Source organism: Kordia antarctica, assembly GCF_009901525.1.
Taxonomy (GTDB): domain Bacteria; phylum Bacteroidota; class Bacteroidia; order Flavobacteriales; family Flavobacteriaceae; genus Kordia; species Kordia antarctica.
In genome coordinates, this window is record NZ_CP019288.1 from 288358 (window position 1) to 403700 (window position 115343).

General features: G+C 32.7%; 101 protein-coding genes and 1 tRNA gene (1 of these 102 running past the window's edge). 61 read left to right on the forward strand and 41 right to left on the reverse strand.

Features of this window, described 5'->3' with window-relative positions; translation table 11 throughout:
• Positions 1-97: 97 nt before the first annotated feature.
• From IMCC3317_RS01300 to IMCC3317_RS01320, 5 genes are all read right to left on the reverse strand, one after another.
• Entirely contained in the window at positions 98-307 is a 210-nt protein-coding gene (locus IMCC3317_RS01300) for a helix-turn-helix domain-containing protein (RefSeq protein WP_160127705.1), read from the reverse strand.
• Positions 308-310: 3 nt separating this feature from the next.
• Complete coding sequence (locus IMCC3317_RS01305) at positions 311-847, reverse strand: DUF2975 domain-containing protein (protein WP_160127706.1); 537 nt, start codon at positions 845-847, stop codon at positions 311-313.
• Positions 848-1044: 197 nt separating this feature from the next.
• On the reverse strand, positions 1045-2085 hold the full coding sequence (locus tag IMCC3317_RS01310; protein WP_160127707.1) for a DUF262 domain-containing protein: 1041 nt from the start codon (positions 2083-2085) through the stop codon (positions 1045-1047).
• A gap of 1 nt (position 2086) precedes the next feature.
• Complete coding sequence (locus IMCC3317_RS01315) at positions 2087-2668, reverse strand: hypothetical protein (protein WP_160127708.1); 582 nt, start codon at positions 2666-2668, stop codon at positions 2087-2089.
• Positions 2669-2920: 252 nt separating this feature from the next.
• Positions 2921-5332 (reverse strand): alpha-ketoacid dehydrogenase subunit alpha/beta, encoded by a 2412-nt coding sequence (locus tag IMCC3317_RS01320; protein ID WP_160127709.1) that lies wholly within the window; start codon positions 5330-5332, stop codon positions 2921-2923.
• 304 nt (positions 5333-5636) lie between these two features.
• On the opposite strand from IMCC3317_RS01320, the gene IMCC3317_RS01325 reads away from it, so the two are divergent.
• Positions 5637-5873 carry a hypothetical protein gene (locus IMCC3317_RS01325; protein WP_160127710.1) on the forward strand — a complete coding sequence of 79 codons (237 nt, stop codon included), beginning with the start codon at positions 5637-5639 and terminating at the stop codon, positions 5871-5873.
• 1 nt (position 5874) lies between these two features.
• Complete coding sequence (locus IMCC3317_RS01330) at positions 5875-6057, forward strand: type II toxin-antitoxin system RelE/ParE family toxin (RefSeq protein WP_160127711.1); 183 nt, start codon at positions 5875-5877, stop codon at positions 6055-6057.
• A 211-nt stretch (positions 6058-6268) separates the two neighbouring features.
• On the opposite strand, the gene IMCC3317_RS01335 is transcribed toward IMCC3317_RS01330, so the two are convergent.
• The 5 genes from IMCC3317_RS01335 to IMCC3317_RS01355 form a co-directional block, all read right to left on the reverse strand.
• Positions 6269-6571: a type II toxin-antitoxin system RelE/ParE family toxin gene (locus IMCC3317_RS01335; protein ID WP_160127712.1), complete on the reverse strand. Its 303-nt coding sequence runs from the start codon at positions 6569-6571 to the stop codon at positions 6269-6271.
• The gene (locus IMCC3317_RS01340; protein ID WP_160127713.1) at positions 6556-6792 is read right to left on the reverse strand and encodes a hypothetical protein; all 237 of its coding nucleotides are present in this window, start codon (positions 6790-6792) and stop codon (positions 6556-6558) included. The genes IMCC3317_RS01335 and IMCC3317_RS01340 overlap by 16 nt, the downstream gene beginning before the upstream one ends.
• Before the next feature lie 164 nt (positions 6793-6956).
• A complete protein-coding gene (locus tag IMCC3317_RS01345; protein WP_228054906.1) occupies positions 6957-9782 on the reverse strand; it encodes a gluzincin family metallopeptidase in 2826 nt (941 codons plus the stop codon).
• The gene (locus IMCC3317_RS01350; protein WP_160127714.1) at positions 9783-11045 is read right to left on the reverse strand and encodes a T9SS type A sorting domain-containing protein; all 1263 of its coding nucleotides are present in this window, start codon (positions 11043-11045) and stop codon (positions 9783-9785) included.
• Positions 11046-11085: 40 nt separating this feature from the next.
• Positions 11086-11775 carry an LOG family protein gene (locus tag IMCC3317_RS01355; RefSeq protein WP_160127715.1) on the reverse strand — a complete coding sequence of 230 codons (690 nt, stop codon included), beginning with the start codon at positions 11773-11775 and terminating at the stop codon, positions 11086-11088.
• A 347-nt stretch (positions 11776-12122) separates the two neighbouring features.
• On the opposite strand from IMCC3317_RS01355, the gene IMCC3317_RS23635 reads away from it, so the two are divergent.
• Positions 12123-13550: an LGFP repeat-containing protein gene (locus tag IMCC3317_RS23635; protein ID WP_160127716.1), complete on the forward strand. Its 1428-nt coding sequence runs from the start codon at positions 12123-12125 to the stop codon at positions 13548-13550.
• A 470-nt stretch (positions 13551-14020) separates the two neighbouring features.
• Positions 14021-14281: a hypothetical protein gene (locus IMCC3317_RS01365; protein WP_160127717.1), complete on the forward strand. Its 261-nt coding sequence runs from the start codon at positions 14021-14023 to the stop codon at positions 14279-14281.
• 71 nt (positions 14282-14352) lie between these two features.
• Here the strand turns inward: IMCC3317_RS01365 and uvrA are convergent, their stop codons facing one another.
• The 5 genes from uvrA to IMCC3317_RS01390 form a co-directional block, all read right to left on the reverse strand.
• Positions 14353-17187, reverse strand: a complete 2835-nt coding sequence (gene uvrA, locus IMCC3317_RS01370) for an excinuclease ABC subunit UvrA (RefSeq protein ID WP_160127718.1) — start codon at positions 17185-17187, stop codon at positions 14353-14355.
• A gap of 60 nt (positions 17188-17247) precedes the next feature.
• Positions 17248-17625, reverse strand: a complete 378-nt coding sequence (locus IMCC3317_RS01375; RefSeq protein WP_160127719.1) for a hypothetical protein — start codon at positions 17623-17625, stop codon at positions 17248-17250.
• A 148-nt stretch (positions 17626-17773) separates the two neighbouring features.
• Positions 17774-20494 carry a zinc-dependent metalloprotease gene (locus tag IMCC3317_RS01380; RefSeq protein WP_160127720.1) on the reverse strand — a complete coding sequence of 907 codons (2721 nt, stop codon included), beginning with the start codon at positions 20492-20494 and terminating at the stop codon, positions 17774-17776.
• 121 nt (positions 20495-20615) lie between these two features.
• Positions 20616-21329 (reverse strand): hypothetical protein, encoded by a 714-nt coding sequence (locus IMCC3317_RS01385; RefSeq protein WP_317172566.1) that lies wholly within the window; start codon positions 21327-21329, stop codon positions 20616-20618.
• Between the two features lie 26 nt (positions 21330-21355).
• Positions 21356-22090, reverse strand: a complete 735-nt coding sequence (locus IMCC3317_RS01390; protein WP_228054908.1) for a DUF4846 domain-containing protein — start codon at positions 22088-22090, stop codon at positions 21356-21358.
• A gap of 184 nt (positions 22091-22274) precedes the next feature.
• Between IMCC3317_RS01390 and IMCC3317_RS01395 the strand changes: the two genes are divergently transcribed.
• The 3 genes from IMCC3317_RS01395 (at position 22275) to IMCC3317_RS01405 (ending at position 30295) form a co-directional block, all read left to right on the forward strand.
• Positions 22275-22799 (forward strand): hypothetical protein, encoded by a 525-nt coding sequence (locus tag IMCC3317_RS01395; protein WP_160127721.1) that lies wholly within the window; start codon positions 22275-22277, stop codon positions 22797-22799.
• A gap of 179 nt (positions 22800-22978) precedes the next feature.
• Positions 22979-25933 (forward strand): DUF7619 domain-containing protein, encoded by a 2955-nt coding sequence (locus tag IMCC3317_RS01400; RefSeq protein ID WP_160127722.1) that lies wholly within the window; start codon positions 22979-22981, stop codon positions 25931-25933.
• Between the two features lie 294 nt (positions 25934-26227).
• On the forward strand, positions 26228-30295 hold the full coding sequence (locus IMCC3317_RS01405; protein ID WP_160127723.1) for a hypothetical protein: 4068 nt from the start codon (positions 26228-26230) through the stop codon (positions 30293-30295).
• A 96-nt stretch (positions 30296-30391) separates the two neighbouring features.
• On the opposite strand, the gene ggt is transcribed toward IMCC3317_RS01405, so the two are convergent.
• Together ggt and IMCC3317_RS01415 are read right to left on the reverse strand one after the other, a co-directional pair.
• A complete protein-coding gene (gene ggt / locus IMCC3317_RS01410; RefSeq protein ID WP_160127724.1) occupies positions 30392-32092 on the reverse strand; it encodes a gamma-glutamyltransferase in 1701 nt (566 codons plus the stop codon).
• A gap of 4 nt (positions 32093-32096) precedes the next feature.
• The gene (locus IMCC3317_RS01415; RefSeq protein ID WP_160127725.1) at positions 32097-32696 is read right to left on the reverse strand and encodes an acyl carrier protein phosphodiesterase; all 600 of its coding nucleotides are present in this window, start codon (positions 32694-32696) and stop codon (positions 32097-32099) included.
• Between the two features lie 57 nt (positions 32697-32753).
• Between IMCC3317_RS01415 and IMCC3317_RS01420 the strand changes: the two genes are divergently transcribed.
• On the forward strand, positions 32754-33815 hold the full coding sequence (locus tag IMCC3317_RS01420) for an acyltransferase family protein (RefSeq protein ID WP_160127726.1): 1062 nt from the start codon (positions 32754-32756) through the stop codon (positions 33813-33815).
• Between the two features lie 6 nt (positions 33816-33821).
• Positions 33822-35210 carry a phosphoglucosamine mutase gene (gene glmM / locus IMCC3317_RS01425; RefSeq protein WP_160127727.1) on the forward strand — a complete coding sequence of 463 codons (1389 nt, stop codon included), beginning with the start codon at positions 33822-33824 and terminating at the stop codon, positions 35208-35210.
• A gap of 221 nt (positions 35211-35431) precedes the next feature.
• Here the strand turns inward: glmM and IMCC3317_RS01430 are convergent, their stop codons facing one another.
• The 3 genes from IMCC3317_RS01430 to IMCC3317_RS01440 are packed head-to-tail and all read right to left on the reverse strand — an operon-like array spanning position 35432 to position 37881.
• A complete protein-coding gene (locus IMCC3317_RS01430) occupies positions 35432-36703 on the reverse strand; it encodes a hypothetical protein (RefSeq protein WP_160127728.1) in 1272 nt (423 codons plus the stop codon).
• A 2-nt stretch (positions 36704-36705) separates the two neighbouring features.
• The gene (locus IMCC3317_RS01435) at positions 36706-37719 is read right to left on the reverse strand and encodes an App1 family protein (RefSeq protein WP_160127729.1); all 1014 of its coding nucleotides are present in this window, start codon (positions 37717-37719) and stop codon (positions 36706-36708) included.
• Between the two features lie 3 nt (positions 37720-37722).
• Positions 37723-37881: a YqaE/Pmp3 family membrane protein gene (locus tag IMCC3317_RS01440; protein ID WP_160127730.1), complete on the reverse strand. Its 159-nt coding sequence runs from the start codon at positions 37879-37881 to the stop codon at positions 37723-37725.
• Positions 37882-38072: 191 nt separating this feature from the next.
• On the opposite strand from IMCC3317_RS01440, the gene IMCC3317_RS01445 reads away from it, so the two are divergent.
• Positions 38073-38543, forward strand: a complete 471-nt coding sequence (locus tag IMCC3317_RS01445; RefSeq protein WP_160127731.1) for a hypothetical protein — start codon at positions 38073-38075, stop codon at positions 38541-38543.
• Position 38544: 1 nt separating this feature from the next.
• Here IMCC3317_RS01445 and IMCC3317_RS01450 read toward each other — a convergent pair whose 3' ends face one another.
• Entirely contained in the window at positions 38545-39450 is a 906-nt protein-coding gene (locus tag IMCC3317_RS01450) for a lysophospholipid acyltransferase family protein (RefSeq protein WP_160127732.1), read from the reverse strand.
• Between the two features lie 61 nt (positions 39451-39511).
• Between IMCC3317_RS01450 and IMCC3317_RS01455 the strand changes: the two genes are divergently transcribed.
• Positions 39512-40144 carry a rhomboid family intramembrane serine protease gene (locus IMCC3317_RS01455; RefSeq protein WP_160127733.1) on the forward strand — a complete coding sequence of 211 codons (633 nt, stop codon included), beginning with the start codon at positions 39512-39514 and terminating at the stop codon, positions 40142-40144.
• Between the two features lie 62 nt (positions 40145-40206).
• Here the strand turns inward: IMCC3317_RS01455 and IMCC3317_RS01460 are convergent.
• The 3 genes from IMCC3317_RS01460 to IMCC3317_RS01470 form a co-directional block, all read right to left on the reverse strand.
• Positions 40207-40288 (reverse strand) — tRNA-Tyr (locus IMCC3317_RS01460).
• A 391-nt stretch (positions 40289-40679) separates the two neighbouring features.
• The gene (locus tag IMCC3317_RS01465) at positions 40680-41825 is read right to left on the reverse strand and encodes a TlpA disulfide reductase family protein (protein ID WP_160127734.1); all 1146 of its coding nucleotides are present in this window, start codon (positions 41823-41825) and stop codon (positions 40680-40682) included.
• A 244-nt stretch (positions 41826-42069) separates the two neighbouring features.
• Positions 42070-42543, reverse strand: a complete 474-nt coding sequence (locus IMCC3317_RS01470; RefSeq protein WP_160127735.1) for a hypothetical protein — start codon at positions 42541-42543, stop codon at positions 42070-42072.
• A gap of 103 nt (positions 42544-42646) precedes the next feature.
• Between IMCC3317_RS01470 and IMCC3317_RS01475 the strand changes: the two genes are divergently transcribed.
• Positions 42647-45574 (forward strand): FAD-binding and (Fe-S)-binding domain-containing protein, encoded by a 2928-nt coding sequence (locus IMCC3317_RS01475; RefSeq protein ID WP_160127736.1) that lies wholly within the window; start codon positions 42647-42649, stop codon positions 45572-45574.
• A gap of 278 nt (positions 45575-45852) precedes the next feature.
• Here the strand turns inward: IMCC3317_RS01475 and IMCC3317_RS01480 are convergent, their stop codons facing one another.
• A complete protein-coding gene (locus IMCC3317_RS01480; RefSeq protein ID WP_160127737.1) occupies positions 45853-46695 on the reverse strand; it encodes a hypothetical protein in 843 nt (280 codons plus the stop codon).
• Between the two features lie 313 nt (positions 46696-47008).
• Here IMCC3317_RS01480 and aroC point away from each other — a divergent pair, with 313 nt between their 5' ends.
• From aroC to IMCC3317_RS01540, 12 genes are all read left to right on the forward strand, one after another.
• Positions 47009-48073 carry a chorismate synthase gene (aroC, locus tag IMCC3317_RS01485; protein ID WP_160127738.1) on the forward strand — a complete coding sequence of 355 codons (1065 nt, stop codon included), beginning with the start codon at positions 47009-47011 and terminating at the stop codon, positions 48071-48073.
• The gene (locus IMCC3317_RS01490) at positions 48070-48576 is read left to right on the forward strand and encodes a hypothetical protein (RefSeq protein ID WP_160127739.1); all 507 of its coding nucleotides are present in this window, start codon (positions 48070-48072) and stop codon (positions 48574-48576) included. The genes aroC and IMCC3317_RS01490 overlap by 4 nt, the downstream gene beginning before the upstream one ends.
• A gap of 34 nt (positions 48577-48610) precedes the next feature.
• Entirely contained in the window at positions 48611-49918 is a 1308-nt protein-coding gene (locus IMCC3317_RS01495; RefSeq protein WP_160127740.1) for a dicarboxylate/amino acid:cation symporter, read from the forward strand.
• Positions 49919-49954: 36 nt separating this feature from the next.
• Positions 49955-50986 carry a glutathione synthase gene (gshB, locus tag IMCC3317_RS01500; protein ID WP_160127741.1) on the forward strand — a complete coding sequence of 344 codons (1032 nt, stop codon included), beginning with the start codon at positions 49955-49957 and terminating at the stop codon, positions 50984-50986.
• A gap of 2 nt (positions 50987-50988) precedes the next feature.
• Positions 50989-51810, forward strand: a complete 822-nt coding sequence (locus IMCC3317_RS01505; protein ID WP_160127742.1) for a sulfurtransferase — start codon at positions 50989-50991, stop codon at positions 51808-51810.
• 78 nt (positions 51811-51888) lie between these two features.
• Complete coding sequence (locus IMCC3317_RS01510) at positions 51889-52938, forward strand: RDD family protein (RefSeq protein ID WP_160127743.1); 1050 nt, start codon at positions 51889-51891, stop codon at positions 52936-52938.
• Positions 52939-52947: 9 nt separating this feature from the next.
• Positions 52948-53388 (forward strand): hypothetical protein, encoded by a 441-nt coding sequence (locus IMCC3317_RS01515; protein ID WP_160127744.1) that lies wholly within the window; start codon positions 52948-52950, stop codon positions 53386-53388.
• Positions 53389-53396: 8 nt separating this feature from the next.
• Positions 53397-53909: a hypothetical protein gene (locus IMCC3317_RS01520; protein WP_160127745.1), complete on the forward strand. Its 513-nt coding sequence runs from the start codon at positions 53397-53399 to the stop codon at positions 53907-53909.
• 17 nt (positions 53910-53926) lie between these two features.
• Complete coding sequence (locus IMCC3317_RS01525; RefSeq protein WP_160127746.1) at positions 53927-54763, forward strand: N-formylglutamate amidohydrolase; 837 nt, start codon at positions 53927-53929, stop codon at positions 54761-54763.
• Between the two features lie 5 nt (positions 54764-54768).
• Positions 54769-55926, forward strand: coding sequence for a flavohemoglobin expression-modulating QEGLA motif protein (locus tag IMCC3317_RS01530; RefSeq protein WP_160127747.1), 1158 nt, complete (start codon positions 54769-54771; stop codon positions 55924-55926).
• A gap of 117 nt (positions 55927-56043) precedes the next feature.
• Positions 56044-57795, forward strand: a complete 1752-nt coding sequence (locus IMCC3317_RS01535) for a helix-turn-helix domain-containing protein (RefSeq protein ID WP_160127748.1) — start codon at positions 56044-56046, stop codon at positions 57793-57795.
• 87 nt (positions 57796-57882) lie between these two features.
• Positions 57883-58158: a hypothetical protein gene (locus IMCC3317_RS01540; protein WP_160127749.1), complete on the forward strand. Its 276-nt coding sequence runs from the start codon at positions 57883-57885 to the stop codon at positions 58156-58158.
• A 69-nt stretch (positions 58159-58227) separates the two neighbouring features.
• On the opposite strand, the gene IMCC3317_RS01545 is transcribed toward IMCC3317_RS01540, so the two are convergent.
• Positions 58228-61143, reverse strand: a complete 2916-nt coding sequence (locus IMCC3317_RS01545) for a T9SS type B sorting domain-containing protein (protein ID WP_160127750.1) — start codon at positions 61141-61143, stop codon at positions 58228-58230.
• A 186-nt stretch (positions 61144-61329) separates the two neighbouring features.
• Between IMCC3317_RS01545 and IMCC3317_RS01550 the strand changes: the two genes are divergently transcribed.
• The 5 genes from IMCC3317_RS01550 to IMCC3317_RS01570 all read left to right on the forward strand — a co-directional run bounded on the left by IMCC3317_RS01550 (position 61330) and on the right by IMCC3317_RS01570 (position 64869).
• The gene (locus IMCC3317_RS01550; protein ID WP_160127751.1) at positions 61330-62190 is read left to right on the forward strand and encodes an alpha/beta hydrolase; all 861 of its coding nucleotides are present in this window, start codon (positions 61330-61332) and stop codon (positions 62188-62190) included.
• A complete protein-coding gene (locus IMCC3317_RS01555) occupies positions 62191-63000 on the forward strand; it encodes an alpha/beta hydrolase (RefSeq protein ID WP_160127752.1) in 810 nt (269 codons plus the stop codon).
• A gap of 189 nt (positions 63001-63189) precedes the next feature.
• Positions 63190-63633, forward strand: a complete 444-nt coding sequence (locus IMCC3317_RS01560) for a BLUF domain-containing protein (protein ID WP_160127753.1) — start codon at positions 63190-63192, stop codon at positions 63631-63633.
• A 170-nt stretch (positions 63634-63803) separates the two neighbouring features.
• On the forward strand, positions 63804-64406 hold the full coding sequence (locus IMCC3317_RS01565; RefSeq protein ID WP_160127754.1) for a DUF2652 domain-containing protein: 603 nt from the start codon (positions 63804-63806) through the stop codon (positions 64404-64406).
• Between the two features lie 103 nt (positions 64407-64509).
• Entirely contained in the window at positions 64510-64869 is a 360-nt protein-coding gene (locus IMCC3317_RS01570; RefSeq protein ID WP_160127755.1) for a TraR/DksA family transcriptional regulator, read from the forward strand.
• Between the two features lie 81 nt (positions 64870-64950).
• Here the strand turns inward: IMCC3317_RS01570 and IMCC3317_RS01575 are convergent, their stop codons facing one another.
• Positions 64951-66114 carry a DUF3095 domain-containing protein gene (locus IMCC3317_RS01575; protein ID WP_160127756.1) on the reverse strand — a complete coding sequence of 388 codons (1164 nt, stop codon included), beginning with the start codon at positions 66112-66114 and terminating at the stop codon, positions 64951-64953.
• A gap of 522 nt (positions 66115-66636) precedes the next feature.
• Here IMCC3317_RS01575 and IMCC3317_RS01580 point away from each other — a divergent pair.
• From IMCC3317_RS01580 to IMCC3317_RS01630, 11 genes are all read left to right on the forward strand, one after another.
• Positions 66637-67752, forward strand: a complete 1116-nt coding sequence (locus tag IMCC3317_RS01580) for an AI-2E family transporter (RefSeq protein ID WP_160127757.1) — start codon at positions 66637-66639, stop codon at positions 67750-67752.
• A gap of 81 nt (positions 67753-67833) precedes the next feature.
• Positions 67834-68394: a helix-turn-helix domain-containing protein gene (locus IMCC3317_RS01585; protein WP_160127758.1), complete on the forward strand. Its 561-nt coding sequence runs from the start codon at positions 67834-67836 to the stop codon at positions 68392-68394.
• Positions 68395-68404: 10 nt separating this feature from the next.
• Positions 68405-68851 carry a response regulator gene (locus tag IMCC3317_RS01590; RefSeq protein ID WP_160127759.1) on the forward strand — a complete coding sequence of 149 codons (447 nt, stop codon included), beginning with the start codon at positions 68405-68407 and terminating at the stop codon, positions 68849-68851.
• 2 nt (positions 68852-68853) lie between these two features.
• The gene (locus tag IMCC3317_RS01595) at positions 68854-70647 is read left to right on the forward strand and encodes a sensor histidine kinase (protein ID WP_160127760.1); all 1794 of its coding nucleotides are present in this window, start codon (positions 68854-68856) and stop codon (positions 70645-70647) included.
• A 252-nt stretch (positions 70648-70899) separates the two neighbouring features.
• On the forward strand, positions 70900-71145 hold the full coding sequence (locus IMCC3317_RS01600) for a hypothetical protein (RefSeq protein ID WP_160127761.1): 246 nt from the start codon (positions 70900-70902) through the stop codon (positions 71143-71145).
• 381 nt (positions 71146-71526) lie between these two features.
• Positions 71527-73293: a hypothetical protein gene (locus tag IMCC3317_RS01605; protein WP_160127762.1), complete on the forward strand. Its 1767-nt coding sequence runs from the start codon at positions 71527-71529 to the stop codon at positions 73291-73293.
• Positions 73290-73721: a hypothetical protein gene (locus IMCC3317_RS01610; protein ID WP_160127763.1), complete on the forward strand. Its 432-nt coding sequence runs from the start codon at positions 73290-73292 to the stop codon at positions 73719-73721. The genes IMCC3317_RS01605 and IMCC3317_RS01610 overlap by 4 nt, the downstream gene beginning before the upstream one ends.
• Positions 73722-73736: 15 nt before the next feature.
• Positions 73737-74093, forward strand: a complete 357-nt coding sequence (locus IMCC3317_RS01615) for a hypothetical protein (protein WP_160127764.1) — start codon at positions 73737-73739, stop codon at positions 74091-74093.
• 87 nt (positions 74094-74180) lie between these two features.
• Entirely contained in the window at positions 74181-74585 is a 405-nt protein-coding gene (locus IMCC3317_RS01620; RefSeq protein ID WP_160127765.1) for a hypothetical protein, read from the forward strand.
• A 24-nt stretch (positions 74586-74609) separates the two neighbouring features.
• Positions 74610-75212, forward strand: coding sequence for a hypothetical protein (locus IMCC3317_RS01625; RefSeq protein WP_160127766.1), 603 nt, complete (start codon positions 74610-74612; stop codon positions 75210-75212).
• Between the two features lie 45 nt (positions 75213-75257).
• Positions 75258-76085, forward strand: a complete 828-nt coding sequence (locus IMCC3317_RS01630; protein ID WP_160127767.1) for a hypothetical protein — start codon at positions 75258-75260, stop codon at positions 76083-76085.
• Positions 76086-76319: 234 nt separating this feature from the next.
• On the opposite strand, the gene IMCC3317_RS01635 is transcribed toward IMCC3317_RS01630, so the two are convergent.
• The 4 genes from IMCC3317_RS01635 to IMCC3317_RS01650 form a co-directional block, all read right to left on the reverse strand.
• On the reverse strand, positions 76320-76742 hold the full coding sequence (locus tag IMCC3317_RS01635) for a hypothetical protein (RefSeq protein ID WP_160127768.1): 423 nt from the start codon (positions 76740-76742) through the stop codon (positions 76320-76322).
• The gene (locus tag IMCC3317_RS01640) at positions 76735-79308 is read right to left on the reverse strand and encodes a T9SS type A sorting domain-containing protein (protein ID WP_160127769.1); all 2574 of its coding nucleotides are present in this window, start codon (positions 79306-79308) and stop codon (positions 76735-76737) included. Before IMCC3317_RS01640 ends, IMCC3317_RS01635 begins: the two co-directional genes overlap by 8 nt.
• Positions 79309-79385: 77 nt before the next feature.
• A complete protein-coding gene (locus IMCC3317_RS01645) occupies positions 79386-82424 on the reverse strand; it encodes a T9SS type A sorting domain-containing protein (protein WP_160127770.1) in 3039 nt (1012 codons plus the stop codon).
• Between the two features lie 177 nt (positions 82425-82601).
• Positions 82602-84107, reverse strand: a complete 1506-nt coding sequence (locus IMCC3317_RS01650; RefSeq protein ID WP_160127771.1) for a helix-turn-helix transcriptional regulator — start codon at positions 84105-84107, stop codon at positions 82602-82604.
• A gap of 475 nt (positions 84108-84582) precedes the next feature.
• Here IMCC3317_RS01650 and IMCC3317_RS01655 point away from each other — a divergent pair, with 475 nt between their 5' ends.
• From IMCC3317_RS01655 to IMCC3317_RS01720, 14 genes are all read left to right on the forward strand, one after another.
• Positions 84583-85158, forward strand: a complete 576-nt coding sequence (locus IMCC3317_RS01655) for a hypothetical protein (protein WP_160127772.1) — start codon at positions 84583-84585, stop codon at positions 85156-85158.
• Between the two features lie 36 nt (positions 85159-85194).
• Positions 85195-85347 (forward strand): lmo0937 family membrane protein, encoded by a 153-nt coding sequence (locus IMCC3317_RS01660; protein ID WP_160127773.1) that lies wholly within the window; start codon positions 85195-85197, stop codon positions 85345-85347.
• Between the two features lie 58 nt (positions 85348-85405).
• The gene (locus IMCC3317_RS01665; protein ID WP_160127774.1) at positions 85406-85699 is read left to right on the forward strand and encodes a YtxH domain-containing protein; all 294 of its coding nucleotides are present in this window, start codon (positions 85406-85408) and stop codon (positions 85697-85699) included.
• A gap of 20 nt (positions 85700-85719) precedes the next feature.
• Positions 85720-86118 (forward strand): hypothetical protein, encoded by a 399-nt coding sequence (locus IMCC3317_RS01670; protein WP_160127775.1) that lies wholly within the window; start codon positions 85720-85722, stop codon positions 86116-86118.
• Positions 86099-86440 (forward strand): hypothetical protein, encoded by a 342-nt coding sequence (locus IMCC3317_RS01675; RefSeq protein WP_160127776.1) that lies wholly within the window; start codon positions 86099-86101, stop codon positions 86438-86440. The genes IMCC3317_RS01670 and IMCC3317_RS01675 overlap by 20 nt, the downstream gene beginning before the upstream one ends.
• Positions 86441-86451: 11 nt before the next feature.
• The gene (locus IMCC3317_RS01680; protein WP_160127777.1) at positions 86452-86685 is read left to right on the forward strand and encodes a hypothetical protein; all 234 of its coding nucleotides are present in this window, start codon (positions 86452-86454) and stop codon (positions 86683-86685) included.
• A gap of 188 nt (positions 86686-86873) precedes the next feature.
• The gene (locus IMCC3317_RS01685; protein ID WP_160127778.1) at positions 86874-87902 is read left to right on the forward strand and encodes an AraC family transcriptional regulator; all 1029 of its coding nucleotides are present in this window, start codon (positions 86874-86876) and stop codon (positions 87900-87902) included.
• 192 nt (positions 87903-88094) lie between these two features.
• Positions 88095-89030, forward strand: coding sequence for a serine hydrolase (locus tag IMCC3317_RS01690; RefSeq protein WP_228054909.1), 936 nt, complete (start codon positions 88095-88097; stop codon positions 89028-89030).
• Positions 89030-91855, forward strand: a complete 2826-nt coding sequence (locus IMCC3317_RS01695; RefSeq protein WP_160127779.1) for an Npt1/Npt2 family nucleotide transporter — start codon at positions 89030-89032, stop codon at positions 91853-91855. The genes IMCC3317_RS01690 and IMCC3317_RS01695 overlap by 1 nt, the downstream gene beginning before the upstream one ends.
• A 216-nt stretch (positions 91856-92071) precedes the next feature.
• Complete coding sequence (locus IMCC3317_RS01700) at positions 92072-92488, forward strand: DUF6326 family protein (protein WP_160127780.1); 417 nt, start codon at positions 92072-92074, stop codon at positions 92486-92488.
• Positions 92489-92580: 92 nt separating this feature from the next.
• Positions 92581-93381 (forward strand): helix-turn-helix domain-containing protein, encoded by an 801-nt coding sequence (locus tag IMCC3317_RS01705; RefSeq protein WP_160127781.1) that lies wholly within the window; start codon positions 92581-92583, stop codon positions 93379-93381.
• 77 nt (positions 93382-93458) lie between these two features.
• Positions 93459-94538: a serine hydrolase domain-containing protein gene (locus IMCC3317_RS01710; protein ID WP_228054911.1), complete on the forward strand. Its 1080-nt coding sequence runs from the start codon at positions 93459-93461 to the stop codon at positions 94536-94538.
• 138 nt (positions 94539-94676) lie between these two features.
• Positions 94677-95207 carry a DUF6584 family protein gene (locus tag IMCC3317_RS01715; protein WP_160127782.1) on the forward strand — a complete coding sequence of 177 codons (531 nt, stop codon included), beginning with the start codon at positions 94677-94679 and terminating at the stop codon, positions 95205-95207.
• Between the two features lie 69 nt (positions 95208-95276).
• Complete coding sequence (locus IMCC3317_RS01720; protein ID WP_160127783.1) at positions 95277-95996, forward strand: hypothetical protein; 720 nt, start codon at positions 95277-95279, stop codon at positions 95994-95996.
• Between the two features lie 104 nt (positions 95997-96100).
• Here IMCC3317_RS01720 and IMCC3317_RS01725 read toward each other — a convergent pair whose 3' ends face one another.
• The 5 genes from IMCC3317_RS01725 to IMCC3317_RS01745 form a co-directional block, all read right to left on the reverse strand.
• The gene (locus tag IMCC3317_RS01725; RefSeq protein WP_160127784.1) at positions 96101-97414 is read right to left on the reverse strand and encodes a serine hydrolase; all 1314 of its coding nucleotides are present in this window, start codon (positions 97412-97414) and stop codon (positions 96101-96103) included.
• A 2-nt stretch (positions 97415-97416) separates the two neighbouring features.
• A complete protein-coding gene (locus IMCC3317_RS01730; RefSeq protein ID WP_160127785.1) occupies positions 97417-100329 on the reverse strand; it encodes a PEP/pyruvate-binding domain-containing protein in 2913 nt (970 codons plus the stop codon).
• 4 nt (positions 100330-100333) lie between these two features.
• Entirely contained in the window at positions 100334-100537 is a 204-nt protein-coding gene (locus tag IMCC3317_RS01735) for a hypothetical protein (RefSeq protein WP_160127786.1), read from the reverse strand.
• A gap of 580 nt (positions 100538-101117) precedes the next feature.
• Positions 101118-101495 (reverse strand): hypothetical protein, encoded by a 378-nt coding sequence (locus IMCC3317_RS01740; RefSeq protein ID WP_160127787.1) that lies wholly within the window; start codon positions 101493-101495, stop codon positions 101118-101120.
• A gap of 77 nt (positions 101496-101572) precedes the next feature.
• On the reverse strand, positions 101573-101983 hold the full coding sequence (locus IMCC3317_RS01745) for a helix-turn-helix domain-containing protein (RefSeq protein ID WP_160127788.1): 411 nt from the start codon (positions 101981-101983) through the stop codon (positions 101573-101575).
• Positions 101984-102291: 308 nt separating this feature from the next.
• Between IMCC3317_RS01745 and IMCC3317_RS01750 the strand changes: the two genes are divergently transcribed.
• From IMCC3317_RS01750 to IMCC3317_RS01760, 3 genes are all read left to right on the forward strand, one after another.
• Positions 102292-103431 (forward strand): M14 family metallopeptidase, encoded by a 1140-nt coding sequence (locus IMCC3317_RS01750; RefSeq protein WP_160127789.1) that lies wholly within the window; start codon positions 102292-102294, stop codon positions 103429-103431.
• 86 nt (positions 103432-103517) lie between these two features.
• On the forward strand, positions 103518-103997 hold the full coding sequence (locus IMCC3317_RS01755) for an Lrp/AsnC family transcriptional regulator (RefSeq protein ID WP_160127790.1): 480 nt from the start codon (positions 103518-103520) through the stop codon (positions 103995-103997).
• Positions 103998-104183: 186 nt separating this feature from the next.
• Positions 104184-106772: a phosphoenolpyruvate carboxylase gene (locus IMCC3317_RS01760; protein WP_160127791.1), complete on the forward strand. Its 2589-nt coding sequence runs from the start codon at positions 104184-104186 to the stop codon at positions 106770-106772.
• A gap of 391 nt (positions 106773-107163) precedes the next feature.
• On the opposite strand, the gene IMCC3317_RS01765 is transcribed toward IMCC3317_RS01760, so the two are convergent.
• The gene (locus IMCC3317_RS01765; RefSeq protein WP_160127792.1) at positions 107164-108027 is read right to left on the reverse strand and encodes an AraC family transcriptional regulator; all 864 of its coding nucleotides are present in this window, start codon (positions 108025-108027) and stop codon (positions 107164-107166) included.
• A gap of 93 nt (positions 108028-108120) precedes the next feature.
• Here IMCC3317_RS01765 and IMCC3317_RS01770 point away from each other — a divergent pair, with 93 nt between their 5' ends.
• Positions 108121-108474, forward strand: coding sequence for a DUF983 domain-containing protein (locus tag IMCC3317_RS01770; RefSeq protein WP_160127793.1), 354 nt, complete (start codon positions 108121-108123; stop codon positions 108472-108474).
• A gap of 83 nt (positions 108475-108557) precedes the next feature.
• A complete protein-coding gene (locus IMCC3317_RS01775; RefSeq protein ID WP_160127794.1) occupies positions 108558-109073 on the forward strand; it encodes a DinB family protein in 516 nt (171 codons plus the stop codon).
• 11 nt (positions 109074-109084) lie between these two features.
• Here IMCC3317_RS01775 and IMCC3317_RS01780 read toward each other — a convergent pair whose 3' ends face one another.
• Both IMCC3317_RS01780 and aroB read right to left on the reverse strand, forming a co-directional pair.
• Positions 109085-109360: a hypothetical protein gene (locus tag IMCC3317_RS01780; RefSeq protein WP_160127795.1), complete on the reverse strand. Its 276-nt coding sequence runs from the start codon at positions 109358-109360 to the stop codon at positions 109085-109087.
• Between the two features lie 134 nt (positions 109361-109494).
• Entirely contained in the window at positions 109495-110562 is a 1068-nt protein-coding gene (gene aroB / locus IMCC3317_RS01785) for a 3-dehydroquinate synthase (protein WP_160127796.1), read from the reverse strand.
• A 97-nt stretch (positions 110563-110659) separates the two neighbouring features.
• On the opposite strand from aroB, the gene IMCC3317_RS01790 reads away from it, so the two are divergent.
• Both IMCC3317_RS01790 and IMCC3317_RS01795 read left to right on the forward strand, forming a co-directional pair.
• Positions 110660-111826, forward strand: a complete 1167-nt coding sequence (locus IMCC3317_RS01790; RefSeq protein WP_160127797.1) for a proline dehydrogenase family protein — start codon at positions 110660-110662, stop codon at positions 111824-111826.
• A 48-nt stretch (positions 111827-111874) separates the two neighbouring features.
• A complete protein-coding gene (locus tag IMCC3317_RS01795) occupies positions 111875-114721 on the forward strand; it encodes a M16 family metallopeptidase (RefSeq protein ID WP_160127798.1) in 2847 nt (948 codons plus the stop codon).
• Positions 114722-114728: 7 nt separating this feature from the next.
• Here IMCC3317_RS01795 and IMCC3317_RS01800 read toward each other — a convergent pair whose 3' ends face one another.
• Together IMCC3317_RS01800 and IMCC3317_RS01805 are read right to left on the reverse strand one after the other, a co-directional pair.
• Positions 114729-115112: a DUF4258 domain-containing protein gene (locus IMCC3317_RS01800; RefSeq protein WP_160127799.1), complete on the reverse strand. Its 384-nt coding sequence runs from the start codon at positions 115110-115112 to the stop codon at positions 114729-114731.
• A 3-nt stretch (positions 115113-115115) separates the two neighbouring features.
• Positions 115116-115343 carry the end of an alanine dehydrogenase gene (locus IMCC3317_RS01805; RefSeq protein ID WP_160127800.1) on the reverse strand. It continues 972 nt past the right edge of the window, so 228 of the gene's 1200 nt are visible here — the last part of the coding sequence; the start codon falls outside the window, past its right edge — the gene reads right to left on this strand; it ends in the stop codon at positions 115116-115118.

Consider the following 115343-nt stretch of genomic DNA (forward strand, 5'->3'; position numbering starts at 1 on the left):
TTTTTATCAGAGAGCTAAAATTAAGTCTTGATTTTTTACTTCAAAAGCGGCTCGTGCTGAGTGAAATCGAAGTAAGCGGTCTAATATCTTTTTTATATCATTCTCCTTTAGAAAATTCCAAAATATCTCCAGGCTGACAATCTAACGCATCACAAACAGCCATTAATGTACTAAATCGGATTGCTTTCACTTTACCAGTTTTTAGTTTTGATAAATTTGCCAATGAGATATTTACAATTTCTGCCAATTCGTTGAGCGACATTTTCCGTTTCGCCATCATAACATCCAAGTTTACAATAATTTCCATAGCTTATACAGTTTCGTCTAGTTCTTCTTGATTTTCAACTCCTTTTGAAAAAATAATTGCAATAACATAGATGACTGCTGACATTAAAATAAATGCTTGACTGTCCGCCCAAAACTGATTAAGTGCGTCAATATTATATTTGTAATGTTGCAAATTTTTAGCGCTTTGTCGTGCTATATAACTTATGAGTCCAATTGAAAATGTATAATAACTAATTTGTAAAATCTGTTTCGAAACAAAATTATTAAATGGATTTGACAGCTCAATTTTGGTAATCAATACAATAACTATATAAAACAGATATGCTTTCAGCACAGCGATGAACAATATAAAACTATACATACTGTAAAAAGCCCATTGATTTTGAGTATACATTTCGCTTAAGTCCAATTTTTGATATAACTTTTGAACAAATTCAGGATTATACAGACTGAAAATAAAATTTACAACCAAGGCGCCAGCTTCAATGCATAAGCCGACGAAAATGATCCAAGTAACAATTTTTAGACCATTGAATATGAAATTATTTGTTTGTGACATTAGTAGATGAGTTTAAATTAGATCACAAATATAGATAAATATTTATTGATAAACGATAAATAAATTGTTTTTATTGATAAATTATGTGTGATTGACAATTATTGAAAACTTAAAAAAGCCCTGACAAGGGCTTTTTGTGTATTGATTTTGTTTCTTTATGAGTTTGTGGAATGGTTACTGATATTGGAAATAGTTATCTATTGCCAAATTCCATTGAGTTTCATATTTAAAGCATTTTCTCTTACTTTCCGACTCCCAATATCTGTAGTTGCTCTAATTCCTCTTCCGTATTCTTTTGTTTCTTGATTATAGACTGCTTCTTCTTCGCCTTTGTCAGTTTTTACAAAATAATTAATCTCCTCAGCAAATTCTAAAAGTTTAGTTCTAGCAAACTCTCTTTTATCTTTCGAAAGGGGAAGTTCATCTTTTTGTTTTACAAAGAATCCAAATAATGTATAATAATCAGCTTTCTTACTCCATCTTGTGCGATTAATTTCCGGTAAAATTTTAAGAATCTCCCCATTCACTGTATCAAAAGCTTCAATTACATCTTTCTTGTTTTCAAATTCTTCTTCATATAAAGCGTAATACTTATCTAAATTATCCTTTTTATTCTGGAATCCGTGCATGTAAAATATTGCTAGTTCACTTATATATTCAACATCTAACATTCTTCTTATATCATTTGCTGTGAAAACATCAATCCTGCTCCAATAATCTTTATCAGATAGTATATTCATGGTTTTTATAAATGGTCCCCAATACGTAGCTTGACGTAATTCTTGTTTGTTTAGAGAAACTACATTTTTATTCAATCTTTGAAAGACTTCTCTTAATTGAGCGTCAGGAATATCAGGCAAAACTCTTATTACAAAATTGTATTGAAAAAATGTCTTTTTTTGTTCTGTGGTTAAATTTTCAAAATACATATCCCCAAAATCTGGACTTTCTTTTGCATTAATGCAATACTTACCTTCAAGAAATTCTAAAACTGCTCTTGTTCTTTGTTGTCCATCTACAATAATATATTTTGCTTTTCCTTTCTCATCGACAGTTTCTTGCATGTATATTTCAGGAATTGGATATTCATTTAATATACTATCTATTAAATAGCTTTTTTGTTTTGTTACCCAAACTGGATTTCTTTGAAAAGGTGGTTTCATATCTAATTCTCCACGATCAAATGCACCTTTGAACCAAGCTACATTATAGTTAGTTGTATTTAAAAAATTTTTCATATTATTCGTTCTCGTAAAGTTGAGTTCTTAAATTAGTTAAGTTGTTTATGTGATAAGCTCGTAGAGACTCATAATCTTTATAAATTCTAATATTTATTGTTCTATTATTTATTGGGTCAACCTTTTCCATATCAAGTAAATGAAATGACCATTCTTTTCCAAACGGAAGTATTTCTAATATTTTATCAGTTGCAATAGTTCCCCAATAAATTAATCTATTTACGTGCTCTTTAAGACTATTTTGTTGAATGTTGTTTAGGTCAAATCGCTTTGTTCCTAAATTTCTCAAAGTTTTCCAAGCGACATCAAAATGAAATCCAGAGATTATGGCGATATCAATGTCAGATTTTTCATTGAACTCACGATAATTTTTATTTGGATTTAAGCTAAAACCACAGCTTGAACTTCCAGTAAAGACCATAGATTTACTATCAACTTGAAGTTTTTTAGCTAGTAATTCTTTCCATTTTATATATCTTATCCTGTCATCTTCAAATATATAAGGTGTTCTATCTAACAACCATTTAGAACAAATAAATGATGCAGCATTATCAATCAGGTCATGTTTAAATTTTTCTCTCAATGTTTTTCTTTAATTGTTGCTAACGTATTTACAATAAACAGATATTAAATATACAGTAAATATTTCCCACAAATCTAACCGATTTTTAATTAATATAAAAATAGTAATAACTATGTTAATATTTTTATACAAAAAAAACGCCAAACTAAAAGAAGTCTAACGTTTGTATGTTTTAAGTACTAATTTTAATAAGATGCTGAATCACACAATCTTTCGATTATAGATCATGAGATGCTGAAATAAATTCAGCACTTAGTAAATCCCAGGAAAGTCCGTCGGATTCACTTCATGCATCATCATATAAATTTTTTCAAAAATATCTTCTGCAGATGGTTTTGAGAAATAATCGCCATCAGTTCCATAAGCTGGTCTGTGTGCTTTTGCAGTTAAAGTTTGCGGTTTGCTATCCAAATGTTGATATGCATCTTGGTCGTCTATAATGTTTTGTATAATGAATGCAGACGCGCCACCAGGAACATCTTCGTCAATCACTAACAACCTATTTGTCTTTGCAACACTTTTCAAAATATCATGATTCGTATCAAAAGGCAATAACGATTGACAATCAATAATTTCGATATCAATTCCGACAGCTTGCAATTCTTTTGCAGCTTGTTCTATAATTCGTAAAGTAGAACCATACGAAACAATTGTCATATCTGTTCCTTCTTTAATAGTTTCTACAACGCCTAAAGGTGTTTTAAATTCTCCTAAATTAGTTGGCAATTGTTCTTTTAAACGATATCCATTCAAACATTCAATCACTAATGCAGGTTCGTCACTTTCAAGTAACGTATTGTAAAATCCTGCGGCTTTGGTCATGTTTCTTGGAACTAGCACATGAATTCCTCGAATGGAGTTGATAATTGCGCCCATTGGCGAACCAGAATGCCAAATTCCTTCCAAACGATGTCCGCGCGTTCTAATAATTACAGGTGCTTTTTGCGTTCCTTTAGTTCTATATTGTAAAGTTGCCAAATCATCACTCATGATTTGTAATGCATATAATAAATAATCTAAATATTGAATTTCCGCAATCGGACGCAAGCCACGCATTGCCATTCCAATTCCTTGTCCAAGAATCGTAGCTTCCCGAATTCCTGTATCAGAAACACGCAATTCGCCATATTTCTCTTGCATTCCTTCCAAACCTTGATTAACATCGCCAATTTTTCCTGCATCTTCTCCAAAAATTAAAACTTCAGGATATTTTGAAAAGAGCGCGTCAAAGTTTTCTCTCAGTATCAAACGCGCATCAACTTCTTCCGAATCGTCATTGTAAGTTGGTGCATTTGCTTCAATATTGAACACGTTTTTGTCAGATTCACTATATAAATGTGAACTGTATTTTGGTTGAATTTTCTCAAAATATGCTTTGATCCAATTGCTTAATGCTTGTTTTTCAGCAGAAGATTCTCCAATAACCAAACGCAAGCCTTTACGTGTAAATCCTGCAATTTCTTTACGAATTGGTTCTACAATCGCAGCCAATTCTTCTTTTAGTTTATTTATAAAAACCTTGTTAGGACTTGACTTTGCTAAGTTTTCTAGTAAGTTTACAGCTTCTGTACGTTCTTGCTTCATTGGCGCAACAAACGCTGACCAAGCTGCTTTTTTTCCGTCACGAACTCGCTTTTTAATATCTTTTTCTAAGGCAATCAAAACTTCTTCCGTTTCAATGCCGTTTTCAATCATCCACTTACGCATTTGTGCATTACAATCATATTCTACTTCCCAAGCCAAACGCTCTTTATCTTTATAACGTTCGTGCGAACCAGAGGTTGAATGTCCTTGTGGTTGCGTAACTTGTTGCACATGAATTAACACAGGAACGTGTTCTTCACGCGCAATATCAGATGCTTTTTGATACGTTGCTATTAATGAAGGATAATCCCAACCATTTACGGTAAAAATTTCATATCCTTTTTCAGTTTCTGTACGTTGAAAACCTTTTAAAATTTCAGAAATATTTTCTTTCGTAGTTTGATATTTTGCATGCACTGAAATTCCGTATTCATCATCCCAAACACTCATCACCATCGGAACTTGCAAAACGCCTGCTGCATTGATTGTTTCAAAAAATAAACCTTCACTTGTGCTTGCATTTCCAATCGTTCCCCAAGCAATTTCGTTTCCGTTGTCGGAGAATTTCTCGGCATCAATTCCTGTAACGTTTCTATATATTTTAGATGCTTGCGCCAAACCTAACAATCGCGGCATTTGTCCAGCAGTAGGAGAGATGTCTGCACTTGAATTTTTTTGTTGTGTTAAGTTTTTCCAGTCACCATTTTTATCCAAACTGTGTGTAGCAAAATGTCCGCCCATTTGTCTTCCAGCCGACATTGGTTCTACTTCAATGTCTGTATGTGCATACAAACCTGCAAAAAATTGTTGAATATTCAATTCGCCAATTGCCATCATAAATGTTTGATCTCGGTAATAACCCGATCTAAAATCACCATTTTGAAAAGCTTTCGCTAAAGCAAGTTGCGGAACTTCTTTTCCGTCACCGAAAATACCAAACTTGGCTTTTCCTGTCAAGACTTCTCTACGACCCAAAAGACTGCATTCTCTACTGATTACCGCAGTTGTGTAATCTTGAATGATTTCTTCTTTAAATTGATCGAATGAAATATCTTGTGTGTTTTCAACTTTTGCTTGCATAGATTTCGTGAATTGACTTATTGCAAATTTAACAAAAAACGAGCAATTTTGCAATAGCAAAAAGTATTAAAAAGATGCAAATAATTCATAAAAAAGCAATTTTTAATGCGATTTATTCAATATTTAATAGAAATTAACTTTTTGATTGATAAATGTTTAATTTCTCACGCTCACTTTCTACATTCATATAGTAAGTTCAAAACAAAGAAAAAAGCCAATGAATTATTGGTAGAAAAGCTATAAAACTGCATGCTAATTAAATTTGACTGATAAATTAGTATCTTTGATTAAAACAATTTCAATTATGGATTTTCAAACTCGAAAAAAGAATTTAATAACATATTTAGCTAAACTGCAAGATGAAATTTTCTTTGACAAGTTAGAAAAATATATCTTGAAAAGAGAAAATGAGCATCGTTCTGAATTGAAACCTTTTACTATTAATGAATTAATAATTCGCATTGAAGAATCTGAATTAGATTTTAAAAATGGAAGATTTAAAAGTCAAGAAGATTTAGAAAAAACATCTTCAAATTGGTAAAATGAACATAATTTGGACTGATTTTGCGATTGATAATTTTAAAAAGATAGTTGACTATTATTCCATCAAAGTATCCAAAAAGGTTGCACACAAAATTCGAAAGCAACTACTTGAATCTACAAGTCAACTCAAGGATAATCCCGAATCAGGACAAATTGAATACAACCTCGAAAAGCTTAAATAAAAACACAGATATTTAGTTAGTGGAAGTTATAAATTGATTTACAGGATTTTCGAGAATCAAATTATTATAAATGACGTTTTTGATACTAGACAAGATCCAATCAAAATGAATACTAAAAAATCTATAACTGAATAAAAAACATTTCTGTTCAGATATTGTATAAATAATAACGGATTTTAAAGTATGAAAGAACTGGATTTCAGCGCAGTAATTAATATTCTAAAGGCTCTTGTTTGGCATGTTTTACACGAATAATGTAAATTACTTTTTCTTCAATAAGATATGATATTCTATACGTATGTTTTTCAAAGGCTCTAATATTTCCTTCGTTATTTTGTTTAAGTATATCTAATTTATAAACCTCAGGATTGGCTGCTAATATAGAAGCAGATTCGTAAATTTCTGCAATAATTCTTGTTGTTAGTTCAATCGATTTTGATTGCTCTAATAATTCTAAAAAAGCATTGTTTAATTCTGCATCAGCTTGAAGCGTCCAAATTACTGTTCTGACCATTGCTTAATACGTTCTCCCATTTGTTGATGTGTATAGGTTTTTCCATTTTCTATTTGCTCAATTGACACATCAATTTCTTTATTATATTGCTCAACACTTATACGCTGAGAAGCTGTTTTTTTTCGGTATTTTAACATGTCTTTAATTGCCTCTATAATGGTTGGATCTTTTATAGTATCTAACTCTTGATGTATCCATTTTAAATCTGCTTGTAAATCCATAATTCTATACTTTTAGCATGACAAATATACAATTTCCGTTCTGTATTTTTGTATTCTTACCCAATCACGATGAAAACTGAAAAATATTAAGCCGAATAAAAAACACTTTCTAAAATTAGTGTTGTATTGAATTCTGTTTATTTTAACTGTTTTCAAAAACCCAATCAAAACCACTTCCGTGTGAATAATTTCGTCAATGTTTTAGGACTTAACGTTACGATGAATCGGATGCGTTGATCAAAACCTGGCTGTGCAATTTCCCAACCATTGTTAGAATATAGTGGAATGTACAATTCAAAATAATCAGGAACTAAGTTTAAACGAATTCCAGAATCGTATACAAATCGTGCATTTGCATCTGTATTTTTTAAGATTCCAACGTCGCCGTAGACTTCAATCCAACGCCAAACACTGTAACTCGCATTTGCGGTTCCAATCCAATCGTTTGAGAATGGATTTTCTAGTTTTGACTTAAATCCACCTTCTGCGACTACTAATTGCTGACTGAATAATCCGGTGTCTTCAGAACGTCCGTAATAGTTATAATCAAACAAATAATCCGTTGGTCTATCGAGCGCAAAGCTGAAAAAATCTGAGTTTGTATCATTAAATAAGAACTTTCCGAAGAAGAAACGCACGTTTAATTGTCGGTTATCTTGAAATAATTTTCTGTAATTTAAGTTGAACGAAACTTTAGAGAATCTTTTTGCCAATTGAAAGTCCGTAAACCATGTTAAATGACGCAATGGATCAGGATTTGAATATACATAACGCGCATTGAAAACGCTGTAATCTGGTTCATTTTCAAAAGTAATATCCGTTATATCTGTCGGTTGATCTCGTTTTACAATAATGTATCTAAAATCTAAGAATTCTTTTTGATTCGATCTGAAATCTGGATTTCTAAAACCAAAAGTTACTTTCGGCACAAATCGCGTGTACGCTAAGTCATCTTCATAATGATAGTAATTTCCAGACATGGAAAAACGAGCAAAATACAAATCGCTTTTACTGTCAATATCATGACGATAAGAAACACTTCCCGAACCAACTAACGATTTCGATTTGAATCCGTACGAAGGTTTTATATCATATAATAAACGCTTGGTTAAGAATGTTTTATTGTAGAATCGCATTCCTGGCGTAAATCCGTCATACAAGTTAAATTGCGCAATTGGCACATAAAAAACCTGATTATAATGTGGATTTTCAGCATCTTTAAAAAAAGTGAACTTTAATTTTTTATTGTTTGAAAAGAAGCCATTTAACGATTTCCAGTTGTCTCTTTGGTTAAATTCTGGAATAATTTTGTCATAATTCAAAACCAAACGATCAACATCGTCGCGCGGAATAGTCACGGTTTTCTTTTCGCCAATATCTGTAATCCAATATTTTGAAACAACCGAATCATTTTTAATTCCGAACAACGAAATAGGGAAGTTGCCATTGTATTTATTTTGAATGGTAACTTGTAATGAATCGTCTAATTTTTTGACTTTTTTAATCTTGTAATCAATTCGTTTTCTTGAATCTACATAATTGTCAAAATACCAATCAATATCTTTTGGAGCTTTGGATTGTAGTAAGTTTTCAAAGTCTGTACGACTCGTTTTTTTCAAACGATTTGTCGTATAGAATTCTTTTACAAAATCATCAATAATTGCATCATCAAAGTACGATTTCAAGTATTTCAATCCAACGCCAGCTTTGTATTTGTTAGCAATATTATTGTTGAATTTTGTCAACGAATCTTTTGGAGTACTTAGCGACTGATCAATGTTTTTACGTGCCATTAACATGAATAAAAACGGATATTGATCGTTGAATTCTAGTTTTGCAAATTCATACGAACGAACTCCCCAAATCTTTGATAATCCGCCAGTTAACTTCATATGCGGATAATACGTTTCAGCATAAACCATTAACATATAGGTTTCTAACGCATCCGAAATCCACTTTTCTTTTCGCGTGTCCATCCACATAGATTCCTCTAAATTTTTGGTCAAAACTGCTTTTAAGATTTTCATCTCGAATTGAAAATCATCTGTAAAAGGTCTGATAAATGATGGCAATTGACCCAATCCATACACAGGATTCTTTTTGTTGTCAATTTTAGAAATCATCATGTTTTCTCTTGGAAACTCGCCTAAATTTTTATGAATGAATTGAACCACCTTGTCAATAGCAATCGCTTTCATTTTATCATCCAAACCGAATGCATATAAGTTTGTCGTGATGTTTACTTTATCCGTTTGAAACGTTTGGAATTCTGAATTCTGACGCAATAAAATGGTAACGTCTTTTACATTTTTAGCAGAAAGTTGAACAATTCCGTTTTCACCTTCTACAGCAGTGTCAGCATTCGAAATTGCGTTGTATTTCTTAGGAAAAATGAGCGTAATGTCGTGTTCCGCTTGTTCCGTGTATAAATCGTCTAAGTTTTTGTTACTGTATAATTTCCAGCCGTTGTTGTACGCGGCAGGCGTCATATACCAATATTTTAGACTGAAATCGCCATCGTCTTTGTAACCATAACGTGTAAACTCGTCACTTGGTAATTTTACTTCGTAGTTAAGATCGATTGAAATACTTTCGTTTGGTTTTAACGATTTGTTAAGCGTAATTTTTACAATATCTACTTGCTCTTTTAAACGTTCCCAGTTTGCGGAAGTTCCGTTTGCGGAAATGTTACCAATAGTTGTATTTCCACGTTTTTTCTTTCTGGCTAAGTGAAAATTTCTACGATATTCTTCTGCAAATCGTTTTGCCAAAGGCGTATCTTTTCCAGAGAATGCGTGATTCCAATCATTGAGATAGATTTCGTTGAGCGTTTCACCAGTTTCATTCACATACGTGATTTTCTGAACAATAGTGATCGTATTACTTTCAGCATGTAATGTTGCTGTAACCGTATTTTTATGTTGTCCGAAAGCTGAAATGCTTAGGAGAAATAATAGGTAAAATCCGAAATGGGTGCGTATCGTATTCAATTATCTTTTTATAAATTTTTTAGTTTCTGCGTAGGTGTCAATTTTCAAATAGTAAATGCCTTTTGGTAGGTTTGAAACATCTATGGTTGTAATAGCGTTCATTTTTACCTTTCCGGCTGTTAATTTACGTGCTAAAACGTCATATATGATATATTCATTGTCCTTTTGGGTAGAATTTAACACAAAAGACAATTGATTTTCTGCTACATTTCCTCGAATAAACTGCAATGTGCTCGTTGCTACAAATTCTGAAGTGCTAAGTAATTGCTCATTAGTTTGTAATTCCATGACAACAGGCAAATGATCGCTCATGTCATGTAATGTATTTCGAAGTGCTTGCGAGTAATTTGTGGTTGAACCTGACAAAGGAGCACAATCTACGGAGTTAATGGCGCTATTGAAACAAGCTGGATTTAAGTTATTTCCAAACGATTTATACGAGTTTGCTAGATAGTATAAATCGGTGTTTGTCAACATGTTTTCGGATGTTAGAATGAAATCAAAACGATCATCAAATCCACCAGATGCGCCACCTAAACCACCTTGTGTACGTGTTGATTGTGAGAATACATCAACGAAACTGCTTTCATTATGCCAATCGCCCAAACGATTTACAGGATCTGTTAATGGAATGTGTTCCGTTGGATCTGTTAGTTTGTTGAAAGTAATGTCATTGCTTGTATATAAATTCAGATCGCCAGCAAATAATACATAACTATTCGCGTCAAGATTAGAAAGATATGACATTAATTCTTCTACCATTAAAAAGCGTTTTGCTTCATCTTCTGGACTGTTTCCTGCTTTTAAATGTCCAACAAAGACTTCCAACCGAATTGGGTTTGTTGCTTGGTTTACAGAGTTTAATTTGATAGTATATCTGTTAAAATCACGAATCGTTGTTTGTACAATGTCTTGACTTTCTAAGATAAATTTACTACTGTCGTAATAGAGTAGGTTTTGCAAATCATTAAAGTCACCATAGTTATCATCTGAAGTATTTGTAAAAAATGTTGCTTGTTGGTAATCTGGATTGATTCCTTGAAGTTTCAATAAGATTTGATTGGCGCCAAATACATCATTTAATTCACATACCATAAATATATCTGGCTGATAATCAGCTAGTATAATTTCCAAATCGTCTATTCTATCGGAAGAAATATCAGGATAATTTAAGAGATTGTAAAACATCGTTTTAATGTTCTCTTGTGCATTAGCTTGATAGATTCCTAAACAAAAGCAAAGTAGGATTCCTATTTTTTTCATTTTTTTGGGAGCAATTATTCTACATTATAAAAACTTCTTGTTAGAAGTTCGGACTTAAATCTTTTTTGTTGTAAAAAGCATCTAAGATATCTAATACTTCATCTTCATGATCGACAATGTGAATTAGGTCTAAATCATGCGCGCTAACGGTAGCGAACTTTTCTAATAGTATTGCATTTATCCAATCCATTAAACCTGACCAAAATTCGGTTCCAACCAAAATAATAGGAAATTTGTCAATTTTTTTCGTCTGAATCAGTGTAATCGCTTCAAAAAGTTCATCTAAAGTTCCAAATCCACCTGGCATTACTACAAATCCTTGCGAATATTTTACAAACATTACTTTACGTACGAAGAAGTAATCAAAGTTGATACTTTTATCTTGGTCAATATATGGATTATCGTGTTGTTCAAAAGGCAATACAATATTCAATCCAACGGAAGTTCCGCCACCTAAATGCGCACCTTTGTTACCAGCTTCCATAATCCCTGGTCCACCGCCAGTAATGACTCCATACCCGTGATCTACAATTTTATGTGCAATATCTTGTGCAAGTTTATAGTATTTATTGTCTGGCTTTGTACGCGCAGATCCAAAGATGGAAACGCAAGGACCTATTTGGCTCATTTTCTCGAATCCGTTTACGAATTCGCCCATTATCTTAAAAAGCGCCCAAGAATCGTTTGTTTTTATTTCATTCCAACCTTTATTGTTCTTTTCTTTTCTCATGTTCATGTAATTTTTAATCAAAACGTGCTAAGATACTATTTTATATAGATATGATGTGAAACTTTTTGAGGTTATTAACATAAAATTATTTGATGAAGCATTTGCGATTTTTTTCTTTGTAAAAGGGGAAATAGCTTGATTAGATAGGGTTATTTCCTGAGGCAAATATAATGAGTTCAATTTTTTACACGTAATCTTTAACCGTGTTTTACTGTCTGTTAATAGTGAAAAAGACGGTGTTTTTTCTTTCGAATATGTTTGTTCTTTGTTTCAGTCATTTTTAAGAAAAAACTTTAAGAATGACTTCCCGGGAGATTTTAAGTTTATAACCAAAAAAATAAAATATCATGCAAAGTAAAATACAATATGTATCTACAATGAAAATTGTAGATCATGAAAATTTCGGATCAAATGAACGAAGAACCGTTCGAAACTCAGGGCTTTTTTTATTAGACGCTGGAAAAAAGACAAATAACCTGTTCTTTATAGGACGATGTGGAGGAGAAGTTCGTATAGAATTGAAGATTAAGTTTACACAAAATTCAAATGGTTCCGTTTCTGTAAAAGAATATGCAAAACTATTTGAAGGTTCTTCTACAAATACATCTGATTTAGATGGAACTGCTTCTAAAAGTGCTGTTATTGCTGCAAATCAAACAAAAACAGTTTCTTTTAGAGTACGAAATACTGACGAAGGAGACGATTACGCAGACATCACATTGCTTATTACAAATACAGTACTTGCGGATGGAGATTGTACCAACGGAATTAAAGCAAAAGCACAAACACTAGGAACTGGTTTTACAGGCGCAGCAACGTCTAATATTAATGCTCCGACAACAGTAAAAGGAGGAAAGCGAGTGACTTTTCAAAAATGTGATATTTATTGTTCACCAAAAACAGGACCACAAGAAATTCACGGCGCTATTCGTTTGAAATATAATAATGTAGGCGGACCGAATAATGCGTTGGCACTTCCTGTAACTGACGAAACTACAACTCCAGATACTAAAGGTAGATTTAATCATTTTTCAGGTAATGGAAGTATTTATTGGCATCCAACTACGGGACCAAAATTGGTAAGAGGCGCTATTAGACATGAGTGGGCAAAAACTGGTTGGGAACGTGGAATTTACGGGTATCCAACTTCTGATGAAATTAAAATTGACCCAAATAAGAATACGTGGTTTAGTGATTTTCAAAATGGAGTAATTATTTGGAATAATAACGCAGAAGAAAATCCTAATACAGCAAAATTAAGCGGAAGAAAAGTACGTTCATTGTTTGAAACAATTTTTAAAGAGAAAACCAAAGGACAAAAAGATTTGAATGTAGATTCTGTTCGAATTTCTAGTGTAGGGAATACAGGATATGATTTTACACGGAGTAAAAATAGAAAGGTAACCTTTAAAATAAAAGGAGATTATGAGAGTGGAATCTTTTTTATTCCAAATCCTTCGTATACAATTACGTTAAGAATAGCTTTTGAAAGTAATAAAAACCCTGATGGAAAAGTTGCTTGTAAGTTAACGGCTAAGTTAGATCATTGGCATATTCATACTTCAGGAGCTGGAAATAGTAAATTACTAGCGGGATTGAAAAAAGGAATTTTAGAAGGCTTTAAAGACGCTCTTGAATTGGGTGATGTGCCTAAAAATACAGGTTTCTTAAGTTTTAAAGTAATGAAAGATGGAGGAATCAAATTGTACTTTAGAGGAGATATTCTTGGAAAAGTGGTCGCAGGTGTCGCACAAGATAAACTAGATAAATTATAGTTTTTAATATTGCTGAATGTATAATTGAAAAGCTGTCTAGAATTAATTTTAGACAGCTTTTTTAGTTTTTAACTCGAATACAGAGCATTATTGAAATAAAAATATATTTTGATTGAAAATACCTAGCGAAGCTATCGAAGTTTAGATTTTAATTCAACTCTTTCTTCAAGAAATGCGCTGTTTGACATTTTTTGTGTTTAGTAGCATTTTTATTCCTTTCTAAGGGACTTTCACAACTTTCAATCTCATTAGATAAGACCCTATTTTATCTAAAAATACAATCTATCTAACATTAAATATTGTTTTAAAATGGAGAGTTATGCTAGTGCTTGCAAGTTATTTTTCTTTCGAAAAAAATAGGTTAAAAACTTAATAATCAGAAACATGCCGTATGTATAGTACGGTTTTTCCTTACTAAAATGCTAATTAAATCTTGTATCTTATAGAAATTAACTTAAACTTTGGAAATTATGAAAAAAAAGAAATTAACAAAGCTAAAACTTAATAAAAAAAGCATTTCTAATTTAAGTGCATCAAATTTACAAGGAGGAATTTTTACAAATTTTTTACCATGTGTTAGTGTAGACATTGCAATATGCCCAACAAAGGACATTGCAATATGTCCAACAAAAGATGTTTGTGGAACATCTCAACCCGCTAACGTTTGTGTAGGATTTGAATCACAATGTAATTGTCCACAAGATCCTCACCATTCATTAATACATTGTTAAAGATTTGAACCGTTTTACATCTTGAAAAAGCTGTGATTTCATAACTTTTATAGCATGAAATCACAGCTTTTTTATGCCAATTCTTTCCTCAAAAAATGCGCCGTATAGCTTTTTTTATGTTTGGCAACTTCTTCCGGAGTTCCTATTGTGATGACTTCTCCGCCGCCTCTTCCGCCTTCATAGCCGATATCAATAATATGATCGGTCATTTTTATAACGTCCATATTGTGTTCAATGACAACAATGGTATTTCCTTTGTCTACCAATTTATTTAACACGTCCATTAGGACTCTAATATCTTCAAAATGCAATCCTGTAGTTGGTTCGTCTAAGATATAAAATGTATTTCCTGTGTCTCTTTTGGAGAGTTCAGTTGCGAGTTTTATACGTTGTGCTTCGCCACCAGAAAGCGTTGTACTTTGCTGACCGAGTGTGATATAACCTAAACCAACATCTTTAATTGTTTTTAATTTTCTGAATATTTTTGGAATGTGTTCGAAGAAATTTACAGCTTCGTTCATCGTCATGCTTAAAACATCTGCAATTGATTTTCCTTTGTACCTAATTTCCAATGTTTCACGATTGAAACGCTTTCCTGTACATGTTTCACATTCTACATATACATCTGGTAAAAAGTTCATTTCAATCACGCGCAATCCGCCACCTTGACAGGTTTCACAACGTCCGCCTTTTACATTGAAACTGAATCTCCCCGGTTTGTAACCACGAATCATTGCTTCTTGCGTTTTTGCATATAGACTTCTTATTTCGCTAAAAACGCCTGTGTATGTTGCAGGATTTGATCGCGGAGTTCGTCCAATTGGCGATTGATTAATGTCAATTACTTTGTCAATATGCTCCAAACCTTTGATGCTTTTGTACGGCATTGGCTCTTTGACAGCATTGAAAAAGTGTGCGTTCAGAATCGGGTAAAGTGTTTCATTGACTAAAGTCGATTTTCCACTTCCAGAAACACCTGTAACGCCGATCATTTTTCCGAGCGGAAATTCTGCCGAAACATTTTTTAAGTTGTTTCCTGTCGCGCCTTTTAAGACTAATTTTTTACCGTTTCCTTTTCTGCGTTCTTTCGGAATTGCGATTTGCTTGCTTCCATTCAAATATGCAGCCGTTAATGTATCGTGTTTTAATAATTCTTGTGGAGTTCCTTCTGAGATAATTTCGCCGCCATGTCTTCCTGCATGCGGACCAATGTCAATAACGTGATCGGCGCGTTCTATCATGTCTTTATCGTGTTCTACGACGATTACAGAGTTTCCAATATCACGTAAAGATTCAAGCGAATTGATTAGTTTTTCGTTGTCTCTTTGGTGTAATCCAATACTTGGTTCATCTAAAATATATAAAACACCAACTAATTGTGAACCAATTTGGGTGGCAAGTCGAATTCGTTGTGCTTCTCCACCAGATAATGATTTTGAACTTCTGTTTAATGCGAGATAATTCAAACCAACATCTAATAAAAATCTCAATCGAGTAGAAATTTCTTTTACGACTTCTGTTGCTATTTTTCGTTGTTTTTCAGATAGATGTTTGTCTAAATCGTTAAACCAAGTAGATAATTCGACAATGTCCATATCCGCTAATTCTGCAATATTCTTCTTATTGACTTTAAAATATAATGATTCTTTGCGCAGGCGCGAACCTTTACATTCAGGACAATTTACTCTGTCCATATAGTTTTTTGCCCAACGTTTTATCGATGATGATTCGCTGTCTTCGAATTGATGCTTGATGAAACTTACAATTCCTTCAAAATCAATTTTGTAATCGCGCGTTACACCTAACGTTTTGCTAACAATGGAGAATTTTTCGTTTCCGCCATTTAGAATAACGTCCATTGCTTCTTTTGGAATTTCGCTGATTGGATCGTTTAGTTTGAAGTCGAAACGTTCCGCAATGATTTCCAATTGTTTGAAAATCCACGACTTTTTATAATCGCCCAAAGGCGCAATTCCACCAGCTTTGATTGTTGCTTTTGGATCTGGAATTACTTTCGCATCATTTACTTCATATAACGTTCCCAATCCGTTGCAATTTGGACACATTCCTTTCGGAGAATTGAACGAAAACGTATTTGGTTCAGGATTTGGATACGAGATTCCAGAAGAAGGACACATGAGATTTCGACTGAAATAACGTGCTTCTTTTGGCGCATCTTGATCAATGACCATTAATACATCATCTCCGTGATACATTGCCGTTTTTATCGTTTCCGTTAATCGTTTGTCGTTGTCAACTTCATCATTTATGACTAATCTATCAATTACGATTTCGATTTCGTGTGTTTTGTAGCGATCCAATCGCATTCCTTTTTCGATGTCCAAAATAACACCATCAACACGCACTTTTACAAATCCTTGTTTGGCAATATTTTCGAATAATTCGCGGTAATGTCCTTTACGTGAGCGAATTACTGGCGCGAGAATGTTGACGCGTTTTTCGTTGAAATCGGTTAGAATTAAATTTTTGATTTGTTCGTCACTATAACTGACCATTTGTTCGCCAGAATTGTAACTATATGCATCAGAAGCTCTTGCAAAAAGTAAGCGTAGAAAATCATAGATTTCAGTAATTGTTCCAACGGTTGAACGTGGACTTTTACTGGTCGTTTTTTGTTCGATGGCAATTACAGGCGAAAGTCCATCAATTTTATCAACATCAGGTCGTTCTAGTCCGCCTAAAAATTGGCGTGCATACGCAGAAAATGTTTCAATATATCTTCGTTGTCCTTCGGCATAAATGGTATCAAAAGCTAAGGATGATTTTCCACTTCCTGAAAGTCCTGTAATGACTACTAATTTCTCTCTCGGAATTGTAACATCAATGTTCTTTAGGTTGTGAACTCTGGCACCTTGCACTTCTATATTTTCTTCGTATTTCGTCATAGTTTTTTGCAAAACGCAAAGGTACGAATTTTAGAAGCAGTTATAAAGCAAGAATAATTGTTATTCCTTACTTTTCCTAAAAAACGCTTTCCAAATCAAAATTACATAAATAACTATTGGAATAAGCACACAAATTACCACAGAAGAAGTTACATAGTTACTTCCGACAGTATTGAATGTATTCAAAAAATCAACTGATTGTTGAAAGAGCCAATTGCAGAATTTTGTAAAATCTATAATGAATAGGAGTGAAGCGATATTGATTCCTAAGAATATAATGGTACATTTTCTCTGCTTGTAAATTCTATCTAAGAGTAACATCCACGAAAGTGGTATTAGAAAAAACCATATAATGATGTTGATTTCTTTGTACGTGAATCCTGTGTAGTCAGAAATCCAAATTAAGACATTATATGTATACTCAAATAGTGTATTCATAAATACTTCCGTAAATATTGAGGCAGATCTCACTTTTCAGTGAGATTAGTTCAACTTACAATTTAAAAAGGCTTTTCAAAACTGAGTTTCACAAAAAAAACTCCGAAACATAAAGCTTCGGAGTTTTTTATATTATTGAGAAATTTGATTATTGAACAATCAATTTCTTAGTTACTGTTCTATCTTGGTCAGTTACCGTGATTAAATACATACCTGCACTTACATTGTTTAATGAAATATTTTCATTGAATGCAGCTGTTGCGTTGTAGTTTTTAGTGTGAACTAATCTTCCAGCGATATCAAATACATTTACATCAATATCTTCACCAGAAGTTGAGTTAAATGATAATGAGAACTCACCTTTGTTTGGATTAGGATATAATGCGAAGTTTTCTAAAGCAAATTCTTCGTTACTTAACACTACAGTTGTAGTTTCTGTACAAAGTTCCACAGACCATTCGTTTACAACACCTGTATCTCCGTTATAGAAATCAACAAATACTAAGTTCCAAGTTCCAGAAGGGTCGTTTCCATTAAATCCTGTCATAGGACTTGCAGGAGCCGCTAAACCTACTGTTGGGTTTGCACACATAATAGCTGGCTCACCGTCTTTAAAAGTAATATCAATGTTTCCATATTGCGCATCGTTACAAGTTCTGTTCCAAATATTTGAGAAACCTCCACCATTTGGCGTTTGTAATTGCATGATTAAATCTCCGATGTACGAGTGTGTTACATCTACGCTAATTCTAACATCAGTAATTGGAGTTGATTCCGTAACAGTTACGGGAATAAAAACAGGAGAACCTTGTACGTTTGCTCCACCACCATCAGGAATTGGCGTTGCAATTGGTCCAGTTGTATACGTGTTACAAGTTTCTACAACTGTTACTGTTGCTCCAATAGAGAATGATTTTGACATAGCAAAGAACACGTTTCCAACCGCTTCAATTTTAAGTCTACAATAAGGCTCAAAAGTTGAATCTGGGAACGTAACTGCTTGTGTACCATCGTTTGGAGTGTTTGCTTCTAACATTGAAAAGTTTTGCCCACCATCAGTAGATAATAAGATATTTACATTTGAAGTATTAATTCCGTTAGCCGTTGTTCCAGCAACATCCCAAGTAATAGTTGTACTTGCTCCAGTTGCAAAACTTTGGTTTGTCATGTCTGGTGCAGTTACTCTAAAAGGGCCAGTATTTGCCAATGTAAGTACCATGTCATCTCTGTTAGTTTGTCCACCGTTTGGCGAACCATTGTCTCTAACTGTTAATGCAAAGTCCATTGTTCTAGCAACATTAGGAACAACTTCCCAAGCTGGAGTTAAGTTATTGTTTAAGATATCACTCAATTGTGGGAATGTACGATCTCCAGTTGTTTTTGGAGAATATGATCTAAATTGTGGCTCTGTAGTATTTGTAGCGTCAGGTACATTTGTTGAAATACCAACATCCGTTTGTGCCCAAGCATATGATAATGTTGTTCCGTTTACGTCAGTTCCTGTTCCACTAAGTGTGAAAGCAGTTCCGTAAGGAATTGTAAAGTCAGCTCCAGCATTTACAACAGGCGCTACGTTTCCATTTGGCGCATTGCTAGAACAAGTTGGTTCTCCGGGAGGTGTAATACGTGTCCACATTTCGTCAATACTAATTGGATGAAAGTGATCGTCACTGTTACCTTGTACGTTGTCTGAACCACAAATTCCGGCATATGCCATAATTGTTGTTCCACTTCCTGGTTCAACAGCAGTTGTAGAACTTCTGTTTCCACCAGAACAAGAACCTTGTCCACCATTAAAAGTATGGTTCGCTCCAAATTGGTGACCCATTTCGTGCGCTACAAAGTCAATATCAAAAGGATCACCAACTGGATTTGAAGATCCAGTAACTCCTCTTGCTTTTGCATTGCTATAGCAAATTCCTCCACGAGCCGCTAATCCACCTCCACCAGTAGTAAATACGTGACCGATATCGTAGTTTGCAGTTCCAATATTTGCATCAACAATTGTTTGATTCTCATTGATTAACATACTAGCATCACTATCAGTATATCCATCATTTTCTGCTATAAAAATAATACTTGAGTTGTCTACTAAAGTCATCGTTAACGACATATCTCTTTCAAAAACACCATTTACTCTTGTCATAGTTACGTTCATAGCCGATAAAACAGTAGCTCTTTTTACAGCATCAGTTGCCGCAGCTTGTCCGGCAGCGTTGATGTGATAGTTTGCATATTCTTGCGTACAAGCTAATGCTAAACGGAACGTTCTTAACATTCCATCATTTGCATTTTCAGGAGTAAAAGCTGCATCAGCACTTGTTCTGTCTTCTGTTGATTCATCAACAAGACATCCAATTCTTTCTTCTAAATCTGAATATAAATTCTCTTTCGCATACATTACATATGTTTGCAAATCAGTTGTTAACGGATCAATGTAGAATGTTTTTCCAATTGTGTGTACTGTTGCGTGAAAACCAAAAACCGTTGTCGAAAAACGAATAGTAGTTCCTGTATTTTCTCTACTTACACCAACGTATGATTGAATTTCTGGGTGATTTGCAGCAAATGCTGGCTCCATTACAGAAGCATTATACACTTCAAAGTTTTCCATTTTTCCTTCTGCAACTGGGAATTGTACAACGATTTCTGAGCCAATATTTAAATCTCTGTCAGGAGCCGCAGCTAATAGTTGTTTTAAGCTATTTATGTCTAAGTTATAGACATCGTATACAATAGGAGTGGATTTTCTTTCTAATAACTCTTCCTGCTGAAAGCCAGTGTTATCAGTTTTTTCCCAAAAAGATTTTCCTTGCGAAAATGCTAAGATGGGAAGTAATAGTAATATAAAAAAGTAGTTCTTTCTCATAATTTCAAGATTTTTTAGTTTAATATAAAGTGCGATAAAGTTAATTCTTTTTTAATAAATGGCAGGGAAGTTTTAACATTTATGGGGTATTTGTGTTAAAATTTAACAGATTGTCAAGTATTTAATTCCAAGCTTTAACGTTTTTTAAGTCCAAATCTACAATTAATAACGTGTGTAAAGTAGCTAATGGAATGCCACTTTCCATCGTTTCCCAATTGTCCCAAGAAGCATATAAACCGCCAATTGGTATGATGCTCACCCACATTTGATAGCCTTTGGGTTTTTCGTTTTCATCAAAAGTCCATAAGTATGAATCGCCAGGTGTTGTGCCACCAGAATTGTAGGTAATAAGTAATGCTTTTTCGTCGTTTTCTTTGGTCACAATACTTCGTGTTACGCCTTCGTCAAATACTTTGTAAGGTGCAACCAACCAAAAGGAGTCATTGTTAAAGTATGAAAGTGCTTTTTCAATAGCATTTGATTTACTATTACCTTCTACCATTTTTTTGCCAATTGTTACAAGACTTGTAGTTGGTTGTTTTAGATTTAAGTTTACTTTGGTGTTGCTCCAAGAAACGTCCACTTTGTGCTGATCTTTGTCCCAAACATAGTGATGTCCGCCAGGAAATGTCCAACTTAAATAACGTGTATTTTTATATTCTTCATGTTTTAAAGCTACGAGCATTTTTGTAGCTAACGCATCTGCTTCTGCGCCTTCCACACCTTTTGGTAACGATTCATTGTACTTGAAATATACAAAAGTGAATAGTAACAATAGAATGACAATAATTCCTACGGCAAGTTTCCCTAAAATTTTGAATATTTTTTTTATCAATTTGATTTTTTTTTGGTTGATGAAATTTACTCTTTAAATCTTCTTAAATCAGAACTTTCAAATGTCCATTCAGGCGTGTGTAATTCGCCTTTTTCGGCTTTGTACCAAGGACTTAATTGTGAATTTTGTCGATTGACCAAGATCTGCGTTTCCTGCGCTGGCATGTAACTTTGCGCTAGCATGAATATTTTTTCGCCTTGTTCATTTTTTGCAACATCTACAACAATAATAGCATGTCCGAAAGGATTCCCTTTTTGAATAAATACATCGCCTACTTGAATATCTTTAATGTCAACTACTCTTGTTAATTCCAATCGTAAGGAAGCTGTGTTCGCATACGCGAAGATGTAATTCATGTATTTTCGAAATTTTTTATATGAATGATCGCCGTTTGCGTATTTTTTGAAATATCTCGGTTTTCCGTCCGATAGAAAGTTAAAGTGAATGTCGTTTAATCGTTTTTGTTCAAATAGAAATTCGCCACGTAATCGCATGACTGCATCGGCGCATTGTTGCAAATCGCGGGTTCCGATTTCCATATCAACTACAGAAATGTAGACATTGTTGTTAGGTTTTTCGCGCCCGTCAAAATATTTTACAGGGCTGTTGAATGATTTTAAAGGTAAGTTTCGCAAATACGTTCCAAAATGAGTTGCTTCAAGCGGAATCCGAGTGTAGTTTTTTGGTGTGTTGAAACGTGTTTCAATGGTTTTTTCTTCGGGATGTATCAAGCTTTCTTGAACGTTTGTTTCTTCTTGCAATGCAAGTTCGTTTGTTTGAATTGGAGTCCGTTTTTGTTCTTTCGCGCAAGCGAGAAAAATCAAAGAGAAAACGAAAAGAAAAATTGTATTTTTTACAGAATATATAGTCAAAATATGTATTAGATGTTTATTTTTACTTTCAAATATTAAATTTACGAAATTAACTAGCAAATACGAACGAAACATGAATATTTTAGGAATTGGCTCAAGAATTAAACACTCGGAATACGGATTAGGCGTCGTAACTAACGTAACTTCAAAGCATTATTGGGTCACATTTATTGAAAACGGATTGGAAACTATTGACATTGACAGCGATTTTGAAGTGATTGATACTGTTGAAGATGAAGTAGATAGCGTCAGTTTTTTTGAAGTTGAAACCATTTTACGAAATATGCTGAAAAAATGGTCAGATGTGTCTGAAATTGTTCCGATGGCAGATAAATGGAAAGGTGGAAATTTAATTTTAGAACCTGGTGACACGAATTTGAAAGGCAAAGAAATTCCGATTGACGGCTTTTTTCATAAGATTGTCATGGTTAGAGATCGCATTCGCGTGATGGAACAAAAGATAAATTCGAGCAATTTGGACGATCAGGAAAAAATAGATTTGCAACAATATATTACACGAATCTACGGAAGTTTGACTACGTTTAATGTGTTGTTTAAGAATAATTCGCAGCAGTTTGTAGGATCGAGATCGAAGTAGTTTTTTGGTTTATGAGTTTATGAGTTTAAAAGTTTATTTTGACTTCGCTCAATGTGGAAAATGAGTTTTAGAATGTTAACATACTAATCAAAAATCACTTCTTATTTTTGTTTGGTGTTTTTTTGTAACTATAATCTGTCTATATTTACGGAACAATCAACCAAAAACAACATTAAACCATGAAAATAAAATTACCAATTTACATTTTTTTAATTTTTTCTTCCATCAGTTTTGCTAGTGAAAATACTAATTTAAAAGAAAAAGAGACAATTTCAGTTACAGAAAATTCACTAATTTCTGAAGTTATAATTGACGATATGACCGTATGGGAATCTGACGGAACTATCACAGTACCAATACATATAGATGTTCCAGATAGCGCGGATATAGTTTTAAATATTACTACTGCAGATGGTACTGCAATAAGTCCAAACGATTATACAGCTGTAAATACTACTGTAACGATTCCGGCAGGGCAAACATCAACACAAATAATGGTTTATATCGTAGATGATACTATAAGTGGAGAGATAAATGAAAATTTTACGGTAAATGCTACTGTAATTAGCGGTAATACAACCAATAGCAGTGCAAGCGGTACAATTAGTCTGATAGACCAAGACGACTCATCAATAGATGTTGGTGATGTAACCGTTAATGAGGATGCAGGAACAGCTAATGTTCCTGTAAGTATTTATGGAGTAAGTGCTTTTGATACAGTAATAAGTATTACAACGGTTGATAATAGTGCTACTAATCCTGATGATTATATAACTACGACTGTAACGGTAACAATTCCTGCATTACAGAATACTGTATATGTAAATATTCCTATTGTGGATGACAATATAGGAGAACCAACGGAAGACTTCACTGTCTACGGAACAGCAACTAGCGGAAATGTAATTGGTGGAAATGCAAGTGGTACCATAACAATCACTGATAATGATACACCAACACTAAACATAAGTGATGAAATAGTAAATGAAGGTGCAGGAACTGCTATTGTAGAATTCAGTATTACGAATCCAAGTGCTGTTGATACGATAGTTTCCATCAATTTAATAGATGATGGAGCAGCTAGTCCGAATGACTATATAAATACAGTGCCTTTCATTGCAATTCCAGCAGGACAAACTTCAGTAAGTTTAAGTATTCCAATTCTGGATGATTTAGAAGATGAAGCTGATGAAGATTTTACAGTATACGGAATAGTACAAACAGGAAACACATCAAATCCAGCTGCAACCGGAACTGTTACAATTATAGATAATGATGTTTGTACTTCCGACCCAACCACAGATTGTGATGGTGACGGCGTTACAAATGGCGATGAGCAAAATCCTCCAAATGGGGGAATGTCTACCCATCCCGAAGATCCGTGTGATTTTAATTCAAGCGATATTAGTTTAGTACAAACTGGCGATTACCTAACAGAAGATTGCGATGGCGATGGAACGTTAAACAATGTTGATTGTGATCCGTTTAATGTCTCCATAACAATTGGTATGGGAGATAGTTGTGATGATGGCAATGCGTCAACTTTATCAGATTTTATCGATGAAAATTGCAATTGTGTTGGGGCCGCTACAACTGATGTTGATGGTGATGGAATTTCAAATGTACAAGAAGTCCTAGATGATACAGATTATAATGATTCTTGTGATCCTATACAAAATGCTGGATATACAGGATTTGATGCTGATAATGTAATGTGGCAAAATGCAAATTGTGACAATGATGATATTAACAATGCCTTAGAAATTACGCTGGGTTCTGATCCTTATGATACAAATTACAATACGATAGGAGGAAACATAACGTTAGATGTTAACAATGATGGCTGTAACGGGACTGATGATCTAATATTTCCATACACACGAATAAATATAAGTGACGGATCAACTACAGATGCAATTTTTGCAAATAGCTCAGGCGATTATTCATATTATACAACTACAGGAAACTTTACAATAACACCTGAGTTAGAAAACCCGACATTTTTTAATATTACTCCAGTAAATGCCAGCACAAGTTTTTCGAGCATTAATAATAGTGTATTCAATCAAGATTTTTGCATCACTGCAAACGGAATACAAAATGATGTAGAAGTTGTAATTGCGCCAATTGCATTTGCGCGCCCAGGTTTTGATGCTGAATATTTACTTACATACAAAAACAATGGAAATCAAACAGTATCTGGAGTTGTTGATTTTACGTATGATGAAGCTATTCTAGATTTTGTAAGTAGTACGACAATGCCAAGTTCTCAAACAACAGGAAACCTAAACTGGAATTATGTAGATTTAGCACCTTTTGAAAGTAGAAGTATTAATATCATATTAAATGTAAACTCTCCAATGGAAACTCCGCCTGTAAATAACGGAGATCTACTAATATATATGGCAACGATAACTCCTTTGTCAGGCGATGTATTACCTGAAAATAACCAATTCAGTTACACACAAACCGTAGTTGGTTCGTACGATCCGAATGATATAACATGTGTTGAAGGTAGTAATGTAGATCCAGATGAAATAGGAGAATATCTGCATTATATCATCAACTTTGAAAATACAGGAACATTCTCTGCCCAAAATATTGTTGTCGAAATGGACATTGATCCTACGCAATTTGATATAAACACACTTAAATTATTAAGTACTTCACATGAAGCAAGTGTATCTATAAACGATCACATGGTCCGTTTCATTTTTCAAAATATAAACTTAGCAATTGATGGAAAAGGAAACATTCTAATGAAAATGAAATCACAAAATACATTGGTTGAAAATGATGTTGTAAGCAATCAGGCAAGTATATTTTTCGATTATAACTTTCCTATCGTGACAAATAACGCTCAAACCACATTTGCAATACTAAGTACGCAAGAATTTGAAGTTGATAATAGTATTATTTTATATCCAAATCCGACAAAAAATAATATTTACATTACAGCAAATAACAACATCAAAAAGATTGTGTTGTATGATATACAAGGACGTATATTAATGAGTAAAAAACACAATAACAATGCTGTAAGCTTAGATATCTCAAACCAAGCGCAAGGTGTTTATTTTGTCAAAATCAGTACTGAAAAAGGTGTAAATACGGAGAAAATTATAAAAATGTAAAATGTTGCACCAAATACAATAATGAAATGAAAAAAGATTAATAGAAATTATTAGTCTTTTTTCATTTCAAACTGTTTCATGTCAAACTATTCATGAATGATATTTGTAAATAAATGAATATAATTTTGTGTTTGTAAACTCACTTGCTAATACTAGTTTTTTCTTAACTTTAGTAAACACTTATTTTTCATATTCATTTCAACGATTATTTTACTGGTATTCACCTAAAAAACATTCATTATAGTTGAGGTTTTTATATATTGATGAATTAACCATCAAATACCAATTGACTTTATGAGTGTTAATTCCACTGCTCAAAATAAGGAGCAACCCTATTTTCCTAAAAGCTATTTTTTAAACAGTAACAGTTCATTTCTAGACATTAAAAATTTTGCAGATGCACATTTAGAAATTTCTGTACAAGTTTCTAATTATCTAGAACAACGAGATCATTCATATTTAAGAAATACACAAGGTTATAATGAAGCCGAAACAGACAAGAAAATTGAAGAATACAAGGAATCTGTTGTAAGCATTTATCAGAAAGATTTCGAAATATTTCAGAAACTCAATGATTTAGATGATAAAAAATTAGTAAACACTTGGTTAGAGATATCAAAAGATGCGTATTACTATTTATTTAATTGTTTAACTGACAATACGATTGACAAAGCTAAAAAGTTAATAAATAATTATTTTTTTCTAAATAATATTGAATTACCTGTTGCTATAGAGGCAATTATGAAGAAACGTCGCAGTCTATTTTCTAAGTTGTTTGATGTTAGTGGTATCAATTTTGATTTGAGTCCAGGTTGGGAAAGTAGAATGAAAGAAGACGATGGTGTAATTTATTTAAATCATATCAAACGTACCTTTTTAGAGCGCAAAAAATTCTTCTTTTCTATACTAAGAGTCAATTTATTACAGATAGAACACTATCTAAGTATATTAGTAGAAGTAGAAGAGAAAGAAGGTATCTTTGTTCCCAAATTCAAATATTTTAGAAAAGATTTCAATACAGAACTCAACAATTATATAGATGCACTAAACTATTCGCATGATTTTATGTTTTTTGAAATTCCTTCAAAACCAAAAAATGAAATAAAAGAAAATGATTCTTTAAATAATGAAGATGATAAAGAATTTCAAGAACTTATTAATGAGATGGAAAAGCTTCATAGTGACTTTACCACTATGACTGCTGCTACTACGCTAAAAAAAGTTAATGAAATTCACAAAAAGCTTTTTGAAGTAAAAAAAACGGAAGATAAAAGCTTTGTAAAAGACTACTTTAAAAAAGGACAATGGAATACACTAAGTCCATCAAAACAAAAAGAGTTTTTATATGGAAACATCATTTCTTTAGGAAACATTGCTGCAAAAGATATTGGAAGCGGTATAATAGGTGTCTTTAACGCGAAAGATAAAGGGAAAGCTGCTGAAAAATTAGGTGAAAAATTATTACAAGATATGCTACCTGTTGCTTTAAGTGCACTAGGAATGGCTTTTGGAGGTCCATTATTAGGATCGTTTTTACAAGGAATGACAGGTTCCTTATTAGGAGCAATGTTTGGAAAACCACCAAGTCCTTTTGATGCGCTATCAAAACAAATTAAAAATGTAGAAGAAGACATACATATTCTTCAAAATATTGTCGTTACCGGATTTAATAAAGTTTTAGAAGATACAAGCTTAATAATTCGTAAAGAAGGAGAAACACAGCAACTCATCATTGGATTGGAAAGCAAGATGAAAGGTGAATTTGATGATTTAAAAAGCTTTATCAAAGATGAACTCAAAGAACAAGAAATAGATCAGCATCTTCAAAACATTACAGATTCAATTAATAACTTACATGCTAGTTACGGTAATATGCTCCAAAAGGGAAATTCGGGCACCTATATTGCAGGAGATAAAATTGTTGAGGATTTAAAGAAAATGATGATTTTAATCATATCTGGAGGAGAAAGTAATTACGATTTTACATCAAAAGAATACAGCATCTTGCATGAAAGTTTTCAAGGTGGAGCTTTAAGCAAAATCATAAAAAGCAATAAAAAGGAAGAATTTGTTGATACGCTAGGTAAACTAATTAAAATATTTAATAATGTTGATAGAGTCTTAAGTTCGTATGCACAATATAGGAAACTACATTTTACGAATAACGCAATTATCGGTTTTATAGAAACAAACAGCATTCCAACATTAAAACAATCTAGTAGAAGTCTATTTCTAAATGTTGTAGATGATTTAATAAAAATGCAAACACGTGATAATGAAGGACTCATTACTGCCTTGCAAATGCATGGAAAACTAATAGAGTTATTAGTACTTGGAAAAAATAATCTACAAGTATATTCCAAATATCAAAATGCCTCACAAAATGATAGCCTTCCATTTTTAGATTCTTTCAGTTTAGCTGAAGTTAATTACGATGGTACGTTAAAATTTCAAGACAAAGCAAAGCATATTCCAAAATGGGTAAACTTTGATGTAGAAAATCAGTTTGATGATACAAAGCCAACATTTAGTAGGTATTTTACGGCAAACTTGGGCGAATCAAAACTGATTAACTTTGGAGATCAACCTTTTGGACAAATCTTTTTACCAACGCTTAATGACGTAAAACTTAGTTTTAGCTATAATGATACTATAAGCTTGATGGACAAAAATGGAAAACCAAGATTAGTACAATCGGTTCCATATAATTATTCTTATAAACTAGAAAATTCCGATAATAAGGAATACATCTTTAAAAATGAATTGGAATTTTTATTCACTGATGTAGGCGGTTTTAATGTTGGGAAAGGTAAAAGTTATAACTACTATAAAGATACTTTTAACGTGCATGCCGAAGTACACCAGAATGTTGGTGAAGAAATTGACATGTTAAAAATAAATGATACAATACTAAATTTTAGTCAAACTATTTGGCAAAAAAATAAAAATGAAAACGCTACTGACTTTAAACTTGAACGAAGAGCAAATGATAAATTTGTTTCAATAGCTTATCAATATGGATGGCCAGATTTAATAGGTGAAATTAAATCAACTTTTAATTTAGATAATTTCTTCAAATTCGACATAAAAACAAAAGAAAATATTTTTGAACTTGGCGATGAAATCTTTTCTCCAAATAAAAAATATAAACTACATTTTGACATGGATGATTTAATTATCGAAAATGTTGAAAGTAAAAAAACTGTTTGGAGTTTAGGATACTATATGCATTTAGATAAACTTACACTTAAAAATGCTAAAGCAGCGCTAACATTAGATAAAGGAGAACTTAATTTTAATTTCTGTTCAGATACAATAAATCCAAAATTTGCAGAAACTTTCTCTCTTTCATTTCCTCAAAAAAATATAATTAAATTATGGCTTGATGATGACGGAACTATTCAAATTTTTCAAAAATATGGTATTAATAAATACCGCCAACGACGTTTATTTCTCACGTCATTGCTTAAAGACGATTATCTACTACCAGGAGAATACATTCATGACACAAACCTCAAAAGAGAATATCCGAAACACTTATTACTAACACAAAATGGAAACTTAATACTGAATGCTGCACATCCTGGAAAAATTCCTAAAATAATATGGGACGCAAACCTAGGAAGTGCTCAAAAGACTAATGAAAGTGAAGCTTATAAATTGCATATTCTCAACGCAAGGTTAATACTTGAAAGTAAGAATGATAAGAATGAAAATTTCACATTTACACAACGATATGTAGAAAATTTATACATTAGTAAGAGTGTATTGTACATTAATTCAGAAGCCGAAAAGGATAGAGATCGAAGATTAATACTCTATGCACTTTTCGAAGATGATGTGTTGTATGAAAACGAACAAATTTATTCTCCTAACAAAAAATACTATTTTAAAGTCTTACCAAAAGCAAAAATGGAATGTAAATATAATAGTGGTAAACCTTGGGTTTCTGGAGGAGATGCAAAGAAGGAAAATCTCACATTCAAAACTTATAATGCTACTTTTAAAAAGCATGATGAGTTTATTACAACTGGTTATACATTTCAGTTTTATTCAGATAATGATATCTGCATCAACCCAAAAGAATATCGTGGTTTCTATCTGCGGACATTTGTACATGATGATTTAAACAGACTTTACAGTTCTTTAGATCATGCTGACAGAAGTGGAGATTTTGGAAAAGACTTTGATACTATAACTATGTTATACATGATGAATGATGGGACGTTAGTAGGAATGATAGAGACGAATGAGCGAAAATTCAAATATTATGATCTAGGACTCATAAGTTCCCATATGGAGCATGGCTCCGATGAAGTAAAAATCAAAAAAAATGATTGGATAAACGGACCTGAAAAATAATTCATAATTAATAGAAACAAAGCACCAAGAAATATAAAAGTAGTTTTTGGTGCTTTTCATATTTTCAATCTAACAGCCAAAGGCTAGAAGCTAGCATCAAAACCCAACTGCTTTATCATCGCCACGCGGATCAGCGCCACCTTCTAACTTTCCATCTGGTAAAACCAAAATTCCTTCTACTTTTCCGATTACAGGACTATTAGTGGCGTCAATTGTGTAGCCTAGTTTGGTCAATTCTGCATGTAATTCATCGCTAAATCCAATTGGTTCCATCTTTATAACATCGGGCAACCATTGATGATGAAATCGTGGTTGATTAATCGCTTCTTGCATGCCCATATCATATTCATGGACATTCAAAATTGTTTGCAAAACCGACGTAATAATCGTAGATCCGCCAGGCGTTCCGACAACCATATATAACTTTCCATTTTTCTCCAAAATTGTAGGTGTCATAGAACTTAACATGCGTTTTTCGGGTGCAATATTATTCGCCTCAGCGCCAATAAGTCCAAACATATTTGGTTCGCCAGGTTTTGAACTAAAATCGTCCATTTCATTATTCAAAAAGAAACCTAATTCTTCACAAAACAGCTTAGAACCATACGCGCCATTTATCGTAGTTGTGACAGAAATTGCGTTTCCAAACTGATCTACAATAGAATAATGCGTGGTTTCATCACTTTCCACAATCTCAATAGTTCCGTGCGAAACTTCCGATGAAGGTGTTGCTTTTTCAAAAGAAAATGATTGCATTCTTTCTCTAATATAGCTTTCGCTTAAAAGTGTTTCTGTTGGAATTTCGACAAAATCAGGATCGCCCAAAAAGAAACTTCGATCTGCGTATGCGCGACGTTCTGCTTCTGTAATCAATTGAATCGATTTTGTCGTATTATGTCCAAATTTATCCAAATCATACGGTTCAATCGCTTTCATAATTTCTGCCAAGCAAATTCCTCCACTAGATGGTGGTGCCATTGAAATTACGCGTAAATCGTCATACGTAAATGTAATTGGAGTTCGCCATTTTGCTTCATAATTTGCTAAATCTTCTAGTGTCATAATTCCGCCAGATTTCTGCATAAAATCGACTAAAATCTGTGCGGTTTCGCCTTTATAAAATTCATCGCGTCCATTTAGTTGAATGCGTTTCAAGGTTTTTGCTAATTGTATTCGTTTTATAGTGTCATTTGCTTTCCACGCTTTCGCGAGAAAGAACTCAGCATCATTCACCTTTAGGAATTCTTCACGATATTTTTCTAAGCGTTCTTGTTGCTTTTTGGTGACAATCACACCTTTTTCTGCCAATGCAATCACAGGTTTTAAAATCTCTGACATTGGTAATTTTCCAAACTTTTCATGTGCAGCAAAAATACCCGCAATATTTCCTGGAATTCCAACTGCCATTGCGCCAAGCGTACTTTTATCGGGAATAATTTCTTTAGTAATAGAATCAATATACATGTTTTTTGTAGCTGCAAACGGCGCTTTTTCTCTATAATCTAACGAGCCAATAGTTCCATCTTCCAAACGATATACCATAAATCCGCCGCCGCCCAAACTTCCTGCATACGGATACGCAACTGCCAAAGCCAATTCGGTGGCAACCATTGCATCAAAAGCATTTCCGCCTTTTTGAAGAATCAAGTTTCCAATATTTGAAACTTCTTCACGAGCCGAAACAACCATTGCTTTTTCTGAAATTACACCAGCTACTTTTTTGGCTGATTTTTGTTCTGTTTTACAGGAAAAGAATAACAAACAAGCAATTCCGATATATAGTATATTTTTCATCATATTCTTAAAATGTTTTCTTTTGTAGCTCGTTTAGTTTTTGTTTTGAAAATTCAGTCAATTCCTTAAAAAACGAAGTGAATTCTGCTTCAAACTCATCATAAAATTCTTGAAGCTCTACAACTGCCAAATTCATTCTGGATCGGTTTTGAGTTCTCTTATTCATGCCTTCCAATACCTTTGTAATTCCTTCAATAGAAGCATAACTGAGCAACCAATTGTCCTGAATCATATGTGGAAGCAGCCGTTGTACATTCAGCGGAAGCGTTTCATAATTATCTTCTAACAAATGATAAAAATCGTCTACATACGTTTCAAGCGGAATATCGGAATAGTTTTTCCAGTTTTTCGCCAAAAAATGATCGTATAAAATATCTACAATTACGCCACTGTAATGACTGTAATTTGCGTGCAAACGTTTCGTGCTGAGTCGCACAGTTGGATGCGCGTCCGTAAAGGTATCAATATTTCTGTGCAATAGAATACCACGCTGAATTTGTGGCGGATATTCCATGTATTTTTTTCCACGAATACTGTCCGCAATAAAATTGCCGATTTTTATTTCATCATCGTCGTGTGAAAGGTAAATATGTGCTAAGAAGTTCATTTGTTAAATTTAATGAGAATATTTTTCTAAGAATACTATATTTGTAAAAAAATATTTTTGAGACTTCCAAATCTAAACCCATTACGTTTTTTCCTTGCGTTTATCGTAATGATTTTTCATATTCCTCAGTTTTTCAGAAACAGAAATATGCCTTTTTTTGATGAATTTCCTATATTTCATAGAGGAACAGAAGCGGTATATGTTTTCTTCGTATTGAGCGGATTCTTAATCATTCGATTGTTGTACAGAGAGCGAGAACACAAAGGGAAAATCGACATTAAAAACTTTTACATTCGTAGAATATTGCGCATTTATCCGTTGTATTTTTTAATTATGATTGTTGGTTTCCTGTATTACAACGTTGTTTTGTCGTACATGGGAATTCCGTATGATACTGATTATGACTTGGTAAATGCACTATTATTGTACACTTTTTTCTTGCCAAATGTAGCGTCAGGTTTGTATAGTCCGGGCGGCGCAATTGAAATTTTGTGGTCTATCGGAATTGAAGAGCAATTTTATCTGTTAATTGCGCCAACATTGGCGTTTCTCAACAAGCAATTTTTCATCAAATTTTTCATCCTATTTACCATTGTATATTTTGCTGTTTTTGCGAGCAATCTATTTCCGTTTTTACAAAGATTTGACTTTTTATATTTTTATTTCTCCGCAGGTGGATTAATAGCGATTCTTCATGAAAAATATAAAATTGGAAATATGATTCATAAATATGGTAAAGTATTGATTTTGTTACTTTTTGTATTGTATTTTTGCACCAATATTCTCAAAGGAATGAACCTAAATTTATACCACTTTATAAGTATGGTATTATTTAGTTTTGTAATATTGACGCTGAGTTATGATCCAATACTTAACATTCGAAATTCCTTTTTGAATTATTTAGGAAACATTTCGTACGGAATTTACATGTATCATGCATTGGTTATGCAATTAGTAGGTTTTGTAATGCTCAAATTGATTGCTAAAATACAACTGCCAGATTTGGCTATTATTTTGCTTTCATATGTATTAGTTTTGGGGATAACTATAGTAGTTTCGCACTTTTCATATACCTATTTTGAAAAGCCGTTTTTAAAATTAAAAAATAAATTTAGATAACATATTATGACATTAATCAAATCAATTTCAGGAATTCGTGGAACTATTGGAGGAAAAGTTGGTGATAATTTAACACCAATTGATGCTGTAAAATTTGCAAGTGCGTACGGAACTTGGTTGAAAAACGAATACAACAAATCAAAACTTACGGTAGTTATTGGTAGAGATGCCAGAATTTCGGGAGCAATGATTCAGAGTTTAGTAGTAAACACCTTAGTTGGCTTAGGAATTGACGTTATCGATTTAGATTTGTCAACGACGCCAACAGTAGAAATTGCTGTTCCGTTGGAAAAAGCAGATGGCGGAATTATTTTGACGGCAAGTCACAATCCAAAACAATGGAATGCGTTGAAATTGCTAAACCATAAAGGAGAATTTTTAAATGGTGCAGATGGCGCAAAAATCTTAGAAATCGCAGAAAGTGACGCATTTGACTTTGCTGAAGTAGACGATTTAGGAAGCGTAACACGAAATGATTCATATATTGATATTCATATTGATGAAGTATTAAATCTTGCGTTAGTTGATGTAGAAGCTATAAAACAAGCAAATTTTAAAGTGGTTGTTGATGGTGTGAATTCTACAGGAGGAATTGCAATTCCGAGATTATTACGTGCGTTAAATGTTGAGGTTGTAGAGTTATATTGTGATCCAACAGGACATTTTCCACACAATCCAGAACCGTTAAAAGAGCATTTAACGGATATTTCCGAATTGGTTGTCAAAGAAAAAGCAGATTTAGGCGTAGTGGTTGATCCAGATGTAGATCGTTTGGCATTTATTTGTGATGATGGCGAAATGTTTGGCGAAGAATATACCTTGGTTGCTTGCGCAGATTACGTATTGGGTAAAACGAAAGGAAATTCAGTTTCTAATTTATCATCTTCAAGAGCTTTGCGCGATGTGACAGAGAAACATGGCGGAATGTACCAAGCAAGTGCAGTTGGAGAAGTGAATGTAGTTACATTGATGAAAAAAAACAAGGCTGTTATTGGTGGAGAAGGAAATGGAGGAATCATTTATCCTGAATCACATTACGGAAGAGACTCGTTGGTTGGCGTTGCTTTATTTTTGACACATTTGGCAGAGAAAAAAATGACCGTTCGCGAATTGCGTGATAGTTATCCAAGTTACTTTATGAGTAAAAATAAAATTCAATTAACGCCACAATTAGATGTTGATGGAATTTTAAAAGCAATGGCTGAAAAGTATGCAAACGAAGATGTTTCTACGATTGATGGTGTAAAAATTGATTTTCCAACAAACTGGGTTCATTTACGCAAGTCAAACACAGAACCAATTATTAGAATTTATACAGAAGCAAAATCACAAAAAGAAGCGGATGATTTGGCGCAACGTGTGATAAACGAAATTAAAGCAATTACAAATTTGTAAAAATAGAATCAAAATATAGAAAGAAAAGCTGTCCAATTGGATGGCTTTTTTAGTTAGTATAATTTGTGTAACATCAATAATTTTTAAAATAAATAAACTGTATACTATTGATTATCAATAAGTTGAATTATTTTACCTAATACCTAATACCTAATACCTAATACCTAATACCTAATACCTAATACCTAATACCTAATACCTAATACCTAATACCCAAAAAATCAACATTCAAAACATTTCAATTTTTCTGCGCTCACATCTTCGCGTTCACTTCCTTTTAGTGGATTTTCAAGTAGTGGTTTGGTATCTAATACACGTTTAAATTCTTTTGCATATTCTAGAAGGTTATCACGCCGCGCTTTTATTTTAGAGGCAATATCTTTCGCATGCAGATTGTATAAATCGTCATTCCAATAGCGCAAAGCGTTTTCAATGTCATTATCTGTTAAGTGCGTTTGGATGTAGTTTGCTTGCTCAATAAAAATAGTTTCAGGTGTATTGTGAAGAAAATATATATCGAAATCATAAATCAGTCCTTCCATATATTCAATATCGTTTTCAAACGGACGTAATTCTTCAATTACATTTTCGTTAGTCAAAATACTCGGAATTAATCCGCTAGTTTTGAAAAAAGCATTGTCTCTATCTCCAGGAATTGGATATGCTTTGTAGTCGAATTCATTTTTAACAATTGCCCAACCCCATTGTTTAGTGTGTCTGTCCCAATCGCCAATTACCAAGTCGAATAGGCGAGCGCGTACCAAACTAGCTTTATCAATTTGTAAGCTATCGTTCAGTTCCATTTTTAGTTCTTGTAAATCTTCTGTGTCTACTATTTTTGTAACGTTTTCGTAGTTTGTCCAATTAACGTCGCCTTTTGTTTCATATTCGATCATGAATAGACGATTGCCGAATTTATCATTGTAATTTTCTAGAGTTTTCTGTTTCGGAATAAATACAGCTTTCGGATTGGTGTTCGGTACATTGATACTTTCTGAAAGTCTAGCAACTACAGGCGATGCATACGGATGTTGTGACGAAATCCCGTCCATAATAATATTTTCTAAGCCTAACGTTTTGGCAAATTCTGGAACTAATTTTTCAGGATTCTTGTTGATGCTTCTCATACTGTACATGATGCCATCTTTTTTACTTTTTAGCCGTAATGAATGTGTTTGTTTTCCGCCACCTTCTTTAATAATTTCAACGCCACCAAAAAGTGTGTCCAAAAATACGATTGGTAATTCTACTTTTGCTTTCCATGCATCGCGGTAATTTTCGCCCTGTAATAATGTTTTAAACATATCAGATTCATACAACGTGCTGGCACTAACTAAAACAGTTTTGTGCTTTTTGAAATTAGTCTCGCTAAGCTCACTGATGTTATGAATTGTACAAGTTTCAAAAGTTTTTTTAGAGTTAGCAATGCGTAAGTAAACTAATACTATTATAGCTACAAAAACAACAATAAGTATGCGAAGCGGTTTTTTCATGATTATTGTATGAATTGATGTTTTTTAGCATGCGCAATGGCTTCATCTGTAGTTTCAATCAGTACTACATTGACATCTGTGATAGATTCAATAATGCTTTTAACTGCGATCATTTTGCCTTTATTGGCAACAGTACGTATGTAAATTGCTTGAATCCGATTCGGAAATTTTCGCGCAATTTCAATGTAGATATCGTGATCTAAATCTGCGGCATCGCCAATTAGTATGAATGGTAAAGTAGGATATGTACTAATTATATGCGATATTTTCACATATTTATTCCGTTCTTGAAAGGTGTCTTTTTTTACGTTTTCAAAACCTATATCGCGCAATAATAATATTCCTTTTGGGAAATTATAAAATTTCAAGAAATCAATCAAATACTCATGTAGATTCCACGGACTATTAGACAGATAAAAAAATGGATTGTCGCGCTTACCATCTGGACCTTTTTGTAACAAAGTATAAAATTCTTGTGCGCCTTGTAGCGGCAATCTGTTATTACTATGTTTGAAAAAAGAATTGATGATTACTTTCCATTTAAATGTAGAAGATAAACCAGTATCAATTACGGTGTCATCCATATCTGAAATAACTCCAAACGAAGCTTCCGTACTCGGAAACATAATATGATCTTCTATTTTATATATAGATTTTTCGTCCTGAATCAATTCATATGTAACAGGAAGCCATTCTGTAACTGCTTTGTTATTGCGTTTAATAGCGTGATTTGCATCTAAATACACATAGCCTTCTTTGTCAGAATTCAACATAATGACTTCAGTATCAATAGATACTTTAACAATTTCATTTTCAGACTCATCGGTTTCAAATCGTTTGTACGAATTGTAAAGATTTTTAATAAAACTGTCTTCTTGGGAATGCGTGATGCCTTCATCTTCCAAAACGCGTGCTTGTGCGTAGATTTTTTCACTGTTCGCATAACCGCCAAAAGGCATAATAATTACAGGATCTTCATCATCAATAAGTCTTGAAATGAACTGGAATATAGACATGGGTTAGCTTTCCTTGTTTACGATGAATGCGTGAATTACACCTGGCAACCATCCTAAAAGAGTTAATAAGATATTGACTAATAATGTACCACTCATTCCGTGTTTTAAACCTACTGCTAAAGGTGGAAAAATAATTGTTAAGATAATAGTTAAAATTGACATGATTTGTTTTTTTAAAGTTCAATACAAAACTATAAATGAAGTATAAACAGTGTTGACTGTGTTAATTTAAAAATTAACTCAAAAGCATTTCGGATTATATACGTCTGACAATAAGATAGTTTAGTATATTAGTTGTAACGAAATACGTAAACACGCTACTTATTTTATTGAACCTACTAAATAAAACCGCTATGGAAAGTACCTATACAGTTTGGAAAAAATCAACGATTCGTACCATTGAAGATAAAACAACTTCATTTGACGAGACACTTCATAAAAAAGTTGAAACAGATTATCTCAAGCGATTGGTAGAAAAAATGGCAACGCATGCGGCTTCTCCAGAAACATTAATCGTTTTTCAAAAACAAATGGATGCATTGGTTGCGGCAATTCCAACCTCAACAGGATTTGAAGATAAAGAGCTTCGGCGCGATTTCTTAAAGAAGAAAAATAAAATTAAAAATACGGCTACAATCAAGCACAAATTAGTTCACAAAGGATATTATATAGGCATTTGGTTGGCTTTTGGAATGGCGCTAGGAATTTCATTTGGCGTAGCTTTTGGAAATATTGCGTTAGGCTTATCAATAGGTTTAGCAATTGGAGTTGCTATTGGAGCTTGGTTAGATAGTAAAGCTTTGAAAGAAGGTAGAATAGTATAGTTTATTTTTCTTTTTTCTGATACTCAGGCGGCACTTTATCTCTGTGTTTCCAACGTTTATGAACCCAATAATAATATTCTGGAGCTTCGTATAATTGCTTTTCTAATTCTCTGTAAAACAATTCAGTAGGTTCGTTTAAAGGATAATTTTTAATTCCTTTTGGAGTTAATGGAATAAAAGTTCCTTGGTAATGTCCGCGCTTTACTTTTTCAATCTTAAAATAAATAAAAGGCATATCTACTTTACGAGCCAATACTTCCGAACCGTTAAAACATGGAACTGTAATATTCATAAAATCTGTCCAATAATAATTTGGCAATGGCTTTGGCGATTGATCACTTACCATATAATAAATAGCGAGCAGATTATTATTTTGATTCTGTCTAATCGTTTTAAACGTATTTTTTGTAGTAATTAAAGTAGAATTTCGCTTCTCGCGAATATCACGCACTAACTTATCAAAGTATTTGTTTGTCAGCTTCTTATAAACTCCATATCCGCGTAGCGAAACATATTCCTTCATAATATTCATCCATTCCCAATTGGCATAATGCCCAGAAATTAAAATGATACTTTGTCCTTTTTTCTCGTATTCGTTTATCACTTCAACATTTGGAAAAACGAAACGCTTTCGCAATTGAGCATCCGAAATTGTCAATGATTTGATCATTTCCAGAAACATATCACACAAATGATGGTAAAATTTCTTTTCAATCTTCAAGCGTTCGGCATCGCTCTTTTCAGGAAAAACTAACAATAAATTTCCGCGTACAACCTTCTTTCTATATCCGACAACATAATATACAAGCAGATAACAAAAATCCGAAAACAGATACAACAAGCGAAATGGAAGAATGGAAATCAACCATAGAATTGGATATATAATAATGAACGCGATAAGCTGCATAAGTGTACTAAATTTTGACAAATATAGCTATATTTGAAAAATTAACACAGGCAATTTTAAGATGAATTTAGAACTCGTAACTATTGGAGTAATTGTAGCAAACGTTTTGGTATCACTCAAAGGGTTTAATGATTATGCATTCCGAAGTAAATATATATTTAACATTGGCGCAATTCATCGTGGAGAACATATCCGAATGATTACGTCTGCTTTTTTGCATGCAGACATGCAACATTTAGCTTTCAATATGATTACGCTATTTTTCTTTGCAGATACCGTAGTTTACTTTTTAGGCGCAACTTATTTTCTATTAATCTATTTAGGAAGTTTACTCTTAGGAAGTTTATTTTCGTTCTATTTTCACAAAGATGAACATCATTACAGCGCGTTAGGCGCAAGTGGCGCAGTTTCGGGAATTCTATTCTCGGCAGTATTATTGCGTCCAACGATGATGATTAATTTTATCATTCCAGGATACGTATTTGCTATTGGGTATTTATTATATTCTATTTATGGAATGAAAAATAGAACAGGAAATATTGGACATGATGCGCATTTTGGTGGCGCTGTCGCGGGATTTGTTATTACGTTACTACTAAAACCTGAACTATTATACCAAAGCACATTAACTGTAATTGCTATTGGAATTCCGATTGTTGTATTATTTGTGATGAATAAAATGGGAAAGATTTAAATTTCTAAAAAACATATAAAACCAAAAAAAACCGATCAAATTTGATCGGTTTTTTAGTTTCGTGGGGAGAGCAGGATTCGAACCTGCGAAGACGTAGTCAGCAGATTTACAGTCTGCCCTCGTTGGCCGCTTGAGTATCTCCCCAACGTGTTTGATTTGCTTTAAATCGGTTGCAAATATACTATACTTTTTGAACCATGCAAATAAAAAATAAACGTTTTTTTAGTTAAAAAAGTAACTTGCTGAAAATCAGTTTTTAAATTTTAAATGCTGAATGCTAAATTTTAAATGTCAATTTGAGAGCAGTCGAGAATCTTTCGAACTAAAAAGTATTTCTCGATAGTTGTGCTGAGTTTATCGAAGTACAAAAATCTTCCAAAATTTCACCTGAAATGATGTTTTGTCGATCAAAAAAATTATTTTCTCATAAACTCATAAACTCATAAACTCATAAACTCATAAACTCATAAACTCATAAACTCATAAACTCATAAACTCATAAACTCATAAACTCATAAACTCATAAACTCATAAACTACTTCCCAAGCAATTCCACAATCTTAGCTTCCAATTGCGCTCCACGTAAATTTTTCGCAACAATAGTTCCTGTTTCATCTAAAATAAATGTTGCAGGAATAGAACGTATATTATAAGTACGTGCAATTCCATCTCTAAAACCAGCCAAATTCGAAACTTGATGCCAAGGCAATCCATCTTGCTCAATAGCGCGAATCCAATCTTCCTTAGCGTTTTTCTGATTTGGACGACCATCTAATGAAACACCAATAATTTCCAATCCGTCAGCATGATACTTATTATAAATATTTACCACATTCGGATTCTCTATACGGCAAGGTCTACACCAAGCAGCCCAAAAATCAATAACGGTTACTTTTCCTTTAATATCATTCAAAGAAATATTTTTCCCTTCAGGGTTTGGCGCGGTAAAATTTGTCGCAACCGAACCAACAGCAGCTCTTAACAGTTCCGTAATTTTAATAAATAAATCTTCTGCTACTTTGGTTTTCTTCATGTCACTAGGAAGTCCATCATAAAACACTTTGGCTTTTGGCGCTGTTGTCAACTTATTCTGCAACATACGATTCACCAACAATACAGAAATATAAGAATCTGGATGCTCTATTACATATTGCTCTTGATACCCAATTGCTTCTTTCTCTAAATCTGAAAGTTGCTTTCTAACCATTGCTACTGAAGCGGTATCTTTCGCTTTAACAAGAACAGCATAGCGTTCTCTAGCTTTCTGCATTTTACCAGATAATATTTTAGAATCTTCAATAAAATTCACATATTCTTTATTGTGCTTTCCACCAGAAACTTTTGCTTTCGGTAAACTATCTTTATAAGCTTCTACTTTAATATCGCTATTTTCTAATATCAACGTATAATTTCCTGGCGCACCATTCACATACACAAAACCCATTTGCGGAAACTCAGTTTTCCCAGTAAAAATAAACTTTCCACCTTGTACAATTGCAGTATCTTTTGGTACAGGCTGTCCTTTATCATTCGGAACTCTCAAAAATGCACGTACGCCATCAGGAATACCATTAATAGTAGTTTCTATAGTATATCCACTTCCGTTAGATTGAGATTGTTCTCCACAAGAAGTAAATAGTAACAGACTGGCAATACCTGCCATTAAAAATACTTTTTTCATGTTTGTATACATTTTTAGTCAATAATTTTAATAGTTAAACGCGCAAATTTAACCAAATGAGAAGAATTTCCCTAGTAATACCATTTGTAGTTTGAATCTAATGTAAAAGAAAATGATGATTTTTTTCTTTATTCGAGTTAAAAAACGAAAGCATAGCCTTAATTGCTGTTTCTTTTTTTTAGTAAAGAAGAAAGGAAAAAAGGGTATTTTAATACAGTAAAATCAAATGGTAAATGGTATGCATTTAAAACTGATAACGCACACCTAAAGCTAAATCAAAATCCAGATCATTATTAAAGCCTTTTTCAAAACCAATTTCGGGTCTAAAATCTAGCGAAACTAGAAGTGGAAAATCAAAATTATATTCAATACCAATATCGCCTGCAAAAAAGCCGTAAAAGCCGTCATTTGTTTCGTTTTGGTTGCTATTCCAAGTGCCAAGTCCGCCGCCAGCACCAGCAAACCAATTAAATCCGCCATCAATATTCCAAACCCATTGATACAATCCTGTTAACTTATACGCGTCATATTCGTCGCTATCTTTCCAACCCAAATCGAGTTCTAATCGGTTTGTATTTCCCAATGCGCGCTGATATGAAATTTCGGTGCCAAATCCATTATTTCCACCAATTCGTAATCCGATAGCATTATCAGATATTTCTTGTGCAGTAGTAACATATCCAAAAAATAAAAAACTCAAAATAACTAACTTTTTCATGTGTTTATGTTTTAAAATTATAGTCTTTTTAATTCTAGTATTATAACTGAAAAAATAAGTTTATATTGCTAAAAAAATTACAAAAAGTACTCAAATCAGTAGGATGAAAGCCAAATTAGAAAAACTAAAAAACAGCTTCGAAGGAACTATTTTTTATGATGATTTACACAGAATTCTCTATGCTACAGACGCTTCCGTATATCGAAAACTTCCGTTAGCCGTTGCATATCCGAAAAATAATGCTGATTTAAAATTATTGATTGCTTTCGCGAATGAACACGGAACCTCGCTCATTCCGAGAACTGCAGGAACTTCACTTGCAGGACAATGTGTTGGCGAAGGAATTGTAGTTGATGTTTCAAAACATTCCACTCGAATTTTAGACATCAATCAAACAGAAAAAACCGTTACTGTTGAAGCTGGCGTTGTACGTGATGAATTAAACGCAAACCTACAACCACTAGGATTATTTTTTGGACCAAACACTTCCACTTCAAATCGCTGTATGATTGGCGGAATGGTCGGAAACAACTCATCTGGAACAACTTCCATACAATATGGTGTTACGCGTGATAAAGTAGTTTCTATGGATGTGTTACTTTCAGATGGAAGTGAAGTGACTTTTGGCGAAATTACCATAGAAGAATTTCATCAAAAACGAGCATTGAATACGCTTGAAGGTGAAATTTATCAAAAAATATATGAAACATTAATCGATAAAAATAATCAAGCTAGAATCCGAATTGAATTCCCAAAAGCCGAAATTCACAGAAGAAATACTGGTTATGCGATTGATGAATTGTTGCAATCAGAACTTTTTACAGAGAATGGCGAAACGTTTAATATGTGTAAATTACTTTCTGGAAGCGAAGGAACATTGGCTTTTACAACTAAAATTACGTTGCAATTAGACGAACTTCCACCTAAATACCAATGCGTAGTTGCAGCACATTATGAAAGTATAGAAGCTTGTTTGCAATCGGTTACGTTGACAATGAAACATAATTTGTACACCTGTGAAATGATGGACAAAATTATTTTGGATTGTACTAAGTCAAATCTGGCGCAAGCCAAAAACAGATTCTTCGTAAAAGGCGATCCGCAAGCGATTTTATTACTAGAATTGCGATCAGACACGGAAGAAGATTTAAGAAACCAAATCAATAATTTAATAGTTTCACTTGAAAAAGAAGGCAAAAGCTATCATAATCCAACCTTAAAAGGTACCGAAATTGCGCAAGCGATGGAATTGCGAAAAGCAGGATTAGGCTTATTAGGAAACATTATTGGCGATAAAAAAGCGGTTGCATGTATTGAAGATACTGCGGTTGCCTTGGAAGATTTATCAAATTACATTGCGGAATTCTCCGAATTAATGAAAAAATACGAGCAAAAAGCAGTGTATTATGCACATGCTGGCGCAGGAGAATTGCATTTGCGTCCAATATTGAATCTAAAAAAGAAAGAAGATGTGGTGTTATTTCGAAAAATAACGCGTGATGTTGCCAAATTGGTCAAAAAATACAACGGTTCATTCAGTGGAGAACATGGCGACGGAATAGTTAGAGCAGAGTTTATTCCGATTATGATAGGCGAGAAAAACTATGAATTATTGAAAGATGTAAAGCAGGTTTTTGACCCGAAGAACATCTTTAATCCTGGAAAAATAGTAGATGCGGCAAAAATGGATACGTTTTTACGTTATGAAATTGATAGAAAAGAACCTGAAATAGAAACATTTTTTGACTTTTCGGACAATCAAGGAATTTTGCGTGCGGCGGAAAAGTGCAATGGCTCAGGCGATTGTAGAAAACCAGCTTCGTTTTCAGGAACGATGTGTCCAAGTTACCGAGCTACCAAAAACGAAAAAGATACAACACGAGCGAGAGCAAATGCATTGCGTGAATTTTTGACACAATCGGAGAAAGAAAACAAATTCGATCATCCAGAATTAAAGGAGGTTTTCGACTTGTGTTTGAGCTGTAAAGCGTGCGCAAGCGAATGTCCAAGTAATGTAGATGTTGCAGCCTTAAAGGCAGAATTTTTACATCAATATTACAAATCGAACAAACCTACGTTTCGTGACAAAGCGTTTGCATTTTCTACCAAATCAAACAAATTGGCAAGTAACTTTGTAGGGCTTTCAAACTTTGTGAAAACCAATAGATTTACATCAAAAATAATTAAAAATAAGCTTGGAGTTGCACAAGAACGAACACTTCCTATTAATTCAAGTAAAACTTTAGATAAAATAATTAAAAAGACTTTAAATCAGTTAAATACAAATAGTTCAAAAACTAAAAAAGTATATATTTTTAGTGATGAATTTACTAATTATTTAGAATCTGATATTGGGCAAGATGCATTAATCGTTTTATCAACTTTAGGATATGAAATTAAGCATATTTCGCATGAAGAAAGCGGACGTACATTTATCTCAAAAGGTTTTCTGGCGGAAGCAAAAAAAGTAGCAAATGCAAATGTGAATATTTTCAAAGAGATTCTAAATGAAAATGCAGTTTTAGTCGGAATTGAACCTTCTGCAATTCTCACATTTCGTGATGAATATATTCGCTTGGCGGATGATAAAGAAGCGGCAAAACGAATTGCAACACATGTATATTTAATTGAAGAATTTTTAGCTGCTGAAATTACTTTAGGCGAAATTACGTCGGAATCATTCACGCAAGAAGCGAAAAACGTGAAAATTCATGTGCATTGCTATCAAAAATCATTATCCAATCAGAAATGTACATTTGATGTGTTGAATCTTCCCAAAAATTATAAACCCACAATTATTACTTCAGGTTGTTGCGGAATGGCAGGTTCATTTGGATACGAAAAAGAACATTATGAAGTCAGCATGAATATTGGCGAACATTCCTTATTTCCTGCTGTTAGAGCCGCAGAAGTGAATGCAATTATCGCTGCAAACGGAACAAGTTGCAGACATCAAATTAAAGATGGAACACGAAAAGAAGCGTTGCATCCAATTACTGTTCTTAGACGCGCGTTGCTTTTAGATTCTTAGATTATTAGACGCGCTTCGCTTTTAGTATTTTGGTCACGCTTCGCTTTGGTATCGCTGACGCTCTTGGTATTTTGGTATGTGAATTATTTTACGTTTGATAAACTTATAAACCTTTCAACTTTTAAACTAGACTCGCTTCACTTTAGTGATTAAATACTAATTCGTCACTTCGAGTAAATTTGCAAAGCAAATTTGTATCGAGAAGTGCTTGATTAAATTTAGGTCAAAAACGCAAAAAACAATCTAAAAATCTAAGTCAGTCCAAGAAGTCTAAAAATCTAATTTTCCACCAAATAAGAACTCAATTCCTCCACACTAGAAGCTGAACTCGAAGTCGGAATACCTAAATTTATATTAAACGTAGCCAAAAGTGCTACTGTAGTTTCATTTAAGCTAAAACTAATATCAGAATCTGCTTTTAACAAACCAACATTTGGACCGTAATACCCGCGAATTGTCAATACATCTTGCGGATCAAGAATAGAGAAAACTGTTGGATTCCCAAATATATCAACAGATGTGCTTACGCTAAGTTCGAGGTTGAAATCAACAACTTCAACATCAGAAAATGTTTCAGAATTTACAGTCAAACTCGACAAACTTTGAACTTTTTCAGTGCTTAATGTAAAAGCTATTGTAACTGGAAAGCCTTGAACATCTTGTGTAAACGTATCCGAAAGCGTAAAAAGAGTTGTATTTGCAGCAACACTTGTGTCATATAATACTGCGCCTTCAAAATCGATAGCGCCACTTCCTGGCAAATCAAAAGGCAATTCCAAGCTACTATTTAGTGTGAGCGCAGTTCCTTGTTCGGTAAGTGTTCCATTTGCTAGCAGCGTATTCATCGTACCATTTGCAATATTATTCGTGTTTACGTCTAACATAAACGAATTTCCGCTTCGTGATGCTACATACAAAGAATCTTCCGCAGTAGTAACAACGTTCGTATTATCAGTAGTTGCAACATCATAATTCCAGTAATTATCTAAAGAAGCAGGAAAATAATTGGCTGGCAAAACAGGTGTGTCTGTAGTATCAGTTGTTGTAGAATCATCATTATTTCCACAGGAATTCAATAATAATAACATGCAGATTCCAAAAAGGTATATTATATTTTTCATTTGGTCGATTTAAGAGTGTGAAATTAAGTGCTAAATATAACATTCACAAATAGTTTTCCGTGCTATTTTTGAAAATAAATAGTTAGAAATTATCTTTTTGGATTTCCCATAAGTGTGATTTTCGCCAACAAATCTTAGTAATTCATGGGTTTTAGCATGTAAACAGTAAAAAAACATAAAAAATGAACTTTAAGTTTAGTTGTCTGAATGTTACTATTTTATAAAATGAAAAGTTCAAATGTGAACATAATTTTCAGCATTTGTTGGGTTTTTACATCAGTTAGGTTAAATTTACAATTGTTAAAAAAATACTATGGCAGGAAATACCTTTGGATCACTATTCAAATTAACCACTTTTGGAGAATCTCATGGCGCCGCAATTGGCGGAATTATTGATGGTTGTCCCGCAGGATTGGAATTGGATTTTGAAATGATTCAAGCCGAAATGAATCGTAGAAAACCTGGGCAATCAGCCATTGTAACACAACGAAAAGAACCAGATACAGTTGAATTTTATTCAGGAATATTTGAAGGGAAAACAACTGGAGTTCCTATTGGATTCGCTATTCATAACACCAATCAGAAATCTCACGATTATTCACATATTAAAGAAACCTATCGTCCATCGCATGCAGATTATGTGTACGATCAGAAATACGGACATCGCGATTATAGAGGCGGCGGAAGAAGTTCGGCGCGCGAAACAGCTTCTAGAGTGGTTGGTGGCGCGATTGCAAAACAATTACTTTCAAACATAAAAATAAATGCATTTGTAGCTTCTGTTGGAGAAATTTCTTTAGATAAACCGTATCAAGAATTAGACTTTTCATTGATAGAAAGCAATCCTGTGCGTTGTCCAGATCCTGCAAAAGCGGCAGAAATGGAAGAAAAAATTAGAGAAATTCGCAAAGAAGGCGATACAATCGGCGGAACTGTAATGTGCGTTTTACAAAATGTTCCTGTTGGATTGGGCGAACCAGCTTTTGATAAATTGCACGCCGAACTCGGAAAAGCCATGTTGTCCATTAACGCTGTAAAAGGTTTTGAATACGGAAGCGGTTTTGAAGGTTCAAAAATGAAAGGAAGCGAACACAATGATATTTTCAACGCAGACGGAACGACAAAAACGAATCTTTCTGGTGGAATTCAAGGTGGAATCAGCAACGGAATGGATATTTATTTCAGCGTAGCTTTCAAACCTGTGGCAACTATTATGCAAAAGCAAAAAACTATTAATAAAGATGGAGAAATTGTTGAAATGACAGGAAAAGGTCGTCACGATCCATGTGTGGTGCCAAGAGCAGTTCCTATTGTGGAAGCAATGGCTGCATTGGTTTTAGCAGATTATTATTTAATCAACAGAACTATTAAATTATGAGTGTAAAAGATTTTTTTACAGCAGTTATTAAAATATTTGCGATATACATTCTTATTGAAGGAATCATTCCATTAGTATCGAGTCTTATTTATTATAATGAAATAAGAGATTTCAGTTTTATACTAGGTTTTATTGGAATCATTTTAGTTTTTATCGCAATTATATATTTCATGTTGTCACAAACAGCTAAAATTGTACATTTTTTACGATTAGATAAAGGATTTGAAACTGAACGGTTTGATTTTTCTAACGTAGAGAGCAATTACATTTTAGAAATCGCAATTACAATAATGGGTTTTTATATGTTGTTTTTTACAATTCCATTTATACTAATGGATGGTTATACATTGCTAAAAGGCAATGTAAATAGTCATAGTTTTAACTTTAAGAGTCCTGAATTACTGTATGAAAACATACTTACAAACCTATTATACATCCTAGTTGGAATAATTATTATACTTTTAAGGAAACCAATTGCAAACATATTTACTTCAAAATCATAACTATTAAAGTTTCTACAAACGAATCACCACATATATGAAAAAAATGGCATTACATTGGAAAATTATTTTAGGAATGGTTTTAGGAGTCCTTGTCGGATTGTTGATGACTACTTTTGATGCAGGACAACAAATTGTTCAAGATTGGATTAAACCTTTCGGGAAAATTTTCATTAACTGTCTTAAAATGATTGCTATTCCTTTAATTTTGGCAGCTTTAATAAAAGGTGTTTCGGATTTAAGAGACATTTCTAAGCTTTCAAAAATGGGCGGAAGAACCATTGGTATTTACATCGTTACTACGGTTATTGCGGTAACTATTGGTTTAGTACTTGTGAACCTTGTCAATCCTGGAAAAGCGATTTCACCAGAAACGCGCACAGAAATGATTGAAAATTACAGTGGTGATACTACAAAATATCAAGAAACTGCAAAATCTCAAAAAGATGCTGGACCATTACAAGCATTGGAAGATTTAGTTCCAGATAATATTTTTTTATCAGCAACCAGCAACAGAAACATGCTACAAATCATATTCTTTGCTATTTTCTTTGGCGTTAGTTTGATATTAATTCCAGAAGAAAAAGGAAAAACAGTCAAGACCTTTTTTGATGGTTTGAATGAAGTGATTCTCAAAATGGTAGATTTAATCATGCTCGCTGCGCCTTATGGTGTATTTGCATTGTTAGCGGCAATTGTAGTAGAATCGCCAAGTGTAGACTTATTCTGGGCATTAGGTTGGTATGCAATAACTGTTGTTACAGGTTTACTAATGATGATTGGTATCTACATGACAATTGTATCTGTTTTCACGAAAAAATCTCCAAAGTTCTTTCTCGACGGAATTTCTCCAGCACAATTATTAGCATTTTCTACAAGTTCAAGCGCGGCAACCTTGCCTGTAACTATGGAACGAGTTACGGAGCATTTAGGAGTTGATGAAGAAGTGTCAAGTTTTGTATTGCCAATTGGTGCTACTATTAATATGGACGGAACAAGTTTGTATCAAGCTGTAGCCGCCGTATTTATTGCACAAGCATTTGGTATGGAACTAGAATTTGGAACACAATTAGGAATTATTGCAACGGCAACATTAGCTTCTATTGGAAGTGCGGCTGTGCCTGGCGCAGGAATGGTAATGTTGGTCGGTGTTTTAGGTTATGCAGGAATTCCAGAAGCAGGATTGGCTTTAATATTCGCAGTTGACAGACCTTTAGATATGTGTAGAACCGTTGTAAATGTAACTGGAGATGCAGCAGTTTCTATGGTTGTTGCTAAATCTGTTGGAAAATTAGGCGATCCGAAACCTAACAATTGGGATGATAATTACGAAGCCGTAAAATAAATTTAGAATCAAAATAACCAACCAAAAAATACAGCTATGAATATCTGTTTTTTAATGTATCCTTGGGAAGAAATTGATCCAGAAAACGATACAAGTCTTGCATTAATTAAAGAATGTGTAAAACGTGGTTATGGAGTTGCTATGTGTTCGCCTTCAAACTTAACAATTCGCGATAGTGTAACAAATGCTTTTTGTAATGTTATTGGACGAATGGAAAAAGTGCCAGCTACACTAAAATCGTTCTATGGAAAAGCCGTTTTGCGTGAAGAAATGCTTCCGTTGGCTGGTTTTGATGTTATATTCATGAGAGCAAATCCGCCGTTAGACCCAATAATGCTTAACTTTTTAGATTCTGTAAAAGACGATGTATTTATTGTAAATTCATTGCGAGGAATGCGCGAAGCAAACAATAAATTATACACAGCAGCTTTTGGAGATGCACACAGTAATATCATTCCAAATACGCATGTATCAAAAAATAAAGATTATTTAGTTCAACAAATAAAGGAATCAAAGTCAGATAAAATGATTCTAAAACCGTTAAATGGTTTTGGAGGTTCAGGCGTTATTCTCATTGAAAAATCGGCGATGAATAACATTAAATCATTGTTAGATTTTTACATTACAAGTGGCGATGGATCTTCTAATTATGTAATTCTTCAAGATTATATAGAAGGCGCCGATCAAGGCGATGTACGCGTTTTATTATTAAATGGCGAACCAATAGGAGCCATGAAACGAATTCCTGGAACTGACGATCATCGTTCCAATGTAAGTGCTGGTGGACGCATCGCAAAACATACCTTAACCAAAGAGGAAAAAGCATTGTGCAAACAAATTGGTCCGAAATTAGTCAATGACGGATTGTATTTTGTTGGAATTGATGTCATTGGCGGAAAATTAGTGGAAGTCAATGTCATGTCGCCAGGCGGAATAACCTACATGAATAAAGTATACAAAGCACGATTGCAAGAAAAAGTAATTGACTTCGTTGAAAGTAAAGTGACCGACAAATTGCAAGCATTTGATAGACGCGTGCGACTTCGTAAAACGGTTGATGAAGCTTAAAAATGAAATTACAAATATCTAACCCAATAATATCCAGAGATTGGTTGCAAGAACAGCTGAATGCAACCAATCTTGTAATTTTAAACGGAACTATTTCGAGAGTTATAGACGCTGAAAAAGAAGCAGAAACACAACAAATTCCAAACGCACGTTTTTTTGACATTAAAAAAGTGTTCAGTAGTACTGATGCGCCTTTTCCGAATACAATGTTGAATGTAGAAACTTTTACAGAAGAAGCACAAAAACTAGGAATCAATAAAGATAGCGCGATTGTTGTCTATGATGAATTAGGAATGTATTCGGCGCCAAGAGTTTGGTTCATATTTAAGGCTATGGGATTTAATACTATAGCAGTTTTAAATGGCGGATTTCCTTCGTGGAAAGATTCAAATTATCCTGTAGAAACTAAAAAACCGTTTCAAGGAAAACGTGGTAATTTTCAAGGAAAAGATCGGTTAAGTTTATTTCGAAATTATACGGAAATGCTTCAAGAAGTTAAAAATACCTCAAGCTTAATTTTAGACGCGCGATCTGAAGCACGATTTACAGGAAAAGTGCCAGAACCAAGAAAAGGCTTGCGAAGTGGACAAATTCCGAACTCAAAAAATCTTCCGTATTCTAAGCTTTTAGAGAATCATCAATTCAAATCAAAAGAAGAAATTAGCGCAATTTTTGAATCGTTTCAACCAAAAGAAACACACTTTATATTTTCTTGCGGCTCAGGAATTACAGCGTGTATTCTGGCGTTAGCAGCCGAATATGCTGGTTTTGAAGATTATGCTGTGTATGACGGTTCGTGGACGGAATGGGGAAGTACATGTTAGAGTTAAAAGTTTAAAGTGAAAAGTTAAAAGTGCGCTGTATTGAGCGAAGTCGAAATAAAAAGTTTGAAAAATATAAATATGAATAGAATTCAAAATATAATTTATAACAACATTTTTTACATTGCGTTGTACTGTTCAATTACATCAATTATATTTTATATTGCTGCTTTATTTTCAAAAACATTGCCTGAGAAATTGTTAGATGTACTGTCTGTTTTTAGTGTATCAACTATAGATTTAACATATTTTCAACTCGATTTTTTTACATTTTCCTATTATATAACTGATACAGGCACTATAACACGATCTGCACTCACACCTTTATTTATCATTCTATTTTTTATCGGAACATTGCTGTATTCAGTAAGTAAAAAGAAAGAACATCGCATATTTAATTTTTGCTTTTCTTTACTATTTATGGCTAGTTTGACAAGTATTATTGATAATACCATTGGATTAATTTTGGGTAGAGAATTCTATTCGTATCCATTATTGGCGTTCTATATTTTTAAATCCATTATTATAGTATTCATAAGTTTTGTCTATTTACAGAAATGTTACCAGCAAAAACAACTCGTTTTATTAGAAGGTGAAGGTGTTAGAGTATTTCTCAACAATAGTGGAGATGTTAGTGTTTTAAAACACGAAAGAGCTTCCAAATGGCAGCGTTTTGTACATTATATCATTGATAGCTTTCTAATTATAATGTTATTTTCAAAATATACTTTTTTTATGCCAAGAGCATTTATGATTGAACTTACAGCTATGTTTGGTGATCGATTTTACGGCTTTATTCTATACTTTATAGCAAGTACAATCTATTATGTATTGTTTGAAACGTTATTTAAAACTACACCTGGAAAGTATTTGATGAACACGAGTGTCATTAACTATAAAGAAGGAAAAATTAGTTTTGGTCAAATTGTTGCCAGAACGCTTTCTAGAAGAATTCCTTTTGAAGCATTTTCGTTTTTTGGTGCTGTAGGATTACACGATAGATTATCAAGCACAACAGTTGCAAAACAACAATCGGATAAAACGTATGAAAATGGTGCAAAATTTATTTTAGCATTGTTTGGATTATTTGTATTACTTATTGCTATTATGAATTTTTCAAATATTTTTTAAGAAATTGAGATGATGAAGACTATAGAGAATACACATTCAGAAAAACTAGAAAAAGCCGAAATTGATATAATAAGCGCTGAACTTCTTGCCGTTCATGTTACACTTGAAAAACTAAAACTTGCACGAAAAAGTATATTGCGAGATGCATTAATTTTAGGAGTAATTGCAATTATTCTGATGTTAGTTGGTGCATATGGAAGTATAGCTCGTTGGACTAATTTTCCTATATTTCCTGCTACTATTTTTGCAGGCGGAATTTTGTTAGCGATTGCTTTTAGACCTTTGCAACAGTATAAAAATGAATTGGCTTCTGCCGAAGAAACCCGAAATGAATTGCAAACTATCCTAAAAAACAATCATTTAGACTATAAAGTTGACGTTCGTGTCACAAGAGATTCAGAAGGCGAATATGTAATTAAGAAAAGCATCAAACTAGTTACGATTAAATAATATTTAACATGGAAATTTCAAGACATTGCAGCTTTTGTGAACACAAAGAATTTGATTTTTCAACAGGAAATTTCTGTGGACTCACAAAGAAGAAAGCAGATTTTTCACGAAAGTGCCCAAAAATTACATTTGGCAATAATGCAAAAGAGGAGATAGCGAGAATAAATTTAGAATATCAAGCATTGAAAGAGCAAAAAACGGCAGTAATTAGTCATTTAATCTTGTATATACTTATTGGTTTGGCGTTGATTGTCATAGATATTTTTGCCACTATTGCAATTTTTGAAGCAGGTTGGATTACGACGTATACACTTGTAGGATTTGCGATTGGCATGTCTGTAATTGGTTATGCGTTTACGCCTTATATAAAATATACAAACGCAAATAGTGTGGTTACCTCTGAAAAAAAACGCATGGATGATCTTTTACAATTGTATGATTATGGATATGAAATTAATTTTGAAGATGAAAATTATCAAACAGCAGTCACGTTTCATAGATCAAAAGTAAAATTACGATAATATAAGTACGAATACGCATGGAAAAATTAACCATTAAACAAATTATCACAAAAATTCAACAAGAAGAACTGTTTGAAGCAGTTTCAGTTGATTATTCTTTTACGATAAAAATTGACGCATATGTTCCGTATGCATGTGGCGCAGTACACGACGGACATCAGTTTAGACGGGAACTTTGGGAGAATTGTTTGCATTCAGAATACGATCGATGGTTTGAAGAAGATCCGGCAACAAAAGAAATGATTCAAACACATCCAATTGTGATTGCAGGAATGAATTCTCGCTTTGAATACGACTTAAATCGTGCGCCAGAAACCGCCATTTATGAAGATGCTTGGGGAAAGCAATTGTGGAAAAAGCCACTTTCAGAAACCATGAAGCAGAAAAGCTTGAACAAGCATGCAAATTTTTACAAAGTTGTACACGCATTGATTGAAAAGTTAGAGGAAAAGTTTGGCGTTTGCGTCATATACGATATGCATTCCTATAACTGGAAACGTTGGGAACGCGAAGTGCCAACGTTTAATTTCGGAACTACAAATATTAATAATGCACGTTTTGGAGAAATTATTGAAGAATGGCGAAAAATGCTATCGGAAATCAACTTGCCAAACGGAATTGTTTCTACGTCAAAAATTAACGATACATTTCAAGGAAATGGCTATTTTTTGAAGTTCATTACGCAGCATTTTAGCAATACTTTAGTTTTGGCAACCGAAGTAAAAAAGATATATTGCGACGAAATTAATCAGGTTATGTTTCCTGAAGTTGTTTCGGCTCTAGAAAAGGCGTTAAAGACACTAATTCCGAAGCATTCAGGCAAATTTTATATAGAACATAAACACGAAGAATAGTACGAATGAAAGATAGTAATGTAGCGAGCAAAGTGCTTTTTGAAATTGATACAAACATCAACGATATTGTAAAGAAAATCGAATTGTTGAGTTATGTGAATCCTATAAATATTGAGGAAGAAAAGGCGAAATTCTTTCAATCTAAATACTTAGCAGATCCAAAATTTCAATATCCTGAGATGGATTTTGATCGTTTTCAGTTGCACAGACAATTGATTTCGCAGCCTATTGAACTTATTGAAAACGAGTCTACTAGAGAATTGTATGAAGATACTATTTATGCGTATTCTGGCTTGATTCAGTGTATTCAAACCATTGGAACAAAACGTAAATTTTATTATAATAGTTTGCGTTCTTTTGGTACGCCGACAGAGCAAGATGTGGAAAACGCAAATTTTATTCTTCACTTTGAAGAAGAAAAAGATAGCGACGAACAGTTTCAACCAAAGTATTCTCCAAAAGAAACCGAAGCACTTTTTCGTGCATATTCTAAACAATACGATTTTTCATATCATATTAAGTTTTCTAAAGATATGAGTGCGATTGCAATGGTTTTGAATAATATTAAAACGCTTGTTATTAGTGAAAAACATACATTTTCGGACAATGAAATTGCAGTGTTAACCAATCATGAAATTGGCGTACATATGGTGACAACGATGAACGGATTGTTGCATCCGCTGAAAATATTTTCAAATGGATTTCCAAATTATGAGGAAACTCAAGAAGGTTTGGCGGTTTTTTCGGAATATATGAGTAACAATTTAACTGTAAAACGTTTGAAAGAACTCGCATATCGTGTCATTGCTGTTGACAGTTTGGCAAAAGGACATTCATTTTCTACTACATTCCGAAAGTTTGTAAATACCTACGATTTAGACAGAGAAACAGCGTTCAATATTTCGGTTCGTGCGCATCGTGGCGGCGGATTTACTAAAGATTATTTGTATTTATCTGGATTGAAAAAAGTATATAATTACTACAAATCTGGAAAAGATATGAATGTGTTGCTGCGTGGAAAAATTTCGTTAGATTATTTAGAAACTATAGAGTCGTTGGCAAAAAACGGTTGCGCTTTGGATTCTAAATATATTACAGATTCGTACAAAGAGAATAAAAACACCAATAAAACCGTTGATTTTATCTTGGAGAATTTGAAGTAAGAAAGCGAACCGAAGTTCACTTTAAATTTAATTTTCAGTAACAATATAAAGACAATTCATACGTATATGTGTATGAAGATTGTCTATATTGTTAATCTCTTATTTTAAAACCTTACCATGTTAAATTTTACGCAGTATTGCTATTCCCCATTTTTCAAAATTTTCATTCTCCTATTTTATTTTAGCACGATTTCAAGTGCGTTTTCTCAAACAGATTCGTTGGCTACGAAGTCGTATGATGAACTTGTTGGTTTGTATTCAAGCAAAATAGGGAAAAATCCAGAAATTGCGATTGTGTATATGCAAAAAGCACATCAATTAGCAAAACAGAAAAATGACACTAAAAATATTGCTAAAACACTTTATGGGATAGCTTTTTGTAATTTCTATTTAACTAATAATTCTAAGGCATTACAGGATGTAGAAATGGCGATTGAAATTTTATCAACACAAGAGACAAAAAATAGTGCGCTACTTTCTCATTGTTATAATTTAAGAGGAATGGTGTTTTCTGATATTCGAGAAGATTCAAAAGCACTTGATTCATATTTGAAAGCTAAACAGTATTCTAAAAATTTAATAAATAAAATCAAGATTTCTACAAATATTGCTTTCATCAAAAAAATGCACAAAGATTATAAAGAAGCAATTAGAATTTTTAAAGAAAACCTGTTAATCGTAGAAGAATCAACAATAATTGAAGAAACAAAACGTAGATATGAAGTTTCTATCTTAGCAAATATTACGGAGACTTATTTGATAATGAATGAGGCGACTTCGGGTAATTTTACTAAAGAAGCTCGGTATTATAATGACTTAGCTTTACAAAAGTACTCAAAAAATGAAGATACAGTTTTATATTATTTTTTATTAATAAATGAAATGATGATTCTTTTTGAAGAAGGTGCGTACGATAAGAGTATTGAGTTGGCACAAGAAATAGTAGATTATGTATTAGAAAATAACGATGAAAATTCGTTATGCATGGCATACTTTTATATAGGTAAAAATTATGCGAAGCTTAAAGAATATAATAGAGCTATTCTCTTTTTTGAAAAAGCGAATGGTATAATTCAGAATTCTCAAAGAAAATATCCTATTGAAAAATTACTTAATAAAGAGTTGGCTTTATCCTATACGGCTATCGGAAAGATAGAAAAAGGGCAAGAATATTTCGATAAGTATATAACATTGGTAGAAGCAGAAAGTTTAGATGATGTTAAGGTGTTAAACGCAGTATATGCTAAAAATGATATTCCTGAACTAAGAGCAGAATTAGATCGTTTAAAAGAAATTATACTTTCAGAGAGAAAGAAAAAACAACAATTATATCTCATTGCATTTGCGCTAGTACTTGTGTTAATTATCAGTTTTATTTGGTATCGTAAAAAAGTAAAAAAAATTAAACAGCGTATCACAGAAGTGTTACAAAAAGTTAGTGAACTTGAAAGAGTAGAAGCAGAAGAAAAAAATAAAGTTTCTATAATTTCCGAAAAGGTAACTGATGAAAAAGCTGCATTGCTGTTAGAAAAACTGGAAGAATTTGAAGATAAAAGAGAATATTTATCACTAGATTGTAGTTTGAGCTTTGTTGCTGAAAAATTGGAATCTAACACTTCGTATGTTTCTAATTTGATTAATAATTACAAAAACAAAACTTTCAAATCATATATCACCGAATTGCGAATTAATACTGCATTAATTCGATTAAAAAACGACGGAAAGTTACGTTCGTATACAATAAAAGCCATTGCAGAAGAGTTCGGTTTTAAACGCCAAGAAACATTCTCTAAAGCATTCAAATCACAAACAGGAATTTATCCATCACAATACTTGAAAAAACTACGTGAAGACCTAGAAGTTAATTGATAGTTCATAAACCATCAATCCTTAAGCTTTGTAAACACTAGGTTTTAATGTTACTTTGTCAGTATAACATTAAAACAAATTATAGATATGAAAAAAAGAAAATTCAAATTATTAGAACTCAAAAAGCATAAAATTTCTAATCTGAATAGTTTAAATAGCAAAGGTGGAGATTATGGAAATGGAGAAACTGCAACTGTAGGAACGGACACTGTACCATATTTACCTACAATAATTAATTGTCCTGAAACTGTTACATGTGACACAAATGACGGAGGAACTTGTCAGACAACAAGAACTTTAGCAGATAATACTTTTAATGAAACTTGTGATTGTGATGGTATGGTTACTGGCGCAAACTGTTAAATCATTTGGAGCATATAAAAAAAGCCTTAATCATTTCTATGATTAGGGCTTTTTTTATTGAAAATTAACTTATCGCTTTAGCGTAAAATGTCCTTTGTAAGTTTGATTGTTACTTGGTCTTTCTACCATAAACCAATAATCGGATGAAGGTACTTTTCTTCCATTGTACATTCCGTCCCAACCTTCAGATTCAGGTTTTAGAATTTTTAGTAATTTTCCAAATCTATTGAATATATAAATTCGCAAATCGAGTTCGTATTCCGAAGAAATTATTTGCCAATAATCATTGTAGCCATCGTTGTTTGGTGTAAAAAAGTTTGGATAAAATAATAAGCTTATCTCTTTACCAACAACGCCACAACCATTTTTATCGCGTACATAAACGATGAGATTTCCAGCTTCTAAGTTTGTGAAAATTGGACTGTCTTGATAATTGAATCCATCAACTGAATATTCATAATCGCCAATTCCTTCCGCAATGATTTCTATTTGATTGTTATTTAGTGTCCAATCTTGAATTTCAATAGCTGTAATCACAGCTTCATCAGATTCTATCACGCGTATTGTTTGCGTGTTACTACAACTTACCGCTGGAGATGATGCGTAATTTGTTGTAATTAGTACCGTGTAAATTCCGGCTTCGGTTACCGTAATTGAGGTTGAAGTTTCTCCTGTATTCCATAAATATTCGTCAAATCCTGCGTCAGCACTAATAGTTACAGATTCATTTGAACATAGATACATAATAATCTCGTCCGTATTTACATTTGGCACTTCTTTTACTTCAATGAAAAAAGAAGTTGTATCGAAACAATTGGTTGCATCATCATTTTCAATACGCACAAATATTTCTTGCGGATTTGTCTCATTACTGAATGAAGCAGCAATTTGGTTTGTGTCCGCATCTGCATCTACTTGTGATGTGTAATATTTGATTGTAAAATTGCCCGTTTGAGAACCTGAAATAAAATCATTTTGAACATTGAGATTGAATAATTCAAATCCGTCATTGCTGACATCATCACAAACAATTAAATCGTTTACTGAATTTGCTGTGTATTGAGTTTGTAGTTGTATTAGAAATTCAGTTACATTAAAACAAGTTGTATTTTGACTATTTTCTTTACGAGCAAATATGGATTGCATAGGATTTTGCAGTAAATAATTATACGGCAATCTATTGGCGTCATTTTCCGCATCCGTCAGCGTTTCATAATAATATACATCAAAGCCTGAAGCATCTTGTGTTCCTAAAACGTTGCTGTTTTGTTGTGCTAAGTTTACAAACTCTTGGTTATCGTTTAAATTATCACAAACAGATACATCATCAATAGTTTCAGCAGTTGGCGCAGTATTTATAATAATCATAAAACTACTAACGGCATAACAATCTGGATTGTTGACGTTGAATACCTTGACAAATATTTCTTGCATATTAGAAGTACTTGTATACATTATTGGAAGCAAATTCGTTTCATTTATCGCATCATCCATTGTTGCATAATAACTAACATCAAAACTACTTCCAGCAGGTTGTCCAAGCAATGCTTCTGCATTTTTAGTGCTTAGGTCAACCGTTTCAATTCCATTATTAGAAACATCATCACAGACAATAATATCCGTAATTGTATTTTCAACGGGAACTGCATAAATGGTAATTTCTCGTGTACGCGTTATGGTTTCTGACAAAGAACTTACAATTACAACTATTGAATAATCACCTGGAGCAGCATACGTATGCGAAGGATTTTCTTGTGTAGATGTGTTTCCGTCGCCAAAATCCCAAAGAATGGAAACAATTGCTTCATTAGAATTGACTGTAAATTCAGTTGCATCTCCAAAACAAGTTCCTGTCGTTTGTATTCCTACATTAAAGAACGATTGTATAAATGGTGGTAATCCTTGTTTGCACATCTGTCCATTTAAATCAACGCCTTGATTTACGTAATTACAGGCAACGCCATCAGCTTCAGGATTGTTTATTACACCAACATAAGTTCTATCAGAACGCGCATAATAAATTTTTCCATCTGTGGCTAATTGCAATGCTCCACGTTCTTGACTTTCAACGTGAATTTGCGCTCTTGAGTTTGGAACATCTGCAGCTGTTAAGTTGTACTGAAATAAATATGCAGTACTAGTAGATACTGAACCAGAAGAAACATATAATTTTTCTGAGTTGGCTGAAAATTCAGCACAATACGGAGAATTAATAGTTGGCAATTGCTCTTGTTCAGGGCTAACTATTCCTGTTAAATTATCAAATCTGTGTAAACAGACATGATTTAGATTTTGATTACAATTCACCACGTTTTGTGAGTCAGGTGAAATTTTCAAATAGCCTCTTCCGTCTGAACTCGCACAATTTGGATACGTAGAAGTAACTGAATTTGTGTCAATTCCGGTAGTTGTTACTCTGAATGAATGATATGTGGTAAAGTTACTTTCGTTTCCTGTTTGTCCGGCATATGAGATCACCCAAAACCCATCTCCATCATCACTGATGGCAGCTATTTTTTCTGCACTTCGCTGTAATAATAAGATGTTTTTTTGTCCAGCAACAATATCGCCTGTTCCACCATTTAAGGTAAGATCAACAATACTATAATACAAACCACCTTGACTAAAATTATCATCTACACAGAAAACATAATATTTATCAGGATCATTCGGATACGGAACAATAATACCAGATTGTGAACTAGATGGATCTCCTTGCAATCCAGTTCCGTTTGGCATAATATTGTGATTTACGTCCCAAACCGTTATTCCGTCCGTATAAAATAGTAGTTGTCCAGCAGCGTTTGAGATGGTTGCACAACCTTCTAAAGTGTCAATTTGACCATCTGTAATAGCGACAGGAGTTCCGCTGTTAAAGTCCAAACCAGCATTTTCTCCAAAGTACCAAATATTGGCTTCTCCTTGTGAAAAGGAATATGAAATATTGAATACAATAAAGAGTAAGAGTATAATTTTATGCTTCATGCTGCTAAAATAAAAAATGAATTGTGTCGGTTTGTATTAAAAGATTTTAGAATGGAGGAATGTAAATTTAATTATTTTTTATGGAAATTCCTTTTCATTCAACGCTAACTTTGTAAGAAATTATAAAACAAGTATAGAATCAGAAAGATTTCCTATCTTAAAGCTTTTTAAAAACCACAACTATTCATGTCATATTGGGCAATTGGAATTATCATTTTTATCTTCATTTATATTCTAGCGAATGTAGCTTTATACTTTTTACAAGAACGTTTTATTTTTAAGGCAGAAAAGTTACCGAGCGATTTTAAGTTTGATTATGGAAATCAAATTTTTGATGAATATAATATTGAAGTCGATGCTGGCGTGAATATTAATGGAATTCATTTTAAAGTTCGAAATCCGAAAGGTGTCGTTTTATATTTGAAAGGAAACTCAAGAAGTATTAAAGGTTGGGGAAAGTTCGCTGTCGATTTTACTCGCCACGGTTTTGATGTTTTAATGGTAGATTATCGCGGGTATGGAAAAAGTACTGGAAAGCGTACGGAAGCTGGTATTAAAAAGGATTTGCAACATGTGTATGATCGTTTGAAAGAACAAGTAAGCGAAGAATTTATCACACTGTACGGAAGATCATTAGGTTCAGGTTTTGCCACCAAATTGGCTTCTAGTAATAATCCACGATTGCTAATATTAGATGCGCCGTATTACAGCGTAAAACATATTACAAAGCGTTTTTTGCCAATTATGCCAATGTCGTTAATATTACGATTTCCTGTAAAAACGTATCGTTGGATTGAATATGTAAAGTGTCCAATTAAAATTATACATGGAACAAGTGACAAGTTAATTCCGTTTAAAACGAGCGTTAAGTTGTCTAAAATTAATCCAAAATGGGCGCGTTTGTATCCAATAATTGATGGCGGACATAATAATTTGCACACATTTCCGCAATATCATCGGTATTTAGAAGAGATATTGCATTCAGAATTGCCAAAAGAAATTGATCCAAATACCTCAAGTTTAAACTTTAGAAGAAAAAAAGCATAGATGAAGTATCTAAAAAGAATAGGTATTGTTATCATTGCACTATATTTAGTCATTATATTCATGCTACTCAGTTTTCAAGAACAACTTATATTTCGCAGTGAAACTTTACCACAAGATCACGTTTTTACATCGTCAGTTCCATTTGAAGAGCTTTATTTAAAAGCTTCGGGTGATGCTATTTTACACGGATTGCATTATAAACTAGACAATCCGAATGGTGTAATTATATATTTTCATGGAAATGCACAAACGTTGGAATATTGGGGAAAATGGGCAGAAAAATTATCACAACAATACAATTATGACGTCGTTGTTATGGATTATCGTGGGTACGGGAAAAGTACAGGAAAACGCAGTCACAAAGCAATGTTAGGCGATGGTTTGTTGTTTTATGACTATTGCAAAACGAAATTTTCTGAAGCTGAAATTACCATATTTGGTCGCTCACTTGGTGGCGCATTTGCAACGCATGTAGCGAAAAAAAGTTCAGCAAAACTTTTATTGTTGGAATCTACCTTTACAAGTGTCACAGCTATTGCCAACAAGCGTTTTTGGTTTTTACCAATTGGATGGTTGCTGCAATATCCTTTTCAAAATGATCAAAATATTGCTCAAATTACGTTGCCAACCTATATTATTCACGGAACAAATGATGTCATCATTCCTTATAAACACGGGCAAAAACTCTACGAGAAGTCGGGTAGTAATACTAAAAAATTCTACACTATCAAAGATGGATTTCACAATAACTTAATCAGTCACCCTACATACTTTGAAGCGCTGGATGAGATTTTAAATACTAAATACTAAACGTAAAATTTTAAATGTAAAAGTATTTTTGAACCAGTAACAAATAACAAGTAACTAGAAATCAGCAACTAGAAACCAGCAGCTAACAATCAGCAACTAGCTATCTTAAATTAGGTGCCAAAAAAATTGCAACTTTTATTTTTATACTAATTAAAAATTATTAATTTAACGTTCAAAATATAACTACCTATGTATACGTTAACTTATGAGTCTACCGCAGTTGGGAAACCATCAGTGGAAGATATGGAGCATCTTATGGAAAAGGCGCGTGCTAATAACGCTGTATATGGTATTACAGGGTGTTTGGTATACTATAATGGTGGGTTTATTCAAATTATAGAAGGTGAAAAAGATGATATTTTAACACTTTTTGAAAGAATTAAATTAGATCCAAGACATACGGACGTGCATCTTTTTTCAGATAATAATATTACTGAGCGTACTTTTAACGGTTGGGGAATGCCTTATTTTGTTTCTAATGAAAACACCACGAGTAGATTTGAAATAGAGCAGTTCAAAAATAATATTTCGTTACTATCCGATTTATCAGAAAAAACCAATACTACTGTACTTTTGTTTTGGAGAAGAATTAAATTACTGCTAAATAATCCTGCAGAAGAAGTTTATATCTAGTTAATTCAGAAAGTTTAACTTCAATAAAGCATCAATTGTTACTCATATCAATTTTTCATTAACTGTAATGAATCAGAAAATGGACTTATTGAGTTTTATTCATGACATTTACTTTATTTAATTATCATTAGAAAATAAAAGCGATATTCAACGGAGAGAATTTATACAGTATGAAAACAAAACCAACTTTAATTTGCATTCCAGATATTAGCGGTTTCACAGAGTTTATGAGTTCTACAGATATAGAATTGAGCGCACAGGTAATACCGTCGCTTTTAAATAAAGTTATTTATTCTAATGTTATAGGATTGAAAGTATCTGAAATTGAAGGAGATGCAATTTTGTTTTATAAAACAGGAGAATTGCCAACATTTGAAAAGTTAATAGAACAATGCAGATTGTTTTATACGGAGTTTTACAAACAGTTAAAACTGCTTCACGCTCAATTTAAACATCACGATGATATCGTAGATATTCCAAAAGTTTTAGGATTAAAAATTGTTGTACACTTTGGTGAGCAAATTAGTGCTGTTCCTATTGGAAAAAATATAAAACTCATGGGAGAAGATGTAATTATAGCACATAGACTTCTGAAAAATAAAGTTCCGTTTGATGAATATATATTATTATCTGAAAATATTTTAGATCAATATAAAGACCAAAATATTGAAAGTAATTTTGGTTGGGGAAAGTTACATGGAAAGGATACTTCTTATAAACACATTGGAAATGTAAGTTATAATTACATTGATTTGACTCCGTTAGTAGATTAGCGTGAGTTTGATGAAACAACTATTGAAATTGAAATATACAGGTTCATTACATGCTTATTAATGTAATGTTACAGAAACAAATTACAAACTTTAAATACATAAAATGGCAAAGAATCCGATACAATATAGTACAGAAAAGCTTGAAAAATTCAAAACGATTATAGAAGATGAATTAAAAACTACGAATGAAGAACTTGCCAGATTTCAAAAAGATCGAGATGATCAAAAAGAACGCTTAGCGCATACCAACGTTGACTTTAATCAAAGTAGTAAACACTTTCAGCAACAAGCAAAAAACAAACAATTGATCAGTCGTCTTCAACGTAAATCAAGAGAATTGAAAGCTGCTTTAACTCGAATTGAGAATAAAACGTATGGCATTTGCGATAGAACTGGTGAACTTATTAGAGAAGAAAGATTGATGGCTCGACCTATTTCACGATTTGATATTCTACGAAAATAATTCAAATTTGAACTAAAATAATAAATCGTTTTGCTATCTATTTACTGGTGAATTCATGTCAAATAGAAAACAATTATGTAGTTAGAGGCTTAACTTTAATTTCTTTTTATATGCAATTGCTGCTGAAGTGTATCCGCCTTCGGTTCCATCTACAAAATGAATGTGATTTTCTTTCCGATCTTGCACATAACAAGACATTATGGACGAATGCGTAATGTGTATTCCATATGTTATTACACGTTGAGATTCTAGGTTGTCTAAGAAAATTTGAAATTTACTTATTTGTTTGCTATTTCCAGAAATCACCGTATTAATAGCGCCATCTAGCATAATAGTGTCGCTTAGTTGTGTTACACTATGTAAATATCGTTTGCCTTCAGGAAAAAATTTAAAATAATATTTCCCAAAAAGAGTAATCAGCCAATTATTAATTAGGTATTTACTATCATACTTGCCAATTTTGGTCATCATTTCCTTTCGGATCTTTTCAATAGAAGTATTCAGTTTCAGTCTAAATGCGGTAATTGGTCGTCGCGCGTCAAGATCACCAAAAAGATAATTTATTTCATCCATTATACTTTTAAATACTTGCGCTTGTTTGGTTTCATCGCTGCAACTTACTAGCAAACAGACTACTTTGTCATCTGTGCCATTAGGCAAAATCTCGTCCCATCTACATTCCATTCCTGTTAAATCAATGGTATTGTCGCTTTCTTCGTTAATATCCGATGGTTTGAAGTTCGCTTTAATTTGTGCTTCCGCGAATTTTAATCCGTTGCCTAAAATAATAGGTGTTGTTAAATATTTATTGTGTCTCAATTTTGCAATACGAGCCGTCACTTTATTTTTGTAAACTTCTTCAAGAATAACGCTTCCAACTCTTAAATTCAATTCTAAGGTTTTTTTAATGTGTCGACTATACGTGTTTAAGGCTGAAATAACTTGGGAAATTATAGCGTCTGGAATAATAAAAGTAGCGCCATCTCCACCAAAAAAGTAAGGAACTTTAATAGAAGTGTCAATTGTTTTAATTTCGTTTAAAACCGTTATAATACTTCCCGTGGCTACAAGATTGATGTCGTTGTGTTTACCGTTTGCCACAGCCTGACTTGAACCTTCAATATCTGTAACTACAATGTGCCAATTTTTAGGGATTCCTATAAAGAGACTTTCATCCTTGAGTAAATCTCTCAAAGGAATAAAATGTTTCGGAAGATCTGCATAAAACTCTATAAAATCTTTCATATGAATTAATAATAATGGTAAAGCAAAATTAAACTATAAACCTTTAGAAAATGTGCTCATTTGATTTAAATTCAATAGTATCCAATAAAAGATGTAAGATCGCTTACTTCGACTTCGCTCAGCATAAGACGCTTTTAGAGTCAAGAATAAAGACTTTATACTAACTATTTGATAAACAGTAGTAATTTTAAAAGAAATTAAACTGAGTAGGAATTATATAACACACCTTCAAAATTGTGTAAAATATAATGAGGCGAATGCAATACATTTGTACTGTTGCTGTAAATCATCTATGGCAATGAAAATAATGTAAGAGTAAGAGTAAAGAAATTCAAGTTGCGTATTATAGCCAGTAATAACCTTAATAAGCAGTAAGTGAATTTATAGAAAACATACTTTAAAGAATATTAATTGCTGTCTGAAACTCAATTCAGTGTGTATAACACTAGCCTTTGGTTGGTTTGGTTTAATTGAGTGGAAGACAGTAATTTGTGTTTTTAATATTAATAACAACCAATAGCAATGATTTCAACAGTAAAAATATCACACCGCGCATTAGGACTACTTGCTTTAATTGCTATTATCTTTATTTTATACGTACTGAAACCTTTAATTATGCCTTTATTGTTTGCAACGATATTGGGTGTAATGATATTTCCCTTTCAAAAATTCTTAGAAAAGAAATTGAGATGCAATAGAATTTTTGCAACTATTTTTTCAATTACTTTAATTTTCTCGGTTACAGCATTATTATTTTTAATCATTTTTATCCAACTTGAAAGTTTTGTGAACAGTGGAGAAGATTATTCCGGTAGAATTTTGGGATTATACGAAAACATAATTACGTATTTAGGCGATGCATTCAATATAAGCAATAGCAGCATCGTTAACGGTAACGATTTAAAATTCGAAAAATTACTAAAAGGAAACATAGGAAAAGTAACGTCTTTTATTTCGGAATCAGGTTCTTTTATGAGTGACGCTATTTTAGTACCAATTTACTTATTCTTCTTTTTATATTACAGACGTTTTCTTCGTGCATTTGCTTATAAAGTATTTAACACTAAATCGCAATCATTTATTAATACAATGATTAACAAAATTTATAACGTGCAAAAAAACTATTTAGCCGGTTTGCTAAAAGTAATGCTAATAGTAGGTGTTTTAAATACGATTGCTTTATTGAGTTTAGGTATAGAAAACGCGGTTTTCTTCGGTTTTTTTGCGGCTTTATTACTATTAATTCCTTATATCGGCGTTATTATTGGTGCATTATTACCTGCGGTAGTTGCACTCGCTACGAAAGATTCTGCTTGGTACGCGTTTAGTGTCATGGCAATTTTTGGATTCATCCAATTCTTAGAAGGAAATTTTATAACACCAAAAATTACAGGTTCAAAAGTGAGCATGAATTCGTTTATAGCTATTCTTTCATTAATTGCATTTGCAATGCTTTGGGGAATATCGGGAATGATTGTAGCCTTGCCAATAACAGCAGCTTTAAAAATTATTTTTGATAATACACCAGGTTTTGAAGCATATGGTTTTGTCATGGGAGAACCCGTAGACGCTTTATTGCAAAGCAAAGCCAGACAACGATTGAAAGTTTGGAAAACCATTCGTCAAAAAAATGCGTAAAGTCAAGATTTAGTAAATTTTTATTAAGCACACTTTTATTAAAGAAATAGTTTAAATTTACCCAATAAACATTTTTCAAAAATGAAATTATTTGTAAAGTTTGATTTTAACGCTGTCTGCACCAAAGTGTTGAGAGAGAAATTGGAGGAACTTGATCTAAAATATAACATCTTAGGTTTTGGAGAAGTAGAGCTTTTAGAGAAGCTATCTACTGAAAAATACAACTCTTTTACAGATGCTTTGAGCGACTACAATATAGAAATTGTTGAAAATCAGAAAAGTATTTTAGTTCAGAAAATTAAAGATACTATTGTAGATATGGTTTTTAATGAAGATACTACTGTAAACGTAAAAACCTCCGTGTATTTGGCAGATACTCTAGGACATAGTTACGGATATTTATCCAATTTGTTTTCAGAAGTAACGTATACGTCCATAGAAAACTTTATTATTCTTCAAAAAATAGAATACACCAAACAATTAATCATAAAAGGAAATTTAAGTTTAACTGAAATATCGTTCAAACTTAACTATTCTAGTGTAGCGCATTTAAGCACACAATTTAAAAATACAACGGGAATTACGCCAAGTGCATTTCAACGTATTATTACTAAACGTCGCGAAATACAACAAAATAACTAGCCAACCTACCATGAATCAAGATTACATACATATAGTTTTAGCAGATGATGATGAAGATGATCGTCTATTTTTTACGGATGCTTTCGATGAACTAAAAATGACTACCAAAGTAAATACCTATAATGACGGTGTACACTTGATGGATTATTTGAATAGTGACGAAGCGATTCTGCCAAACGTATTATTTTTAGATTTAAACATGCCACGAAAAACAGGAATGGAATGTTTGAAAGAAATAAAAGCGAACGATAAATTTAAAGATATCGCAATTGCTATTTATTCCACGTCGGCTTCAGAAGAAGATATTGAAAACACTTTTGTATATGGAGCAAACATATACATAAAAAAACCAAATGATTTCAAGAAGTTAAAGAAAGCATTAGCTGAAGTGGTTACGATAAATTGGCAATACCATACGAGCGGATTGAATAAAGATAACTTTTTATTAAGACTGTAATTATGCCACTAAAATCCATTTATAAAGCGCCTTGGTTTGTAAAAGCGGTATTTGTAATATCCTTTTTCCTTATATTTTTTGTTGCAGGTGTCACGTATAAAAACATGGACGATTTGTCTGAATCTACGGATTTAGTGGAAAAAAAATATGAAATTGCCATTGAGTTGGAACAAATTTTATCGTATTTGAAAGATGCAGAAACTGGGCAACGTGGTTTTGTTATTGTCAAAGATTCTAGCTATCTAATGCCTTATCTTTTAGGAAGAGAAAATATAAATAATAGTTTTGCGGAATTAAAAGGACTTATTGATGATGAAACTGAACAGCAACGAAACTTAATAGAATTACGTTTTTTGATTGACAATTGTTTGGCAAATTATGAAAATGTTCAAGAATTTATTTTAAAGAGACAAAACAATATTAACAGTCCTGAGTTTAGACCTTTGTTTGCAAGGGGAAAACTAATAATGGACCAAATTCGAGCTAAAATTAGAGTCATGCTCGATGTGCAAAATAAAAAGTTAGAAAAATATCAAGAAGAACACACCAATAATTTAAGGGCAACACCTATTTTTTTGTACTCATTAATAATACTGTCTTTATTATTAATGATTGGTGCATATTATAAAATAGCCTCTAATCTTAAAAAACTAAAGAAAACCAATCAAGCTTTAGAAATCTTTAAAGAATCTACCAACCAATCGGAAATCGTTAGTAAACATGGTAATTGGACTTGGAATATTGAAGAAGATCGTTTTACGTATTCAGATAATTTATATCGTTTGTTAGGAGAAGAACCACACTCTTTTAAACCTACAATTGAGAAGTTTATGGAATTTGTGCATCCTGAAGATGTTGAAAAACTAAGTGCGCAAGTGGCTAGGATGAAAGAAGAGCAAAATCTGCCTTTTATTCACTATCGTGTAATTCATAAAAACGGAAACATAAAACACCTAAAAGCGTACGGTAAAGTTGTTATTAATAATGAAGGCGAACATAATTTACTTGGAACTACTACTGATATTACTGACGAAATAGAAAGTTTCAGAGCGTTAGAAGAGCGTAATTTGGAATTGGAAAGAAACAACAAAGAACTCTCCGCTTTTAACCACGTAGCAAGTCACGATTTGCAAGAGCCATTGCGTAAAATTCAAACCTTTTTATCACGATTAGAAGATAAAGAAGAAGGTAATTTTTCGGAATCTGGTTTAAAATATATGTCACGCATCAAAAATGCAGCGTCAAGAATGCGTTTGCTTATTGACGATTTATTACAATTCTCTAGAACCAACAAAGCAGATAAAGTTTTTGAAGTTTCAAACATAAATTTATTGTTAGAAGCAGCAAAGCAGGATTTGGCGGAAGTAATTTCTCAAGAAAACGCAACCATCAATGCAGACACTTTTCCTGTTTTAAATGTAATACCATTTCAGATGCAGCAATTATTTGCCAATCTTATCGGAAACTCTTTAAAATACAAATCTGTTGATCGTGCTCCAGAAATTAATATTACGTACGCGCAGGTAAAAGCAGAAACTGAAGAAATGCTCACCAAAGCGAAAAAAGATAGTTACCATAAAATCACATTCAAGGACAATGGTATTGGTTTCGACAATGAATATGCCAAAAAAATATTTGTCTTATTTAGTAGGTTACATAACAAATCGGACTATTCTGGAACTGGAATAGGATTGTCTATCTGTAAAAAAATTATCGAAAATCACAAAGGATTCATCTTTGCGGATGGAGAAGTTGGAGTAGGAGCAACATTTACAGTATATCTGCCAATAGTTTAAAGGTGCTAATTTGTTTAGTTGCTACTTTTCATTACTAAGTCCTTACGTACATCAACAGTCTTTGTATTGCGATTAACTTGCGTTATATAAACCTCAGTAAAATCATTCTTAGTTTCAACAATTAGGAAATTTAAAAAGATGCGTTTTTTTTCAAACGCATCTTTTTATTGTTTAAAGATACTTTTTTAAGTTACTCGAAACCTTCTCGCAGTCTTACGAGAAGTTTCCGCAGTTGCCCGAAAGCTTCCTGCAGTGTCGCGAGACGTTTCCGAAGTTGCCCGAAACCTTCTCGGAGTATTGCGAGACGCTTTTGTAGTTTCCCGAAACCTTCTCGCAGTGTTGCGAGACGTTTTTGTAGTTTCCCGAAACCTTCTCGCAGTGTTGCGAGACGTTTTTGTAGTTTCCCGAAACCTTCTCGCAGTGTTGCGAGATGCTTTTGTAGTTTCCCGAAACCTTCTCGCATTGCTGCGGGAACGTTTCGGGACGCCTTTGCAATAAAATACTCTAAAATAGTTAAAATATTGTGAATACTGTAATTTGATGTTTTTTATGGGTTTTTAACAATTATTAGTATAATGCGGTCTTAACGAAAATGAAGCTATTGAAGAGGCAATTATGGAACATTTTGTACAAACCCAACAAGATATTGGTAATACTACTGAAAATAGAAATAGAATACTTGGCATAGTATAGTTTACTCAAAAAAATTACTGCTTTACGGATTCCCGCAATCGTGATAAGTTTTTTATTTCTTTATTTACAAAAAAATTACGTTTAGAAATTCCCCTATTTCTCTAAAATTGTGTTGCAACTAATTTTTAAGAATGGGCGTAGCCGAAAACCCGCTAAGAGTAGGCTTTAATCTAAAGAACAAAAAAAATGAAAAAAGTAAGAAATTTAATGCGAATTTTGTGTATCTTGTTATTATTTTTGTTTACTAACTGTCAACATGATACAGTAATTGAAACACAACAAGAAGAAACGCTACAAAATAAATTTTCTTTAAAGTCAAGTGTATTGTCTATGCAAGAAGCGGAAGCCAATATAAAACTGAGTAACAAAATGAGAAGTTTAACTACCTTACAATCTAGTAACATTGCTGAAAATGTTTACAGCGAAGCGTATAATTTCACGATTGATACTTACGTTGTAAAGCTTGTGGAAAGTACCGAAAATGATTCGCATTCGTATACTTTTCCAATTAGCCGTGAAAATAATGTAGGAAGTGTTTTAGAGAATTTAGTATTCTCATACAATACAACTACGGATGATTATGACGCAAGTTTAGTAACCTATCATTTTAATGCATCACAAAAGCAAGAGTTTTTAACTTCCAAACATGTAAGCACTCCTTATGGGATAACCAATGAGCCAATTGCTGTAAACTTAGCCGATATACTAGGAGAAACGGTAACGCCATGTACTACTAATTATACAGAATATCATACCACGCCCGATACAGGACAAACTTTTGTACATTCATCCTCTATTGGAAATGTAAACAATGAATGTGAGCACGAAGATATTTCGGGAGATATAGGTTGTACAGTCTATACAATAATTACATCGGATTGTGCAGTTAGTGGAAGTTCAGGTTCATCGTCTGGCAGTCCAAGTAGCACACCAACTGGAGGTGGAAATGATGATACCACCGATACCACAACACCTACTGATGATGAAGATAATATAATAACATCACCAATAACAAGAGAAGAAAGTATAAAGCAGTCTATTACAGATTGTATCAATGGAGTAGCAGAATTTAACACAACTGATACAACTACGATTGATGTTCAAATTTTAGAACAACTTGGGTATACCATTAACGATTGGATTACTATTAATAATTACCTTAATGATAATGGTTGTAGTGAAACGGCGCAAGAAGATGTTATTGAGGATTTGTTGGATGCGTACGACGATTATCAAATTTTAAATGAACTACAGGGAAAAGCACTTTGTGTTTATAATAAATTAAAATCTTCGAGTTCGGGTTTTAAAAATGCTATTAAAAAATTTGATGGTGATTTTCCAGTTGCGCATTTGAAGTTTGAAGCACTAATTTTAACAGGAACAAAAAAAGGACGAACTGTTGCTCCTTCTAATGGTACATCACCAGATGCTAATTCTCCCGATTATGTTATATCTATACAACTTAATAGTTCTCAGAATATATATGGATACCACCAAAGACCTAATTTATTGATTGCTAAAACGATTATACACGAAGTCATACATGCGGAAATGTATAGAAAGTTATTATCACTTGCACAACAAGGACATTTAGATTTTACTGGTTTAACTGCCGAACAACAAACAAACTTAGTGCTGAGTATTCAAAATAATTTCCCTGGTCTCTATGATTACATGAGGAGACACAATAATTGGCAACACCAACAAATGGCAACACACTATAGAGAAACAATTGCCAGAGCGCTTCAAGAGTTTGATACAGGTGTTGCAGTTCCTGAAACTCAACAACCACTACAATTGTATATGGATTTATCTTGGGAGGGATTAATTTACGAAAACGGAAATAATGCTATATCAAGTTGGATAAGCTTATCTCAAACAGAAAGAGATAGAATTGAACTTGTAATTTCAAACTATATAGCTAATAATATTAACGAAATTTGTACACCATGAAAAAATTAACACTACTACTTTTATTATTTTCATCTTTTTTTAGTTTTGCTCAAAAAGAAAAAAAAGAAACTGTTTATTTATTGTTTGATACAACAAGTAAAGAAAAATGCATTGTTGAAGATGGCTCTGGTAATTCACAAAATTTGAATAAATTCCGAAAAGAATATAAGGAAAAATCTATATCATTCAATATATGTAATGAATACTTTGCATACAGTACAAAGAAAAAGTTAAAAGATACTTGTTCGATTAAAGAATTAGACAATATTAAGTTTGTTGACTTAAAGTATATACAAGATAAAAAATCGAAGAATGTAATGAGATATAACCCTTTTGAAAAAATATATTTAGTTGAGATAATTTCAAAAGAAAAAATTATAAAGTACGATGTTACTTGGATTGATGATTGGGTTATGATTGGGGATTAACGAAACTTGTACACCATGAAAAAACTTATTTTATGCCTAACTTTAGTGTTGATTTCTTTTAAAGGATTATCACAAACAAATGAAAAAAATACGTATCTACTTTTTGATAATTTATCTAATGAAACTTATAGCTATGAAATTGGCAATGGAAAAATTGGAACAGAAAAAATTTACACTAAAGGAATAAAGAAGAACGGAGGAATTACTTTTTATATTCATAAAGAAATGTTTCTCTCTAATAAAAAACAAGCAGATACTTGTGTGATAGGTCAACTAAAAAATATTAAAATATCAAATATTGAAGACCTCAAAAAAGAGGTTAATAAAATAAATCCATTATATCCTTTTAAAGTTTTCCAAATTTATTTTTAGTCGAAAAAATTAATGATTCAACAATTGTTAAATATAAAGTTAAATGGGAATATTATATTGAATAAAAACAAGCAAAACTTGTACATTATGAAAAACTTAGTCTTTTTAGTACTTATTTTATTTTTTAGCTGTGCTAAAAATAATCAAGAAGATTCATTAAAAAAAGAACTTGAAACTCTTACAAAGAATCACGTTGAAGTGGTTAACGAACTAAATGATATTAATGAAAATTATTTAGAACCTTTCAGAATATATCAAGAAATTGTTCTTAATGAGTCAAAAACATCACCAGAGGTAAGTGTATCAAGTTACGCTAAACTTATTGAAAAATATCCAAATTCTTTTTGGAAGCACGAATCGGAAAGAAGAATGGAAAATATCAAGAATAGAAAACATCTTTGGACAAAAGAGAATGGTTGGAATCTTAATAATAAAGATGTTATTCCTGAGCCCATATCAGTAGTAAAGGCTATAAGTTGTCCTGGGTGTTAGTAACATAACATACTATAGTTTAAAATGAAAACAATAAAAATAACCATTAGCACCTTCATTATTCTTTTATTTTGCTTTGCTTGTCAGCAAAAACAAAACAAAACTACATGTGAAGATTTAGAGAAAAAAGTAGACAGTCTTACTTCTTTGTATGCTGATTATGAGAAATCTCCAATATATAAATTTTACCATATTCTCAGTAAAGAAAAAAGAACAAAAGTTGATACAGCTTTGATTGAAGAATATAGAAGACTAATTGGGAAAGATGAATTAGTTGACTTATATATTTGGGATAGAATACATACCATAAACACTAATGATCACATAGGCAATATTATAGAAGCATTTGAAGGAACATATATTTTAAAACCCAATCATAATAAAAAAAGCGCAAAAATTACATCAATTGAAATTAGCAAAGACAGTTGTTTTCTATATAAAATTAAAAAATTAGTCAAAGCCGAAAAACTTAAATTTAAAAATTCATCAAACAAGTATACAAAAGGAAAAATTATACTAAATAATTATAGGATAAGTTTGAGTGATGCAATACACCCAAAAATAGCAACCTTAGATGATAATTTATGTATGGACTGTGAACAATTACAATTCTACAAGACAGAATAATTGTAATGAAACTTGTACAAAAATAAAAAAAATAACACGTTCAAAATGAAATATATAGTTATCATAACCACACTCTTATTCACATCAGTTGCCTTTGCATGTAGTTGTGATTCGCCTAATCCTGCATTGGAGTTCTATGATTCAGAATATGTTTTTGAAAGAACTGTTATTTCAAAAATTTATGCAAAAAATTTTCAGACTTACACAGTTACATTTGACATTTCGAGACATTATAAAAACGGAGCAACACCTGAAACATTGAGCTTTATCTTAAAATCAGAATCAAAATACACTAATGAATGGACTTCATGTGATTGGTCAGTACAAAGTGATCAGAAGTGGTTGGTGTATGCATATTTAGGTAATGATGAGTTACTCAATTTTGATGGTATTTGTTCAAATTCTAGACGCATTGATTGTTATCCTACTAATGATTCTAAACAAAAAATATTAGACAATGGAAATGACTTTGTGTTGGGAAATTATATATATCGTCATGAATATGGATTTACACACCCAAAGCCAATAACTGAGATAGATTCTATTATTGAATTAGGTAAAAAACAAATTTATAAAAACACTTTTGCAGTAGTAAAGATGTATGTTGATAAAAATGGAAATTTGCAAGGAGTTATAAATAGTAAAAATTATTCAGCTTTCAAAATTGACAAAATATTCAATCTTCCATATGAATATAATCCAAAGGAGAAAATAGAGTTATCTGAATTTGAAAAAGAAGCTATTGAAGTTGCTAAGAAAATCAAAAAGTGGGAAATAAAGTATCACAAGAAAACGGGTTTAGCAGTTGCGTATATTACATCTATCATTTTTCAATATGATACAATAAGCATGAAGTGGAGTTATGAATTGTGAAAGGAATTAATTTTTCGTAAAAACTGAAAAAATAACACGCCAAGAATAAACTTTTTCCCTTATAAGTTATTTACTAGAAAGCACTTTTTCGAATGTGCAATATAAACAAATTATTAGGTGTTTTTTGAGTAATAATTGGAATTAGATTCAATAGTTCATCTTTGCAGATGGAGAAATTGGAGTAGGAGCAGTATTTACAGTATATCTGCCAATAGTTTAAAGATACTAATTTGTTTAGTTACTACTTTTCATTAATAAATCATCACTGACTTTGATAGTGCTTTTTACAATGTTTACTTTACCATTTAGGGAATAGGTTACATAAATCTCCTTTGCGTCATTAAAGAAACTATTTTCTTTTGATGATATTTGAATATAATAGTTCCCTTTAGTTAATATGTCTGTTGGCTTTAAGATAAGTCCGTTGTCTAAATTATAAATGCTATAATTTTTTAGTAAGTTATCCAAACCCAAACTAATAATATGAATTGAAACTGATTTCTTCACTTCCAAAGTGATGTAGATATTAGTTTCGGGAGTACCATTTGGCACTCCCGAAACATTCTTCTGCTTGGTTATAGTAATAATATGAACAGGTTTACAACCAAAAAAAACAACTAACAATAACATGTATATTTTGAGTGCTAATTTACTCAATGATTAATTTTTTAACAATTGTGTTGTTGTCATTACCAATTCTGATTAAATACATACCACTTGCTAAATTTTTAGTTGATAGCGTTGTGATAGTAGTATTAATAAAACCTTGATTCACAAGTCCGCCAACGTAATTATAGATTGCATACGTAAGTTTTTTGTTTACAAATTCTGAAGAAACTTTAATATTAAATTGTCCTTCAGAAGTAGGGTTCGGGAAAACCGATACATCAATAGAATCTGTAAAGGCTACATCTTCTAAACCTAATACTGCATCACTCACATTATTACGCCACATACCTCTACCAAACGTTCCTATGTATAATAGTTGATCTGTATAGTTTATCTTTAAATCAGATACAATCACATTAGGCAAACTAAATCCAAATTGCTGCCAAGTAGTCGTAGCGTTGGTTTTCCAATAAATTCCAAGTTCAGTTCCTAAAAATAATGTTTCATTTGTAAGATCTGTTTTTACTGCAATTTTTTTCATGATAATATTTGGCAAACCAGTACTCATATTTGTCCATGTAACTCCATTATCAGTTGATTTATACACTTTATTTCCTGCGTTATATCCTCTTACGGTAGCGTATACAATTGTTGTATTTGGCATTGCTGAAAAACTATTAAAAACTTCTCCTGACGGAGGTGTTACAGTTGCCCAAGTTGCACCGTCATCATCACTTCGTTTGGCTGTTCCACTTTCACTAATAGCGTAAATGCGTGTAGAAGCATTATTTGCTGTTACATCTAAAAAGTTAACACCTGTTAGCCCAGAGTTTAATGCTGTAAAACTAGCTCCTTGGTCAATTGATTTCTTAACGTCGCTATGTGCTGCGTAAATAGTGGTAGGAGTCACAGGATGCACACTCATTGGAGATACAAATGCAGCACCAGCAGTTGTACCTAAAAGTGTAATAGAAGAATCATAACTTGAAGAATATCCGTCATCTGTACGGTATAAAGCTCCATTAGTTCCTCCTAAATATCTTGTATCTGGTGTATTATAATCTATTCCTGTGGATGTTCCGTCTCCTGCAACAGCAGAAACCCATTGTCTTGTTCCATCTTTTAATACTTTAGAAAAACCATCATTATCCTGATTTGCCATCATAAAGTCATCTCCATTCATCGATTGCGAAATTGCAATATTGTAAGGTTGTGTAATTACCAATCCTGGAGATAAATCTGTCCAAACTGGACTTCCTGAAAATGATCCTCTATGAACTCCACCATCATGTCCGTTGAGCACGGTAACTCCATCTGCCATAAATGACATATGATGATGATCTGGATGTACATAAAAACCAACGCCTGGCGGATTGTTATAAGGGTTTAGTAACACTGAAAATGTTGTGCCACCATCTGTAGATTTGTAACCTCTAACGCCACCAACCATAATGTTGTTCTTATTTGTTGGAGACATAGCTACACATACATTATAACCACCTTGTGGGTTGTACCCAGCAAGTGTTGTTGTACTAATTAAATCATTTGCAGTATCATCAAATGCGAATCGGTATTTTCTAAATTCGCCATTTTGACTCATTGCGTAAAAGAAGTCAGTATCATTTGGAGTTCCTACTAATTTCAAAACATCTGAGTTGTTTCCGCCTCCAAATACAGAATGAATTGTAAAACTACTTCCAGAATCCGTTGATACATATAATCCATTCCAAATATCAGAAACCACTACTTTTGTCGCATCATTTGGATCAAAAACGATTGTTTGAAATTTTTCAGTAAAACCAGTATTAATTGTGGAGTTTGTCCAAGTGGCACCTGAATCCGTACTAAATTTAACTTCATCATTTGTAAGTGCAAATATTTTTGTAGTGCTTCCTGGAGCAAAAGCAATGTCTCTGATGTATTCATTCTCACTCAAATTGAATGTTAATCCAGTAACTGCCCATGTATCTCCACCATCTGTTGACTTAAACAAACCAATAGAAGATATATGACTTGCATCTTCATCTCCAGTTGCCATATATATAATGCTTGTATTGCTTGGATCTACAAGAATATCAGTCACACCCAATCCACCAAGATTATCAGATTTAGGAGCCCAAGTAGTTCCGCCATCGGTAGTTTTCCAAATACCACCTGCGGCAGATCCTGCATATAAAATTTGTGTATTTGTAGGATCTTCAGCAACCACATTTATTCTTCCTTTTCCAGGAAATGCAGTATATCCGTTAATTGTAGGATTTGCTACAGGACCAACTTGTGTCCATGCACCTGCCATTTCAGCAGTTTTAGCAGTCGTTAAACTATTTAAAACTTCTGTTCTGTAATCTTTACTATCTCTACCGCTAGGAAATGTTCCGTCAGTATTTATTCTGTCTCTCCAAGCATATGCCCATCTTTCAAATTGCTTTTCCGCTTTTTCTTCCGCTTTTGTTAACGTACCAGCTTCTTTCGTTGCCGATAATTCTTGACGCACTTGGTCTACAATTGTGTAATAATTGCTACCAGGTGTATTTGGAGCGTTTTTATAATCTACGGATTGTGCATAAGATAGCACAGAGAAGATTAAGGTTAAATAAGTAATTGTTTTTTTCATGCTTTTTTATTTCTTTTTTTGTTTAATAAATCATAGAAAGTCTAAATGTTACTTCAGACTTTCTATAAAGTTGTTTGTTATTGTATGATAAGTTTCTTGGTGACAACACTTTCATTTGTATTGAGTCTGACAAAATATAATCCAGTAGAAAACTGAGAAGTATCAATTTTTAATGAATTATTAATGCTGACATCTTTTGCATAATGTAATAATTTTCCTGTGGAATTAAAGATTTTAATGGTTACGTTTTCATTTTGATCCCAAGTAATGTTTACTTCATTTTTAGCTGGATTAGGGAAAAGTGTAATCGTGTTTAATGCTTCAAACTGTTCCACATCAAGTGTACTTGTGTTAAATCTGCCTGAGCGCCAAACGCCTCTTCCATACGTAGCTGTATATAATTTGTTATCTACATAGTTAATTTCCAATTCACTAATTTTAACATTTGGTAAGTTATTGCTAAATGGTTTCCAAACGTTTTCGGTATTGTCAATGTAAAAGATCCCATAATCCATTCCTACATATAAACCATCATTTCCGTTGTTGTCCCAAGTAACTGCTAAGGCAGAAAAATCTGGTAAGTTAAACTTGTGTGATGTCCATGTTGTTCCGCCATCAATAGTTACATATACTTTTTCTGAACCTGTAGATGCAATAGCAACTTTGTTAGGATTTGTTGGGTGAATAGCAATAGAGTTTATAAACCCACCAGTAAAATTGTTGAGTTGTGTCCAAGTACCAGAACCAGTTGTCGTTTTAAATAATTGATTTGAATTTATAGCTGCATATATCGTATTATTATCCGATTGCGCTATTTTAAATTCATTGATATTGCTACCAAAATCTTGTGAGATTGCAGTCCAATTAGCACCATCATTAGCTGTTCTGTACAAATTACGTTTACCACTGTAATAAACATTTGGAGCGGTTGGATCTTGTTCTAATGGAGCAATAAAACTACCATTACCACCTGGTGCATCAGTAATTCCAACTTTTCCACTACTAGAAGTGACATCGGTGGTTTTACTAATATTTCCGTTTTGAGATTGACCATATAATATAGAACTATCATTTTTATCTACAAAACCTTCAGCGCCATCGCCTCCGTCCCAATTGTACCAAGTACCATCAGTAGTTCTACCGCTAGTACCATTGTCTTGAGCACCACCAGTTATAATTACAGGATTTGTTTGACTGATTCCAAATTTATAAAACTGTCTAATTCCTAAACCTGCTGACTTGTCGGTGTAAAATGTAGCACTCATTACAGCTGATGGATTGTCTGCAACAAAAAATCCACCGTCAGATCCTACATATATTTTACCATCTATTGCTTGTAATGTACAAGTATCAGCATGAGAAAATCCTTTATTGTTTGATGTAGATTGTGTTTTTATCCAATGTGAAGCAATATCAAAAGTAACGCCACCGTCTGTAGTTCTCCAAGTGTTAACACCTCCAATAATTACTACATTAGCGTCTGTATTACTTGCAGCAATAGCCATGTGAAATGGAGCTTGACCACCAGTACCGCTACCGTCGTATTCTCCTCCAAAATAATTTTTAGTAAGTAATTGTTTATTTAAGTTTACACCAGCATCTGTAGATTTATAAAATGCACCAAAAAATGCAGATTGCGTACTTGGAGAGCTTGATTCAACTACATAAACTATTGAAGGATTGATTTCACTTACAGCAATCATTTTTGCACCTGTTCCGAATACATTTGACGACGAACCTTCAAAACCTTCGGTTAGTATTGTACCTAAAGAGGTTACGACACTAATATCATCTAATAACACATTTCCTCCACCACTTGTTTCTCCTTCAAAAGCAATTTGGTAGGTTGCTGAAGGGTTTGGCAACGCAAGTGTTACATCTGCCCATGCTTGAACATTTGTTTGATAACTTGCTAATTCTACCCACGGATCAGTTGGTGATATTCTGTAAAATACTTTTAACCTGTCTACATCTCCAAAAAACTCTGGTTGTGCATGTGAAAATTTCAATTCTGGAGTTGTACCAGATGTGATGTCCATAGCAACAGAAATAAATTTAGTTTTATTTCCGTGCGCATACGAACTACCACCATTGTTCGAAATAAATCTACCTAAACCGGCACCAGTTTTAGGAAAAACAGGAGTAATTCCAAAACGATCCCAGTTACGTGCAGCAATTTCCCATATAATATTTTCTGGGTTGGTTGCTGCAGGAATGTACTCTAATTCCCAATTAGGAATAGCAGGACTATTTTCAACAAATGTAGCACCTCCATCATTGGAACGTAAAAATTTATCTCCAGATGCATATACTGTATTTGGATCTCCTGGTTTAAATTCTATGTCATATCCTCTAATTAAACCACCACCAATTGCTGTCCAAGTTGTACCTCCATTTGTAGATTTATAAATACCTGAGTTTTCTACACTACAGTACATTTTTTGTTGGTTGGATGGATCTACCATAATCTTATTTACCAAACCATTACCTACAGTTGCTAATATATTCCAAGTAGCTCCTGCATCTGTAGACTTAAAAATGACACCATTTCTTGATCCCCAAAAATAGATAGATGGATTTAAAGGATTTATTGTTAAAGATTCCACTAAAATGTTAGACAAATTATCTGTTAACGGAGTCCAAGTTGTTCCAGCGTCTAAGCTTTTCCATACACCTCCAGTTTCTGAACCAACAATAACATGGTTAGCATTTCCTTTTTCAACTGCTAAAGCTTTTAATCTTCCAAGTGCTCCAGTTGAACTTGAAGAGGTCGTAAAGGAAAGTGGCCCTAATTGTTCCCAACTTCCAATGTCAGCATTTGTAGCTTCACTGTTTTGGTTTAATTCATTGTTGTAGCGTTCCAACTCATTGTAATAATGAGATATTGGTTTTAAGACACCATTATCTTTTAGTGCTCTTTGTGCGTGGTATTCCCAACGCTTGTAATTTTTATAGCCTGTTCCTTTGCCTGTTCCTCTAATGGCAAAGTATGCTTCGGCTTCTTGTTGAATTTGTTCAACAGTATAGGTTCCTGCATTTATCATTCGACTGTATTCTTGAGACCAAGAATAATTAATGCATAAAATGAATGCTAATAGTAAGTAGATTTTTTTCATTCCTTTTCAAAGATTTTGGTTAAAATTTAATTGTTCTTACAAATATCAATATAATGTAGACTAAATTGTTAGTGTAGTACTACTCACTATATACTCAAACCGCAATTTTAAAGGCTTTTGAAGAGAAAATTCAGGAAAAAATATAATGATTGCTTTTAGTATATAGTTAGTTCTCAATTATTGAAGATACGCTAATAAGTCCGTATTCTTCTCTTTTAATTTGAGTTTTTTCCCTATTCTAAATCTTTTGTTCTCTATGGATCTTAACGATCTATTTACGAATATTGCAATTTCCTTGTTTTTGAATCCCATGTGAAGATAGTAACAAATGATAACTTCAGAATCGTCTAATTCTGGATGGTCATTATTTATTTTTTTGAAGAATTCAATATTTAATTCATTAATTAATTCTAAATGGCTTTTACTTTTGTAGAAGAAATTAGAAGATGTAAGCTGTAAGTCTTTATATAATTCCTTTATTTTTTCTCTTTGCTCAGAAACATTATTTAGTACAGATATCGTTTTTATTTGCTTTTTTACCACATCTATATAATCCTTCATTCCTTCTACTTTTACCTTTAGTTTATCATGATTGGTTTTTAAGTAGTCGTATTCATCTGTATTTTTTTCTAACTCTTCAGTTAGTTTCCTTGATTTCTTAATTCTTTTAATGAAAAAACCTCCCACTATAAGCAATGCTATTAGTAAAATAATCATCCAAGTTTTAATTACTTTTTTTCCTTTTAGTTCACCTTGTAATGCTAATTCAGAATCTAGCAATACTTCATTCACTTTAACAGTAGCTTCAAGATTTTTAGCAACTTGTTTTTCTTCAAAAATTCGCAATGAATCTATATAATTATTTTTTGTATTTTCATTATTAATTAAACTATAATAATCAATGTAAAGATTGTAGTACTTCCGCTCATCTACTTCATCCATAGCACTTTTCATTGTATCCAATTTGGATAAATAACGTTGTGTAGCTTCTATATCTCCATTTCTTACATAATAGCTACCTACTCTTGAATATAAAGTAACCTGATGTGATTTATATAAATACGGATACAAATTTGGAGTACCTTCTAAAGCCTGAAATTCGTTGAAATACTTTTCAGCGTTCGTAAGATCATCTAAGTAAAGGTAATTGGTAGTGAGCATAAATAAAGCATACATATAATAGTACACATCATCTTTAATATTTTTATAATTGCTTAAATTGTCAAGTAATATGTTATTACTCTTTGTATAATTCCTGTTATCACTTGCTTTGTGGGCATACATTTGAGAAACATCGGCTAAACCTGCCAAATTATTATCAAGTTCAAAGTATTTTTGAGCATCTTCTAGGTAAGCATTCGCTTTAAGGGAATCTCTTTTAATTATAGAAGTGTTGTAATATAACTTAAGAGATGCAATTCCTGCGGCTTCATAATTCTTTTCTAATTTTGCATACTTAAGCGTTAGAAGATGATTTTGATACTGTAAAATTCGTTCTTCATCTCTATCACTAATCAATGCTCTTAATTGATAATAACAGGAAAGATGCCCTTTAATTTTTTTATCTATAGGCTTAGGAATGGAGTCTAAGTATAACGTAGCCGTTTTGGGTGAGTTTTCTAAATGCTTGTCAGCAGAATCAATATATCTTAAAAATTTCCCTGTATGATTATCTTGAGCCAAAGCAGCGGTACTGCAAAGCAACAAGAATAGTATTGTTTTAATAAATGATTTTAAATATAAAAGAATAATCAGCTAATTAATATAAGTTAAACAATAAAGGTAGAACAACAAAGATAAACAAGGTTGAGTGAAAAACATATTTTTTAACAAAGCTTTTTAATACAAATTTAGTTTTGATTTTGGTAGAATCATTATAAGGATTAGCTTCTCTAATTAGTAAAAACTCTTTGATGTATGCCTTTTTCTGACTTCAAATTTCCAAAAGTAGAAATCCTATAACGATATATGAAAATCGTGTAACATGGAAAGTAGGTCTTCATATTACTTTTGTACAGTAATCATTTAATAATGAAAACAGAGAATTTACACAAGTATAGAACACTAACTGTAAATTCTGTAACAAACACCACAAATGATGTAACAGCAAAGGTTCAAATAGGTTGCATCTTTGTACAGAAGAAAAAATGATAAATTAATGAAGTCAAACACATACATACAAAAAATAACAGGTTTAGCAATAGTAACGTTTATAGTTATGAACTTTAATTCTTGTGAATACTTTGTTAGAAGCGATAAAGCAGAAACAATAAGAACAGCCGAATCAAACGAAGCTATTTCAATACAAAAAAATGAAGCTAAATTATTAGTAATGGCATCAAAAAATAATTTAGACGTTATAAAGCTGTGTACGATTATTGAAGATGAAAAAGTTGATGAGAATGTTAAAAATTTAGTAGAAGAAATAAAAAACGAACAACTAACGATTCTTGCAAAATATAATGAATTGGCTTCAGAGAATGTAATATCCATACCAAGATATTCAACGTTGAAATATGAGGAAATTATGACACTTAAGGATTCTGAAGGTTTAGAAGATCATCTAAAACTATTAAGTACTAAAATATACAACCAACAGAATTTTTTAGACAAACTATCAGACACCACAGATAATTCAGAATTTAAGGAAATGGCACAATTTGCAAATAACACCTTAAAGAAAAGTCTCAACAAAACAGAAAAAACATTAGAAATTTTAAATACAAACAGCTAAAGAAGCTACTTATACTAACAATTAAAACCAAAAAAAATGAGAGGTTTATTATACATTATCGCAGTAATATTAGTTATAGGATGGGCATTAGGATTCTTCGTATACAGTTCAGGAGGATTAATCCACATTTTATTAGTAATTGCAGTAATCGCAGTTTTATTAAGACTAATTGGAGGAAAAGGAGTTTAATCCACTCAAAAGGATTGAAAATCAAATATAAATATTAATTCAAAAAAACAAAAAAGACATGAAAATTAACAATACAGTAATCGTACTAGGAAGTGTAGCAATTGGAGCAGCATTAGGAATTTTATTTGCACCAAAAAAAGGTTCAGAAACTAGAAAAGAAATTGCTGACGGAACGAAAGATTTAGCGAATTCAGCAAAAGATAGCGTTGACAAAGTAATGAGTGAAGTTTCTCAGAAATTCAATTCACTTAAAGAAGATGGGAAAGAATTGATTAACAAAGGAAAAGAAAAGATTAATACAGCAGCAAGAATAGCTAAAGACGCTAAAGAAGAGTTAAAAGAAGAGCTATAATCAAACAATTAAAATAATATATGGAATCTACTGCATCACACATAGAGGCAATTTATGACAAAGCAAAGGCATATACAGAAACAAGTATTGCGTTGTACAAGCTAAATGCCATAGACAAAACGGCAGATATTGTATCATCTATCGTGTCTTGGCTAGCTTTAGGCTCTATTGTAGTAGTATTTATATTATTTATTAATATAGGTATCAGCCTTTATATAGGTGAATTGTTGCAAGCAAATTACCTGGGTTTCTTAATAGTTTCTTCGTTTTATTTAGTGTTAGGCACATTGCTGTACATTTTTAATGGAAGACTCATCAGCAAACCAATTACAAATCTTGTCATCTCAAAATTGATGAGAGCAAAAAAAGAAGACATTCTAATCCCTAATATCACTGAAGATGATGAAGAAAATAAGTAGTAATCAGGAATTAGAACAAGAAATAATCAAACTTAAAGCTCAAAAAGCAATTCATTTTCGCGCTTTAAAATCGCAAATGTCAATATCGTATGAAGAATTAAGACCTTCTAGAATTATAAAACGTGTGTTTGCCGATATAAAGGAAGAGCCGGAGATAAAAGACAATGTTTTAAAATCTTTGTTGAGCCTAGCTGGAGGTTATCTTACGAAACGAATATTAATTGGGAAGTCAAATTCCTTTTTAAAATCAATCATGGGATATCTTGTACAAATTGGAGCAACTAAATTAGTATCAAACAAAATAATAACTAACAATAAATAAAATCTAACAGTATGAAAAAATTAATCGTATTTGCCGTAGCATCTTTATTTACACTTTCAATGTTTACTTCTTGTGAAGAAAAAACAAAAGAAGAGAAACTAGTAGAAGAAATGAAAGCTGACGGAGCAGAAATTAAAGTGAATGAAGACGGAACGAAAATAAAGATGGAAACTGAAGATAAATCCGTGAAAATTAAAAAGGATGACGGAGAAACGAAGATCAAAATTAAAGAAGATAACGAATAGACGTTTTTATTAAAATACTGATTTAAAGCCATTTGATTTTGTCAAATGGCTTTTTTGTTTAACGTTATTCCAAAATTATGTAACAGGTTTGAAAAATTGTGTAACACGAAAAGGACTACTTATTCGCATCTTTGTAATGTACTTAGAAATAAGGGTAAAACGAATAATTAACCTATAACCTATCAAACATGAAAACTATACAAATCAACATCAGTAATATTGAATCAACATTTAACAGTTTAGAAAGAGAATGTCAAGGTACGTTAGCACAAACTGAAACAGAAAGACTTTTAGAATTTAATAATTCAACTGGTTCAGGAAATATAACAGGTTTTAATTTTAATCACAACATATCATACATTACATATGATGTAAAATTTGAGGAAGACACAGTTCTTGTGTTTGATCAAAAAAATAATGAACAATCACTTAATTACTTATATTGTTCAGAAGGAGAATTAATTCATAGCTTTGGAGAAACAGGAAAAAAATTACGTTTCTCAGAAATGCAAATCGCCATATTTTCGAACTCATTAGCAAAAGCAAATCATTTTTACTTCAAAAAGAATGAATATCAAAAATTCACGATGATTAGCTTTTTGGCAAGCAAGCCAATTACAAAAGCTACTGACGGATTTACAAGTCAACTAATGCAATTGTTTCAATCCAAGCAAGTAAAAGGGAAGTTTGCGTATACGAGTTCTTACAACTTAAAAATACAAGAAAGATTAAATCAAATTGAAGCAGCTTCAAACAACAACATAGCGGATGTATTACTCAAAAAGGGAATGTTGCAAGTATCGTTGTCAATGATTGTAAATCAATACTTTAAAGACGCTGAAAACAAAGCCGAAAACACTTTTTCTTTAAGCAAAGCAGAAATGGAAAGCATCAAAGAAATTAGTGAGTTTATTAAGAATTATCCAGATTACCAATTTGACTTAAATTACTTAAGTGAAAAAACAGGTTTAACTCCAGCAAAATTGCAAGAAGGCTTCAAAGCACTTTTTGGAAGAACAGTTTCTAATTTTATAAAAAATGTACGTGTAGAATTGGCAGAAAAATTAATAAACACATCAGATTTAAACATCTCACAAATAGTGTACACAATTGGCTTTAGTAGCAGAAGTTACTTTTCAAAAATATTCAAAGAAAAATACAAGTGTAGCCCAAAAGAATATCAAGATAGTAAAGTAGGGTTACGAATGACTGCCTAATAACACAATAGACTTTATATTTAAAGCCAAAAATGTCACTAAAAAGTACTAATTTTTTAGTGACATTATTTATTTAAATATTTCACGATAATTTCTTTTAGTTTAGTACATTGTGGTATATTAATTGCACTATAATATAGTATGAAACCATACAACAAATTTATGCACTACAAAGCCACTAAAATTTTTACAATGATGTTCGTATTGATAAGCTTTATCGCTTTCTCACAGGAACAAAAACTACCAATTAGATCTATTGGAGAAATAGAGCCTATTGGCGAGTTGAAAGACGATGTACTTCAAATATTATTAGAATCACAAGTAAACAGCAATCCGAAATGGAAATCTTTAGTCAGAAACAAAAGATTATCTATTGGTATTGTTGATTTAAGTGACTTAAAAAACATAAAATACGCAGGTATTAATGACGATGAAATGATGTATGCTGCGAGTTTACCAAAAATTGCGATTCTATTAGCTGCAATGGACGCGATTGATAATGGCGAATTGGAAGACACAAAAGAAGTTCGGAAAGACATGCGATTAATGATTAGTAAATCTAACAATCAGGCGTCCACACGAATGATAGACCGCGTAGGATATGCAAAAATAGAATCAGTCTTACGTTCACCACAAAACATGTTGTACGATGAAGAAGCTGGTGGCGGACTTTGGGTAGGAAAACGATATGCAGCAGGAGGAAAGAGAAATCCAGATCCGATGAAAGGATTAAGTCATGCAGCAACCACAAGACAAGTATGTAGTTTTTACTACCAATTGGCTTTAGGAAATTTGGTTTCTCCAGAACGATCTAAAGAAATGTTAGACATCATGAAAGATCCAGCATTACATCACAAATTTGTAAATGTACTCGATGATATTGCACCAAAAGCAACGGTATATAGAAAATCGGGTTCATGGAAAAACTATCATTCAGATTCTGCAATGGTTTGGGGACCGGATCGCCGATATATTATTGTGGCTCTGATTGAAGATGGAGCAGGAGAACAAATCATGAGAAAATTAGTAAAACCTTTAGATGTTTTATTGCGAAAGACGGATAGGCTTACTAAAAAAAAAATGAATAAAGAAAAGAGGGAACAGAAAAGGAAAAAACAAAAAAATTAATGCTTAAAGGCTTTTTAAATAAAACATTTGGACTAAGAGATGGCGAAATATACATCTCTTTTTTAATGCAATTATATATCTTCTTGATTATAACGGTTTTACTCATTGTAAAACCTACTGTAAATGCAATATTCTTATCTAAACTAGGCGCTGAACATTTACCATACGGATATTTATTAGTCGCGCTCACAGCAGTTATTACCTCTTACTTTTACAACAAAGCTATCCGAAGATTTTCACTCATAAAAGTGACGGTTTCTTCGTTAGTATTTTTCAGTCTTGGATTTTTAGTTTTAAGTGCTTTATTGCATTTCAAAATGATTAATAATTGGGTTTTATATCTATATTATTTAGGAGTTTCATTATTTGCAGTTGTGGCGACATCGCAATTTTGGATTTTGGCAAATATGGTATATAACTCCAGAGAAGCCAAACGATTATTCGGGTTCATTGGAGCAGGAGCAATAGCTGGAGGAGTTTTCGGAGGATATTTAACGAGTTTAGTCGTTTCTTCCTTTGGGAACAAAACAGTCGTACTTATAGCCGCAATATTAATACTATGTTGCATTCCGATTCTTCAAAAAGTGTGGAAATTACGTTTAAAAGTAATGAACACATACGTTCGGAATCAACGTAAATTTCATGAAACAAACACTGAAGAAACTTCTCTAAGAATCATTTCAAAATCGAAACACTTAACATATTTAGCACTTATTACAGGAATAAGTGTCATTGTTGCCAAATTAGTCGATTTTCAGTTTAGCGACTTTGCAAATAAAGCCATAAATGATCCAGAAGAATTAGCAGCCTTTTTTGGCTTTTGGTTCTCCTCATTCAATGTATTGGCACTAATATTACAGCTCTTTTTTACCAATCGTGTGTTGAGCAAACTTGGTGTTTCTAGCACATTACTCATCTTACCATTAGGAATTGCGCTTGGTTGTTTACTATTCTTAACGTTTCCGGAATTATGGGTTTTAGTATTAATAAAAGGAATCGACGGAAGTTTCAAACAATCTGTAAACAAAGCAGCTTTTGAATTGTCTATCATGCCAATTCCGCTCAACATAAAAAATCAAGCAAAATCATACATTGATGTTGTGGTTGATAGTATTGCGACCGGATTATCGGGTTTCATGCTCATCTTTTTAATCAGAAAACTAGATTTCGATACTTCGTACATTACCATTATTGTCTTATTCTTTGTTTTTATTTGGATTCTTCTCATCTACAAACTTCGAGAAGCCTATTACAATTCCTTCAGAAAAAACATTGAAAGCACGATTCTCAAAAACAATGACAATCTGAATGAAGAGCGAAAGCCAGAAACTACCTTAACTGCCGCGCGTCGTGTTCTAAACGGAAATGATGAGGTTGCAATAGTAACTTTATTAGACAGACTGAGTAATTACAAAGTAAAATCGTTAAAAAATAGCATTGTAAAATTGCTCAATCATCCTTCAAACAAGATTAAAACGGAAGCTATCAAACTATTATACACGTACGATGGAGCAACTGAAATAGAAAACGTTAAAAAGTTAATTCATACAGAAGATGATGATCTGGTTTTTGCTGCATTAGATTATGTATTGTATCATTCGGCATCAGAAACGCAATTCTTTGAAACCTATCTAAATCATGAAAATGATTATATAGCCAATGCTGCATTATTGTGTTTGGCTAAAGAAACAGCAAGCAACAAAGAATTGGCGTCAAAATTTGAATTAAACAATAGAATCACAGAAAAAATAAATGCTATAAATGGTTCAGAAGTGGACACACGAGAAGCAGCAGTTGCCGATTTATTAATAACAATTGCACACGCAGAATTGCCTGAACATCATTACTTTATTGAAAAATATCTAAAAAGTTACAATAGCCATATAAAATTTCATGCTATAAAAGCCGCTGGAATTACAAAAGGAGAACGATTTATTGAAGGACTATTTGAATGTCTTTTAGAAAAAGAATACCGAAAAAAAGCTATCAAAGCGTTGCGAAATTATGGTTCAGGAATTACCACTACAATTCTAAATTTAGAAAAATCAGAATTATTAAATGAAAAAAATAAACGTTTTGTCCCAAAAATTGTAGAATCGTTCAAAACACAAAATGCAGTACATGTATTAATGGGTTTAATGAAAAGTCGTGATTTTATAATTCGATTAGAAGCGTCTCGTTCACTATTGAAATTAAACAACAAACAAGCAAAATTAATCTTCAATACGCGTTTGTTAAGAAATTTAATACTAAAAGAAGCCAAACATTACAAACAAGCGTTGGTCGCAAGGCATTTATTAAGTGAAATTATAGCATCAGATACTGAAATGGCTAATAAAACAATTGAAATAGCAGAATTAACACAAGCAAGGCGAAACGTTGTGGAAGTTTTAGAAGAACAGTTGGATATTAGTCTCAGAACAATTTTCAAACTATTGGCAATCATTTACAACGAAAATGACATCAAAATAACCTATTCAGGTTTACTAAGTGATGTAAAAGACACACGAATAAACGCGTTAGAATTTTTAGACAACTTATTAAAAAGTCAATTAAAATTTAAATTAATTCCTTTATTAGAACACTACGTATTAGAAGATGATTCGTCATTAAATACACTCATAAAACCTAAAATTTCAGACGAAAAAACCTGTCTAACATTATTAATAAAAAGTAGAGGCAAGCGCATAAAATTAAACGTTTTACAATTAATTATAGAACTCAATGACAAACGTTATATTCCTATTGTTAAGACGTTGAAAAAGCATAAAAGTATGGAAGTAAAATATGCCGCTACACAAACGTTGAAGCATTTGAGTAACTAGCGTTTTGTTTTAAAAATGCACCTAATTATCAAGTAGTTATCAATAAGTCTTAATGCTGGATTCTAAAAGCGGCTTGTGCTGAGCGAAGTCGAAGTAAACGATCTCACATCTCGCATCTTTCATCAAACAAATAACAAGCAATCTCTTTTGATTTGAATTAAAAAACAAGTAGCTTCATAAGATTATTCTCAAAATCTGACCTAAAACTATAAATTCATGCTTGTTGACTCAAAAATCGATATCAAAATAAAACTAGCTTCACTCTGGACAGCATTGATGTTTCTTTACATCTATGCAGATTATTTTCAAACAATGACACCTTCACACAGAGAAATGGTAGAAAGTATGCAAACACCAAATGGACCTTTAACACCCGGATTATTACTAATATCTTCGGTGATTATCATGATTCCTGCTTTAATGATAATGCTGTCAATCTTTTTAAAACCAAAAATTAATAGAATCCTAAATATCATCATGGGAATTATTTGGGCATTACTGTCAATCATGATATTTTTTGATTCAATTAGTTCTGAATGGCAACATTTTTTTGCATTTTATCAAGTTGTTGAATTGGTTGTGCTGAGTATTATAATTTGGCAAGCTTTCAAATGGCCGAAAATTGTAGATTAAGTCTAATTTCTTCAAGTATTTTCATTTAAGTGTAACAATTTAAAAAAGGCCTTGTCTTTAAAGTATTGATTTTTATTTAATTAATACTTTTGATGAAAATACTATCCAAAGGAGAATACTACGGTTCCATGAATTTTGAGCAGGAAATTAATGGCATTATTCTTTCGGAATATGATTATTCCGCATCCAAAACAGCATGGCATTACCACGAAAATCCATACTTAATGTATGTTTTAGGTGGGAATTTAGTCGATATAAATAAAAAACAAAAAACCAATTGTAGTACAGGCCATTTACTACTCCATAATTGGGATGAGCCTCATTTTAACGAAAAACATTCTTCAGATTCCAGAGGTTTTCATATTGAATTCGAACGGACTTGGTTTAAACAAAAACAATTAGATGTTGCACTTTGGGAAGGAAGTCAGCTCATAGAAAATCCGAAATCGCACCATTTATTAGCCAAAATATACTTCGAATTCAAATGTCAAGATCTCTATTCCAATGTTTCAATTGAAGTATTATTGTTTCAATTGTGTGAAAGTATAGCATCTGAAAAAATAATCAAAAGTGCAGGTGAACCACTGTGGATGAATACATTGCGCGATATTCTGCATCAAAACCATACAACACTTTCATTAAAATATCTATCCAATGTCTTAGGAATTCATCCTGCACATATATCAAGAGCAATACCAAAATATTTAAAAACTACACTTGGAGATTACACACGGCAACAAAAAATAAAAGTAGCGATCACACACTTACTAAACTCAAAATTATCATTAACCGAAATTGCGTATGCTTCCGGATTTTCGGATCAAAGTCACTTTATAAGAGTATTTAGAATATATATTGGAATGACGCCAAGTCAATTCAGAAATAAAAAATAGATGTTAATTTCATTCTATTTTAAGTAAAAATCGATACATACATTTGACCAATTAATAATTTAAAAACCACCAAACACATGAAATTCAAATTCCTATTATTTATCTTTTTAATTGCTTCCACGCAGTTATTCGCGCAACTTGATTTTTCTAATGCAAATAAAAACACAGATCCTTTATTAGTAAAAATGGATAGCATCGTTGATTCGGGAAAATATGAAAAGATTACAAGCATTCTAATTGCTAAAGATGGAAAACTAGTCTATGAGAACTACTATAATGGTTCAAATGTGAACTCAAAACACAACACGCGTTCTGCAACCAAAACGATGGCTACTTTTCTAACAGGAATTGCCATTGACAAAGGATTTGTAACTTCTGAAAAAGATAAAATATTCAAGTATTTACAACATACTTTACCTGTTAAAAATCCTGATAAGCGTAAAGAAAACATCACTATTGAAGATTTACTAACGATGACTTCAGTTTTAGAATGTGATGACAGCAATTGGCATTCGCGCGGACATGAAGAGCGTATGTATTTCATTGAAGATTGGACACAATTTTTGGTAGATCTTCCTGTGCGTTCCTATCCTTTTGGGCTAAAACCAGCAGATGCACCTTACGGAAGAAGGTTTGCGTACGCTTCTGCGAAAGCTGCTGCTGTGGCAGAAATTCTTCAAATTGCGATCAAAAGTGATTTAGTCGAATTTACTAAAAAGAATCTTTTTGAACCGTTAGAAATTAAGGATTATACACTCAACTATTCGCCAAAAGGAATTCTAAATACAGCAGGAGGAAGCGAGTACAGAAGTCGCGATTTTCTAAAACTCATTCAATTATGTTTAAACAAAGGAAAATGGAATGATGAACAAATCATTTCATCCGCTTGGATTGAAAAAGCGACAACTCCGAAAGTAAACGCCTATGAAGGTGTTGATTATGGATATTTCCTTTGGCTAAAAAGTTTTGGGAAAGAGAAAAAATACAAAACATATTACATGTCTGGAAATGGAGGAAATAAGATGCTAGCGTGTCCTGAATTGAATATAACAGTTGTGATTACAGCGACTAATTACAACAATAGAAATTCTCACAACTATACTGACGAAATAATGAATGAATATATAATTCCAAGTATGGTAAAATTGAAAAAATAGAAATGATTTACCAAGAACGTGTATCATTAATGCTTTGCTTCAATTTAAATTTATATATTTAAAGAACTGAAAATCCTGTGGATTCTAAGTCGCACAAATCATACACGTACAGGTTGTAGTGCATTTAAAATAAGCATCGTGAGTTTAAAAGAAAAGTTAGAGAAAATAGATTCTGAAATTGAAAACGGACTTAAATTTAAAGCTTCTGACAGATTGAGGAATCTAATTCAGGAAAACCCAAATGAAACTCAATTGTGGAATAAACTTGCTGAATTATATTATGATAGCGGATTTTTAGATGCAGCAGGGAAATATTGGATTTTGACTGAACCAACTGATGAACGAATGAAGCAATGTGTTGAAATTTATGAAAAATCTGTAAATTATTCAGGTTATCAAATTTTGCAAGAAATTACTTTTCGAGGAGACAAATCCAAACTAAATGAATTTGCTCAAAAAAAAATGTCGGAATTAGAATCTGATAGTAAAAAGAAAGCTGATTATATTCCAGAATTTAAACTTAAACCTAATAGACAAAAACGGAAAAATGGGAATTCAAAAATGACGTTCAAAGATAAATTGACTGCTTTTCCAATCATCGGATTTTTTATTTTTTTGGTAATTTGTTCAATAATTGGAGTAGTGACAGTTATAAAATGGATATTCTGAAAATAAAAACCTAACACGTAAACCCGCAACATTTCACATACTAACAAATTACAACCTAAAAAATAGCAAATGGTACTTAAATTAGCATTTATTGCACTTACAATATGTACACTTTTATTCTTGCTCATTATTGGGTTCAAAGCAATAAATACAGCAAGTTCCAACCCAAAAAAAGATAAAATTTATCTAGTCGCCGGAATTGTTAGTTGGCAATTGTTTATTTTACTGGTTTCTTCAACAGATTTCCTAAAATCGTATGAGTTTCCGCCTCGTTTTGCAATCATTTTTATTCTACCATCTTTTATATTCACAGGAGTTTTTCTAGGAGTACATAGAAATAAAAAATGGATTAAAAGTATTCCAGAACACTGGATCGTTTACTTTCAAAGCTTCAGAATTTTAGTAGAAATATTATTTGTTTTCGCGCTCGCAAAAGGAATTTTCAATTATGAAGTTACTATTGAAGGATATAATTTTGACATGATTTTTGCTGTTACTGCGCCAATAATGGCATTTTTGGTATATACTAAGAACGTAATTTCAAGAAAAGCGATTATTGTATGGAACTATGTTGGTTTAGCTGTTTTAGCAAGTGTAATATTCTTATTTGTTGCTTCCGTATATCAACCAGAAATCTTCGGAAGTGAAATTCCATTAATACCGCTAAAATCTTTTACGTATCCATATGTTTTAATTGCGGGATTTTTAATGCCAGTTGCTGTGTTTTTACATGTATTATCAATTATTCAAGTAATGAAAACAAAGACGATTTCTAACAACGTCAACTAGATAATATTAAGTAAACAAAACTTTAATTTTCAACCAAAAAAAATGTCATTCCCAATTTCGTGAGAATGACATTTTTTATATCGAATCAAAATCAAACAGAAAAATTAATTTCCATCGCCTTGATCTTCTGGATCTTTATAATTTTCGTTGAGAACTTCGTTATCGTCGTTGTTTTTTGTGATCAAATTGTCAATCTTACTCGCCAAATACATGTGTGCGCCAGCGGAATTTTTATTCAATACATTACTCATCAAACAAACAATATATTTAATTCCATTAGGATGTTCTACAATAATCACAGAATTCATATAATTATATACATTTCCAGCATAACTGCGGCAATTCGGATCTTTCACACGATCACATTTATAAAAACTTCCCGACTTAAAATACACAGCTGCGCTATCTAATTTCGGTGATCTCGCATAGCGAATGCGTCTATCAGTAAGATATAACAAACGTTTCATTTCCAAGCTTGATTCCTTATCAATAACTTTTCCTTGTTCTAGTTTTACTAAAAACTTCATTAAACCTCTTGGAGTTCCAATACTTCCACCTTTTCTACCAACATATTTTCCAGCAGGTCTTGTAAACATTCCGCCCAAACGCCAATCGTCTTCTGTAATTCCTAAATCAAGCAATGGCTGATTTACTACTGTATTAGCTAAATTTGTTAGTGAATCTCTAGGAGTTTCTTTAAAATAACGTTCAGCATCTTCTTCAGATAAATTCACATAATTTTCCTCAAAAGCAGCCATTAACATTGCTTCTCTATACAAAACACTTGCAGCACCATTATTACTTACAGAAACCATATGATCTAACCATTCAAACAAAGAAAACGTATCATCTGATCGTACTTGTCTTTTAGTTAACTTATCGTTTTCTATATCATAAATTGGCACTGTATGATGATCTCCAGTTCCCCAATAGCGAGAAGAAACACGAATGCCTTTTAAATAAGCAATGCGTTCTTCAAAAGAATCAGGACAAATTTTTGCCATCTGTGTAAAAACAGCATTCAAAACTGCAATTTTTCCAACGCTTCCTGGCTGATAGCCTACATTTTCTCTGTGTGAAGCATATCTCAATTTCTTTGGATCTGTCATATCCATCACAGCTACAGAATATGCGCCACTTGGAATCAAACGTTTCACTTCGCGCATAAATTCGTCATCATCAACTAATAAATCATTGATGCTATCTTCCAATCTACTTGCTAGATTGAGTTTTATTTCATCTAATTTTTTATAGGCTCCAGCCGGAATTCGCGTGTATTTAACACTGTCTAACTGCATTTGTCGTATTTGGTACAAACGCTTAATTCCTGTGCGGTCATAACCGTCAATAGGATAGGAGATAAAGCCAAACGATACCAGGATACAAAGTCCTATTGATATATAAAGTAGTTTTTTCATAATTACAAAGGTGTTGTAATAGATACCATTTTGTCAGCGTCTATTTTTGGTGTGATAGATAATAAATACTCAGAACTTTTTGCTTTCTTATTCTCTACAAATGGACGTATTTGAAACAACCATAATTTATCATCTTTAAATCCAAACTCTACATCATATGCTTGATTGCTAGATGCTGTATGTTCGGTCATTTTTGCTCTTACTTTTTTAGCGATTTTTCGAATATCTTCTATATTTTTTTCATTCAAAATAGGAGATTCAAAAGTGGTAAAATACCCTTTTGTGCCACCATAATCGGGCAATCTAATATAATCTGCTTGTCTTGCAGGAGCTAGTAATGTATTGCCTTTTTCCGTGATTAAACGCGTTTCCGCAGATTGTCCATCAACAGCTCCACCAGCACCACGACTAAAAGCAACGGTTAAATCATCATCATTTCCGGAGTTGATTCCTTTGGTAATCATTACACCAGAATAATCAACATCTACACTTGGAATAATTAAAATAGAAGGAAAAACATTCTCAGGATTTGATAAATATTTCTGTCTCCATTTAAAACTACGTTCTGTATACGCAGAAGCCCAAACGCGCTTGATTCCTTTTACGATTTCGTCTTCGTTTTTAATATTGAAAAGTGTCAAATTTAAACCAGCTCCAGTAAACTCTTTCAAATCTTCCATATTGGTGTCACTTCGTAAAAACACAGGAACATTTCCTATCGAATTTCCAAAAGCGGATTTAAAACTCGTATACAAGTCATTTTTAAAGGTTGCGTCTAAAGGAATTTTTATAATAGCATCGTGCAATTTTTTCAAATTGGCTAACTGAAACGCTTCAATAACTTCTTCTGATTCATTTTGCGCTCTCATTGAATCCGCTTTCGCGAATGTGTTATTCAAATATGTCCAATAACTTATGTTTTCGCCAGGCATCATTAAATTCATGTGCGATTTGAATACACCAAACGGAATAATTAATCCTTCCACAACTTGATCTGGAAATAAATGTTTCAATTCTCCAAGATTGGCTGCTTTTGGTCCACAAAGTTTTCCAGAATCAGAAGCATTCACATCACGCATATTTATCACTTTAGAAACATCTAAGCGAATATCCTTAATAGGAACTTCAATAACGTTCTTACTACGTTCTTTCTTGCTAAAAAGCGCAGTTTCATTGGCAGACATTTCATCTTCAGCTTTCAAAACTACATTTCCTTTGTTAGAAACTGCGTAAAACACTTTTTTGCCGTTGTATTTTTTTAATGCTTTTAAATTGTCATACGATAAAACTGCATTAGGAATTCCTAAGTTACGCGCCAACAATTGTACGTGCGACACTAAATTCCCTTCGGAAACCGTCATAATTCCTGCCACAGGTTTTAAATCGTGCGGTGGTTTCTCAAAAATGTATATTTTATTTGTATTTACTTCAACATCATCAGGATTTCCATCAACAACCACCAATTCGCCAAATGCATATCCAGGATTTAATCCTCTAATTGCTGTCTGACTTTCAATGTTCATCACTTGATTATTTATTTTTGATACTTTCGAAACAAAAACACCTAAGTTACTTACGGTTTCACCCAAGTTTAACGCAACGCTACTCCGAACTCTATCGTCTATAAAACTATAGGTCATCGGTTCAAACGCAGTATATTTATCAACATCTGCTTGGTAATTTGCTTTCACCATAGATGTACTCCATTCTACAATACTTCGACTGTGAGTTAAGATGGTATTTAAGGTTTCAATACTTAAATCACGTGTTGACATTGCTTCGTTTAGTTGCGTATCAATAGCGTTATATTCCCAAGTTTCAATAAGTCCTGTACCTGCGGAAGCACACGCTAATGCGCTTATTTTGTCTAAATTATCTTCAAGCGTTACTACTTGCCAATTTTGAACTTCTTTTAAAAGTGTGTGTTCCAATTGATTGGAAATATCAAGTAATTTCAATCGATCTTTGCTGCTTTTAAAAGTATTAACACCTAAACGGATTTCATACAACAATCTAGAAACTTCTGTAACTAATACTTTAGGAGAAGTTTCTGTGCGATACGTTTTTAAAAAATCAGCTATTAATTCTGTAGTAGTATTTTTTTCTGAAATTAAATTTACATCGCTTGAAAGTTTTTCAAAATTTATAGGCGCGTAATATTCACGCATAGTCACTAATAATTTTGAAAATTCTTTTTTCTGTGCAACGGAAAGTTTTGCGTCATTCTTCTTTACATAGCTTTCTACCAATGCAATATCAGTAACATCTGGTTGTCCGTGAATTTTAATTCTCACATCCATAAAAGATGAAATATCTTCAGCAATTAATTTAGATTCACTCCGCATATCTTGCGCAAGATTACTATCGCCATTGTGTGGAATATCTTTTAAAGCCTGACGGAATAAGAAATAATTACTAAGTATAAGATCGTCATTTCTTAATAACGTTTCAAAAAAGTCTTTTCCCCAAGCTTCTTCATCTTCACTTTGAAAAGCGCCTCGGTAATATTGTGCGCGTCTCAAAACCCAACCGTCATCAACGCTTGAAAGGTATTTACCAATTTGATATTGCTTTAAACGGCTAAAATTATTTTTTTTATCTATAAAATCATACGAACTTAAAGATGCTAAAATTTCACCGAAAAACAAATGGTTGGTTTTTCTTAAATCGACAACGCTGCTTTTAAAACTAGCATGCTGAATTCCGCCGCCAATATTGTCAGGACACGGATCTCTGGCTTCTCGTTGGCTACCATCTTTACAAAACCATTTGATACCGCTATACGGACCACGACGATCTTGTTTGTATTCTTTTATAAGATTTTTAATCTGATTTGTTGATTTTTCTTGCGCTTCAATAAAAGGAGAAGCAACAAAAAAGAATAGGACGAAGAATAAGGGAAGTTTTTTTAGCATCGTTTTATGCTTTTTTTCCAGCAATTAAACTAACTAATAAAACAACAACTCCTAAACCAATTGTGATATAAGCATTGTTGTTATCCTGTACTTCGGCATTTAACGGACCTATACTAACGGAAGCTTCAGGAGAAATAACTGTAAAAATCCCGTATGCTATTAGCGCGACTCCTACGATGAGAGTGATTAATTTTATTGTTTTATTCATGATATAGATTGTTTTATAAGTTAACTTTAATTAAGCAACAAATATGCCATAATTGTTAATGACAACTTGACTCATTTGATAAAAATAGTTGCTTATTAACTAATACCAATTAAAATTTAAACTGTCATCTTAAACATTAATAAGTATCATCAGATTATGTTAAACCGGAGTGCATTATGATAAAATTCGTCAATTCGAGTGAATTTTACGATTGAAAATGAGTAAAATTTGAATCGAGAATAGATTTTTTTACACTAAACAAGTTCTCGATACGATTTTTCGTGCCTCAAAATCACTCGAACTGACGCTTCATTATACTTTTGAATTCAAAATGCACAACGGGTTATGTTATATAAGTAACCTAATTACTGTAGTATAAATATAACTTCCAAATCAATATAAACATACTTTTTAGATGCTTTTTTAATGTATAATTATTCGGGAATTATAAATGTTAAATGGTGAATTTTAAATTAAAATGTATTTTTCCTAATTCCTAATTCCTAATTCCTAATTCCTAATTCCTAATTCCTAATTCCTAACACCCAAAACCCAATACCCAAAAGCAAAGCGACCTAACTTACTTTATTTTTTTAACAGTTCCTCGTTTTTTAGTTTTCTGATCTTCTAATAACGAATATTCTAGCAAATACGAATCTGCTGTTGTAGAAATAATTTTCATCTGAATTGGTTTGCTGTCTGCATAATCAATAGGATGAAGCTTTCGCCCAATAAATTCACATTCAGTTACCCAACGAATTGTAAACGTATCAATCTTATTATCATAATAATCAACACTTAACGTATCTGCCCGAATAGATTTCCCAGTTTTCGATTCTCCATTAATCTCATACGTAAACTCAAAAGTTCCTGTTTTAAAATCGTTACAATTGCGTTCTGTTTGATAACAAGAACTCAGTAACAACGCGATACAAATACTAAAAATGAAGTTTTTCACTAAAATGTGGTTTTGGAATAAATTAGATTACAAAGAAACTAAAAATAAAGATTGATTGAAAACAAAGCGAAAGATTCCTATTTTTGATAGTCTTCAAAAGTTCCGTCGGTATAAAAAATAACAATCTTGTCTATCGTTTTTCCAGTTGATGGAATTCTTGAAGTTACTTTTTCTTCAAGAGAAGATGAATCTTGAGTTGTTTCTTGAACAATTTTTGGACGCGAAGTTGGAGTTGGAGCAACTACATTTTCTGCGGAAGCAACTTTCGGAAAACTTCCTTTTCCATTCAACAACCAATACAATTCTACTTCTTCAAAAGTGTTTAAAATCTTCATTACAAATTCCAAACTCGGCTTATTTCTGCCCGACAAAATATGTGAAATGCTAGAACGTTGCACGCCTAGTTTATCAGCAAAAGCGGAAGCCGAAAGTCCGTAGTAATCGATGACTTTTTTTAATCTTTTAGAGAAATCAGTAGTGTTTATCATTGTAAACAATTAATAAGTGATAAATATGTTTACAAAAGTAAATAGATTGCGGAACGCATGCAACTAAAGTGTGTTAATTCGTGTAAAGTGGTTATAATTTACTTTAAGTAATGATGATTAACTAGCTGAAAATATGATAATTAATATTTAATATTCAATCGTGTATATTTAAAAGGTAGCTTTGTATGGTTTACTTGTGTAGAACAATCAATAGTTGTTTACAATAGTATACACAATGAACATAAAATACTGTTTACAATTGTAAAATAAACAATGTTTACATTTGTAACCTATAATCAGAACACTTTATGCAAACACATAAGTTAGCGAATTGGTATCACGAACATTTTGAGGCAACTTTACAAGATCGGTATATCACGCTTGAACATATAATTCAATTGCTAGAAAAACTACCTTCAACATTCAACTTGAAGCAACTTGGCGTTTCTGTTTTAGACAAACCTATCCATTCCCTAACGATTGGAAATGGTTCCAAAAAAATATTGATGTGGTCGCAAATGCACGGAAACGAATCCACAACTACAAAGGCTATTTTTGATTTACTAAATTTCTTAAGCGAATCTTCTGAAATTTCAAAAATGATTCTAAACAATTGTACATTATGTATCATTCCAATGTTAAATCCTGATGGTTCTGCAGCATATACACGTGAAAATGCAAATGAAATTGACTTAAATCGGGATGCGCAAACACGTTCGCAGCCAGAAAGTGTGATTTTAAGAAGTATATATGATGAGTTTCAACCTGATTATTGTTTCAATCTTCACGGGCAACGAACCATATTTAGTGCGGGAAATCATTATAAATCGGCGATTGTGTCATTTTTAACACCTTCTGAAGACGAAAAGCGTTCTATTACACCAAATCGTGAAAAAAGTATGGAAATCATTGTGAAGATGAACGAAATGCTACAAAAACTCATTCCAAATCATGTAGCGCGTTATGATGATGGTTTTAATTTGAATTGTGTTGGAGATACGTTTCAATCGCTTGGAACGCCTACTGTATTGTTTGAAGCTGGACACTTTCCAAATGATTATGCACGCGAACGCACACGAGAATTGATATTCTATGCCATTATGGAAGCAATTCAATACATCGCGTCCAATGAAATTAAAGGAACGTTTACAGCTGCTTATTTTGAAATTCCAGAAAATGAAAAACTACATTATGATATCTTATTAAAAAATCTTCAAACTGACAGAAAAGAAACTTTTGATGTTGGCGTTATGTACAAAGAAATCCTAAAAAATGGCAAAATTCACTTTGAACCTTACATTGAAGACAAAAAAATGTTAAAAAAATCGTTCGCACACAAGATTATAGATTTTCAAGAGGCAATCGCTCAGACGTATATATTTCAATCGTTTTCGTTGGAGATTGAAGTTTCGGAATATTTAAGGAAATTCAACAAAAATGGCATTTAGTTAAGATATCTTATACTTTTTATGCATTATTATTCGAATTTTTTTGTTTTTTTTGCATTATCTTTAAAAAATAATATAAGATAATCATGGCAAAATTTAGGTTAGATGAAGTGGATCATCAGATATTAGACATGCTAATTGAGAATACAAGAATCCCTTTTACAGACATCGCAAAAAAATTATTAATCTCGGCAGGAACGGTTCACGTTCGTGTCAAAAAATTAGAAGAAGCAGGAATTATTAAAGGTTCTTCGCTAACATTAGACTATCAAAAATTAGGATACTCGTTTATCGCATATGTAGGTATTTTTTTAGAAAAAACATCACAGACAAAATTTGTGTTAAACAGAATCCATGAAATTCCATATATAACTGTGGCTCATATAACTACGGGGAAATTTAACATCTTCTGTAAAGTAAGAGCAAAAAATACAAAAAATGCCAAAGACATTATCTTTATGATTGATGATATTGAAGGTGTTTCGCGTACAGAAACTATGATTTCGCTAGAAGAAAGTATCAACGACAAAAACCGTTTGATGCATTCAATCTTCAACGATTTATAGTAATAAACGAAAAATATAGCAAAAACCCTTGTACTTTTCGTGTAAGGGTTTTTTTTAGTGAAACTTAATTTGTAGAAGTCTGAAAGACTAATTAGAAATTATTAGTTGAACTAATGCTGATGAAAATCAGGGTCTTAGGTTTAAAACCTTTCATTTGAATAATTATCTCTTTTTAATACCAAACTTATGTCTCGCAAGCCAAAATTAACACGTTTTGAAGAAAACGTGTCTTCAAAATATCAAATCTACAACAGTATTTTTATGACATTGCCTTTTGATGAAATCTCCAATACAGGCGTTTTATTGCCTTTATTCTGTGAGATTTGTGAAAAAGGATTTGCGCATGACAAAAATCCATCAGAAATCATGGATACGTTTTTTGAGCGGTATGTTGAAAAGGACAAAACAGAAGCAGAAAAGATTAATTTACTCTTTCGTTTTATACAATACATTGAACGTCAAGTAGTTTTGTTTGATGCTGTGGAAGATGCTTCTTTTGCCATTGTAAATAATATGGATGGGCGTGGAACACTTCGAAACATTAAGGAAGAAGCGGAAGAGAAGCAAAAATTAGGCGCGCTAAAAACGCACTTAGAACGTTTCAAAATTCGTCCGGTATTAACTGCACATCCAACGCAGTTCTATCCTGGACAAGTATTGGGAATCATTACCGATCTCGCGCAAGCGATTGAAAAAGATGATTTATTAACGATCAAAAAATTATTAGAGCAACTTGGAAAAACACCATTTTTCAAAAAAGAAAAACCAACGCCTTATGATGAAGCGGTAAGTTTAATTTGGTATTTGGAGAACGTTTTCTATCATTCAGCAAGTAAAATATACAATTATATTCAGCAAAATATTTTCAAAGGCGAAGATTTTGACAATCAAATTATTGACTTAGGTTTTTGGCCTGGTGGCGATAGAGATGGAAATCCGTTTGTAACAACGGAAATCACACTAAAAGTAGCAGAACGTTTGCGAAGTACCATTTTATTGAATTATCATCGAGACATTCGAAAACTGAAGCGGAGACTTACATTTGATGGCGTAGAAAAGCGTTTGGAGCGTTTAGAGCGCATGTTGTATAAGAATGTGTATCTGCAAAAAGAAGATGGAATGTTGTCATTGGCTGCCTTTGAAACGGAACTAAAAGCCATCAGAGCAATTGTTATAGAAAAGCATCAATCGTTATTCAGTGCAGAAATTGATGACATAATTAATAAAGTAAAGCTTTTTGGGTATCACTTTGCAATGTTAGACATTCGTCAAGATTCAAGAGTGCATCAAGGTGTATTTGAAAATATTGTGGAAACGATGGAAGCAAAAGGAAATGGATTATTTTCTGGAAACTACATAAATGCAACTGAAGAAGAAAAGATAGGAATGCTTTCAAAAGTTATGCAAATTATTCAACCTGAGTATTTTAAGGAAGAAATTACAAACTCAACTATTTCATCAATATATGCTATGAAAGACATTCAAGCGCGAAATGGTGAACGTGGCGCAAATCGTTATATTATCAGTAATAATCAATCAGTATTACACGTAATGGAAGCTTTTGCAATGTTGCGTTTGTGCGATTGGAAACAGCCAAAAGTGGACGTTTCGCCTTTATTTGAAACGGTTCCCGATTTGCAAATCGCGCATGAAGTGATGAAAACTTTATACGAAAACGAGTTGTACGCAGCACATTTAAAAGAACGCGGAAATAAACAATACATTATGCTTGGTTTCTCTGACGGAACGAAAGATGGCGGTTATTTAATGGCAAATTGGAGTATTTTTAAAGCTAAAGAAGAACTAACAGCAATTTCGCGCGAATACGGAATCAAAGTAATTTTCTTTGACGGTAGAGGCGGACCACCAGCGCGTGGAGGCGGAAAAACACATCAATTTTATGCGTCATTAGGAACTACGGTTGAAGATGAAGAAATTCAATTAACAGTACAAGGACAAACGATTAGTTCCAACTTTGGAACGCTAGAATCGTGTCAATATAACTTAGAGCAATTGTTGAGCTCAGGAATCTCAAATGAAATATTTTCAAGCGCTACCGCAGAATTTTCTCAGGATGATAAAAAGACTATGGAAACACTTGCAACGGTAAGTTATGACACGTATGTTGCGTTTAAAAAGCATCCGATGTTTTTGCCGTATTTAGAGCGAATGAGTACGTTAAAATATTATGCAAAGACAAATATTGGAAGTCGTCCGTCGAAGCGTTCGAAGTCTAAAGAATTCAATTTCTCAGACTTACGCGCCATTCCATTTGTGGGAAGTTGGAGTCAGTTGAAACAAAACGTTCCTGGATTTTATGGAGTTGGAACTTCGTTAGAACATTTGGAAAAAGAAGGTAAATTTGATCAAGTGGTAGATTTATACAAAAACTCTGCTTTTTTCAGAACATTGCTCGAAAATAGTATGATGAGTTTAACGAAGTCTTTCTTTAAGTTAACCGCATATATGAGAGAAAATGAGGAGTTTGGCGAATTTTGGACAATTATTTTTGAAGAATACGAACGTACAAAACGCATGTTATTAAAACTCACAGGATATAAGGAATTAATGGAAAATCAGCCAGCTGGAAAAGCGTCGATTCATGCGCGCGAAAAGATTGTGTTGCCATTACTAACGATTCAACAATATGCATTACGTAAAATTCAAGAATTACAAAAAGACCCAATTGCAAACGAAAAAGAACTTAAAACTTTTGAAAAAATGGTAACTCGTTCGTTATTTGGAAATATTAATGCGAGTCGAAATTCGGCGTAGGTTTTATTCGCTTTGCTCAATTCAATGATTTAAAAATTCAATGATTTAAGGTTTTATACGTCTTATTTTTGGAAACGGCTTCGCCTTTAGTATCGCTGACGCTGTTGGTATTTTGGTATGTGAATTTTTCACAAATTGGATAAACTTATAAACCTTTCAACTTTTAAACTAAAATTTTGTTGTTATTGTTTTGACGTAAAATACACAATGTTGGCTAGCGCGAGTTTTCAACTCGTGACCGTAAACACGCTAAAAATAGATTCTTATCTTTACAAAAAATGACAAAAATTAATTCATTAAAATATTCGTGAATTCGTGGCAAAATAGCTTCTCGATTTAATTTTTTAAGATTTAGAAATAATAGTACTCTCAACAATCCAACCAAAAAAGTTTACCTAGCTGAATTCCGAAAATTAGAAGGAGTTTGCTGTGTCTTTTGTTTAAATAATCTTGAAAAATAGGAGTAATCCTCAAATCCGAGACGATTTGCAATTTCATTTACTGATAATTCAGGTGTTAACAACAATCGTTTTGCTTCCAAAATAATTCTATCTGTAATTACTATTGTTGCTGTCTTTTGTAATGTTTCCTTGCATACACGATTGAGATGTTTCAAGGTGATGTTTAATTTAGAAGCATAAAAAGACGGTTTCTTTTCGTGTTTGTAAAACTGTTCAAGTAATTCTTCAAAGTTCCTTAAAACTGTGTGAGACCGCTTGATTTGCAGCTGTGTAGGCGTTACATAATGGCGTGATAGTTCAATATAAATTAAATCTAATAAACTCAATACAGCATGTTCTTTAAAAAGTTCATGTGAAGTATATTCTGCGAGAATCATCTCAAAAAAAGAAGTAATTATATGTGTTTGCTTTTCATCTAGGTGTAATTCAGGCGTATTATAGGTAGAAAAGTAAAATGGATAATCGTTCACTTGTTTATGTTTAAAATGGATATTATAAAACTCTTTCGAATGAAATAAAATATACCCATCAATATCTTTTGATAAATTCCAATGGTGCATTTGTCCAGGTTGCAACACAAACACACTTCCCGGAAGAATATCATACGTGTTAAAATCAACTACATGTGTTCCGGTTCCTTTTGTAAAAACAACTAACAAGTGAAAATCATGTTGATGTGGTTTTTCAATAAACGGATGTGTACGCAGATGTTCTTCAAACCGATTGCAATACAAATGTTTGCTAGATTCAGTTTCTTGAAACTGCGAAATATTATAAACTGGAAATAATTTCATTAATTATAAAATGTCTCTTTTGTGCTATAAAAAGCGAAAATACAAACTTTATTTCAATGGCTTGATTTTTAACTTTGTATAAAAATAGAAAACATGGTAGATGCAATACTAAACGTCTGTAAAGGAACGTGTCCAAACTGTAATAGCGGGAGTATTTTTAAGCAAAAAGGATTGTTTTATAAAATGAGAATGCCTAAAATGTATGAACATTGTACTGTTTGTAATTACAAATTTGAAAAAGAACCAGGCTATTTTATTGGTGCAATGTATGTTAGTTATATGCTAACTGTTGGACAAGCAGTTGGTGTGTACTTGATTTTCTCATACTTGTTTCAAATTGGAAATAATTTTCAAATTTTCTTGATAATTATTGCTACGATGATCGGTTTGTCTTTTTTTAACATGCGAATTTCCAGAACAATATGGATTAATTTGTTTAAAACGTGAACTTTTGACGACTAATGAGGCATTAATAATTTTTCAACATGCTTAAATAATAGTATTTTTAGCATTCAAAAAGCGAAAACCTTATGATACAATTTCCAGAAGCTAATGAATACAATTCGTATTACGGTCAATATATTCAACATGTAAAAGGAGAAGATATAATTAATTCTTTCGAAAAAGGAGTTGATGAAGTCAATGAATTAATGGCTTCTTTGACAGAAGAAAAATTGCTAAGCACGTACGCTGAAGGAAAATGGACTATAAAAGAAGTTTTGCAACACATTATGGATACCGAACGTATATTTTGTAATAGAGCGTTACGCTTTGCGCGAAATGACAAAACGGAATTACCTGGTTATGAACAAGACGATTATGTGCCGTTTTCTGGTGCTAACGAACGAAATAGTATGGAAATGCTACGAGAATACAACGCCATTCGTCAAGCAACGATAACGATGTTTCAAGGATTTTCAGAAGAAATGCTTGCTAGAATTGGAGTTGCCAGTAAAAGTAATATGTCCGTTCGTGCTATTGCACACGTTTTAGCTGGTCATGAAAGACATCATATGAATGTGATTAATGAGCGTTATTTGAAGTAATTATTTTGTCATTACTCTTCTGAAAAATCTTCAGCATCATCAGGAACAATTTCTTCCAATTCATCTGAATCATTATCAATATTTGTCATCGTATAATGTAGTTTACTGCTCACTTTTATAAGATAAATAGTGTCTGAAGTTTTAACTTCTACAGCTTCAATTGTGTTGTTGTGATGATCGTCAAAGATAATAATATCACGATCTCTATAACCGCCAGGATACCGTTCTTGTAAGAGAAGAAGTAGTTCAGGCGTCACTTTTTTATAATCTATGATTGCTTTTTTCATAGGAATAATTATTTAAAATTAATACTACGTTCATAGGTAAATAATGGGAACCTCTAAATAGTTAGATGATACTAAAAGTACAACTATTTTTTTTGAAAAGAAAAGTTTAATGACACCTTACTGATTTTTTGAGGTTAAGAATTGTAGAATTTAAAAGCATCCATAATGGTTGTGTTGGGTACAATTTTATCTAAAACTGGCGTTCCAATATCGCTCAACAGTACAAAGTTGATGTTTCCGTGCGAATTTTTCTTGTCGTATTTCATTAAGTCGATAATCGCTTCATAATCAGAAGTATTAAACTCAACTTTTCCGTACATGTCTATCATAACACGCTTGATTTCCGTCATTTTTTCTGTTGGAAAACGTTCTTGTTGGTTGGAAATGTAACACGCAAGCACCATTCCGACAGCAATTGCTTCTCCGTGCAATAAAGGTTCTTTCGTGTCATGTGTTAACAAATACGATTCAATAGCATGACCAAGTGTGTGACCGAAATTCAATATTTTGCGAAGTCCGTGTTCTTTTGGATCTTCAGTCACCACTTTATTTTTAATTTGAACAGATTCATAAATTAAATCGTCTAAATCTTCAAGAGTAAAATCAGCAAGATTGATCATTTTTTTCCAATACGCTTCATCGTAAATTAATCCGTGTTTCAACATTTCGGCTAAACCACTTCGCATTTGATTCGCTGGTAAAGTGCTTAAAAAAGAAGTATCAATCAATACCATTTCTGGAATATTAATCACGCCAATTTGATTTTTTAACGTACCTAAATCAACACCTGTTTTTCCACCAACAGAAGCATCAACCATTGCTAACAATGACGTTGGAACGTTTATATATGAAATTCCACGTTTAAATGTAGAAGCGACAAATCCGCCAAGGTCAGTCACAACGCCGCCGCCAACATTAATCAGTAAACTCTTTCTATCTGCGTCTAATTCGGAAAGTACATTCCAAACTCCTGTACAGGTTTCAATATTTTTATGAATTTCACCAGCTTCAATTTCTATAATTTCAATAGGAACTTCGGTTTGCAAATTGCCCATAAAACTAGGTAAACAGTGTTCATGCGTATTCGAATCGACCAAAACAAAAATCTTTGAATAATTTGATTCCGTAAGGTGTTCGTGAAGCTTTGTGTAGCAATTTGTATTGAAATGAACGAAATAATTCGCTGCTTGAATAGAATTCATAAACTAAGAAAAACTTTTAATAGCGACAAAATAAAGCCTTTTTTAAACAAAATAATAATAATTCAATAACTATATTTGTGAAAGTAATTGTTTATAAATGGAACCAATTTTTAATAATACTGAGGATGCTTTTGCTCTAAAAACCGATTCTCAACTCGAAAGAGCTTATTTTTTATTCAAGCTCATCGCCAATCAGCCTTTAGTTCGTATAGGAACTGCTGTCACGAATTTTGCTATAAAGGCACATTTGCCCGTAGAAAGTTTGATTAGAGCAACCGTTTTTGATCATTTTTGTGGAGGAACTACGGAAGAAGAATGTATTCCTGTAGTTGACAACATGTTTGAAAAAGGCGTTTGTAGCGTTCTTGATTATTCTGTAGAAGGAAAAGAAGAACAAACACAGTTTGATGCAACATTGGAAAAAATCTTGAAAATTTTAAAGTTTGTCAAAGAAAAAGAAGCGATTCCGTTTGCAGTTTTTAAACCGACAGGATTTGGAAGAATTGATTTGTATGAAAAGGTTGGAAAAGGAGAAACGTTAACCACTGACGAGCAAGCTGAATGGAATAGAGTTTTGAATCGTTTCGATGTCGTTTGTAAAAAAGCACACGAAATGGACGTTGCTTTGTTAATTGATGGCGAAGAAAGTTGGATGCAAGATGCCGCAGACAACATTGTTGCTGATATGATGCGAACGTATAACAAAGAGAAGCCAATTGTATATAATACGCTTCAAATGTATCGTTGGGACCGATTGGACTATTTGAAACAACTACATATGGATGCCAAAGCGCAAGGTTTTCATATTGGAATGAAATTAGTGCGTGGCGCATACATGGAAAAAGAAAATAAGAGAGCAAAGGAGCAAGGATATACTTCTCCTATATGTGTTTCAAAACTAGCAACAGACGCTAATTTTGATGCTGGCGTTGCATATATGTTAGACAATTTGGATTGTATGGCACTTTTTGCAGGAACACACAATGAAGAAAGTTCTTACAAGGTCGCGGAAATTATGGAAGCTAAGCAAATTGCCAATAATGATACGCATGTTTGGTTTGGTCAACTATATGGAATGAGCGATCATATTAGTTTTAATTTGGCGAAAGCTGGATATAATGTAGCAAAATACTTACCTTTTGGACCTGTTAGAGATGTAATGCCTTACTTGATACGAAGAGCTGAAGAAAACACTTCTGTCGCAGGACAAACAACAAGAGAATTAAGTTTATTAAAACAAGAACGGAAAAGAAGAAAATTATAAGTTATAATTGACTTAAAAATTACCAACCAATAACCTAAACAACCAAGTATGAGAATCAATAAATCTACCATAATGCTTCTTGCATTATTTATTGTTACAACATATTCATGTATACAAAAAGAAGAAGAAAAATCAGCAGCGGAAGAAACCAACTTTTCTTTGACATATGAAAAGTTCACACTTGATAATGGGCTTGAAGTTGTTTTGCACGAAGATCATTCAGATCCAATGGTTGCTGTTGCAACGTTAATGCATGTTGGTTCTAACAGAGAAAAGCCAGGGAAAACAGGTTTTGCACATTTCTTTGAACATATGGCGTTCAATGATTCTGAAAATGTACCAAGAGGTTCTAATAGAAAAGTGATTCCAGAATGGGGCGGAAGCCGAAATGGCGGAACTTGGTCAGATGGAACTATTTATTACGAAGTTGTACCAAAAGATGCTTTTGAAAAAATATTGTGGATTGATTCTGATCGATTGGGTTATATGATTAATACCGTTACAATAGAAGCGTTAGAGCGTGAAAAACAGGTTGTGAAGAATGAAAAACGTCAAAATTATGACAATGTACCTTACGGTTTTACTTCTGAAGTAATTCGTGCAAACTTATATCCAAAAGATCATCCGTATAATTGGACAGTTATTGGCTCACTTCCAGATTTACAAGCGGCAACCTTAGAAGATGTAAAAGAATTTTACAATACTTACTATGGACCTAACAATGCAACTTTAGTAATTGCAGGCGATATTGATATTGCTGAAACCAAAAAAGCTGTTGAAAAATGGTTTGGTGAGATTAAGCGAGGAAATGAAATAGCCGATTTAAAACCAATGCCTGTAACATTAGTAGAAACAAAATCATTGTATTTTGAAGATAATTTTGCGAAACTTCCAGAACTTCGAATGGTATTTCCAACAGTTGAGATGTTTCATAAAGATCAATATGCGTTGGATATTTTGGGAAAAATGTTAAGCGGAAGCAAAAAATCACCTTTATATAAAGAGATTATTGCCAAGAAAATGTTAGCTCCGCGCGTATCTTCATATAATTCTAGTAATGAATTGGCGGGAGAGTTTACATTTCAAGTTCGTGCAAATGCAGGAACCGACTTGAATACGGTTAAAATGGCAATTGATGAAGCATTGAAAAATTTTGAAGCAAATTTTGATAAAGCGCAATTAGAGCGTATTAAAACAAAGCAAGAAATGCAGTTGTACCAAGGAACAGAATCTGTGGTGGATAAAGCATTTGCGCTGGCTAATGGAAATGTGTATGCGAATGATCCTGCGCATGTAATTAAAGAAGTTGATTTCACAAATAAAGTAACAAAAGAAGATGTAATTCGTGTGTATACGAAATATATTAAGGATAAAAATTACATTATGACGTCATTTGTTCCGAAAGGGCAAACTGATTTGGTGATGAATGGTGCTATAAAAGCAGAAGTATATCAAGAAGAAATTGTTCAAGGAAAAGCAAACGAAGAAGTTGGGCAAGGAGCAGAAGCACAGTATGAAAAAACGGTTACGAAACACGATCGTTCTGAACCTACATTTGGAGAGTTACCATTGTTTAAATCGCCAAAAATATGGAAAGGAAAATTGGCAAATGGAATTCATGTGTATGGAATAGAAAATAATGAAGTTCCGTTGGTTTCTTTTGCGATTACGATTGATGGCGGACATTATTTAGAACCAAAAAATAAAGCAGGATTGGCGAATCTTTTAGGAGATTTATTGATGGAAGGAACAGCGTTTAAAACATCTTCAGAATTAGAAGAAGCTATTGAAATGCTTGGTGCGAATATACGTATTATCAGTAGAGATGAAAGTATGATTGTTTCTGGAAGTTGTTTGGCTAAGAATTTTGATAAAACCATCAAATTAGTAGAAGAAATAGTATTGCATCCACGTTGGGATATCGTTGAATACGAGCGACTTAAAAGTTCGTTATTGACCAATTTAAAAGGAAGAGAAGCAAATCCGAGAACTATAGCGTATCAATCATTTCGAAAATTAATTTATGGAGATGACCATATTTTAGGAATTCCTTCGATTGGAACTGCGGAAACTGTAAAAGATATTTCTTTAGATGATTTAAAACAGTTTTACACTAAAAATATTTCTGCAAGTGTTGCGAATATTCATGTAGCTGGAGCAACTTTGGAGTCGAATGTTTTAGCATCGTTGAAAAGTTTAGGAAACAATTGGAAATCTAACGAAGTAAAAGTTCCATTTTATGAATTACCTAAGCAAGATAAAGCAGGAAAATTATTTTTTATAGATTTCCCTGGAGCAAAACAATCTGTAATTTATGCTGGAAAATTAGCGTTATCAGAAGCGGATTCGATGTATAACAATTTGGAATATACCAATCAAATTCTCGGTGGCGGTTCAAGCGGACGTTTGTTTCAAACTTTACGTATAGAAAAAGGATATACATATGGAGCATATTCGTATTTACAAAGCTTAGAGGAAAAAGCACCTTTTCTAGTTCAAACAAGTGTTAGAGCCAATGCTACATTGCCTTCATTGAAAATTATTGAAGGTTTGGTAGGTGATTATGCGAAAGATTTTAACGAAAATGAAGTTGTTGTTACAAAGAATAAAATTTTAAAAAGTAGTGCAAAAGATTACGAACAATTACAAGATAAAATAGGAATACTAATGCTGATTAGCAAGTATAAAAAACCTTTTGATTATTTAGAAAAAGAACAGAAAGAACTTGTGGATATGAGTTTGGATGATTTTCAAGATATTATTAAAACGCATTTGCAAGAACCAGAAATGTTCTATTTGATTGTTGGAGATAAAGAAACGCAATTAGACGAAATAAATAAGTTTGGAAAAGGCGAAGCTATCGAACTTGATATTTATGGAAATCTAAGAAAGTAACTTCTTTTTATTCCATCATTTTAATGGTCTGAATTCGTGTAGAACTATCGCAATTGTGAACTGTAAGCTCAATTTCTTTGTTGCGAAGAATTCCTTCAATAATATATAATTTACAAGAATCTACTTCTGTGTTACTTCTAGAGAAATCGACATCTCCATATTTTAGAATGTTCGAAATTTCAGCCGTATCAATTTCTTTGTTGTTAATTAACTGAAGAATTTCAGGAGAAAAATGACGTTCTTTCACGCGAATGTTTTTTAATGTACGCGCATTTGGAAGGTAATTAAATTCACACTTCACGCCGCGTCCACGAATTAGAAAGGCAAAAATTACCAAACCAATTGCAACACCACCCAAATAAAATCCTGTACGTCTTAAAAGACTGCTCATGCACTAAAAAATTAGTAAATTAATATCTCTATAGGGTAAATCGAACCAATCTGCTACTGATTTATTGGTCAAAACTCCGTGGTAAAAATACAACCCATTTTTTAATCCTTTGTCAAAACGCAACGAATTTTCTAATCCGCCATCATCTGCGATTTTCAATAAATACGGAGTAAATATATTACTAATTGATACTGAAGCAGTTCTGGAATATCTTGCAGGGATATTTGGTAC

Excerpts from the sequence above, each read along its gene's own strand:
- IMCC3317_RS01590 (WP_160127759.1), top strand. The coding sequence starts at position 68,405 with ATGAATCAAGATTACATACATATAGTTTTAGCAGATGATGATGAAGAT.
- IMCC3317_RS01515 (WP_160127744.1), top strand. The coding sequence starts at position 52,948 with ATGATGAAGACTATAGAGAATACACATTCAGAAAAACTAGAAAAAGCC.
- IMCC3317_RS01400 (WP_160127722.1), top strand. The coding sequence starts at position 22,979 with ATGAAAATAAAATTACCAATTTACATTTTTTTAATTTTTTCTTCCATC.
- IMCC3317_RS01470 (WP_160127735.1), bottom strand. The coding sequence starts at position 42,543 with ATGAAAAAGTTAGTTATTTTGAGTTTTTTATTTTTTGGATATGTTACT.
- IMCC3317_RS01375 (WP_160127719.1), bottom strand. The coding sequence starts at position 17,625 with ATGAATACACTATTTGAGTATACATATAATGTCTTAATTTGGATTTCT.
- IMCC3317_RS01630 (WP_160127767.1), top strand. The coding sequence starts at position 75,258 with ATGAAATATATAGTTATCATAACCACACTCTTATTCACATCAGTTGCC.
- IMCC3317_RS01770 (WP_160127793.1), top strand. The coding sequence starts at position 108,121 with ATGGTAGATGCAATACTAAACGTCTGTAAAGGAACGTGTCCAAACTGT.
- IMCC3317_RS01735 (WP_160127786.1), bottom strand. The coding sequence starts at position 100,537 with ATGAATAAAACAATAAAATTAATCACTCTCATCGTAGGAGTCGCGCTA.
- IMCC3317_RS01755 (WP_160127790.1), top strand. The coding sequence starts at position 103,518 with ATGGCAAAATTTAGGTTAGATGAAGTGGATCATCAGATATTAGACATG.
- IMCC3317_RS01565 (WP_160127754.1), top strand. The coding sequence starts at position 63,804 with ATGAAAACAAAACCAACTTTAATTTGCATTCCAGATATTAGCGGTTTC.
- IMCC3317_RS01660 (WP_160127773.1), top strand. The coding sequence starts at position 85,195 with ATGAGAGGTTTATTATACATTATCGCAGTAATATTAGTTATAGGATGG.
- IMCC3317_RS01690 (WP_228054909.1), top strand. The coding sequence starts at position 88,095 with ATGATGTTCGTATTGATAAGCTTTATCGCTTTCTCACAGGAACAAAAA.
- IMCC3317_RS01670 (WP_160127775.1), top strand. The coding sequence starts at position 85,720 with ATGGAATCTACTGCATCACACATAGAGGCAATTTATGACAAAGCAAAG.
- IMCC3317_RS01545 (WP_160127750.1), bottom strand. The coding sequence starts at position 61,143 with ATGAAGCATAAAATTATACTCTTACTCTTTATTGTATTCAATATTTCA.
- IMCC3317_RS01745 (WP_160127788.1), bottom strand. The coding sequence starts at position 101,983 with ATGATAAACACTACTGATTTCTCTAAAAGATTAAAAAAAGTCATCGAT.
- IMCC3317_RS01655 (WP_160127772.1), top strand. The coding sequence starts at position 84,583 with ATGAAGTCAAACACATACATACAAAAAATAACAGGTTTAGCAATAGTA.
- IMCC3317_RS01335 (WP_160127712.1), bottom strand. The coding sequence starts at position 6,571 with ATGGTCAGAACAGTAATTTGGACGCTTCAAGCTGATGCAGAATTAAAC.
- IMCC3317_RS01405 (WP_160127723.1), top strand. The coding sequence starts at position 26,228 with ATGAGTGTTAATTCCACTGCTCAAAATAAGGAGCAACCCTATTTTCCT.
- IMCC3317_RS01700 (WP_160127780.1), top strand. The coding sequence starts at position 92,072 with ATGCTTGTTGACTCAAAAATCGATATCAAAATAAAACTAGCTTCACTC.
- IMCC3317_RS01705 (WP_160127781.1), top strand. The coding sequence starts at position 92,581 with ATGAAAATACTATCCAAAGGAGAATACTACGGTTCCATGAATTTTGAG.
- IMCC3317_RS01695 (WP_160127779.1), top strand. The coding sequence starts at position 89,030 with ATGCTTAAAGGCTTTTTAAATAAAACATTTGGACTAAGAGATGGCGAA.
- uvrA (WP_160127718.1), bottom strand. The coding sequence starts at position 17,187 with ATGACGAAATACGAAGAAAATATAGAAGTGCAAGGTGCCAGAGTTCAC.
- IMCC3317_RS01765 (WP_160127792.1), bottom strand. The coding sequence starts at position 108,027 with ATGAAATTATTTCCAGTTTATAATATTTCGCAGTTTCAAGAAACTGAA.
- IMCC3317_RS01520 (WP_160127745.1), top strand. The coding sequence starts at position 53,397 with ATGGAAATTTCAAGACATTGCAGCTTTTGTGAACACAAAGAATTTGAT.
- IMCC3317_RS01300 (WP_160127705.1), bottom strand. The coding sequence starts at position 307 with ATGGAAATTATTGTAAACTTGGATGTTATGATGGCGAAACGGAAAATG.
- IMCC3317_RS01350 (WP_160127714.1), bottom strand. The coding sequence starts at position 11,045 with ATGAAAAAAATAGGAATCCTACTTTGCTTTTGTTTAGGAATCTATCAA.
- IMCC3317_RS01570 (WP_160127755.1), top strand. The coding sequence starts at position 64,510 with ATGGCAAAGAATCCGATACAATATAGTACAGAAAAGCTTGAAAAATTC.
- IMCC3317_RS01440 (WP_160127730.1), bottom strand. The coding sequence starts at position 37,881 with ATGTCAATTTTAACTATTATCTTAACAATTATTTTTCCACCTTTAGCA.
- IMCC3317_RS01330 (WP_160127711.1), top strand. The coding sequence starts at position 5,875 with ATGAACATAATTTGGACTGATTTTGCGATTGATAATTTTAAAAAGATA.
- IMCC3317_RS01530 (WP_160127747.1), top strand. The coding sequence starts at position 54,769 with ATGAAAGATAGTAATGTAGCGAGCAAAGTGCTTTTTGAAATTGATACA.
- IMCC3317_RS01680 (WP_160127777.1), top strand. The coding sequence starts at position 86,452 with ATGAAAAAATTAATCGTATTTGCCGTAGCATCTTTATTTACACTTTCA.
- IMCC3317_RS01395 (WP_160127721.1), top strand. The coding sequence starts at position 22,275 with ATGAATATTTTAGGAATTGGCTCAAGAATTAAACACTCGGAATACGGA.
- IMCC3317_RS01505 (WP_160127742.1), top strand. The coding sequence starts at position 50,989 with ATGAAATTACAAATATCTAACCCAATAATATCCAGAGATTGGTTGCAA.
- IMCC3317_RS23635 (WP_160127716.1), top strand. The coding sequence starts at position 12,123 with ATGCAAAGTAAAATACAATATGTATCTACAATGAAAATTGTAGATCAT.
- IMCC3317_RS01615 (WP_160127764.1), top strand. The coding sequence starts at position 73,737 with ATGAAAAAACTTATTTTATGCCTAACTTTAGTGTTGATTTCTTTTAAA.
- IMCC3317_RS01540 (WP_160127749.1), top strand. The coding sequence starts at position 57,883 with ATGAAAAAAAGAAAATTCAAATTATTAGAACTCAAAAAGCATAAAATT.
- IMCC3317_RS01725 (WP_160127784.1), bottom strand. The coding sequence starts at position 97,414 with ATGAAAAAACTACTTTATATATCAATAGGACTTTGTATCCTGGTATCG.
- IMCC3317_RS01585 (WP_160127758.1), top strand. The coding sequence starts at position 67,834 with ATGAAATTATTTGTAAAGTTTGATTTTAACGCTGTCTGCACCAAAGTG.
- aroB (WP_160127796.1), bottom strand. The coding sequence starts at position 110,562 with ATGAATTCTATTCAAGCAGCGAATTATTTCGTTCATTTCAATACAAAT.
- IMCC3317_RS01595 (WP_160127760.1), top strand. The coding sequence starts at position 68,854 with ATGCCACTAAAATCCATTTATAAAGCGCCTTGGTTTGTAAAAGCGGTA.
- IMCC3317_RS01490 (WP_160127739.1), top strand. The coding sequence starts at position 48,070 with ATGAGTGTAAAAGATTTTTTTACAGCAGTTATTAAAATATTTGCGATA.
- IMCC3317_RS01465 (WP_160127734.1), bottom strand. The coding sequence starts at position 41,825 with ATGAAAAAAGTATTTTTAATGGCAGGTATTGCCAGTCTGTTACTATTT.
- IMCC3317_RS01510 (WP_160127743.1), top strand. The coding sequence starts at position 51,889 with ATGAATAGAATTCAAAATATAATTTATAACAACATTTTTTACATTGCG.
- IMCC3317_RS01800 (WP_160127799.1), bottom strand. The coding sequence starts at position 115,112 with ATGAGCAGTCTTTTAAGACGTACAGGATTTTATTTGGGTGGTGTTGCA.
- ggt (WP_160127724.1), bottom strand. The coding sequence starts at position 32,092 with ATGATGAAAAATATACTATATATCGGAATTGCTTGTTTGTTATTCTTT.
- IMCC3317_RS01710 (WP_228054911.1), top strand. The coding sequence starts at position 93,459 with ATGAAATTCAAATTCCTATTATTTATCTTTTTAATTGCTTCCACGCAG.
- IMCC3317_RS01310 (WP_160127707.1), bottom strand. The coding sequence starts at position 2,085 with ATGAAAAATTTTTTAAATACAACTAACTATAATGTAGCTTGGTTCAAA.
- IMCC3317_RS01325 (WP_160127710.1), top strand. The coding sequence starts at position 5,637 with ATGGATTTTCAAACTCGAAAAAAGAATTTAATAACATATTTAGCTAAA.
- IMCC3317_RS01355 (WP_160127715.1), bottom strand. The coding sequence starts at position 11,775 with ATGAGAAAAGAAAAGAACAATAAAGGTTGGAATGAAATAAAAACAAAC.
- IMCC3317_RS01365 (WP_160127717.1), top strand. The coding sequence starts at position 14,021 with ATGAAAAAAAAGAAATTAACAAAGCTAAAACTTAATAAAAAAAGCATT.
- IMCC3317_RS01625 (WP_160127766.1), top strand. The coding sequence starts at position 74,610 with ATGAAAACAATAAAAATAACCATTAGCACCTTCATTATTCTTTTATTT.
- IMCC3317_RS01525 (WP_160127746.1), top strand. The coding sequence starts at position 53,927 with ATGGAAAAATTAACCATTAAACAAATTATCACAAAAATTCAACAAGAA.
- IMCC3317_RS01645 (WP_160127770.1), bottom strand. The coding sequence starts at position 82,424 with ATGAAAAAAATCTACTTACTATTAGCATTCATTTTATGCATTAATTAT.
- IMCC3317_RS01555 (WP_160127752.1), top strand. The coding sequence starts at position 62,191 with ATGAAGTATCTAAAAAGAATAGGTATTGTTATCATTGCACTATATTTA.
- IMCC3317_RS01380 (WP_160127720.1), bottom strand. The coding sequence starts at position 20,494 with ATGAGAAAGAACTACTTTTTTATATTACTATTACTTCCCATCTTAGCA.
- IMCC3317_RS01685 (WP_160127778.1), top strand. The coding sequence starts at position 86,874 with ATGAAAACTATACAAATCAACATCAGTAATATTGAATCAACATTTAAC.
- IMCC3317_RS01340 (WP_160127713.1), bottom strand. The coding sequence starts at position 6,792 with ATGGATTTACAAGCAGATTTAAAATGGATACATCAAGAGTTAGATACT.
- IMCC3317_RS01730 (WP_160127785.1), bottom strand. The coding sequence starts at position 100,329 with ATGCTAAAAAAACTTCCCTTATTCTTCGTCCTATTCTTTTTTGTTGCT.
- IMCC3317_RS01415 (WP_160127725.1), bottom strand. The coding sequence starts at position 32,696 with ATGAACTTCTTAGCACATATTTACCTTTCACACGACGATGATGAAATA.
- IMCC3317_RS01580 (WP_160127757.1), top strand. The coding sequence starts at position 66,637 with ATGATTTCAACAGTAAAAATATCACACCGCGCATTAGGACTACTTGCT.
- IMCC3317_RS01665 (WP_160127774.1), top strand. The coding sequence starts at position 85,406 with ATGAAAATTAACAATACAGTAATCGTACTAGGAAGTGTAGCAATTGGA.
- IMCC3317_RS01750 (WP_160127789.1), top strand. The coding sequence starts at position 102,292 with ATGCAAACACATAAGTTAGCGAATTGGTATCACGAACATTTTGAGGCA.
- IMCC3317_RS01430 (WP_160127728.1), bottom strand. The coding sequence starts at position 36,703 with ATGAAAAAACCGCTTCGCATACTTATTGTTGTTTTTGTAGCTATAATA.
- IMCC3317_RS01575 (WP_160127756.1), bottom strand. The coding sequence starts at position 66,114 with ATGAAAGATTTTATAGAGTTTTATGCAGATCTTCCGAAACATTTTATT.
- IMCC3317_RS01450 (WP_160127732.1), bottom strand. The coding sequence starts at position 39,450 with ATGCAGCTTATCGCGTTCATTATTATATATCCAATTCTATGGTTGATT.
- IMCC3317_RS01610 (WP_160127763.1), top strand. The coding sequence starts at position 73,290 with ATGAAAAAATTAACACTACTACTTTTATTATTTTCATCTTTTTTTAGT.
- IMCC3317_RS01790 (WP_160127797.1), top strand. The coding sequence starts at position 110,660 with ATGGAACCAATTTTTAATAATACTGAGGATGCTTTTGCTCTAAAAACC.
- IMCC3317_RS01640 (WP_160127769.1), bottom strand. The coding sequence starts at position 79,308 with ATGAAAAAAACAATTACTTATTTAACCTTAATCTTCTCTGTGCTATCT.
- IMCC3317_RS01605 (WP_160127762.1), top strand. The coding sequence starts at position 71,527 with ATGAAAAAAGTAAGAAATTTAATGCGAATTTTGTGTATCTTGTTATTA.
- IMCC3317_RS01675 (WP_160127776.1), top strand. The coding sequence starts at position 86,099 with ATGATGAAGAAAATAAGTAGTAATCAGGAATTAGAACAAGAAATAATC.
- IMCC3317_RS01535 (WP_160127748.1), top strand. The coding sequence starts at position 56,044 with ATGTTAAATTTTACGCAGTATTGCTATTCCCCATTTTTCAAAATTTTC.
- IMCC3317_RS01620 (WP_160127765.1), top strand. The coding sequence starts at position 74,181 with ATGAAAAACTTAGTCTTTTTAGTACTTATTTTATTTTTTAGCTGTGCT.
- IMCC3317_RS01720 (WP_160127783.1), top strand. The coding sequence starts at position 95,277 with ATGGTACTTAAATTAGCATTTATTGCACTTACAATATGTACACTTTTA.
- IMCC3317_RS01550 (WP_160127751.1), top strand. The coding sequence starts at position 61,330 with ATGTCATATTGGGCAATTGGAATTATCATTTTTATCTTCATTTATATT.
- IMCC3317_RS01780 (WP_160127795.1), bottom strand. The coding sequence starts at position 109,360 with ATGAAAAAAGCAATCATAGATTATAAAAAAGTGACGCCTGAACTACTT.
- IMCC3317_RS01775 (WP_160127794.1), top strand. The coding sequence starts at position 108,558 with ATGATACAATTTCCAGAAGCTAATGAATACAATTCGTATTACGGTCAA.
- IMCC3317_RS01305 (WP_160127706.1), bottom strand. The coding sequence starts at position 847 with ATGTCACAAACAAATAATTTCATATTCAATGGTCTAAAAATTGTTACT.
- IMCC3317_RS01495 (WP_160127740.1), top strand. The coding sequence starts at position 48,611 with ATGAAAAAAATGGCATTACATTGGAAAATTATTTTAGGAATGGTTTTA.
- glmM (WP_160127727.1), top strand. The coding sequence starts at position 33,822 with ATGACATTAATCAAATCAATTTCAGGAATTCGTGGAACTATTGGAGGA.
- IMCC3317_RS01760 (WP_160127791.1), top strand. The coding sequence starts at position 104,184 with ATGTCTCGCAAGCCAAAATTAACACGTTTTGAAGAAAACGTGTCTTCA.
- IMCC3317_RS01475 (WP_160127736.1), top strand. The coding sequence starts at position 42,647 with ATGAAAGCCAAATTAGAAAAACTAAAAAACAGCTTCGAAGGAACTATT.
- IMCC3317_RS01435 (WP_160127729.1), bottom strand. The coding sequence starts at position 37,719 with ATGTCTATATTCCAGTTCATTTCAAGACTTATTGATGATGAAGATCCT.
- aroC (WP_160127738.1), top strand. The coding sequence starts at position 47,009 with ATGGCAGGAAATACCTTTGGATCACTATTCAAATTAACCACTTTTGGA.
- IMCC3317_RS01480 (WP_160127737.1), bottom strand. The coding sequence starts at position 46,695 with ATGAAAAATATAATATACCTTTTTGGAATCTGCATGTTATTATTATTG.
- IMCC3317_RS01795 (WP_160127798.1), top strand. The coding sequence starts at position 111,875 with ATGAGAATCAATAAATCTACCATAATGCTTCTTGCATTATTTATTGTT.
- IMCC3317_RS01320 (WP_160127709.1), bottom strand. The coding sequence starts at position 5,332 with ATGCAAGCAAAAGTTGAAAACACACAAGATATTTCATTCGATCAATTT.
- IMCC3317_RS01560 (WP_160127753.1), top strand. The coding sequence starts at position 63,190 with ATGTATACGTTAACTTATGAGTCTACCGCAGTTGGGAAACCATCAGTG.
- IMCC3317_RS01445 (WP_160127731.1), top strand. The coding sequence starts at position 38,073 with ATGGAAAGTACCTATACAGTTTGGAAAAAATCAACGATTCGTACCATT.
- IMCC3317_RS01455 (WP_160127733.1), top strand. The coding sequence starts at position 39,512 with ATGAATTTAGAACTCGTAACTATTGGAGTAATTGTAGCAAACGTTTTG.
- gshB (WP_160127741.1), top strand. The coding sequence starts at position 49,955 with ATGAATATCTGTTTTTTAATGTATCCTTGGGAAGAAATTGATCCAGAA.